The organism is Brenneria sp. L4-2C (genome assembly GCF_040240335.1).
Lineage (GTDB): Bacteria > Pseudomonadota > Gammaproteobacteria > Enterobacterales > Enterobacteriaceae > Brenneria.
Map to the genome: position 1 here is coordinate 747,957 of NZ_JBEIAC010000001.1, position 88,307 is coordinate 836,263.

At 51.0% G+C, this 88,307-nt stretch carries 88 protein-coding genes and 1 pseudogene (1 of these 89 only partly in view); 38 read left to right on the forward strand and 51 right to left on the reverse strand.

What is annotated here, in order from left to right:
• Together fruK and fruB are read right to left on the reverse strand one after the other, a co-directional pair.
• Positions 1-927: the 5' portion of a 1-phosphofructokinase gene (gene fruK / locus ABRZ26_RS03485; RefSeq protein ID WP_319602829.1), read on the reverse strand. It extends 12 nt beyond the left edge of the window; 927 of the gene's 939 nt are visible here — the first part of the coding sequence; the start codon lies at positions 925-927; its stop codon lies beyond the left edge, outside the window.
• Positions 924-2,057, reverse strand: a complete 1,134-nt coding sequence (gene fruB / locus ABRZ26_RS03490; RefSeq protein WP_319602830.1) for a fused PTS fructose transporter subunit IIA/HPr protein — start codon at positions 2,055-2,057, stop codon at positions 924-926. Before fruB ends, fruK begins: the two co-directional genes overlap by 4 nt.
• A 337-nt stretch (positions 2,058-2,394) precedes the next feature.
• Here fruB and ABRZ26_RS03495 point away from each other — a divergent pair, with 337 nt between their 5' ends.
• Positions 2,395-3,573, forward strand: coding sequence for a sugar efflux transporter (locus ABRZ26_RS03495; protein ID WP_319602831.1), 1,179 nt, complete (start codon positions 2,395-2,397; stop codon positions 3,571-3,573).
• Here ABRZ26_RS03495 and ABRZ26_RS03500 read toward each other — a convergent pair.
• Positions 3,560-3,841 (reverse strand): YkgJ family cysteine cluster protein, encoded by a 282-nt coding sequence (locus tag ABRZ26_RS03500; protein ID WP_319602952.1) that lies wholly within the window; start codon positions 3,839-3,841, stop codon positions 3,560-3,562. The two genes, ABRZ26_RS03495 and ABRZ26_RS03500, sit on opposite strands and share 14 nt — an antisense overlap.
• A 204-nt stretch (positions 3,842-4,045) precedes the next feature.
• On the opposite strand from ABRZ26_RS03500, the gene yeiP reads away from it, so the two are divergent.
• Positions 4,046-4,618 carry an elongation factor P-like protein YeiP gene (gene yeiP / locus ABRZ26_RS03505; RefSeq protein WP_249246346.1) on the forward strand — a complete coding sequence of 191 codons (573 nt, stop codon included), beginning with the start codon at positions 4,046-4,048 and terminating at the stop codon, positions 4,616-4,618.
• Positions 4,619-4,686: 68 nt separating this feature from the next.
• Here yeiP and ABRZ26_RS03510 read toward each other — a convergent pair whose 3' ends face one another.
• Positions 4,687-5,010, reverse strand: a complete 324-nt coding sequence (locus tag ABRZ26_RS03510) for a YmdA family protein (RefSeq protein ID WP_319602832.1) — start codon at positions 5,008-5,010, stop codon at positions 4,687-4,689.
• 150 nt (positions 5,011-5,160) lie between these two features.
• On the opposite strand from ABRZ26_RS03510, the gene ABRZ26_RS03515 reads away from it, so the two are divergent.
• The 7 genes from ABRZ26_RS03515 (at position 5,161) to yejF (ending at position 13,883) form a co-directional block, all read left to right on the forward strand.
• On the forward strand, positions 5,161-6,147 hold the full coding sequence (locus ABRZ26_RS03515) for a CobW family GTP-binding protein (protein ID WP_319602953.1): 987 nt from the start codon (positions 5,161-5,163) through the stop codon (positions 6,145-6,147).
• 42 nt (positions 6,148-6,189) lie between these two features.
• Entirely contained in the window at positions 6,190-6,906 is a 717-nt protein-coding gene (locus ABRZ26_RS03520; protein WP_319602833.1) for a phosphatase PAP2 family protein, read from the forward strand.
• A 431-nt stretch (positions 6,907-7,337) separates the two neighbouring features.
• The gene (mepS, locus tag ABRZ26_RS03525) at positions 7,338-7,922 is read left to right on the forward strand and encodes a bifunctional murein DD-endopeptidase/murein LD-carboxypeptidase (RefSeq protein WP_319602834.1); all 585 of its coding nucleotides are present in this window, start codon (positions 7,338-7,340) and stop codon (positions 7,920-7,922) included.
• A gap of 424 nt (positions 7,923-8,346) precedes the next feature.
• Entirely contained in the window at positions 8,347-10,155 is a 1,809-nt protein-coding gene (locus ABRZ26_RS03530; protein WP_319602835.1) for an extracellular solute-binding protein, read from the forward strand.
• A 14-nt stretch (positions 10,156-10,169) separates the two neighbouring features.
• A complete protein-coding gene (locus ABRZ26_RS03535) occupies positions 10,170-11,267 on the forward strand; it encodes a microcin C ABC transporter permease YejB (RefSeq protein WP_319602836.1) in 1,098 nt (365 codons plus the stop codon).
• On the forward strand, positions 11,264-12,289 hold the full coding sequence (locus ABRZ26_RS03540) for an ABC transporter permease (RefSeq protein WP_319602837.1): 1,026 nt from the start codon (positions 11,264-11,266) through the stop codon (positions 12,287-12,289). The genes ABRZ26_RS03535 and ABRZ26_RS03540 overlap by 4 nt, the downstream gene beginning before the upstream one ends.
• Before the next feature lies 1 nt (position 12,290).
• Positions 12,291-13,883, forward strand: a complete 1,593-nt coding sequence (yejF, locus tag ABRZ26_RS03545; protein WP_319602838.1) for a microcin C ABC transporter ATP-binding protein YejF — start codon at positions 12,291-12,293, stop codon at positions 13,881-13,883.
• Between the two features lie 109 nt (positions 13,884-13,992).
• Here the strand turns inward: yejF and ABRZ26_RS03550 are convergent, their stop codons facing one another.
• The 3 genes from ABRZ26_RS03550 to rsuA form a co-directional block, all read right to left on the reverse strand.
• Positions 13,993-14,337, reverse strand: coding sequence for a YejG family protein (locus ABRZ26_RS03550; RefSeq protein ID WP_319602839.1), 345 nt, complete (start codon positions 14,335-14,337; stop codon positions 13,993-13,995).
• A gap of 516 nt (positions 14,338-14,853) precedes the next feature.
• Positions 14,854-16,044, reverse strand: a complete 1,191-nt coding sequence (locus ABRZ26_RS03555; RefSeq protein WP_319602840.1) for a Bcr/CflA family multidrug efflux MFS transporter — start codon at positions 16,042-16,044, stop codon at positions 14,854-14,856.
• 15 nt (positions 16,045-16,059) lie between these two features.
• On the reverse strand, positions 16,060-16,758 hold the full coding sequence (rsuA, locus tag ABRZ26_RS03560) for a 16S rRNA pseudouridine(516) synthase RsuA (protein ID WP_319602841.1): 699 nt from the start codon (positions 16,756-16,758) through the stop codon (positions 16,060-16,062).
• 335 nt (positions 16,759-17,093) lie between these two features.
• Here rsuA and ABRZ26_RS03565 point away from each other — a divergent pair, with 335 nt between their 5' ends.
• The 3 genes from ABRZ26_RS03565 to rplY all read left to right on the forward strand — a co-directional run bounded on the left by ABRZ26_RS03565 (position 17,094) and on the right by rplY (position 19,519).
• Positions 17,094-17,333, forward strand: a complete 240-nt coding sequence (locus ABRZ26_RS03565; RefSeq protein WP_319602842.1) for a YecH family metal-binding protein — start codon at positions 17,094-17,096, stop codon at positions 17,331-17,333.
• Between the two features lie 4 nt (positions 17,334-17,337).
• Positions 17,338-19,098 carry a DNA repair helicase RadD gene (gene radD / locus ABRZ26_RS03570; protein WP_319602843.1) on the forward strand — a complete coding sequence of 587 codons (1,761 nt, stop codon included), beginning with the start codon at positions 17,338-17,340 and terminating at the stop codon, positions 19,096-19,098.
• A 136-nt stretch (positions 19,099-19,234) separates the two neighbouring features.
• A complete protein-coding gene (gene rplY, locus ABRZ26_RS03575) occupies positions 19,235-19,519 on the forward strand; it encodes a 50S ribosomal protein L25 (RefSeq protein WP_319602844.1) in 285 nt (94 codons plus the stop codon).
• A gap of 69 nt (positions 19,520-19,588) precedes the next feature.
• On the opposite strand, the gene phoH is transcribed toward rplY, so the two are convergent.
• The 12 genes from phoH to ABRZ26_RS03635 all read right to left on the reverse strand — a co-directional run bounded on the left by phoH (position 19,589) and on the right by ABRZ26_RS03635 (position 30,894).
• Positions 19,589-20,377, reverse strand: a complete 789-nt coding sequence (phoH, locus tag ABRZ26_RS03580; protein WP_319602845.1) for a phosphate starvation-inducible protein PhoH — start codon at positions 20,375-20,377, stop codon at positions 19,589-19,591.
• Between the two features lie 622 nt (positions 20,378-20,999).
• A complete protein-coding gene (gene fliZ / locus ABRZ26_RS03585) occupies positions 21,000-21,512 on the reverse strand; it encodes a flagella biosynthesis regulatory protein FliZ (protein WP_319602846.1) in 513 nt (170 codons plus the stop codon).
• 52 nt (positions 21,513-21,564) lie between these two features.
• Entirely contained in the window at positions 21,565-22,287 is a 723-nt protein-coding gene (locus tag ABRZ26_RS03590; RefSeq protein ID WP_319602847.1) for an RNA polymerase sigma factor FliA, read from the reverse strand.
• A 241-nt stretch (positions 22,288-22,528) separates the two neighbouring features.
• Positions 22,529-24,226 carry a thiamine pyrophosphate-binding protein gene (locus ABRZ26_RS03595; RefSeq protein ID WP_319602848.1) on the reverse strand — a complete coding sequence of 566 codons (1,698 nt, stop codon included), beginning with the start codon at positions 24,224-24,226 and terminating at the stop codon, positions 22,529-22,531.
• A gap of 270 nt (positions 24,227-24,496) precedes the next feature.
• The gene (locus ABRZ26_RS03600) at positions 24,497-25,444 is read right to left on the reverse strand and encodes an Rpn family recombination-promoting nuclease/putative transposase (RefSeq protein ID WP_319602849.1); all 948 of its coding nucleotides are present in this window, start codon (positions 25,442-25,444) and stop codon (positions 24,497-24,499) included.
• Between the two features lie 149 nt (positions 25,445-25,593).
• The gene (locus tag ABRZ26_RS03605; RefSeq protein ID WP_319602850.1) at positions 25,594-25,905 is read right to left on the reverse strand and encodes a CcdB family protein; all 312 of its coding nucleotides are present in this window, start codon (positions 25,903-25,905) and stop codon (positions 25,594-25,596) included.
• Positions 25,905-26,147, reverse strand: coding sequence for a type II toxin-antitoxin system CcdA family antitoxin (locus ABRZ26_RS03610; protein WP_319602851.1), 243 nt, complete (start codon positions 26,145-26,147; stop codon positions 25,905-25,907). Before ABRZ26_RS03610 ends, ABRZ26_RS03605 begins: the two co-directional genes overlap by 1 nt.
• Positions 26,148-26,387: 240 nt before the next feature.
• Entirely contained in the window at positions 26,388-27,290 is a 903-nt protein-coding gene (locus ABRZ26_RS03615) for an Rpn family recombination-promoting nuclease/putative transposase (RefSeq protein WP_319602852.1), read from the reverse strand.
• Positions 27,291-27,389: 99 nt separating this feature from the next.
• A complete protein-coding gene (locus ABRZ26_RS03620; RefSeq protein ID WP_319602853.1) occupies positions 27,390-28,316 on the reverse strand; it encodes an Rpn family recombination-promoting nuclease/putative transposase in 927 nt (308 codons plus the stop codon).
• A gap of 137 nt (positions 28,317-28,453) precedes the next feature.
• Positions 28,454-28,765 carry a hypothetical protein gene (locus ABRZ26_RS03625; protein WP_319602854.1) on the reverse strand — a complete coding sequence of 104 codons (312 nt, stop codon included), beginning with the start codon at positions 28,763-28,765 and terminating at the stop codon, positions 28,454-28,456.
• 98 nt (positions 28,766-28,863) lie between these two features.
• Complete coding sequence (locus tag ABRZ26_RS03630) at positions 28,864-29,343, reverse strand: GIY-YIG nuclease family protein (RefSeq protein ID WP_319602855.1); 480 nt, start codon at positions 29,341-29,343, stop codon at positions 28,864-28,866.
• A 96-nt stretch (positions 29,344-29,439) separates the two neighbouring features.
• Positions 29,440-30,894 carry a flagellin N-terminal helical domain-containing protein gene (locus tag ABRZ26_RS03635; protein ID WP_319602856.1) on the reverse strand — a complete coding sequence of 485 codons (1,455 nt, stop codon included), beginning with the start codon at positions 30,892-30,894 and terminating at the stop codon, positions 29,440-29,442.
• A 277-nt stretch (positions 30,895-31,171) separates the two neighbouring features.
• Between ABRZ26_RS03635 and ABRZ26_RS03640 the strand changes: the two genes are divergently transcribed.
• Complete coding sequence (locus ABRZ26_RS03640) at positions 31,172-32,269, forward strand: tetratricopeptide repeat-containing glycosyltransferase family 2 protein (protein WP_319602857.1); 1,098 nt, start codon at positions 31,172-31,174, stop codon at positions 32,267-32,269.
• A gap of 124 nt (positions 32,270-32,393) precedes the next feature.
• Here the strand turns inward: ABRZ26_RS03640 and ABRZ26_RS03645 are convergent, their stop codons facing one another.
• From ABRZ26_RS03645 to ABRZ26_RS03655, 3 genes are all read right to left on the reverse strand, one after another.
• Positions 32,394-33,869: a class I SAM-dependent methyltransferase gene (locus tag ABRZ26_RS03645; RefSeq protein WP_319602858.1), complete on the reverse strand. Its 1,476-nt coding sequence runs from the start codon at positions 33,867-33,869 to the stop codon at positions 32,394-32,396.
• A 169-nt stretch (positions 33,870-34,038) separates the two neighbouring features.
• Entirely contained in the window at positions 34,039-37,680 is a 3,642-nt protein-coding gene (locus tag ABRZ26_RS03650; RefSeq protein WP_319602859.1) for a glycosyltransferase, read from the reverse strand.
• A gap of 213 nt (positions 37,681-37,893) precedes the next feature.
• Positions 37,894-38,742, reverse strand: coding sequence for a flagellin domain-containing protein (locus ABRZ26_RS03655; RefSeq protein ID WP_319602860.1), 849 nt, complete (start codon positions 38,740-38,742; stop codon positions 37,894-37,896).
• Between the two features lie 270 nt (positions 38,743-39,012).
• Between ABRZ26_RS03655 and fliD the strand changes: the two genes are divergently transcribed.
• From fliD to fliT, 3 genes are read left to right on the forward strand one after another with little or no spacing between them, the layout of a single operon-like run.
• The gene (gene fliD, locus ABRZ26_RS03660; RefSeq protein ID WP_319602861.1) at positions 39,013-40,413 is read left to right on the forward strand and encodes a flagellar filament capping protein FliD; all 1,401 of its coding nucleotides are present in this window, start codon (positions 39,013-39,015) and stop codon (positions 40,411-40,413) included.
• Between the two features lie 16 nt (positions 40,414-40,429).
• A complete protein-coding gene (fliS, locus tag ABRZ26_RS03665) occupies positions 40,430-40,840 on the forward strand; it encodes a flagellar export chaperone FliS (RefSeq protein ID WP_319602862.1) in 411 nt (136 codons plus the stop codon).
• A 1-nt stretch (position 40,841) separates the two neighbouring features.
• Positions 40,842-41,216: a flagella biosynthesis regulatory protein FliT gene (gene fliT, locus ABRZ26_RS03670; RefSeq protein WP_319602863.1), complete on the forward strand. Its 375-nt coding sequence runs from the start codon at positions 40,842-40,844 to the stop codon at positions 41,214-41,216.
• A 230-nt stretch (positions 41,217-41,446) separates the two neighbouring features.
• Here fliT and fliE read toward each other — a convergent pair whose 3' ends face one another.
• Positions 41,447-41,761: a flagellar hook-basal body complex protein FliE gene (fliE, locus tag ABRZ26_RS03675; RefSeq protein ID WP_319602864.1), complete on the reverse strand. Its 315-nt coding sequence runs from the start codon at positions 41,759-41,761 to the stop codon at positions 41,447-41,449.
• 335 nt (positions 41,762-42,096) lie between these two features.
• Between fliE and fliF the strand changes: the two genes are divergently transcribed.
• From fliF to fliR, 13 genes are all read left to right on the forward strand, one after another.
• A complete protein-coding gene (fliF, locus tag ABRZ26_RS03680; protein WP_319602865.1) occupies positions 42,097-43,812 on the forward strand; it encodes a flagellar basal-body MS-ring/collar protein FliF in 1,716 nt (571 codons plus the stop codon).
• Positions 43,809-44,801, forward strand: a complete 993-nt coding sequence (fliG, locus tag ABRZ26_RS03685; RefSeq protein ID WP_319602866.1) for a flagellar motor switch protein FliG — start codon at positions 43,809-43,811, stop codon at positions 44,799-44,801. The genes fliF and fliG overlap by 4 nt, the downstream gene beginning before the upstream one ends.
• Positions 44,794-45,492, forward strand: a complete 699-nt coding sequence (gene fliH, locus ABRZ26_RS03690; protein ID WP_319602867.1) for a flagellar assembly protein FliH — start codon at positions 44,794-44,796, stop codon at positions 45,490-45,492. Before fliG ends, fliH begins: the two co-directional genes overlap by 8 nt.
• The gene (gene fliI, locus ABRZ26_RS03695; protein ID WP_319602954.1) at positions 45,492-46,874 is read left to right on the forward strand and encodes a flagellar protein export ATPase FliI; all 1,383 of its coding nucleotides are present in this window, start codon (positions 45,492-45,494) and stop codon (positions 46,872-46,874) included. The genes fliH and fliI overlap by 1 nt, the downstream gene beginning before the upstream one ends.
• Entirely contained in the window at positions 46,871-47,317 is a 447-nt protein-coding gene (gene fliJ / locus ABRZ26_RS03700) for a flagellar export protein FliJ (RefSeq protein ID WP_319602868.1), read from the forward strand. The genes fliI and fliJ overlap by 4 nt, the downstream gene beginning before the upstream one ends.
• Positions 47,314-48,591: a flagellar hook-length control protein FliK gene (locus tag ABRZ26_RS03705; protein ID WP_319602869.1), complete on the forward strand. Its 1,278-nt coding sequence runs from the start codon at positions 47,314-47,316 to the stop codon at positions 48,589-48,591. Before fliJ ends, ABRZ26_RS03705 begins: the two co-directional genes overlap by 4 nt.
• 151 nt (positions 48,592-48,742) lie before the next feature.
• The gene (gene fliL / locus ABRZ26_RS03710) at positions 48,743-49,222 is read left to right on the forward strand and encodes a flagellar basal body-associated protein FliL (protein ID WP_319602870.1); all 480 of its coding nucleotides are present in this window, start codon (positions 48,743-48,745) and stop codon (positions 49,220-49,222) included.
• A 5-nt stretch (positions 49,223-49,227) separates the two neighbouring features.
• Complete coding sequence (gene fliM / locus ABRZ26_RS03715) at positions 49,228-50,244, forward strand: flagellar motor switch protein FliM (RefSeq protein WP_319602871.1); 1,017 nt, start codon at positions 49,228-49,230, stop codon at positions 50,242-50,244.
• A complete protein-coding gene (gene fliN, locus ABRZ26_RS03720) occupies positions 50,237-50,650 on the forward strand; it encodes a flagellar motor switch protein FliN (protein ID WP_319602872.1) in 414 nt (137 codons plus the stop codon). The genes fliM and fliN overlap by 8 nt, the downstream gene beginning before the upstream one ends.
• Positions 50,650-51,078 carry a flagellar biosynthetic protein FliO gene (gene fliO, locus ABRZ26_RS03725; RefSeq protein ID WP_319602873.1) on the forward strand — a complete coding sequence of 143 codons (429 nt, stop codon included), beginning with the start codon at positions 50,650-50,652 and terminating at the stop codon, positions 51,076-51,078. The genes fliN and fliO overlap by 1 nt, the downstream gene beginning before the upstream one ends.
• Positions 51,075-51,851: a flagellar type III secretion system pore protein FliP gene (gene fliP, locus ABRZ26_RS03730; protein WP_319602874.1), complete on the forward strand. Its 777-nt coding sequence runs from the start codon at positions 51,075-51,077 to the stop codon at positions 51,849-51,851. Before fliO ends, fliP begins: the two co-directional genes overlap by 4 nt.
• 64 nt (positions 51,852-51,915) lie before the next feature.
• A complete protein-coding gene (gene fliQ, locus ABRZ26_RS03735) occupies positions 51,916-52,185 on the forward strand; it encodes a flagellar biosynthesis protein FliQ (RefSeq protein WP_319602875.1) in 270 nt (89 codons plus the stop codon).
• Between the two features lie 2 nt (positions 52,186-52,187).
• Positions 52,188-52,973 carry a flagellar biosynthetic protein FliR gene (gene fliR / locus ABRZ26_RS03740; RefSeq protein WP_319602876.1) on the forward strand — a complete coding sequence of 262 codons (786 nt, stop codon included), beginning with the start codon at positions 52,188-52,190 and terminating at the stop codon, positions 52,971-52,973.
• A gap of 214 nt (positions 52,974-53,187) precedes the next feature.
• On the opposite strand, the gene flgL is transcribed toward fliR, so the two are convergent.
• The 11 genes from flgL to flgB form a co-directional block, all read right to left on the reverse strand.
• Entirely contained in the window at positions 53,188-54,144 is a 957-nt protein-coding gene (flgL, locus tag ABRZ26_RS03745) for a flagellar hook-associated protein FlgL (RefSeq protein ID WP_319602877.1), read from the reverse strand.
• A 29-nt stretch (positions 54,145-54,173) separates the two neighbouring features.
• Positions 54,174-55,868, reverse strand: a complete 1,695-nt coding sequence (flgK, locus tag ABRZ26_RS03750; RefSeq protein WP_319602878.1) for a flagellar hook-associated protein FlgK — start codon at positions 55,866-55,868, stop codon at positions 54,174-54,176.
• 134 nt (positions 55,869-56,002) lie between these two features.
• Entirely contained in the window at positions 56,003-56,953 is a 951-nt protein-coding gene (flgJ, locus tag ABRZ26_RS03755; RefSeq protein WP_319602879.1) for a flagellar assembly peptidoglycan hydrolase FlgJ, read from the reverse strand.
• The gene (locus ABRZ26_RS03760; protein WP_319602880.1) at positions 56,953-58,062 is read right to left on the reverse strand and encodes a flagellar basal body P-ring protein FlgI; all 1,110 of its coding nucleotides are present in this window, start codon (positions 58,060-58,062) and stop codon (positions 56,953-56,955) included. Before ABRZ26_RS03760 ends, flgJ begins: the two co-directional genes overlap by 1 nt.
• A gap of 19 nt (positions 58,063-58,081) precedes the next feature.
• Positions 58,082-58,798 (reverse strand): flagellar basal body L-ring protein FlgH, encoded by a 717-nt coding sequence (gene flgH / locus ABRZ26_RS03765; RefSeq protein ID WP_319602955.1) that lies wholly within the window; start codon positions 58,796-58,798, stop codon positions 58,082-58,084.
• Positions 58,799-58,923: 125 nt separating this feature from the next.
• On the reverse strand, positions 58,924-59,706 hold the full coding sequence (gene flgG, locus ABRZ26_RS03770) for a flagellar basal-body rod protein FlgG (protein WP_319602881.1): 783 nt from the start codon (positions 59,704-59,706) through the stop codon (positions 58,924-58,926).
• 27 nt (positions 59,707-59,733) lie between these two features.
• Positions 59,734-60,489: a flagellar basal body rod protein FlgF gene (locus ABRZ26_RS03775; RefSeq protein WP_319602882.1), complete on the reverse strand. Its 756-nt coding sequence runs from the start codon at positions 60,487-60,489 to the stop codon at positions 59,734-59,736.
• A 21-nt stretch (positions 60,490-60,510) separates the two neighbouring features.
• On the reverse strand, positions 60,511-61,704 hold the full coding sequence (flgE, locus tag ABRZ26_RS03780; RefSeq protein WP_319602883.1) for a flagellar hook protein FlgE: 1,194 nt from the start codon (positions 61,702-61,704) through the stop codon (positions 60,511-60,513).
• A 79-nt stretch (positions 61,705-61,783) separates the two neighbouring features.
• Positions 61,784-62,455 carry a flagellar hook assembly protein FlgD gene (gene flgD / locus ABRZ26_RS03785; RefSeq protein WP_319602884.1) on the reverse strand — a complete coding sequence of 224 codons (672 nt, stop codon included), beginning with the start codon at positions 62,453-62,455 and terminating at the stop codon, positions 61,784-61,786.
• A 14-nt stretch (positions 62,456-62,469) separates the two neighbouring features.
• The gene (gene flgC, locus ABRZ26_RS03790) at positions 62,470-62,874 is read right to left on the reverse strand and encodes a flagellar basal body rod protein FlgC (RefSeq protein ID WP_095834298.1); all 405 of its coding nucleotides are present in this window, start codon (positions 62,872-62,874) and stop codon (positions 62,470-62,472) included.
• 27 nt (positions 62,875-62,901) lie between these two features.
• Positions 62,902-63,318 carry a flagellar basal body rod protein FlgB gene (gene flgB / locus ABRZ26_RS03795; RefSeq protein WP_319602885.1) on the reverse strand — a complete coding sequence of 139 codons (417 nt, stop codon included), beginning with the start codon at positions 63,316-63,318 and terminating at the stop codon, positions 62,902-62,904.
• A gap of 159 nt (positions 63,319-63,477) precedes the next feature.
• Between flgB and flgA the strand changes: the two genes are divergently transcribed.
• From flgA to ABRZ26_RS03810, 3 genes are all read left to right on the forward strand, one after another.
• Positions 63,478-64,149, forward strand: coding sequence for a flagellar basal body P-ring formation chaperone FlgA (flgA, locus tag ABRZ26_RS03800; protein WP_319602886.1), 672 nt, complete (start codon positions 63,478-63,480; stop codon positions 64,147-64,149).
• Positions 64,150-64,294: 145 nt separating this feature from the next.
• Entirely contained in the window at positions 64,295-64,591 is a 297-nt protein-coding gene (gene flgM / locus ABRZ26_RS03805) for a flagellar biosynthesis anti-sigma factor FlgM (protein WP_319602887.1), read from the forward strand.
• Positions 64,592-64,596: 5 nt separating this feature from the next.
• A complete protein-coding gene (locus ABRZ26_RS03810; RefSeq protein ID WP_319602888.1) occupies positions 64,597-65,034 on the forward strand; it encodes a flagella synthesis protein FlgN in 438 nt (145 codons plus the stop codon).
• Between the two features lie 45 nt (positions 65,035-65,079).
• On the opposite strand, the gene ABRZ26_RS03815 is transcribed toward ABRZ26_RS03810, so the two are convergent.
• From ABRZ26_RS03815 to dsrB, 15 genes are all read right to left on the reverse strand, one after another.
• Positions 65,080-65,496, reverse strand: coding sequence for a flagellar protein FlhE (locus ABRZ26_RS03815; RefSeq protein ID WP_319602889.1), 417 nt, complete (start codon positions 65,494-65,496; stop codon positions 65,080-65,082).
• Entirely contained in the window at positions 65,493-67,574 is a 2,082-nt protein-coding gene (gene flhA / locus ABRZ26_RS03820) for a flagellar biosynthesis protein FlhA (protein ID WP_319602890.1), read from the reverse strand. The genes ABRZ26_RS03815 and flhA overlap by 4 nt, the downstream gene beginning before the upstream one ends.
• Positions 67,567-68,718 carry a flagellar biosynthesis protein FlhB gene (flhB, locus tag ABRZ26_RS03825; protein WP_319602891.1) on the reverse strand — a complete coding sequence of 384 codons (1,152 nt, stop codon included), beginning with the start codon at positions 68,716-68,718 and terminating at the stop codon, positions 67,567-67,569. The genes flhA and flhB overlap by 8 nt, the downstream gene beginning before the upstream one ends.
• A gap of 260 nt (positions 68,719-68,978) precedes the next feature.
• Positions 68,979-69,626: a protein phosphatase CheZ gene (gene cheZ / locus ABRZ26_RS03830; RefSeq protein WP_319602892.1), complete on the reverse strand. Its 648-nt coding sequence runs from the start codon at positions 69,624-69,626 to the stop codon at positions 68,979-68,981.
• Positions 69,627-69,635: 9 nt separating this feature from the next.
• Positions 69,636-70,025, reverse strand: a complete 390-nt coding sequence (gene cheY / locus ABRZ26_RS03835; protein WP_319602893.1) for a chemotaxis response regulator CheY — start codon at positions 70,023-70,025, stop codon at positions 69,636-69,638.
• 38 nt (positions 70,026-70,063) lie between these two features.
• Positions 70,064-71,116, reverse strand: a complete 1,053-nt coding sequence (locus ABRZ26_RS03840; protein ID WP_319602894.1) for a protein-glutamate methylesterase/protein-glutamine glutaminase — start codon at positions 71,114-71,116, stop codon at positions 70,064-70,066.
• Positions 71,116-71,991 (reverse strand): protein-glutamate O-methyltransferase CheR, encoded by an 876-nt coding sequence (cheR, locus tag ABRZ26_RS03845; protein ID WP_319602895.1) that lies wholly within the window; start codon positions 71,989-71,991, stop codon positions 71,116-71,118. Before cheR ends, ABRZ26_RS03840 begins: the two co-directional genes overlap by 1 nt.
• Positions 71,992-72,336: 345 nt before the next feature.
• Positions 72,337-74,028: a methyl-accepting chemotaxis protein gene (locus ABRZ26_RS03850; protein ID WP_319602896.1), complete on the reverse strand. Its 1,692-nt coding sequence runs from the start codon at positions 74,026-74,028 to the stop codon at positions 72,337-72,339.
• A gap of 137 nt (positions 74,029-74,165) precedes the next feature.
• Entirely contained in the window at positions 74,166-74,663 is a 498-nt protein-coding gene (gene cheW / locus ABRZ26_RS03855; protein WP_319602897.1) for a chemotaxis protein CheW, read from the reverse strand.
• Positions 74,664-74,696: 33 nt separating this feature from the next.
• The gene (gene cheA / locus ABRZ26_RS03860; RefSeq protein WP_319602956.1) at positions 74,697-76,694 is read right to left on the reverse strand and encodes a chemotaxis protein CheA; all 1,998 of its coding nucleotides are present in this window, start codon (positions 76,692-76,694) and stop codon (positions 74,697-74,699) included.
• A gap of 37 nt (positions 76,695-76,731) precedes the next feature.
• A complete protein-coding gene (gene motB / locus ABRZ26_RS03865; RefSeq protein ID WP_319602898.1) occupies positions 76,732-77,781 on the reverse strand; it encodes a flagellar motor protein MotB in 1,050 nt (349 codons plus the stop codon).
• A complete protein-coding gene (gene motA, locus ABRZ26_RS03870; RefSeq protein ID WP_319602899.1) occupies positions 77,778-78,668 on the reverse strand; it encodes a flagellar motor stator protein MotA in 891 nt (296 codons plus the stop codon). The genes motB and motA overlap by 4 nt, the downstream gene beginning before the upstream one ends.
• Positions 78,669-78,799: 131 nt before the next feature.
• Positions 78,800-79,378, reverse strand: a complete 579-nt coding sequence (gene flhC / locus ABRZ26_RS03875) for a flagellar transcriptional regulator FlhC (RefSeq protein WP_319602900.1) — start codon at positions 79,376-79,378, stop codon at positions 78,800-78,802.
• Positions 79,378-79,731: a flagellar transcriptional regulator FlhD gene (flhD, locus tag ABRZ26_RS03880; RefSeq protein ID WP_319602901.1), complete on the reverse strand. Its 354-nt coding sequence runs from the start codon at positions 79,729-79,731 to the stop codon at positions 79,378-79,380. Before flhD ends, flhC begins: the two co-directional genes overlap by 1 nt.
• Positions 79,732-81,319: 1,588 nt before the next feature.
• Positions 81,320-81,520 (reverse strand): protein DsrB, encoded by a 201-nt coding sequence (gene dsrB / locus ABRZ26_RS03885; protein WP_319602902.1) that lies wholly within the window; start codon positions 81,518-81,520, stop codon positions 81,320-81,322.
• Between the two features lie 210 nt (positions 81,521-81,730).
• Here dsrB and ABRZ26_RS03890 point away from each other — a divergent pair, with 210 nt between their 5' ends.
• From ABRZ26_RS03890 to ABRZ26_RS03905, 4 genes are all read left to right on the forward strand, one after another.
• Positions 81,731-83,131 carry a diguanylate cyclase gene (locus tag ABRZ26_RS03890; protein WP_319602903.1) on the forward strand — a complete coding sequence of 467 codons (1,401 nt, stop codon included), beginning with the start codon at positions 81,731-81,733 and terminating at the stop codon, positions 83,129-83,131.
• Positions 83,132-83,465: 334 nt separating this feature from the next.
• Positions 83,466-85,136, forward strand: a complete 1,671-nt coding sequence (locus ABRZ26_RS03895; protein ID WP_319602904.1) for a methyl-accepting chemotaxis protein — start codon at positions 83,466-83,468, stop codon at positions 85,134-85,136.
• 187 nt (positions 85,137-85,323) lie between these two features.
• The gene (locus ABRZ26_RS03900) at positions 85,324-85,542 is read left to right on the forward strand and encodes a KTSC domain-containing protein (RefSeq protein WP_319602905.1); all 219 of its coding nucleotides are present in this window, start codon (positions 85,324-85,326) and stop codon (positions 85,540-85,542) included.
• A 197-nt stretch (positions 85,543-85,739) separates the two neighbouring features.
• On the forward strand, positions 85,740-86,771 hold the full coding sequence (locus ABRZ26_RS03905) for a S66 family peptidase (RefSeq protein ID WP_319602906.1): 1,032 nt from the start codon (positions 85,740-85,742) through the stop codon (positions 86,769-86,771).
• Positions 86,772-86,952: 181 nt separating this feature from the next.
• On the opposite strand, the gene ABRZ26_RS03910 is transcribed toward ABRZ26_RS03905, so the two are convergent.
• Both ABRZ26_RS03910 and ABRZ26_RS03915 read right to left on the reverse strand, forming a co-directional pair.
• Positions 86,953-87,150 (reverse strand): antitoxin VbhA family protein, encoded by a 198-nt coding sequence (locus ABRZ26_RS03910; RefSeq protein ID WP_319602907.1) that lies wholly within the window; start codon positions 87,148-87,150, stop codon positions 86,953-86,955.
• Positions 87,151-87,355: 205 nt separating this feature from the next.
• A complete protein-coding gene (locus ABRZ26_RS03915; RefSeq protein ID WP_319602957.1) occupies positions 87,356-87,601 on the reverse strand; it encodes a hypothetical protein in 246 nt (81 codons plus the stop codon).
• Positions 87,602-87,711: 110 nt separating this feature from the next.
• On the opposite strand from ABRZ26_RS03915, the pseudogene ABRZ26_RS03920 reads away from it, so the two are divergent.
• Together ABRZ26_RS03920 and ABRZ26_RS03925 are read left to right on the forward strand one after the other, a co-directional pair.
• A pseudogene (locus ABRZ26_RS03920) lies at positions 87,712-87,851 on the forward strand (integrase); the annotation flags it as partial.
• Positions 87,852-88,102: 251 nt separating this feature from the next.
• Positions 88,103-88,307: transposase (locus tag ABRZ26_RS03925; protein WP_319602908.1), on the forward strand; the 205-nt coding region annotated here is incomplete at its 3' end.

The window sequence follows — 88,307 nt, forward strand, 5'->3', positions numbered from 1 at the left end:
TTTCAGATCGACGCGCGCCATCATTGCAGCCAACTGAGGCCGGTCGGTAATACCAACATTACTTTGGCTCACGGCAAGTGCGGCAACCGCCGTCGCCAGACGCAAAGTATGTTCACTGGACTCACGCATTAATAAGCCATAAATCAGCCCCCCGACCATGGAGTCGCCGGCGCCCACCGTACTGACTACTTCACATGCAGGCGGTTTTGCCAGCCATGCGCCCGATGCGTTGACCCACAGCGCGCCTTCGGCGCCCAGCGAGATCACCACATGAGCGATCCCTTGCTCGCGCAGCGCGTGCGCGGCATCGACCACATCATCCAGCGTAGGTAATTTACGTCCCGCCCAGATTTCCAATTCGCGGCGGTTCGGTTTCACCAGCCAGGGAGAGGCTTTCAACCCCGCCACCAGCGCATCGCGACTGCTGTCAAAAATAATGCACGGACAATGACTGCGTAAGCGGGACATCCAGTCGGTGAAGGCATCCGGATCAACGCCGGCAGGCAAACTCCCGCTGACGGCGACCATATCGAACTGCCCGAGCCAACTCAGGGAGTCATTAACAAAGCGCTGCCAGTCTTGCGACGTGACTTCAAAGCCCGAAAAGTTGAGATCGGTAACGTCTCCGTCTTTTTCCGTCAGTTTGACATTGATACGCGTACGTCCCGGTACAACCTGAAAACGGTTTGCAATGCCCAGTTCACTGAACAACTGCTGGAAACCATCCTGATTGTCTTTTCCCAGGAACCCACCCACCGTGACATCAATCCCGAGGTCTTTCAGTACCTTGGCAACGTTAATGCCTTTGCCTGCGGCATGCAGACCCGCTGTCTGAACCAGGTTGACTTCGCCCTTTTCAACTTCTGGGCAATAGCCGACCAGATCATAAGCCGGATTCAGGGTAATGGTGGCGACTCGCCTGCTCATGCTGCCCCCTCGCCTAAGCCAGAATTAATTGCTTCACCGATAGCGGCCAGCGCCTGTTCGGCATCGTCGCCGCTCGCCGTAAAGCGTAGTTTGTGACCTTTCTTCACGCCCAATGCGATAACTTTCATCAGGCTGCGTCCGTTCACCGGTTTGCCCGTGCCGTTAAGATTCGCGACGGTGATATCGCTGCTGAACTGCTTAATGACATTAACCAGCGTCGTCCCCGGACGCGCGTGCAGACCATGCTCGTTACGCACGGTAAATTCCGCCGTCTGCACGCCGCTCTCTTCCGGCACGTCGCTGGTCAGCAAGGCCAGCAAGGTAGCGGCATCGGCTTTCAGCAAGCGTTCAGCTTTCTGTTCGGCCAGCAGTTTCGTCAGATAATCGATCGGCGCGTAGGCCTGATCGTCCGTCGCAGCGACCGTCACGAGCAACGCGACGGATTCGCCATCCGCCTCGAAAGGCGCAGCGGGACGAGCGACGGCCGCGGCGCTGCCGAGGTTGCCTTCAGCGCTGTCGCTGAACCAGACGCCCTGCCCCAGATTCAGCGGCTTATTGCTCACGACATGGCTGACGAAGCTGGCGTCCGCGGCGCCGATCTGTTGCAGGCGACCGGCATTCAGCGCTTGTAGCGTCAACAGATTGTCTGTCGCCACATCAAGCGAAATCAGCGAGGTATCAAAACGAAACTCCGGCATTTGCTGCTCGCCCATCAGCAGACTGCGCAGCTCTTCCACCGAGGTGGTGCTCGCCAGACGGGCCGCGACGCGATCGTCGCTCAGCACATGCGTCAACTGGCGCAGCAGCGCCAGATGCTCATCCGAGCGCGCCGCGATGCCTAATACCACATAGGCCGTTTGATCGTCGCCCCAGGCGATGCCCTGCGGAAATTGAAATACCTGAACGCCCGTTTTCAATACCAGATCGCGGGTATCCGTGGTGCCGTGAGGGATGGCGATGCCATTGCCCAAATAAGTGGATGTTTGCGTCTCGCGCTTCAACATACCGTCAACGTATGCCGCGCTGACGCACCCGGCCTGAGTCAGAGCTGAAGCAACAAGCTGTATAGCTTCCTGCTTACTGCCGGCGACCGCGCCTAAATGAATATCTTGTTGTGACAACTGGAACATGGCTCTCCTCGCTTGCTGAAAGTTGAATCGTTTCAGCTTTTATGAGAAAAAATGTGTCTATTGAGAAAAGCGTTTCAAAAAAAGTATCGCTGAAACGTTTCAATGAGTCTGTTTCCATTACGTCATTTATGCAAGCATTCCGCATCATTGTCGTAACGAATTTATGACGTCACGCACATTTTAGTCGCCACGCGACGCCCTGGTAAGATAAAAAATCGCCTTTAGCTGAAGCGCTGCTGAAGAAAAATATCAAAACAGCTTTTCTGTTTTTTTATAAACCGGCGTAGTATGACGCGTCCACTTCACTTTTTGTCTGCTTTTTAAGCGCTATCACCCTATGCACACATCCGTCAGCTCCGCCCGACGTCAGCCCGATCTGACCTCGCCGGCGTTCTTGGTTATCGCTTTTCTGACCGGGATTGCCGGCGCATTGCAACTCCCGACGCTCAGTCTCTTTCTTTCGAATGAAGTTCAGGTGCGGCCGTTTCTGGTTGGCATGTTTTATACCGGCAGCGCGGTCATCGGCATTATCGTCAGCCAGATATTGGCGGCGCGCTCAGACCGGCAAGGCGACCGCAAGACGCTGATTTTTCAGTGCTGTTTACTTGGTGCGCTGGCCTGCGTCTTATTCGCCTGGAATCGCAACTACTTTATTCTGCTGTTTGTCGGCGTGCTGCTCAGCAGTTTTGGCTCGACGGCGAATCCCCAGCTATTCGCGCTGGCGCGGGAACATGCCGATCGCACCGGCCGCGAAGCCGCGATGTTCAGTTCCGTATTACGCGCCCAGATTTCGCTTTCCTGGGTGATCGGCCCCCCGATCGCCTTTGCTCTGGCGCTGGGATTCGGCTTCACCACGATGTATCTGACGGCAGGCGTGGTATTTGTGCTCTGCGGGATACTGGTCAGGATTTTTCTTCCGTCCATGCCGAAACAGGCGATCAAAACCGCCGCCACGCTGGAGTCTCCGCGCAACAACCGACGGGATACGCTGCTGTTGTTCACCGCCTGTACGTTGATGTGGGCGTGCAACGGCATTTACATCATCAACATGCCGCTCTATTTGGTTCGCGAGCTTAATCTGCCGGAAAAACTGGCGGGGATCATGATGGGTACCGCCGCCGGGTTGGAAATCCCGGCCATGCTGATCGCGGGTTATGTCGCCAAACGTTTTGGCAAACGCTTTCTGATGCGACTGGCCATCGCCTCCGGCTTGCTGTTTTATGTCGGATTATTGTTTCTCGACAGCGAAATCGCCCTGCTGACGATGCAACTGCTGAACGCGATTTTTATCGGCATTCTCGCCGGGATCGGCATGCTGTATTTTCAGGATCTCATGCCCGGTCAGGCAGGGGCGGCAACCACGCTTTTCACCAATACCAGCCGCGTGGGCTGGATTATTTCCGGTTCGCTGGCGGGTATCGTCGCGGAAATCTGGAATTATCACGCCGTCTTCTTTATCGCATTGATGATGATCGCCGGTTCCGGATACTGCATGTGGCGAATTAAAGACGCGTAGCGCGGCGATCATTATCAGGCGCCGTATCGGCCTCCAGTTTGACCAGGTAAACAAGCGCCTCGTCACGATGGCTAAAGCACATATCCGCCCGCGCCTGAAGCCCTGAACAAACCGCCGGTCTGAGCGGCGAACCGAATATTCCGCAACGCATGTGCGCATCCAGATGAATACATGGCGTATTGGCCGGTTTGCCATTCGGCATGCCCGGCAGCGGGGTCGAGATTGATGGGGCGATGCAGCATGCGCCGCAACCGGAACGACAGTCCATCAGCAGGCTCTCCGGCGGGCTGGCAAGAAAGAAAAGATCGTCCGTCACCATAACAGCGATTAAGACGCACGCCAACGTTTGTTCATGTTATCGACAATTAATGCTGACAACGATACGCGCCGCATGAAATCCTGCTTGCCTGAATCCGGCGGCGCGAGTAACGTGTCGCCACAAAAATCTCACTCCTCATAACAGGTAATTTTTATGGCAAGAGCGAACGAAATTAAACGCGGTATGGCCGTTAACTATAATGGCAAATTGCTGCTGGTGAAGGACATCGATATCCAGAGTCCCAGCGCCCGCGGCGCCAGCACGCTGTATAAAATGCGTTTTTCCGACGTGCGCACCGGATTAAAGGTTGAAGAACGCTTTAAAGGCGATGATATTCTCGACACCATCTCCTTGACGCGCCGGACGGTTACCTTCTCTTATATTGACGGCGACGAGTATGTCTTTATGGATGATGAAGATTACACGCCATACAACTTCAAAAAAGATCAGATCGAAGAAGAACTGCTGTTCATTCCCGAAGGCGGCATGCCGGGTATTCAGGTACTGAGCTGGGATGGCGAAATCATTGCGCTTGAACTGCCGCAAACGGTGGATATGGAAATCGTCGACACGGCGCCCGGCATCAAAGGCGCATCGGCCAGCGCCCGCAACAAACCGGCGACGATGGCCACCGGTCTGACTATCCAGGTGCCGGAATATCTGAGCGCCGGTGAAAAAATCCGCATTCATATTCCAGAACGTCGCTATATGGGACGAGCTGAATAATCGCTAAATATGCGTTACAAGCCAGGGCGCGACCTCGCGTCGTGGCTTGTAAACATGTCGGCACTTCATTACAGATAAGTAATCGTCAGCACGCTCTGCGTCCGCTCAGGATTAATCCATTGCAGTCGCGCATTATCAATAAACTCAGGTAACCCCTTGCTGAACGCTTTCGCAGAGCGCGCGTTGTATTGATAAGAAGCCTGCTTGCCGCCATGGTGGCAAGACAGGCCGACAGCCGCCTGTTTAGTGCTGACGACGCAAGGTCCTTCAACGATTGCGCCGGTAAATCGGATAATCCCCCCGGCAGCGCCGGTTGATGCCGATGTCGCCCCAGCCGCCAGCGAACACAGCGTCAGTCCGCTGAATAGTGCCCATTGCTTTAATCTACGCATAAACCGCTCCGTTTTTTCTGGATACGATCCGGGTATCGGCAAAAGGTAGGCTGAACATTAATTAATTCAATATTATTTCTGATGTAACATAAGCAAGATCGGCGCCTGCCCACACTGGTTTTCTAACTATGTTTCGATTAGGAGTTTATGTTGCTCACCAAAATCAATCTCATCACCGGATTTCTTGGCAGCGGGAAAACCACCACCATCCGTCACCTTCTTGCTCAGAAACCCGAAGATGAAGTCTGGGCCGTCTTGGTTAACGAGTTTGGTGAAATCGGCATTGACGGCGCACTGCTGGCGGACAGCGGCGCCGTATTGAAAGAGATCCCCGGCGGCTGTATGTGCTGCGTGAACGGTTTACCCATGCAGGTAGGCCTGAATATGTTATTGCAGCAAAAAAAACCGCACCGCCTGTTGATCGAACCTACCGGTTTGGGCCATCCGAAGCAGATCCTCGCACTGCTGACGGGCGAAAGTTACCGACCGTGGCTGACGTTGCAGGCGACATTATGTCTGCTGGATGCGCGTCAACTCAGCGAATCACGCTATACCGAAAATGAAAATTTCCGCGACCAGTTGGCCGCCGCCGATATCATCGTCGCCAACAAGCAGGATACCTACCTTGAGGCGGATCGCGACATGTTGCAGAAGTGGCGACAGGACAATAACGATACGCGTCAGGTAGTGATGGTCAGCCAGGGACAAATCGATCGGCAGCTACTGGATCAACCTCGCCGTAATCTACGCGAACTGCCCGACGGCGCTCATCACCATCAGCATAACGCATCGCAAGGTCTGGCTGCGCTGCGGCTACCGGGCAATGAACCCTGGCGTCGATCATTAAACCAGGGCCAGGGCTATCACGCCTGCGGCTGGATTTTCAACGCGGAAACCATCTTTGATACCGCGGCGCTGCTGGACTGGGTTCGCCTGTCGCCGGTCAGCCGGGTCAAAGGCGTTATGCGCATTAAAGAAGGCACGCTGATCGTCAACCGCCAGGGGGCCGATCTGCGTATCGAAACGAAAGCCGTCGCGCCGATCGATAGCCGTATTGAACTCATCAACGACGCCCCTGCGGAGTGGAATAAACTACAGTCGGTGTTGTTAAAGGCCCGTTTAACCAATATAGGATAGAATAGTCGTTTGGTTTAATTGTTATATTGAGTGATTTGTTTCATGTCTTGGCGCAACGCTTTATCTATTTTGCTGCTCAACATAGTAGGCATCGGACTTTTTTTATCCTGGTATTTACCGCCGGATCACGGCTTTTGGTTTAGTTTAGATCGTCATATTTTCTTCTATTTTAATCATCAGCTAACCCAAAGCACGCTGTTCCTGAAACTGGTGGCGATCGCCAACCTGCGGGCATTTGATGCCTGTGCGCTGATTGTGATGGGATTGTTGTATCTGTCATTTTATCTGAAGGCGGCGCCTCCCGAACGTCGGCGTTTACTGATTATCGGCATCGTTATGCTGATCAGCGCCCTGGTCTTAAATCAACTGGGACATTTATTGCCGGTTCGGCATACCAGCCCCACCCTCTATTTTCATGATATTTACCGGGTGAGCGACTTGACCGATATTCCGGCGAAAGATGCCTCCAAAGACAGCTTCCCGGGCGATCACGGGATGATGCTGATGGTGTTCGCCGCATTTATGTTGCGCTATTTTAGCCGTACCGCATTCGCCATTGCCGTGGCTATCGTGATTATTTTTTCACTGCCGCGCGTGATGATCGGCGCTCACTGGTTTACTGATATTGCAGTAGGTTCGCTTTCCGTCGTTTTGGTGGGATTGAGCTGGTGGCTGCTGACGCCGGCCAGCGATACATTAATCAATCTGTTGCATCGTTATTTACCCGGCCGTTTTTCCCCGCGGAAAAAAACGTCGTAATCTTATCCAACTTGCGGATCTTTTTGCCGGCCGCTTAAGCGGTCGGCGTCGCCCGCTAATTTTTCCCTTATTATCTAAAACCCCGTCATGGCACTGCCGACATCACGCCTTTTTCCGACACATTTTTTAAAGGAAAAAGCCCTCCGCTTAAGATTTTTTACATCGCCGCTTTTTTGCTAATCACATCATTAAATCTTATAAATAAAATAGTTAAAACCGCTCGCAATCTGCCGATCAATACGGTAGTCTCGGTAAAGTTTGCTTTTTGCCTCTCTTTAAGCTAGCGGCATAAGGAAAATAATGTGCATTCCAACACACTTTCTTTGTTCAGTGTTTGGCGAAGCGCAAGCCCTGTTTTAGTCTGAATCTCGTTTTCGTTTGGCATTGATAACGGTATTTATCGTTAAGGACATCAAGGAAGCATAACACTAATGGTCAAATCTCAACCGATTCTGAGATATATCTGGCGGGCGTTGCCTGCTTTTGCGATAGCGATGACGCTTACCGCATGTAGTAACAACAGTGTATCTAACAACCAAAACCCACAAACTGAGATGCATGCAGTTAATGATAAAGACGGCCTTTTACTGCAAGCCTCTCAGGATGAATTTGAAGCATTGGTTCGTAACGTGGATATCAAATCCAAATTACTTAACCAATATGCCAGTTGGAAAGGCGTACGTTACCGCTTAGGCGGCGACAGCAAAGGCGGCATTGATTGCTCCGCATTTGTTCGACGCACTTTCCGTGAACAGTTTGGTATGGATTTGCCCCGTTCAACCTCCGAACAGCAAGCAATCGGTCAGAAGGTGCAACCCGCCAAGCTGAGTCCCGGCGATCTGGTGTTGTTCCGCGCCGGTTCAACCGGTCGCCACGTCGGCATCTATGTCGGCAATGGACAGTTTGTTCATGCCTCCACCAGCAGCGGCGTCATGATTTCCAACCTGGATGACAGCTATTGGAAAAAACGCTACCGGGAAGCCCGTCGCGTGCTGAGTAAAGGAACCAACAGCTAACCGATTTTCATCCCTGATGTATCCCGATGCCAAACGAGACAGCAAACGCCGCTTAGCAATAAGCGGCGTTTTTTTATTCGTCCCATCCCTGGGACTCACCCTGCGGGCCGTCGCCAGCGACGTTGAAAAACGCTCCCGGCGTTTTTTTATTCGCCCCATCCCTGGGGATCTCCCTGAGGGCCGTCGCCAGCGACGTTTTTTAATTAAAATTTCCCAAACAATTTCTTACAGAGGTTGCAACTTGCAAGGCAGTGATTATGGTAGGTTTATTGCTGCCATTCATGGTAAAAAGGGAAAATCGCGTTTACGGGAGGTAATGTCTGTTATTTCAACAACTTTATGTCGCCCAAACCGCTCTGGAAAACCATGCCTGCATGCAGGTATCCGATAAATCCTTGTTGGTCCGCAGGAGATTACCGTCAAGATGTTGAAAAGCGTCGTTACCGCCGTATTACTTTGCGCCCTGCCTCTGGGGCTGCATGCCGAAACGATCGAACACAGCACGTCTTTCGCTATTTTAGGAGAACCTAAATACGGCGCGGACTTTCGCCATTTTGACTATGTCAATCCCGATGCGCCGAAAGGCGGCAGCATCACGCTCAGCGCGCTCGGCACCTTTGACAACTTTAACCGTTACGCTCTACGCGGCGTAGCAGCGGCCCGCACCGAGCGGCTCTATGACGCCCTGTTCGTCAGCTCCGACGATGAGCCCGGCAGCTATTATCCGTTAGTCGCCCAATCCACCCGCCATGACGCTGATTTTCACTGGATAGAAGTCGATCTCAACCCCAGCGCACGCTTTCATGACGGTACGCCGATTACCGCGGCCGACGTTGCGTTCACCTACAATATGTTTATGACGCAGGGCGTCCCCCAGTTTCGCATTTACTTTAAAGGGGTGACGGCCAAAGCCGTCGCGCCGCTGACGGTGCGTTTTGATTTTCCCGTCCCCGATAAAAACCGCATGTTCAGCCTGCTTTCGCTGCCGATTATGCCGGAGAAATTCTGGAAAAATCATAAGCTAAACGAACCATTGCCCTACCCGCCGCCGGCCAGCGGCCCTTACCGTATTACCGCCTACCGCACCGGGCAATATGTTACCTACTCGCGCGTGCAGGATTACTGGGGCGCCGACCTGCCGGTAAATAAAGGCCAGTACAACTTCGATAAGATCCGCTACGACTACTATCTGGATGACAGCGTCGCGCTGGAGGCCTTTAAAGCCGGCGCCTTCGATCTGCGTAGCGAAGGCTCGCCAAAACATTGGGCGACGCAATATCACGGCGGCAACTTCAACCGGGGCTACATCATCAAGCAGGATCAGGAGAATCAGTCCGCACAGGACACGCGGTGGCTGGCGTTCAATATCCAGCGCCCGATTTTCAGCGATCGCCGGGTTCGCCAGGCGCTGACGCTGGCGTTTGATTTTAACTGGATGAACAAAGCGCTGTATTACAATGCTTACCAACGCCCCGACAGCTATTTCCAAAATACCGTCTATGCCGCAAAAGGCGAACCGAGCGCGGATGAACTTGTCTGGCTGACGCCGTTGAAAGAGAAAGTGCCGCCGGAGGTGTTCGGCCCGCGCTATCAGCCGCCGTCATCCGACGGCAGCGGCTACGACCGGGAAAACTGGCTCAAGGCGTTGGCGCTGCTCAATGAAGCCGGCTGGGAACTGAAAGATCGGCAGTTAATCAACCGCCGCACGGGAAAACCGTTTACCTTTGAACTGTTGCTACAGAGTGCGGGAAATTCCCAGTATGTGCTGCCTTTCCAGCAAAATCTGAAAAAGCTGGGCATCACCATGACGGTGCGCAATATCGACAGCGCCCAGTTTAACAGCCGCCTGCGCAAACGCGATTTCGATATGATCCCCACGCTGTATAGCGCCTACATTTACCCCAACACCAATTTGCAAACGGAATGGCATTCACATTATATCGACTCCTCCTACAATACCTCCGGCGTGCAGGATGCGGCGATCGATACCCTGGTTGAGCAAATCGTCGCCCATCAGGGACAGGCCGGCCCTTTGCTGTCGTTAGGACGGGCGCTGGACCGCGTACTGACCTGGAATCAGTTTATGATCCCGATGTGGTATTCCAATCATGACCGTTTCGCCTACTGGAACAAGTTCGCCATGCCGGCGGTGCGTCCGGCCTATTCACTGGGTTTCGACGGCTGGTGGTACGATGTTAAACAGGCCGCCACGCTGCCGGCAGAGCGACGTTAAGTTAAGGAGTCAACGTGGGAACTTACCTGTTACGCCGCCTTTTATTGGTGATCCCGACACTGTGGGCGATTATCACCATTAACTTCTTTATCGTGCAAATCGCCCCCGGCGGGCCGGTCGATCAGGCGATCGCCAATATCGAAATGGGACACGGCGGCGGCTATACCGCCAGCGGCGGTCTCGATGCGGGCATGGCCCGTTCCGGCAGCGCAGGCGCGCCCAATATCGAGAACACCTATCGCGGCGCCCGCGGGTTGGACCCTGAGGTGATTGAGGAGATCACCAAACGCTACGGTTTTGATAAACCCATCCACGAACGCTATTTCAAACTGCTGTGGGACTATGCGCGTTTCGACTTCGGAGATAGCCTGTTCCGGGGCTCTTCCGTCATACAGTTGGTCAAGGAAAGTATGCCGGTTTCCATCTCGCTGGGATTATGGAGCACGCTGATTATCTATCTGGTTTCCATCCCGCTGGGGATCAAAAAAGCGGTTAAAAACGGCACCGCCTTTGATACCTGGAGCAGTACGCTGATTATCATCGGCTACGCCATTCCCGCCTTTCTGTTCGCCATTTTGCTTATTGTGGTGTTTGCCGGCGGCAGTTATCTGGACTGGTTCCCGCTGCGCGGGTTGGTATCCAGCAATTTTGATACCTTGCCCTGGTACCAAAAAATCACCGATTATCTGTGGCACATCGCCTTGCCGGTGTTCGCTACGGTGATTGGCGGTTTCGCCACCTTGACCATGCTGACGAAAAACTCGTTTATGGATGAAATCCGCAAGCAGTATGTGGTGACGGCCCGCGCCAAGGGGCTGGATGAAAAAAGCATTCTCTACCGTCATGTGTTTCGCAACGCCATGCTATTGGTGATTGCCGGCTTCCCCGCCACCTTTATCAGCATGTTTTTTACCGGTTCGCTATTGATCGAAGTGATGTTTTCGCTGAACGGTTTGGGGCTTCTGGGCTATGACGCCACATTGCAACGCGACTATCCGGTGATGTTCGGCACGCTGTATATTTTTACGCTGATCGGTCTGTTGCTGAATATCATCAGCGATATGACCTATACGCTGGTTGACCCGCGTATTGATTTCGAGGGACGCCAATGAGCCGATTAAGCCCGATTAATCAGGCGCGCTGGGCGCGCTTTAAAAGCAACCGCCGCGGCTACTGGTCGCTGTGGATTTTCCTGGCGCTATTTGTCGTCACGCTCTTTTCCGAACTGATTGCGAATGATAAACCGCTGTTGGTGAAATATGACGACCGCTTCTACACGCCGTTCATCGTCGACTACAGCGAGCAGACATTCGGCGGTCAATTCGACACCTCCGCCGATTTTCGCGATCCCTACATCGCCCAGCGCATCGACAGCCACGGCTGGGCCTTATGGCCGATGATTCGCTATAGCTATGACAGCATAAATTACGCAACCACCGTCTCTTTCCCCTCGCCGCCGTCATGGCAAAACCTGCTGGGAACCGACAGCCAGGGGAAAGACGTCGTGGCCCAGGTCATGTACGGATTCCGCATATCCATGCTGTTCGGCCTGGCGCTGACGATAATTTCCAGCCTGATCGGCATTACCGTCGGCGCCACGCAGGGCTATTACGGCGGCCGGCTGGATCTATGGGGCCAACGCTTTATTGAGGTCTGGTCCGGGATGCCGACCCTGTTTCTGATTATTCTGCTTTCCAGCGTGATCCAGCCCGATTTCTGGTGGCTGCTGGGCATTACGGTGCTATTCGGCTGGATGAGTCTGGTAGGGGTGGTGCGGGCCGAATTTCTACGCACCCGCAATTTTGACTATATCCGCGCGGCGCAGGCGATGGGCGTCAGCGATCGGGCGATTATGTACCGCTGCATGCTGCCCAATGCGATGGTCGCCACCCTGACCTACCTGCCGTTTATTCTCTGCGGATCCATCACCACGCTGACTTCGCTGGACTTCCTGGGATTTGGTTTACCCATGGGGTCGCCCTCGTTAGGAACGTTACTGCTGGAAGGGAAAAATAACCTCCAGGCTCCCTGGTTGGGCATTACCGTATTTATGGTGCTCTCTATTGTGCTGTCTTTACTTATTTTTATCGGCGAAGCGGTGCGCGACGCCTTTGACCCCAGCAAGGCGCATTAATATGACAACTTCACCATTACTACAAATTGAAAACCTCAGCATCGCCTTTCGCAGCGGAGAGAGCGAACAGCGGGTCGTCGACCAAATCTCGCTTGCCGTTAATGCGGGCGAAACGCTGGCGCTGGTGGGGGAATCGGGATCGGGAAAAAGCGTGACCGCCCTCTCCATCCTGCGCTTGTTGCCGTCGCCCCCCGTTGTCTATCCACAGGGCGATATCCTGTTTGCCGGTCAATCGCTGCTGCATGCGGATGAAAAAACGCTGCGTCAGATCCGCGGCGATCGCATCGCGATGATTTTTCAGGAACCGATGGTGTCGCTCAATCCGTTGCAAAGCATCGAAAAACAGCTGATTGAAGTGCTGGCGCTGCACCGCGGCATGCATAATGACGTCGCCCGCAGCGAGGTTGTCGCCTGTCTGGATCGCGTGGGCATTCGGCAGGCAAAAAGCCGGTTGAAGGATTTCCCCCACCAGCTTTCCGGCGGAGAGCGCCAGCGGGTAATGATTGCCATGGCGCTGCTGACGCAACCCGACCTGCTGATCGCCGATGAACCCACCACCGCGCTGGATGTTACCGTACAGGCGCAAATACTGACGTTGTTGGATGAACTGAAACAGGAATTAGGCATGAGCCTGCTGTTCATCACGCACAACCTGAATATTGTGCGCCGGCTGGCGGATAACGTTGCCGTCATGAAGTCCGGCCAACGCGTGGAATACAACACCTGCGCCCAATTATTCCACGCGCCGCAGCATCCTTATACGCGTCAGTTGCTGGATGCCGAACCTGCCGGCGAGCCGATACCGCTCACCAGCGATATCCAGCCCCTTTTGCGCGTTGAACAATTACAGATCGCCTTCCCGGTCAAACGCGGGTTGCTGCAACGCGCGGTCGATGAAAAAAAGGTGGTTAAAAACATCAGCTTTAGCCTGCGTCGCGGTGAAAGTCTGGGTTTAGTCGGCGAGTCGGGTTCTGGGAAAAGCACAACCGGCCTGGCGCTGTTGCGGTTACTGCGTTCACGCGGAGAAATCTGGTTCGATAATCAACCCTTGCATGAATTTACCCGCAAGCAGATGTTGCCCTTCCGCCGCCGGATCCAGGTGGTGTTCCAGGATCCCAACTCGTCGTTGAATCCACGACTGAATGCCGAGCAGATTATCGCCGAAGGGCTGACCGTACATCAGAAATTGACGCCTCAGGCGCGGGAGCAACGCGTGATTGAAGCGATGCAGGAAGTGGGATTGGATCCGGCCACTCGCCATCGTTATCCGTCCGAATTCTCAGGCGGACAACGCCAGCGTATTGCGATTGCCCGGGCGCTGATTCTGCAACCCGAACTGCTTATCCTCGATGAGCCGACATCGTCATTGGACAGAACGGTGCAGGCGCAGATCCTGGCATTGTTGAAATCGCTGCAACAAAAGCACCAACTGGCTTACTTGTTTATCAGTCACGATCTCCAGGTGGTGCGGGCGTTATGCCATCAGGTGATTGTATTAAGACAGGGCGAAGTGGTGGAGCAAGGGGATTGTCAGACCGTGTTTACGCATCCATCGCAGGCGTATACGCAAGAACTGTTGCAGTTATCACATTGAAAATAAAACAAAATTCATCAAAATCTTAACAGTTGACCGTTGCCGGTTTGCTCAATGATTCGGCGACATGCATAGGAAAGCGCGGCAACGTCGGCATCGGCGTTGCTGCTTAAAACGGATATTGTGCGGAAACCGGCTCGGCAATCGCTACGCCGATATTCTTTAAACGGCACATGGCGGTGCTTTCATCATTACGGTGTAGAAACAAGCAAGGTTCGCCTTCCCACTCCAAAACAGAACTCTCGACCTGAATCTCATTCAAAGATTGGTTCAATTGGCGCATGACCTGCCATGCATCATCACCGTCATGGCTCAATAATTTCAAACCAATCAGATTATTGTCCTCATCCCTGCCACTCAGCGGAATGGGCTCAACGTTTATACCTGCAAACCCCGATAACCAGCGGTAACTTTGCGGCAAACGATGCACTACCGAAAGTTGGAAACTATTCACTACTGTTTTCCTTCAGGTTAATCCTTACTGTGAATTCACAAAAAAATAACATTTATCATAGTAGCCCCAACGCCCGCGCTTTTACCACTTTTCTAGCGAAAAAAAGCCATACGGTGACTCATCGCTATCTGCCGTGATAAATCCCCGTCTCCTGAATTCTGCCGGCGCGTTGGCCGATCAAATTCGTTCCTGAAGAATCAGACGCCTTGCCGCACCACGATAACGGTGGGTATATAAGAACAATTAATGTCGGGACTGTTATAAATTACTATTCTTTATCAGGCTATATGTAACTCTTTTCATGTAATATCTCAACTCATTTCTCTCCTTTTATTCACTTTTGTTTTATATATTTTACATGAATAGAACAAATATGCGCATCAACCATCGCGCTCAGTGAGCCCGGCGGCGGAGTGGCGAGATGTCTGGTTATTTCGATGCCGCCGCCGGCTTTCACTGGCGAAGCAGCGTTACGGAAATATTGCTTTCACATGAGGAAACCCGCCGTCGCGGATATCAGGCTTTACCCGGTCGGCTGGCGTACAGGTATGCCAGAAGCGCGCCCATTGAACATACCGCCATGGAAATGGCCATCGGCCAGGCGCTGGTAAACGCCATCATCGATAGAATACTCCCGGTTATCGCGCCAAAACCGAAACGCAGCGTCCCCGCCAACGACGATGCGGTCCCCGCCATATGAGGGAACTCATCCAGAATCACCGCCATCGCATTGGATCCCACCATGGCCGTACAACCGACAAAGATGGCGACGCCAAGCACCAACGCGGGAAAACCCAGATCAAATGCGCACACCAGCAGCAGAAATATTCCCATCGAAAACTGGATCGTCAACCCGATGCGAAACAGAATGACCGCCCCCAGACGCCGGACATTTCGGCTGTTGAATAACGTCATCAGAACCAGGAAAACAATGTTCAGGGCAAAGTAATAACCAAAATTCTGCGGGGAAACGCCGTGCAGATTGATATAGACAAACGGCCCGGCGCTGAGGAAAGAAAACATGCCGCAGAAAGAGAGTCCCCCGGCCACCATGTAGCTAAAAACCCGCTTGTGGCGAAAAAGACTGACAAAATTACCGACCGTCGTTCGCAGATGGAACTTTTGTCGCCTTGCCGGCGGCAGCGTTTCCTGGATAAAGAAGAAGACCAGCGCCGTCGCCAATAAGGCGGCGCCCGACATTGCCCAGAAAATCGCATGCCAGCTAAACCACACCAACAGCGCGCCGCCTAAAATCGGCGCGACCAGCGGCGCCACGGTCATCACCAGTATGACAAACGACATCATGCGGGAAAAATCATCTTTCGTGAACATATCACGCATCAAGGCGTTGATCACCACGGCCGCCGCAGCCGCCGCCATACCGTGCAGAAAGCGCATATAAATCAGTTGATCGATACTCTGCGCCAATGCACAGGCCGCGCCCGCAATCGCGAAAATCAGCGTCCCGCCCAGAATGACCGGTTTACGCCCCAGGCTGTCGGCCATCGGCCCATAGAACATCTGACCAAGAGAAAAGCCCAATACATACGCACTGAGCGTCATCTGGACACGGCCGGCCTCAACGCCGAATTCCGTCGCAATGGTCGGCAACGCCGGCAAATACATATCAATCGCCAGCGGCATGAGCATCGAGATCAGGCCGAGGATAAAAATCAACCCGATATAGGAAGGCTGGTTCTGTTGCACAGAGGAGGCTCCTGGTTACCGCCCGATACTCGCGACTTCCTGACTGCTTAGCGCCCGATATTCACCCGGCGCTAACTCGCTGTCCAGACAAATGGCGCCGATACGCTCACGATGTAACTGCACGACCCGGTTACCGACCGCAGCAAACATCCTTTTCACCTGATGATAGCGCCCTTCGCTGATAGTCAGACGCACCTGATATTCCGTTATTTTCTCCAGCGTCGCCGGTTTGGTTAAATGCTTCTCGCCATGCAGCTGCACGCCGGCGGCAAACTGCCCGGCGGTATCGTCGCTTAAAGGCTGCTCCAACGTCACCAGATACGTCTTCTCGCAGTGATGTTTAGGGGAGGTAATGCGATGCGACCACTGGCCGTCGTCAGTCAACAGCACCAGCCCCGTGGTATCAATATCCAGCCGCCCCGCCGCATGCAGCTTATGCGCGACCGGCACATCCATAAAATACAGGATGGTCGGATGATCGGGATCTTCCGTCGAACACACATAACCCTGCGGTTTATTCAGCATAAAATAACGCGGCCCATTCTGCTGCGCTAACGGGTTGCCATCAAACGCCACCTGATGCTCGGGCAACAGTTTAAAAGAACCGCTTTTTACCACCTCGCCGTCAACGGTCACCCGTTGCGCGCGCAACTCATGAATCACCAGCGAACGGCTGATTGCCAACTGCTGAGATAAAAATTTGTCCAATCGCATTAAAGACCAACTGCCTTTTTAAACCATGAAGCCGACTCACGCAGGACCAGGCGCCAACGCGTCAAGACTCATGAAGATGAAGAAGAGCAGCGTGAACCGCTGCCAGAGCAGCCCAGTATACCGGGGCTTTAGTCGACATCCTAGAATTCACGAATTTTTGTCGTTCCGCAGGCTTTCGCCAGCCACACTGCGGGCGAAAGCCTGCGGAACGACGGGGAAGATCGGCTCGTGACGAATGTTGCAACAGTAATTGCGAATATGGCGCCGGCGTTACTCGCGTTGGCGATTATCACGGGGCATAATAGACGGCGATGATTTCTTTTGAGGGTTAAGGCATGTCTTCTATCCACGGTCATGAAGTCTTGCAGATGATGATCGACTCCGGCGAGTCTTTTACCACTGAACAATTGATTGCCGCTATTGAAAAACGTTTCGGCAGCGCGGCGCGTTTCCATACCTGTTCGGCCACCGACATGACAGCGGCGGCGCTGGTTCAGTTTCTGGCCGATCGCGGCAAATTTATTCCGTCCGAGGCCGGTTTCACCACCAGCGCCAGTAAAATCTGTCAGCACTGAGTCAATGCCCTTTACCTTACGGCCTTACCAACGTGAGGCGGTATCCGCCACGCTCGACTATTTTCGACGCCATGCCCAGCCGGCCGTCATTGTCTTACCGACGGGCGCCGGGAAAAGTTTGGTTATTGCCGAACTAGCCAAACTCGCCCGCGGTCGCGTGCTGGTATTGGCGCATGTCAAAGAGCTGGTGGCGCAAAATCACGCCAAATACTGCGCCTGGGGGCTGGATGCGGACATCTTTGCCGCTGGACTACAGCAACGGAAAAGTCAGGGGAAAGTGGTATTTGGCAGCGTACAGTCCGTCGCGCGCAATCTTGATCGGTTCGAACAATCCTTTTCCTTGCTGATCATCGATGAATGCCATCGCATCAGCGACGACGACGACAGCCAATATCAGCAAATCATCCAGCACTTGCGGCAAACCAATCCTCAACTGCGGTTGTTGGGTCTGACCGCCACCCCTTACCGTCTGGGAAAAGGCTGGATTTATCAATATCACTATCACGGTATGATGCGCGGTGATGAGAACAGCCTGTTTCGCGACTGTATCTATGAACTGCCGCTGCGCTACATGATCAAGCATGGATTTCTGGTGCCGCCAGAACGGCTGGATATGCCGATCGTCAAATATGACTTCAGCAAGCTGGCGGCCAGAAGCAACGGCTTGTTCAGCGAGTCGGAGCTGAATCATGAGTTAAAACATCAGCAGCGGATTACGCCGCACATCGTTAGCCAGATAGTCGACTACGCTCAGACGCGCCGCGGGGTGATGATCTTCGCCGCCACGGTTGAACATGCCCGTGAAATTCATCAGTTGCTGCCTGAAGGCCAGGCGGCGCTGGTCAGTGCCGATACCCCTTCGGCGGAGCGTGACGCGCTGATCGAGGCTTTTAAACAGCAAAAGTTGCATTACCTGGTTAACGTTGCGGTACTGACGACCGGATTTGATGCCCCGCACGTTGACCTGATCGCCATCTTGCGCCCGACGGAATCCGTCAGCCTGTATCAACAAATCGTCGGCCGCGGTTTACGTTTGTTTCCGGGCAAAACATCGTGTTTGATTCTGGATTACGCCGGAAACCCCCACGATCTCTATACGCCCGAGGTCGGCCACAGCAAGCCCCATCGCGACAGCCAGCCGGTGCAGATTTTTTGCCCGCAATGCGGTTTCGCCAATCTGTTTTGGGGGAAAACCACGGAGGACGGCAGCGTGATCGAGCATTACGGCCGACGCTGTCAGGGGTGGGAAACGTTGGACGACGGCCAGCGCCGGCAATGCGACTTTCGCTTTCGTTTCAAAACCTGCCCTCACTGCGGCGCGGAGAACGACATTGCCGCCCGTCGTTGTCACCAGTGTGAAAACGTGCTGGTCGATCCCGATGACATGCTGAAAGCGGCGTTGAAGCTGAAAGACGCGCTGGTGCTGCGCTGTAGCGGCATGAGTCTGACCTCAGGCGGGGATGCCAAAGGAGAATGGCTCAATATCACCTATTATGATGAAGATGGCGCGGACGTCAGCGAACGCTTTCGCCTGCATACGCCCGCACAGCGCCATGTGTTTCAGTTGAACTTCTTGCGTATCCACCAGCGGGCGCCGGGCGTTCCCTTCAACTGGCGACAGGCCGCGGATATTCTGGCCCAGCAACAGCTGCTGCGCGCGCCCGATTTTGTCGTCGCCCGGCGTCAGGGGAAATTCTGGCAGATACGGGAAAAAATATTCGATTATCAGGGCCGCTTTCGCCGGGCGAACGAGCTGCGGGGTTAAGTAATTCGCGGTTTTATTTGCCCGCAGAGCCATATTCCGCTAGAATTCAGCCCGCTTTTGTACCGCAAAAGCTGAATAACCCAACTTGCTGCTGGGTCGCCTGTAGCAGGATTACTTATCTTAAGTAGAGTAAAAAATGATTACTATCAAAGCAGAAGCACGTAAAGATCAGGGTAAGGGTGCGAGCCGCCGCCTGCGTCGCGCTGGTAAATTCCCAGCCATCGTTTATGGTGGAGCGGAAGCGCCGGTTGCTATCGAACTGGATCACGACAGCGTTAAAAACCAGGAACTGAAAGAAGGTTTCTACGGTGAAGTTGTGATTCTGTCTGTCGATGGAAAAGAAACCAAAGTCAAGGTTCAGGCTGTACAGCGTCACCCGTTCAAGCCGAAACTGACTCATATTGACTTCGTTCGCGCTTAATCCCGCGTTGGAGTTAATCCGGGACGCCGGAAAGAAAAACGCCGCTTATGCGGCGTTTTTTGTTAAATATCAGCCATACGCATTAAGCGTGCGCTGACACAATTCCGAACGTACGCAGTCTTGTTTACCGAAAGATACGACGCCGATCATATCATCCTCCGTAAAACGCTCCAGCGCGTCACGCAATCCGGATTTAACCCCTGAAGGCAGATCGCACTGGGTGACATCGCCATTCACGATTACCGTCACATTTTCCCCCAGACGGGTAAGAAACATCTTCATCTGGTTAACCGTTACGTTCTGAGCTTCATCCAGAATCACGACCGCATTTTCAAACGTCCGACCGCGCATATAAGCAAACGGCGCGATTTCCACTTTGGCGATTTCCGGTCGTAAACAATACTGCATGAACGATGCGCCTAATCGCCGTAGCAGCACGTCATACACCGGGCGGAAATAAGGCGCAAACTTCTCGGCGATATCTCCGGGTAAAAAGCCTAAATCTTCATCGGCCTGTAATACCGGCCTGGTCACGATAATACGATCAACCTCTTTATGAATAAGCGCTTCCGCCGCTTTGGCCGCACTCAGAAACGTTTTGCCGCACCCTGCTTCGCCGGTGGCAAAGATTAACTGTTTATTCTCTATTGCAGACAAGTAATGCTCCTGGGCGGTGGTTCTGGCTTCAATAACGGAGGTATCGCGGTTTTCCCGCGCCATCCCTATCGATTCAATCCCACCCATTTGAACCAGAGAAGTGACCGATTCTTCCTCACGCTGACGATGACTGCGCGACTCGCGCCGAATAACGCGTTTCGCTTCACGACGTGCTTTGATCACTGCTTTTTGTCTTCCCATAGTGGCACCTTACAGTTTGTTTCACTTACCGCACTGCCTGGCAGCGCGTGACGTTTCACTCACAAACGAGGTTGGCTTCCTTATTAAGCCGATGACGAACAGAATAGATAACGTACAGGCCGGCTTCATATAAAAACCGGTTGGCGGAATAATGGACGGGGCGTAAACAGACCGGACGGACAAGAAGAGAAAATGAGGTTAACGATGAATGACACAGTGTAGAAAATGGGCGGCGAGGACATCCCTCGCTTCGGCGAGTCAGCAAACCAGCATTTCGCTTTTGACTATTTAGTCCCAAACAGGACACTACCATCCGCGTTCCTCACTGTGACAACAACTATTCCAATGAATAATGATTGACCGTATTAAGAACCACTGTTAATCATCTGACTAAAAATTAGTGCCGAATGATTTCAGTAGTATGACAGTGCAATACTTTGCGCCCACTTTGCAAGTTTTTTTTACACTGCCATAACATTTACATATGGCTGAAATGCGTTTATTTCGCGAAGTTGATACGACAGCGGTATTATACCGCTCCCCCGGCGCGACCGACGGAGAAAGCCCCGCCGTTCGGCCATTAGCAGGAAAATCAAGGAGATGACCACCATTAAATGGCTGATTATCGATAATATTTATGCCAATCCAGATACTGGCCATATTTGCGCAGCGCGCTTCTATAGGTATCGGATTCTATATCGGGCAGATAATCATAAATATGCTGCTGTATGTTATCGCTGACAAAATCTTCCTTTGGATAATTTTTCGCCGCCAGCAATTCATCCAGCCGACGCAAGCGAATGACATACTCACGCATCGTACTATGCCTGACTTCCGTCTGATCGATCAGATATTGAGTAAAGGCTTTAATATCAAAATAGATCGTATGCGTATTGCATATTATTTCGCTACAGAAACGGCACAGCGGAATCAGATCCTGTTGCAGACGCTGCCATGTTTCGTCATCAATCAGGCTATCGATAAAACTCATCGATTTTTTATTAACCAACTGATGGCGATATGCCAGCGACACGCGATCCAGTTCTCTATTACAGTGAGAACAATGGGTTTGCTTATGTTTGAAATCTTTCAGATAACGACTGAGGCGTTGTTTCTTCCGAGTTGATTGAAGCATGAATCCATTCCATGACAATATACTGAGATAACATTATTCCCACGCGGTTAAATTAAACATCATTCATTAATTTGACGCGCAGACGCTTTATCGCCTGGCTATGCAACTGACTGACCCGTGACTCCCCTACTTCCAGAACCGCGCCGATCTCTTTTAAATTCAGCTCTTCCTGATAGTAAAGCGTTAACACCAGCTTCTCGCGCTCAGGCAGGTTTTCTATCGCCTCCATCACCCGATGGCGTAAATTACCCTCCATCAGTTGATGCAAGGGATTGGCGTCTTCACTGCCTTCCAACAACGCTTCCGCGCTATCGCCATGTTCTTCACGCCATTCATCGTAAGAAAAAAGCTGGCTATTATTGGTATCCAGCAATATCTGACGATATTCTTCCAGCGTAATATTCAGGAATTGCGCAACCTCCGGCTCTGTTGGAGCACGGCCAAGCTGCTGTTCAGCCTGTTGCATCGCTTGTGCCACTTCCCGCGCATTACGCCGCACGCTGCGTGGGGCCCAATCGCGGCTGCGTAACTCATCCAGCATCGCGCCCCGAATACGTTGCACGGCATAGGTGGTAAACGCCGTACCTTGCAGCGAATCATAACGTTCGACGGCGCTAAGCAAGCCGATACCACCGGCCTGCAACAGATCGTCGAGTTCGACGCTCGCGGGGAGACGAACCTGTAGCCGTAAAGCTTCATGGCGGACTAAAGGGACATAGCGCTTCCACAACGCGCTTTTATCCATTGTGCCTTCGGCGGTATACAGATCGCTCACAGTGACAAATACCTACGATAATTATGTTATCGACACTATTATGCTTTTGATGAGGGTAGCCAATTGCCTGAATAGGGATGTAAAAGAGGGGTTATTTAAGATACGAGAAACATATCGGATGGTGAAAGGCGGCGTATATCGTCCGCCCTGTTTATTGATGCGATGGCGCGGCTTCCCTGTGGTGAAGATACGACGCCCACGAACGGAGTCGTTCCTCATCCACAAGCGAGGCGAATTTCAGTCACTCCTCTGCGAGCACGATTTCGATCAGATTTGCCCGACCGGAATGAATGCCCGCCTCCACCGCCGGCGCGATATCGCCGGCGCGGGTGATGCGTCTGGCGTTTACGCCCATCGAACGGGCCAGCGCCTGATAATCAATCTCGGGATTGACTAAATCCATGGCGATAAACTTCTCGGTTTGAGCCGCCAGGTAATGCTGCTGGCCGCGCATGAAATTTTTCAGCACATTATATTGCCGGTTATTCATGACGATAAAGGTGACGGGAAGGTTCTCATGCGCCGCCGTCCACAGCGACTGAGGCGAATAAAGCGCGGCGCCGTCTCCCACCAGCGAAACGACCGGCGTACGTCCCAGGCCAAGAGAACAGCCGACCGCCGCCGGCATGCCCCAGCCCAGCGCCCCGCCTCTTAAAAAGGAATATTGCTCATACGAAGGACTGTGCAAAAACTGACGCACCGCGGAAGACGTGACGATCGCTTCATCGACAATGGCCACATCGTGTCCGATAACCCGCATCACTTCTCGGGCCGCCACCAGCGGTGAAATAATCCCCGCCGTAAAATCATTTTCGGCCTGCGCGCATAGCGTATTTCTGTTCGTCTCGCGTTGTCTTCGCAATGCGTCGCTGTTGGCGTCTCTGTTCGCGCGGGTCGGCTGCGTGCATTCGGCCAAGATCGGCAACAATGCCTCAAGCGAGGCGCGCAAATGACCAACCAACGAAAGGCGCGTGGGATAAGTTCTGCCGAGATCGCCCACGTCGGACGACAACTGATAAACCGCACAGTTGTCCGGCACGGCGGATGACGAGGTGTACAGAATGGAAATCAGCGATTTGCCGCCCAGCGCGAAAATCGCATCATAGTTACTGAGCACGTCCGCAATCGCCGCGGCCTGAGTGGGCATATTTCCCGCCCACAGCGGATGCGACGTCGGAAACGGAATCCGCGACGGCCAGGAAGAACCGTACACCGGCGCGCCCAGCATCTCGGCCAACTCGACGGCCTGCGGCGCCGCCTGACTGCTGTACAGCTCATCGCCGGCGATAATCGCCAACCGTCCGGGCGGAATATGCGCCAGTTCCTTAGCCAACGGCTCCAGCGATGAGGCCACGCTATGCGTATCAATCACCGAGCGCGACAGCAACGGCGTATCGCTCATCTCCTCCATAACGTTCATCGGCAGCGACAGCATTACCGGCCCCGGCGGCGGCGCCACCACGTCGTGAAACGCGCGTCGCAATAAGACCGGCAACTGCGCGGGATGCGATACTTCCTGCGCCCACTTGACCGCTGGCTGAGCCAACTGCACCAGATCGCCGAACAATAACGGATCGGTAATGGCGTGGCGCAGATCCTGCTGACCGGCCGTCACGACCAGCGGCGTATGGGAAATCTTGGCGTTGAGCAAATTACCCATGCCGTGTCCCAGACCGCCGGCCGTATGCAAATTCAGAAAGCCGGGCTTACGGGCCGCCTGCGCATAACCGTCCGCCATGGCGACCGCGCTTGCCTCCTGCAACGCCAGGATATAGCTGATATCGGGTTTGCCTACCAGCGCATCCATCAGCGGCAGCTCAGTCGTACCCGGATTACCAAAAATATATTCGACCCCTTCGCTGGCCAGTATCTCGAGCAGAATTTCCGCGCCTTTGCGCGCCGGTACCTTATCTATGGATGTGAAAGCACTATCAGTCATAACATACCTCATTCCGTTAAGTGATTATTAGTTAAAAAATCAAACAGCTACGGATTATGGATGACATGATAACGCCGCAGGCGAACAGAGTTCACTCGCTTATTTTGAATTATTGGGAATGAGGGTTTGAGGAATATCTCCCCGGCGATTTAAAGATCGCATCGTGCGATGGTATGGCAACGCGTCCCTGTGGTGGTTGCCGACTACCGTGACGGCTCGGCAATCTGAAGGCAGCGGTATGGTAGAAGTGTGGAGGCGCTTTGCAGAAAATTATTCGTCGGCGACTGACATCGCCGTCTGCATATCGTCATCGGACAGATCGGTCATTTGCTGCACCTGCTGCGGCGGCATACCGTTTTTCAGCATCTGGCGGGCGATGCGTAATGCGCTGGCTCTCATGCCTTGCTCCAGGCCTTGCTCCAGACCTTCAGCCAGCCACTTTTCCTTTCCCTGCTGAAGCCCTTTCTCAAAACCTTCACGTTTCAGTTGGTTCGCGATGGTTTCCATATTTTCCTCCCGTGCGCCGGTTAAAGGTTCGGTTACCCCATCAATAAAGGCCCGATAATCGGATGTCCGCCCCATATGGGCAATATAAAACATCAACGCCCGCTGCTGCGTCAAGGGCAGTGTCCACATTTCCATCAACATGCCGATATCCCGCGCCAGCTCCAGCATATCCCGCGTGCGAATATGTTTCAGCACCAGTTCCAGCAAGGCGGCCCGACGATGGGTTTTAATTTCCTCATCCGGGGTGACCGTCAAGTCCAGCAACGGGAACGCCGTGGTGTAGATCTGCCGCGCCAGCACCTGATCGGTAAAGCCATCCAGCCAGTTCAGGCTATACGGATACGGGCGGCGATCGCCGTGATAAAACAGCAGCGGCACGACCAGCGGCAGGGTTTTATGCCCTTGCGACAGATGCTGCTGCATCGCCGCCAAACTGTAGCGCAGCAATCGAAACGCCATCAAGCGATCCGGCGAACTCTGGTGCTCGATCACGCAATAAATGTAACCTCGACCTGCCGACGTTCGGCAAGAATAAAGCATATCCGACACCCGCGAGCGCAACTCTTCATCCACAAACGAGGCCGACTCCCGTTGCAGCGTCGTGAAGTCACAATGTTGCCGGATTTCCGGCGGCAGATGGATAGAAAGGAAATCGCGCGCGATTTCGGTATCGCTGAGAAACTGTTTAAAGATCGCATCGTGCGATGGCATGGCGCCGCGTCCCTGTGGTGATGGTTGCCGATTAGCTTAGCGGGTTATCTTTTACAGGGAAGCGGTAGGATATGAAGTGTGGAAGCGCTGCGCAGAAAATGATTCTGCCGGGTTGTTCTACACGGCATCATTGATGCTTGCCAGCAATCTTAGATCCCCGTAATCAGTAAATCCAAGGCACTGATAATTTCATTTCTAATCGACACGGCATTGGCAACAGGAGTCTGTTTGAAATCCTTGTCTAATACGCTGGTCATCAGATCAGTGACTACCACATACGGTTTCCCCTGTAGAGTAATCACAGGATGTAATCCTCTGATCGGCGATATGTTTTTAATATCCGTCATGGGAATGACCACACGACTGGTCAATGCATTGAAAAGATCATTTTGTATGTCAATATAGTAAGGATAAAAGTCCTTACCCTTGCCGTGATTACGGTAAACATCAAACTGTGCCATCAAAGCACTCCGTGACCGTCAGAAAATAACCCGGCCGCTTCTACAAACGCATTATGAGACTCAAAAGCCTCTTTATTTTCAGCAATAAATTTTTGGCGACGATGCTGACGCAATCTTTCTTTGAGCGATTCCTCAAGCAAAGAGGAAAGATTGATACCACAGGCTTTGGCTTCAGACAGAAGCGCTGCATTCACGGTAACATTTGCTCTCTTTTTAGCCGTTGAACTATTGATACCACTCATACACACTCCCAATACGTATCATCAATGCGATCGTTTATGACACAGTCAATGCGTCTTTTCAAGGGATCAGGTGAAGAGTTCAGGCAAACAGACAGGTTCTCTTGTGGAGAAATCTAACACAACAAATGGATTGATTGTATAGCGCCGCATCTCTGTAGCGGTTGCTTAACCGCTACCTTAGCGGATCGGTAATATCAGGAAAGCGGTACGGTAAAAAGCATGGCGGCGCTGCGCAGAAAATTATTCGTCGGCGATTGACATCACCGTCTGCATATCGTCATCGGACAAATCGGTCATTTGCTGCACCTGCTGTGGCGGCATACCGTTTTTCAGCATCTGGCGGGCGATGTGTAATGCGCTGGCTTTCATGCCTTGCTCCAGACCTTCAGCCAGCCACTTTTCCTTTCCCTGCTGCATCAGTTCCTGCGCGATGGTTGCCATTTGCTCCCCTCCCGAATACGTTTTCAGCGTTGCAATAAATGACGGTACATCAGATGTCCGCCCCATATGAGCAATATAAAACATCAACGCCCGCTGCTGCGTCAAGGGCAGTGTCCACATTTCCATCAACATACCGATATCCCGCGCCAGCTCCAGCATATCCCGCGTGCGAATATGTTTCAGCACCAGTTCCAGCAAGGCTGCCCGACGATGGGTTTTAATTTCCTCATCCGGGGTGACCGTCAAGTCCAGCAACGGGAATGCCGTGGTGTAAATCTGCCGCGCCAGCACCGGATCGGTAAAACCATCCAGCCAGTTCAGGCTATACGGATACGGGCGGCGATCGCCGTGATAGAACAGCAGCGGCACGACCAGCGGCAAGGTTTTATGCCCTTGCGACAGATGCTGCTGCATCGCCGACAGACAGTAACGCAGAAGCCGGAACGCCATCACGCGGTCCGGCGAACTCTGGTGTTCGATCACGCAATAAATGTAACCACGACCTGCCGAAGTTCGGCACGAATAAAGCATATCCGACACCCGCGAGCGCAACTCTTCATCCACAAACGAGGCCGACTCCCGTTGCAGCGTAGCGAAATCACAGTGTTGTCGGATTTCCGGCGGCAGATGGATAGAAAGGAAATCGCGCGCGATTTCGGTATCGCTGAGAAACTGCTTAAAGATCGCATCGTGCGATGGCATGGCGCCGCATCCCTGTGGTGGTGATTGCCGATCACTTTAGCGGTTCGGCAAGTTCAGGAAAGCGGTAAAGTAAAAAGTGTGGAGGCGCTTTGCAGAAAATTATTCGTCGGTGACTAACATCACCGCCTGCATATCGTCATCGGACAGATCGGTCATTTGCTGCACCTGCTGCGGCGGCATACCGTTTTTCAGCATCTGACGGGCGATGCGTAATGCGCTGGCTCTCATGCCTTGCTCCACCCCCTGCTCTATGCCTTGCTCCAAACCTTCAGCCAGCCACTTTTCCTTTCCCTGCTGCATCAGTTCCTGCGCGATGGTTGCCATCTGCTCCCCTCCTGGATACGTTTTCAGCGTTGCAATAAATGACGGCACATCAGATGTCCGCCCCATATGGGCAATATAAAACATCAACGCCCGCTGCTGCGTCAAGGGCAGTGTCCACATTTCCATCAACATACCGATATCCCGCGCCAGCTCCAGCATATCCCGCGTGCGAATATGTTTCAGCACCAGTTCCAGCAAGGCTGCCCGACGATGGGTTTTAATTTCCTCATCCGGGGTGACCGTCAGATCCAGCAATGGGAATGCCGTGGTGTAAATCTGCCGCGCCAGCACCTGATCGGTAAAACCATCCAGCCAGTTCAGGCTATACGGATACGGGCGGCGATCGCCGTGATAGAACAACAGCGGCACGACCAGCGGCAGGGTTTTATGCCCTTGCGACAGATGCTGCTGCATCGCCGACAGACAGTAACGCAGAAGCCGGAACGCCATCAAGCGATCCGGCGAACTCTGGTGTTCGATCACGCAATAAATGTAACCTCGACCTGCCGAAGTACGGCAAGAATAAAGCATATCCGACACCCGCGAGCGCAACTCTTCATCCACAAACGAGGCCGATTCCCGTTGCAGCGTCGTGAAGTCACAATGTTGTCGGATTTCCGGCGGCAGATGGATAGAAAGAAAATCTCGCGCGATTTCAGTATCGCTGAGAAACTGCTTAAAGATCGCATCGTGCGATGACATGGCGCCGCGTCCCTGTGGTGGTGATTGCCGATTACTTTAGCGGTTCGGCAAGTTCAGGGAAGCGGTAGGATATGAAGTGTGGAGGCGCTTCGCAGAAATACAAGAAATAGCTCTTGTTTATCTATTTTATCGTGTATTCATAAATTATGGTTATCTACCTCAAGCAATAAATCCCATAAAGAAGCGCGGGTATTACCGCCATCGATTATAAGCGGATTTTTAGAGCTTAATTCCCGGATGCCTAACTCATCAGCATGACGCTTCAGGTATTTACCAAACTGTGCATTCCATGAAATTCCAGCAGGAACCCCTTTGTTCCGATGAACACCGCCCATATAACTATCAATTATATCAGTAGTATAGACGTCAATTTTTTCATTACGCACTTTAGTGCGTAATTGATCTAATGTATCTTCCAGCCTATTTCTGTCAATTTTTAGATCAGCCATTCTCAATCCCCATATTCGTTTTGAGCTCTCTTCTTGTCACTAGATTCAGTTAGTATCACAAACTCTGTACTTAAAATTCATACGCCAAGTACACAATTTTATTTAACCAGGTATATATTCCTATCAACTTTTCCCGGTTTGTAGTTACCAGAATTAACAATCACATTGATATAGTAGGTAGTTTTTCGCTTATTGAAAATATCGTCCTGCAAATCCAATGCCATAGAAATAAATTTTGATTCAACTTCGTCAAGGTACTTTTCTTTATTTGCATTACCATTCATCTCTATGGTTGCATATCGCAGAATTTTTTTACCTCTTTTGCTATTTTGGATATGCTCTACTAACTCTCTGGCATTAAGCTGCTGCATAATACGGCGGCGCAATTGGCTCGCTTTCCCTACATAAAGGATCTCTTGTGAGTCACCATATTCCCTTAAAAAAAGATAGATACCAGCATCATCAACAATATCTTTTACTTCAGGATGGTGTTTATCGTATTCAATATCTCCAACATCAATCGGCTTATGCCAATGGAGAGTGATAGTCGGACCATATATTTCTTTTGCTTCAGCCATAGAACAGTTCCTTTTTAAAAATTACTACCATCGAACGAATACATCACTTCTTTATTTAAGCTGACATATGTACTATCGACCTAAAAGGAAAAATCTTTACCGCTGCAACAACGTCAGCACCGTTTCCGGCACCTGATTTGCCTGCGTCAACACGGAAGAAGACGCCTGTTGCAATATTTGCTGTTTCGCCATGGCGGAAACTTCCTGCGCATAATCCGCATCCAGGATACGCGAGCGTGCGGCGGAAGTGGCTAATGATGTCTGCGCCAGATTTGATCGGATCGATTCAAAACGGTTCACCTGGCCGCCATACTCACTGCGATAGCCGTTTATTTTTTCCAATGCCTGATCAAAAGAAGCCAAGGCTTTACGCGCCTCCTCAATCGGATCCAAACCAACATCTTTCAGCCCCAGAGACTCGCTATCCGACGGCGTCGGGTTGATAGTCACCGCTTGTACTTCTTCGCCATAATCGGCGCCGACCACAATATCCGTCGGCGTACTGACCGGTGGCAACGGCGGCGGCGGTAGTTGTGTTGGATTAGGCAAATCATCCCAGGTTGCGACGCCGGTAAATGCGCCCTGCCCTATTACCATAATGATTAAATCTTCCGTCGTTTCATCGATATGGATACGCTCTTGCCGCTCTGCCCCATTGCTGCCATTGTTAAATCCACCGCTGGCGACATCCTCATAGCGATCGCCGTCTCCGCTATAGGTCATGGTCATGCCGTTATAGACCGTTGTCGCCCCGCCATTTAAATTAAAACCGGCCCCCCCTTCCAGCAATCCAGTAGCCGAATACGCCGCCGTAGGCAAAAAACCATTATCTTCAGTCAAGACTAGCGCATCCGCTAATGCCGAATCTGTTATCCCGTTTTGGCGCCAGACAATATCTGCGTCCGTACCTTCCAGCGGCGTCCCGACCAAATGACTACCATCGCGACTAAAGATCTGGATATCATCATCCGCACCCAGTGAGTCGATGGTAATAGTTAAATTTTTAGCGCCAGAAGGAATATAGGCTAGAGAAACGATACCGGAAGAAAATGTGCGGCTGGAGCCGCTAACCGGAAATTTTTCCGCCAGCGGCGGCGTATTTCCAAGATTAACGGGCTGCTCACGCTGACTGGAAGGCGCCAAAGGGTACTTGCCAAATGCCTCGGTAGAGTAGGCAATACGATCGATTTCATCACGCAGTTGCCTATATTCAGCGTTTAAACTGGCACGATCGGCATCCGACAGAGTACCGTTCGCCGCCTGTACCGCCAATTCCCTTGACCGCTGCACCAGATTGTTGATTTCATCCAACCCGCCTTCCGCCGTCTCCATCAGGCCGATACCATCATTTATCCCACGAGCGATAACATCATTAGCGTTCAGGTTAGCGCTCATACGATTGGCTATCGCCTGCCCCGCGGCATCATCCTTGGCGCTATTAATGCGCATACCGGATGACAAGCGTTCAATAGCTTGGCTCAATGATGACAACGAGCGATTTTTTTGGTTCTGAGCAATTAAAGAGAGAGGATTAGTATTAATAGAGGCCATAATGTACCTGCTTATATTATGCTGCCAGCGATGCCCGTAAGCCCCGACAACACCTGCATAATCTTCATATGAAATGTGAATAAAAAAGCACTACAAGTAAGACCGAAGATTGTAGGCAATTCAGATTACAAAATATTTCAACTTATGAATAGTACTATTCTCAGGATTTACGATATGATAAATCAATTGAGCACCGGAGCAATTAGCTCGCTAATAGTAAACAATGTTCTCAGGCTGGTTCTTCAGCGAAATTTTTATTTTATGGGTATCGTCTGATATGCAAAATCTTCAAAATCCCGCCAACGATAACGACCCCATTATGATATCGGTCTGTATGATTGTTAAAGATGAGGCTCAGCACCTGGAGAATTCACTCCGCGCCCTTGCTCAATATTTTGATGACATTGTCGTTGTTGATACGGGTTCGACTGATAGGTCAAAGCAAATCGCGGGCCGTTTCACCAATAAAATTTATGATTTTCCATGGATATCCGATTTCTCCGCAGCCAGAAATTACTCCTTGCAATTTGCAAAATATGATTGGGTGCTGGTTGTGGATGCTGATGAAGAGCTCGATAAGATTGATATTGCTCTGCTTTTAGAACAAATTAGCAGCTATTCAACCAACGTAGGTACGGTAGAGATCATCAGTATCACTAACGATGAAAGTGCGAGTGAAAAAGATTTCATCAAAGAACGTGTCAGTCGCCTTTTTGATAAATCCCACTATGAATTCTTTGGCATTATTCACGAACAGATATGCAAAAAAACAACCGACGAAATACCCGATGGGCGTTTTGACGCACCACTCTCATTCATACATAGCGGTTACACAAAAGATATAATAGAGAGTAAAGATAAGATTAATCGAAACATTGTATTACTTCAACGAGCTATAGATAAATCAAAAGATGACCCTTACCTCCATTATCAGCTAGGAAAAAGTTATTATTTAGGAAAAAATTATGCATTGGCAGAAAAAAGCTTTGAAGCATCTCTTCATTTACAGAAAGAGCGCTATCATGACTATAATGAAGTGCTAATAGAGTGTTATGGTTATTGTCTGATTAACACAGCACAATATAAAAAAGCGTTAGATATTTTAAAGTATGAAGACTATTGCCCCTCTACTGATTTCATGTTCTTAAAGGCATTAATACTGATGAATAATGCGGACTTCCAGAGCGCAATAGACACATTTCAATTATGTACAAGAATGGAAGCTGGTCGTAAAAAAGGAGTTAATACGTATAAGGCCAATTATAATATTGCAGTAATATTAGAGTGTTTTGGCATGATGCCTCAAGCACTCGAATATTATCAAAAATGCGGAGATTATAAACTTGCGCTTGAGGGGATAAATCGTGTTCGATAGTATTCCACAACTATCAGTGACAATAGAATTTTAAGTATCTTAGCGAAAATAAAAACTCAGATTTAAGTTGACAGTTACCAATGCAAGAATTAATAACTGTCATATTTAGTTTAAATTAATATATTTAGTATACGAAAGAGTCGCCAATCCCACCCATATTAGCCTGCATAGCTCTTGCTACACATTTCTCATGAAATGTTGAGGGTGCTTTCTCCAATAAGACCCGCATAAATGCTGCATTACTTTCCTGACACTCTGATAAATTAATATCTAAGAAACAAGATTCTTTCATTATGAATTTATATTCAAACCAACCTAAATACCAAAACCACTCTGTATAATATACCCATGAGTTAGCATTCATTGCTCTTACGTGGGTTGGGTCCTGCCATGCCGTAACAGACTTCTCATAAGGTACTTCGATAAAAAATCGGCCGCCAACTTTTAGAAGGTCAAGACAATTACTCATCATTCTAACAAGATTGGGCACATGCTCTAGGACATTATTTGCATAGATGAAATCATATGATTCTTGTTTTATTGTCACATCACCTAAAAAAGGGGATTTTAGTTTTACAGGCCAAGAATGCTCACTACTCAGGTCTAAGATAATATCTGGCAACGCTTCTTCAGATATATCTATATTAATCCATCCAGCCCTATAATCCTTCCCTGAACCTATATGTATTTTATTTATTTCCTCAGAAAAGTTACTTGGCTTTTTTTGACTAATCAAATCATCGGAAATTTTTATAATTTCCTTATAGTAATCAGATGGATCTTTCAATTTAAAGCAATCAAGCTTCGCATAACTTTCCGAATAAAACTCTTTGCTTTTTATTTTACTCTTAAAGAAGTCAACCAATTCATTTTCTTTGATGAAAAAGACACTATCATTATAATTCGGTGGAATAACTTCATTATCATCAAGCAAGGAAACAAACGGGGTACCAATAGACAAAGAATTGAATGCTCTGACCTCTTCAAAAATGGCTGAATCATAATAGTGACAATTAAATACGCATTTTGAATTTTGTATAAAGTAATCTCTTTCAGGACCATATAGTGGACTACTAAAAAAGCTTACACTAACACCATTAGATTCAATTAGTTCTAATACCCGCTTTCTTTTTTCATTCATTGATCCAATAAATAAAACATCAATCTCTCTTTTCTCAATAGGAATAAATTCCTTCCTTAAATATGGAGCATAGCCTAAAGGAGCATAGATCACATCATTAACATTACCACTATATTCTCTTATATTAACCTTACTGTAATCTATAAACTGAACATTTTTTTGTAATTCTTTATATTCATCGTCGATATGACATCCGCCTTTAGCTAACTGCTCAAGGTTTACAAATAAGCAGCAATAATTCTCCCAGCCGGTGGGAACCATATCATTTGCACCAAAAATGATATTTACTGCATCATATTTTAGCCTATTTTTAGTGAGGGTAACTATCTTTCCTAAACTTTCAAACTGATATTTATAAAATAAGGCAACATCTAAAAATGCTAAAAAATGAGGATTAGCCACACTAGAACTACTCATTTTTTGCATCAATACTATATTGATTGCTGTATTTTCACTCATGATTTACACACCTCATTTTAGATTAGTTACACCACTATATTTTATAAAAAACAAAATTTAATATTGTAATCATATACACCCATGAATTTTCTATTCTTATTCCTTGCCTACCGTAAAATAGTCACAACGAATAGCATCCATGGTAGGTATCACGGATATAATAAAATTTTTATCGTGGTAGCCATGCATACAACCAATCATCTAACCCGCTTTCTTCTAACATCCAATGTGTTAAAACAGCCTCACGCAACTCATCGCCTAACCTTGCTGCCTCATCCATATCTGCCAAATGAGAACGAATAGCTTCCATCCAGTCTATAAAACGATTATTGACGAGCGTAACAGGCAAATCACACCGATAGGGCTCTATATCCGTACAAATAACGGGGACACCGCATGCACCCAATTCCAATAATCGTAGGTTACTCTTACACGCATTGAACTGGTTATACTCTAACGGAACCAATGCCAAATCCAGATTTAAGCTCGCTATTTTTTGTGGATAAAATTCGATTGGCACACCAGCATGAAATTCACATGCTACACCTTCAGGCTTCATTCCCATAAAGACCCATTCAACTTCATTTTCCAGTGCTTTTATCACTGGTCGCAAAATATCTAAATCACCGGAATGACTACTTCCCCCAGCCCAACCAATGCGTATTTTCTTTCCAACCCGACGTTGGCTATGGAGATTCCTCCACCAAAAAGGATCCAGTCGATTCTGCGCAATACGAATATCTTGATGAAACTTAGAGAGTTCTTCAGCCAACGGGGCTGTTGATACTACGATCCAGTCTGCCACTTCTATACAACGACGTAATCCGCCAATAACAGACTGAGAAAAATCCTTTCTATGTATTGATTTTAAAGGAACGTTAGGCAAGTAGTCGTCATACTCGAGCACAATTTGCGATTGTGAATATTTCTGGTATTTCTTTATATACTCAGAAATACTTTTAGACGCAGCTCTCTGTACAACTGTGACATCAGGTTCGATACGTTTTAAATCCAGTACCCCCGATAAGGGTGAAATCAGTCCACCTTCAATATGAAACTCACGCTCTAACGCTTTGAATGGATGAATGACTCGATAATGCCCGCATCCAAACAAGTCAGCATGCATCCCCAGAATCACCGGCAATGGACGCCCAGGCAATGGCAACTGACAACGAGCCATCTCGGGTACCAACGCAAATCCTGGTGCATATTTACTATAGGCCGGATGGTAGCAAGGATCATCTGTCAGTTGGGGAAGCCATTGCTGGTAGAGCGCATCGATATCCGATTCTTGAGGCAACGGCGGCAGTTCAAATTTTTGTAATAAACGAGATGCTCCGCCCAGATGCACAACTCTCGCTTCCGCCGCCCAGACCACCAAATATCCATTCTGCCGCGCTTTGATACCGAGATCCACATCGCCGAAATACAAGGGGAAATGTTCCGCGTCATACCCGCCCAATTCATTAAAAACATCCCGGCGCATCATCATGCAAGCGGCGCTTACCGCACTGACGTTATGCGTTGTCTGTAAACGGTTCATATAGCCAGACGCTGAGGCAGCCGCTCCCTGAAATACGATACCCGCATAATCATTTAAACCTAGCGCAATGCCGCCGTGTTGGATCCGGCCGTCGCTAAACTCCAGTCTTGCACCGACAATACCGACTTCAGGTCGAAGAGCATGCTGTAACATGGTGTTCAACCACTGGCCGTCAACAATCTCGGTATCGTTATTAAGAAACAGCAAAACCTCTCCACTAGCCTGTTCCGCTGCATAGTTATTGATCGCTGAAAAATTGAAGGAATGAGGCCACTGCAATACCCGGACATTGGGGAGCGCCATGGCGGCCAAATGCGATAAGTACTGACAAGCATCTGGCTCAGAGGAATGGTTATCCACGATCAGCAATTCATACCGCGTATAGCGGGTTTTCTCCATCAATGTTTCAATACACCGGCTAAGCAGCGGCAAATTATCTCGAGTAGGAATAATGATCGACACCAAAGGATGAACATCGTGCTGATAATTCACGTTGAAGCCCCCTTGTTTCGGTCCTTCCACGACCGTCGCAGGAACATGACAACGCTGCAAATGGCGCTGCACAAGCATTGGATAACCACGCGACACCGCTTCGCTGCCTACCCACTCAAAGAATGCCTGCTCAGTATATACCACCACTTCCGGTATATGCCCGACAGCTTCCGGTCCTTCTTGTTCTATCAATTGATAGACGACATCCAGCAAACCCAACTGTTGATATTCAGTGCATACATCGCCTAATTGGCGTAAACGTTGAACATCCAGCGCCAAGTTTCGACCGATATAAGGGTAGCTACGCAACATATCGATGTTGCATTTAGGTTTCAGAATCGGGTTTTGCGCTTTGCCGTCAATCAGTACCGTTTCGTCGAAATAAAAGGCGCTCGCTGTGGGAAATCGCAAACGGTACTCAGCTAACAACAATAGCATATGCGGCAACAGGCGATCTCCAGCTGCCAGTACCAGCAAAAAGGAGGCCGAAGACAATGTTATCAGTTGATTTAACATTTCCATCGCTCCCGCCTGGTCAGACATCCAGACAATGCCATCTTCTTCCATCGTCGCTACCGGATGACGTGTGATGACATAGACCTCCTGCGGCCCATATAACTGTTCTTGTACACTGCAAAGCGAGGCGGCAATACCATGTTCATTCGCTGAAGAATCACTATCATCCATCACTACTACAGCGACATTTCCAAGTTCAGGGGTATTATGAATATATGCCTGCAACATTGCGCTGCGCGCAGGCGTTATCTGGCGTTCACTCAGCCATTTATCCACCGAATAACCTGGCTTGACCTTGTCACGCAACGTCAGGTTATGTAGTTCTAAATGTTGTAACTCCTGCTCGGTTATCGTTATACATTTTTTAGGGGGCAGCGAAGATAATAACAACGCCAGGCAGGAAGAGAGCCGCCAGTGGGACTCATAAAAACTCAGGCGTTGCGCCACATAGTTTGCCGCCTGAGAGTATCCTTTAACTAACTCATCTGCCAGTTCAAACGATGTAAGAGTTTTATTTCTGACACTTTCACTACGAAAGACATTATTCTCTAACCTCTCCGAGCAAACATACCCCAGAAATTGGCGATCATCCTGATACAGGTAAACCGGCACCCCTGCACAAAGGGCATATTGGGCCATTCGCCCTGTGGCCACCACCGCATCATAATGTTGAAAAATATTCGGTTGCCGTATTACCTGCTCATTGTTCACTTGATCGCACTGCACCCCGACATCCGCCAACACATCCGGCAAAGCTTCCAGAACAGGGGTCAACTCATTAGTGACAACCAGCACCTTTCTTAGCCTATCCAATGAAGGCGTAGAGGCAATGCGAAATTGGTTGTCCGGCACTGGTGAAGGAAATACAGTACCAAGAACAGGAAGGATACCATTGTCATGCAAAAAATCGGGGAGTCGCTTGATGGTTACTAATGCATAATCGGCCAGACGGTTTTCCAGGTGAACATCAGCCGACATTTCTTCATTACTTTGCAATGACAGATGATTCACGATGAAATTTGCGTGTATCCCACCATTCAGTAGCCGTTTCAGAACGCTAGCGTTTGCAGAGGTATATTGCAGCCATAGCAAATCATAATCGACAGAAAAGTCATATGTATCATCATCGGTAATGAATAACGGCCGATCGGCATAACGCCTTTCCACTTCTGATCTAGCTTCATCACTATATCGGTGGCAGTAGACGTCAACCTGCCAGTTCTGTTCAATAAATGCACCGATCAAATCCAGCGTTGCCAACTCTGCATCCTGAAAATCGACAAACTGAAGGGTACTGATGAAAACGCGAGGCATAAGCGAAATACTCTGTCGGGGATAAAATCTAGATTTGATCATTGTAATAAAAGAGGAGAAAAATTAACCCACCGATAAATCGTGTAATTACCCTCTTTATTACATCATAAAAAAACCCGGCACATGGCCGGGTTAGACAAAAAAGTCTGTTGCTCTTGATTATTGCAGCAAAGACAGAACGGTCTGCGGAACCTGGTTGGCCTGAGATAGTACAGACGTACCTGCCTGTTGCAGGATCTGTGCTCGACTCATATTTGACACTTCCGTCGCGTAATCCGCATCTTCGATACGGCTGCGAGCAGAAGACAGGTTATTCACCGTGTTATTCAGGTTAGTGATGGTAGATTCAAAACGGTTTTGAATCGCACCCAGGTTACTACGTGCGGTATCAACAGATGCCAGCGCGTCATCAACAGCAGAAATCAGCGCCTGAGCACCAGAAGCAGTAGCAACACCACTAATGTTACCGGCAACACCACTCATAGTCGAGCTACCAGAAGCTGCATTAATCAATGAACCACTAGTGATGGTAATTGATTCGGTAGCACCACTGTTGGCGCCGACCTGAATCTGGATGCCGCCGCTGGCGGTACCATCTAGCAGAGAAGTACCGTTAAATTTGGAAGAGGTGGCAACACGATCAATCTCCGCCAAACGAGCGTTCATTTCCGTTTCGATTGATGCACGGTCAGTTGAGGTGTTAGTATCACTCGCCGCCTGCACCGCCAGTTCACGAATACGTTGCAGGTTGTTGTTGATTTCGCTCAGGCTGCCTTCCGCAGTCTGGGCAAGAGAAATACCGTCGTTGGCGTTACGAGCCGCCTGAGTCAAACCTTTAACCTGAGCGGTCATACGGTTGGCAATCGCCTGACCGGCGGCATCGTCTTTGGCGCTGTTGATACGCAGGCCGGAAGACAGACGCTCAATAGCGGTACCCAGAGAAGACTGAGATTTGTTCAGGTTGTTCTGGGTAACCAGAGACATGGTATTAGTATTAATTACTGCCATAATCATGATTCCTTAATCAATTGTAGGTTTCGGGTTAGACCCACGGGTTTTATCACCGTCCTAAGCTGTATCGGCGCAGGCAAAAGAACCTTTAATTTTTTTCATCACCTTTTTTATCTCTACTTATCTTCGACTTTCCGTTACCTTAGATGCCAATCCGTTTCTTACTATTACCTACCCTGCGCGCTCTTTTTCTTTTACTAAACTTCCTTCATTATCTGCCGATATTATTTTCATGCGTTTTTCTGTGAACCGAATTAAGGACTCATCATGGCAAGTATTACTTCTTTAGGCGTTGGTTCCGGTATGGATTTAAGCGGTCTGTTAACCCAGTTGGAAACAGCGGAAAAAGCCAGGCTGACGCCGATAACGACCCAGCAAAGCAGCTACAACGCGAAATTATCCGCCTTCAGCACGGTAAAAAGCGCGCTGGATAAACTGGATACCGCCACCAAGGCGCTGGCGAAGTCGGACACCGTTCTAAGTAATGCCGGTTCCATTGACGCCATCAGCACCACGTCGGTGAAAAGCACCAATAAAGCCTTCACCGCGACGACAGATGGTAAGGCAGTCGCGGGAAGCTATAGCGTCAGCGTTAGCCAGCTAGCCCAGGCGCACTCGGTGATTTCATCCGTCTCTACCAGCGCCACGACTGCATTAAGCAGCAGTGACGCCACGCTGAAGATCGCCCAGGCGAATGGGGAAAGTATTGATGTGCAAATTACCGGCGGTGAAACCTCGCTGACCGATGTGCGTGATGCTATTAATAAGGCCGATGGCGGCGTAAGCGCCAGTATCGTTAAGGCCAATGACAACAGCTACTATTTAATGCTGACGTCGAAAGATACCGGCACCGAGGGGCAAATCACAGTCACCGACGACAGCGGCGTACTGGGTACCATTGAGCAAAAAGTGGCGGCGCAGAATGCGCTTATCTCGGTGAACGGCATTGAGATCGAACGCCAGAGCAACACCATTGACGATGCGCTGGAAGGCGTAACTTTGTCGCTGCAAAGCACTACGGCTACGGATACGCCCGAAACGCTGGAAATCGCCCAGGATACCAGCGGTATGAAAGACGCGATAAAAGCCTGGGTAGATGCCTATAACGCCGTACTGGATACCATCGCCACCCAAACCCAGTATACGGCCGTTGATGCCGGTGAAGACCAGAGCAGCAGCAACGGCGCCCTGCTGGGCGACAGTACCGTTCGTAGTATTCAGAGCCAGTTAAAAAAACAGCTCACCAACCTGCAAAGCGACAGCGGTGATATTCGTATTCTGGCCGATCTGGGCATTACCCAGAACTACAAGACCGGCAAGCTCGAAGTCAACGATACCGAATTGGAAAAAGCCCTGAAAGAAGAGCCTGCCAATGTGAAGGCGTTTTTTGCCGGCGACGGTAAAGATACCGGTTTTTCCACCCAGATGCGCAGCTATCTGACGACCGTGCTGGACAGCACCGACGGCGTGATCAAAGCCACAGAGGATGGTATTAACAGCACATTGAAAAAACTGGAAAAACAATATACTCAGGTTAACGATAGTATTACTGCCACCATCGCCCGCTATCAAACGCAGTTTACCCAGTTGGACTTGCTTGTTTCTCAATTGGATAGCACGGCAAGCTACCTTACTTCGCAGTTCACTGCGATTAGCAACAGTAAGTAGGTAACGAGGTAACATAATGTATACAAGAAATGCCAGTCAGGCCTACGCCAAAGTGGGCCTTGAAAGCGCGGTGATGAGCGCCAGTCCGCATCAGTTGATCGTGTTGTTGTTTGACGGCGCGAAAAGCGCGATGGTCAGAGCGCGTATCCTGATGCAACAGGGTGATATTGCCGGTAAAGGCATGGCGCTGTCTAAAGCCATTAATATCATTACCAATGGCCTGAAAGTAGGTCTGGATATGGAACAAGGCGGCGAACTGGCAAAAAACCTGGCCGACCTGTATGACTATATGACGCGGCGTCTGTTACAGGCTAATTTGAATAATGACCAACAGGCGATCGTGGAAGTGGAGTCATTACTCGACAATATAGCCGACGCCTGGCGGCAAATTAGCCCTCATTATCAACCCGAGCAGGAAGCTGGTTAATATGGATAACCTTCAGCTTCTCAGAAACTATCAGCAACTTCTGACGCTCAGTGAGGCCATCCTCGGTTTGGCGAGAAGCGGACAATGGGATGCCCTGGTTGAGCAAGAGATTGTTTATATCCAGTCGGTGGAAAAGCTGAGCAAAACGCCAATCCCGGCTAATCTTGATGGTGTAATGCAATTACATTTTCGTCAGGTTTTGCAGCAAATTCTGGATAATGAAGCACAAACAAAGCTGCTGCTGCAAAAACGAATGGATGAATTAAGTTCGCTGATGGGGCAATCATTGAGACAAAAAACGCTCAATAGCAAATACAGCGGACTCGCCGGACATCAGGTACTGCCCGGCGAGCTATTATCCGATGAACCGAAATAGTAAAACTGAATCCCGCCTCTGAAACCAGCAAACGGATAAGCTGGTTTTTCAGCGTAACATGAAAATACCGCGAAACCTGCCGTTGATTAAACGACGGGATACCACTGGCAACGGATTAGGAAGCCACTGGCCTGACCGAAGAAGAGCTGGAAAACATCCGCCACTGAGCGACCTGTAATGAACTCGACAACAGGATAATGGCTTAACTTATAAATAAATTGATTATTATCCTACACGCTCATATTCATCACTTCCTGGTATGCCGAAACCAGTTTATTGCGCACCTGAATGCCCATCTGCATGGATATTGAGGATTTTTGCAGATCGACCATCACGTCATTCAGCGCCACGCCGGGCTTGCCCAGGGTAAAAGCCTGCGCCTGCGCACGGGACTGCTGCTGCACTTCGCTGATTTTATCGATTGCCGACCTGAGCTCGGTGGCGAAACCGGGTTCTACCGCAGGTCGGGAAACCGACGTGTTTGCAGCCTGCAAAGCGTTAACCTGCAATTGCTGTAATACCCCTTCGATACCTTGAACGGACATATCCCCTCGCTAATTATAAAGTACGTTATTTTCATTGCCGCAAACGGCGATAGTTGAATGAAGTGAAGCGGTTACCGGCGATATTACGTCGTGAAATCAGCGGATCTTTGCTATCGCTACTTTAGGTCAAACACCCTATCACATCCTTTTTGTACTAAATCGCCCAATTAGCGTGAAAAAGAGGGGCTTATCGACCCATCGATTTTTCTTTTACGGAAAATAATGACATGCCTGCAAATGTAGGTGACTTGTTTTATTGATTGGCATTCAGGGAGTTCTGTTTTGTTACGTAACAACGTTAAGTATACCGTTCAACAACCAAGCAGAGATCGGGTATGAGCGCCTCGATAACCGGCACAGCTACCGGTAAAAGCGGCTTTGGCGAAATACTCAACCGCTTACGCGCCAATCCGAAGGTTCCTCTATTGATTGCAGCGGCGGCAGCTATCGCTATTGTCGTCGCGCTGGCCTTATGGGCCAAAGGGCCCGACTATCGGGTGCTGTATAGTAATGTCAATGACCGTGATGGCGGCGCTATCGTCAGCGAATTGACAAAACTTAATATTCCTTATCGCTTTGCCGATGGCGGCGGCGCGATAATGATCCCGGCCGAAAATGTTCATGAAACACGTTTGCGCCTGGCGCAACTGGGCTTGCCTAAGGGCGGCGCCGTCGGGTTTGAACTGCTCGATCAGGAAAAATTCGGCATCAGCCAATTCAGCGAGCAGATCAATTATCAACGCGCGTTGGAAGGCGAGCTTGCCAGAACCATTGAAACGCTGGGGCCGGTGCAAAACGCGCGCGTACATTTGGCTATTCCCAAGCCCTCGCTCTTTGTTCGCGAGCAGAAATCCCCGTCATCCGCGGTAACCTTGACACTGCAACCAGGCCGGGCCCTGGATGAAGGACAAATTAATTCCATCGTCTATATGGTTTCCAGCAGCGTTGCAGGATTGCCCCCGGACAACGTTACCGTCGTTGACCAGACAGGGCGTCTGCTCACCCAGGCCGGCGGCAGCGGCCGCGACCTGAACGCGGCGCAGCTCAAATACAGCAACGAAGTCGAAGCCATGTATCAGCGTCGCATAGAGGCCATCATCGCGCCTATCGTCGGCATGGGCAACGTGCATGCGCAGGTGACCGCGCAAATCGACTTTGCCGCCCGCGAACAGACCGATGAGCAGTATCAGCCCAATAAGTCGCCCGATAAGGCCGCGATTCGCTCGCAGCAAACCAGCCAAAGCGAACAAAGAGGCGGCCCAAACGTCGGCGGCGTGCCTGGCGCGTTGTCTAATCAACCGGCTCCCGCGCCTACCGCGCCCATCCAGACGCAACCGAATAATAACGCCAACGCCAATAATCAGGCCGGACAGCAAAATAATAATGCAGCGGGCGCTCAGGCCAATACCAGCGCCAATACCGCTATGCAGACGTCCAACATCCGTAACGATGCCACGACAAACTACGAAGTCGATAAAACCATTCTGCATACCAAGCACAGCAGCGGCGGCGTAAAACGGTTATCCGCGGCAATCATCGTTAACTATTTACCTCCCGGCGAAGATGGTAAACCGGTCGCGCTGACTGAAGATCAAATCAAGCAGATTGAAAGCGTTGCCCGTGAAGCGATGGGGTTCTCGGCTGAACGCGGCGACTCCTTGAACGTGGTTAATACGCCGTTTATGGATTCAGCGGAAGGCACCGGCGAACTCCCCTTCTGGCAACAACAGGCGTTTTTCGATCTGCTGATCGAGGCGGGTCGCTGGTTGCTGGTACTGATTGTCGCCTGGATATTATGGCGCAAACTGGTTCGCCCGCAGTTGCAGAAGAAAGCTCAGCAACAAGAAGCGGCCGAGACGGCGGCAGCCATGGCTAAAGGCGGAGATGACGATGTCGTCGTCAACCTGAGCAGTTCAGAAGCAGAACAGCAGAGAAAATCGCAACAACGTATCAGCGCGGAGCTGCAAAGCCAGCGCATACGTGAACTGGCAGAGAACGATCCGCGCGTCGTCGCGTTGGTCATTCGTGAATGGATGAGTAGTGAACTATGAGCCTGACAGGAACAGAGAAAAGCGCCATCTTATTGATGACCATCGGTGAAGACCGAGCCGCGGAGGTATTTACCCACCTTTCGACCAGAGAGGTGCAGCACCTCAGCGCGGCGATGGCGAATGTTCGTCAGGTTTCACAACAGCAGTTAATGGAAGTACTGAAAGAGTTTGAAGCGAATTCGGAACAATTCGCGGCGCTGAGCATCAACGCGAGCGACTATCTGCGCTCGGTCCTGGTCAAAGCGCTGGGAGAAGAGCGCGCGTCAAGCCTGCTGGAAGATATCCTGGAAAGCCGCGAAACCACGACCGGTATGGAAACGCTCAATTTCATGGAGCCGCAATCCGCCGCCGATTTGATTCGCGACGAGCATCCGCAGATTATCGCCACCATATTGGTGCATCTGAAACGTGCGCAGGCGGCCGATATCCTTGCGCTATTTGACGAGCGTCTGCGTAATGACGTCATGTTGCGTATCGCCACCTTTGGCGGCATACAGCCGGCGGCATTGGCCGAACTGACCGATGTACTGAACGGCCTGCTGGACGGCCAGAATCTCAAACGCAGCAAGATGGGCGGGGTGCGTACCGCAGCCGAGATTATCAACCTGATGAAAGCACAGCAGGAAGAAGCGGTTATCGATGCGGTGCGGGAATTCGACGGCGAACTGGCGCAGAAAATCATCGACGAAATGTTCCTGTTCGAGAATTTGGTGGATGTGGACGACCGCAGCATTCAGCGTTTGTTGCAGGAAGTCGAATCCGAATCCCTGTTGCTGGCATTGAAAGGCGCCGACGAACCTTTACGCGAGAAGTTCCTGCGCAATATGTCCCAGCGCGCGGCGGAAATCCTGCGCGACGACCTGGCCACCCGTGGCCCTGTGCGCATGTCGCAGGTGGAAAACGAACAGAAAGCCATTCTGCTTATTGTTCGTCGTCTGGCGGACAGCGGGGAAATGATCATTGGCGGCGGCGAGGATGCTTATGTCTAATGCCTCTATCAATCTCGACTGGCAACCCTGGCAGTTGAATGATTTGTCCGAGCCCAACAAACCGGCTGTCAAAGAACCGGAGATCATTGAGCCGGAAGTCGTGACCGACGTGAGTCCATTGGCAGACGATGAACTGATTTCGCTGCGTCAGCAGGCGATGCAACAAGGCCGCGAAGAAGGATTTACCCAAGGCCGCCAGCAGGGTTATGACGCTGGTTATCAGGAAGGTTTAAACGCCGGTCGGCAGCAAGGGTTGCTGGATGCTTCTCAGCAGCAGCAGCCAATGGTTGAACAGATGCAGCAGATGGTTACCGAATTCCAGCAGACGCTGGATGCGCTGGACAGCGTCATCCCTGCCCGACTGATGCAACTGGCTTTAACCGCGGCCAAACAAATTCTGGGGCAGCCGCCGGTCTGTGACGGCACCGCGCTGCTCAGCCAAATCCAACAGTTGATCCAACAGGAACCGATGTTTTCCGGTAAGCCGCAATTGCGTGTGCATCCTGCGGATCTTGAGCGAGTCGAACAGACATTGGGGCCGACGCTCAGTCTGCACGGCTGGAAACTGTTAGCGGATAATCAACTGCATCCCGGCGGCTGTAAAGTCAGCGCCGAGGAAGGCGATCTGGATGCCAGCCTGGCTACCCGCTGGCATGAACTCTGCCGCCTGGCGGCGCCGGGAGAACTATGATGACCTCGCGCCTCGGGCGTTGGCTCGACGCTCTGGATTCATTTGAGAATCGGATTGGCGGCACGCCATCCACACGTCGCTACGGCCGTCTGACCCGGGCTACGGGGTTGGTTTTGGAAGCGACCGGCTTGCATATGCCGCTGGGCGCGACCTGCCTTATCGAACGTAAAAACGGCAGTCAGGTAGACGAAGTGGAAAGCGAAGTCGTTGGCTTTAATGGACAACGGCTTTTCCTGATGCCTTTGGAAGAGGTCGAAGGCATCACCCCCGGCGCCCGCGTTTATGCCCGCGTTGATTTAGATAACAGTTCGCAGGGCAAACAACTTCCGCTGGGGCCGGAGCTATTGGGTCGCGTATTGGACGGCAGCGCCAAACCATTGGACGGATTGCCGTCGCCGGATACCGGCTATCGCGCGCCGTTAATTACCGCGCCGTTCAACCCGTTGCAAAGAACGCCGATTGAACACGTGCTGGATGTGGGCGTCCGTGCCATTAATGCCCTGCTGACCGTGGGGCGCGGTCAACGTATGGGGCTATTCGCCGGCTCCGGCGTTGGTAAAAGCGTATTATTAGGCATGATGGCGCGCTATACCCAGGCGGACGTCATTGTCGTCGGTCTGATCGGCGAGCGTGGTCGTGAAGTCAAAGACTTCATTGAAAATATTCTGGGCGCCGAAGGGCGCGCCAGATCCGTCGTTATTGCCGCCCCCGCCGACGTGTCGCCGCTGTTGAGGATGCAGGGCGCCGCGTATGCGACGCGCATTGCGGAAGATTTTCGCGACCGGGGTCAACATGTTTTGTTAATCATGGATTCACTGACGCGCTATGCCATGGCTCAGCGTGAAATCGCACTGGCGATTGGCGAACCGCCGGCCACCAAAGGCTATCCGCCCTCCGTCTTCGCCAAATTACCGGCGCTGGTGGAGCGCGCCGGCAACGGCATTCACGGCGGCGGTTCTATCACGGCTTTCTATACCGTATTAACCGAAGGGGACGACCAGCAGGATCCCATCGCGGATTCCGCGCGTGCCATTCTTGACGGACATATCGTTCTGTCGCGTCAGTTGGCGGAGTCCGGTCACTATCCGGCGATTGATATAGAAGCCTCAATCAGCCGCGCCATGACTGCATTGATTGATGAAAATCACTACGCTGAAGTCCGCCAGTTTAAACAACTGCTATCCAGCTACCAGCGCAACCGCGATTTGGTCAGCGTCGGCGCTTATGCCGCCGGCAGCGATCCATTGCTTGATAAAGCCATTCGCCTGTACCCGCAGATGGAAGCCTTTTTACAGCAGGGTATGTTCGAGCGCAGCGGCTATGACGAGGCTTGTCAGGCGCTGAATACTATTTTCCCTCGTAACAATCAGGAGAGCAGATGAAAAACACGTCTCCTTTAATTACGCTGCGTGATTTGGCGCAGAAAGAGGTCGAGAAAGCCGTCGGTCAATTAGGTCAGGTGCGCCAGGCGCATCAGCAGGCTGAACAGCAGTTGAATATGCTATTGAACTATCAGGATGATTATCGCCAAAAATTAAACACCACCATGTCCGGCGGAATGGCGAACAATAGCTGGCAGAATTATCAGCAATTTATTCAGACACTGGATAAAGCGATTGAACAGCATCGGCAACAGCTTTTACAGTGGACATCGCGTTTGGATCTGGCAATGAAGGCATGGCGGGAAAAACAGCAACGGTTAAACGCGTTTGAAACATTACAGGATCGCGAAGCAACCAGGCAAGTCGCCAGAGAAAACCGTATAGAACAAAAACAGATGGACGAGTTCGCCCAACGGGCCTCACAGAGGAAAACAGAGCTATGAAGCTGTCCGCATTACCCATAACGACAAGCGCCGGCGATACCGGTAGTTCTACCGCATCTTCCCTGTTGACGCAGGGCGAGTTACCCAAAGATTTTATCGCGCTGCTGGGCAAACAGTTGTCTCTGTCTTCAGACCCGTCAGTCAACAAATCGCTTACAGCGATGGATGATAAAGAAGCGCTGCTCAACGCGCTTGGAAAAGACGCCGTCGCTGATTTGAATAGTGATGATTTAAATGCCCTGTTGGCCTCATTCGGCTCGTTAACCGGCTCAGTGGCGCCAGCGGACATTGAACCTACCGACGCAACGGTCAAAGCGGATAAGACCGCGCTATCGGATGAAAAAGATAGCGATAGCGACAATCAAGCGGTGGTTATGCAGGCATTACTTGCCATGTTGCCGCCGGGAATCACAGCGCCCGCGAACGGCGCTGATGATGCGCAAAATGTCGCCCCTGCCCTTTCCGGCTTGATCACCGGGAAAAAACAGGACGCTCCCCTTTTGTCTGATGCTCGCACGACAGCAGATGATGCCGGGGATGAGAATTCGTCATCGACGCGCATCGGCATTGCAGGCATCACATTAAAAGACGCCGATGCGACGTTAACATCGAGCGATTCGCTCAAACGCTCGGCGGCGGTCGATCAAGCTGATGATTCAGCCAAATTCGCCACCACATCGCCGTTGATTGCCAGCGATCGCAATAGTCAGGATTCTCCGCTGATTTCCGGTAGTCAGAGCGCGCCGACGCCGCATATATCGCTGACGCCGCCTGCTCAATCAACGCTTGCCGGCAGTGCTGCGACGCCGTCGCATCAATTAGCAACGCCGTTTGGCTCGCCTCAGTGGCAGGACGCGCTGAGTCAGCAGGTGGTGATGTTCAGCCGCAATGGACAGCAGAATGCCGAGCTACGCCTGAATCCGCAGGAGTTGGGGCCGCTGCATATCAGTTTGAAAATTGACGATAATCAAGCGCAAATTCACCTGGCATCCGCAAATAGCCAGGTGCGCTCGGCACTGGAAGCCGCGCTGCCCCACCTGCGTAACGCGATGGCGGAAAGCGGCATTAATCTGGGACAAAGCAGCGTGGGCAGCGACGCCTCCAGTTGGCAAGCGCAGCAACAAACGGCAAATAACAGCGGCGAAGGGAATAACGGCTCTTCTTATCAGCAGCAATTTGGCGATTCATCGGGAAATATCGCTAAACCATTAGAGGTTCCAGCGCATTTGCAATCAATGGCGTCTTCAGCAAATGGCGTTGATATTTTTGCCTGATAACGGGGTAAAGAAATAAGTTAACACGTTTTTTCTTGTCTATTCGCCGTATTGATCGTGTGAATAGACGAGATAATCATTAACATGATGTATTTATTATTGGTTTGCATCAGTAATAAATATCAATAAGTAACAGGAACTCTCTTTGGCTATGTCTGATATACAAGTCCGGCCGGGACGAAAAAGCTCTTTCTGGTTAATACTACTGATTATCGTTGCTCTTGTAGCCACCGGGGCTGCGGGTGTTGGCTGGTGGCTATTGCATCAGAAAAACGCCGCGAACGCTGAACAGGAGGCGCCACCGCCGCCCGAACCCGTGTTCATGCCCCTGGACACGTTCACTGTTAATTTAGTCAATGCGGATAACGATCCCGATCGCGTGTTATACGTTGGCTTTACCTTGCGTTTGCCGGATGAGGCGACCCGCACTCGGTTCAATAATTATCTGCCCGAGGTCCGCAGTCGTTTGCTGCTGCTTCTGTCCCGTCAGAATGCGACTGAGCTTGCAAACGAACAGGGTAAACAGAAATTAATAGAAAATATCAAACAAGTGTTAAGCCCGCCATTGATCCCCGGTCAACCGAATCAGGTGGTTACTGATGTCCTGTTCACTGCCTTTATACTGCGATAATCATTATGGGCGATAGCATTCTTTCTCAAGCAGAAATAGACGCGCTATTAAATGGCGACAGCGGCGATAGCGCCGCTGATGCCAACGCGTCGACTAAATCTTCAGATGGGGACGTGAGACCTTACGATCCCAATACGCAGCGTCGAGTCATCCGTGAACGTTTACATGCGCTGGAAATTATTAATGAACGTTTCGGCCGTCAGTTCCGGATGGGCTTGTTTAACCTCCTGCGCCGTAGTCCCGACATCACGGTAGGCCCCATTAAAATTCAGCCTTATCACGATTTTGCGAGAAATCTTCCCGTACCGACCAATCTCAATCTGGTGCATCTGAAGCCATTGCGCGGCACGGCGCTGTTTGTTTTTTCCCCCAGTCTGGTCTTTATCGCTGTGGATAACCTGTTCGGCGGCGACGGCAGATTCCCGACAAAAGTGGAAGGTCGGGAGTTCACTCACACGGAACAGCGCGTCGTCAAACGTATGCTGCGTCTGGCTCTTGAGGCCTACAGCGACGCCTGGAATGCCATCTACAAGCTGGAAGTAGAGTACGTTCGTTCGGAAATGCAGGTTAAATTCACCAACATAACGACCTCGCCTAACGACATAGTGGTCACAACGCCGTTCCATGTCGAGATCGGCTCGCTGACCGGCGAATTTAATATCTGCATTCCCTTCTCCATGATTGAACCGTTGCGTGAGTTACTGGCCAACCCGCCGCTGGAAAATTCGCGTCTGGAAGACCAGAGCTGGCGGGAAACATTAGCTAAACAGGTACAGCATTCCGAACTCGAACTGGTGGCGAATTTTGTCGATATCCCTTTGCGCTTATCCAAAGTTTTGCAACTGAAACCAGGCGATGTTTTACCTATCGATAAGCCAGAACGCCTGATCGCCCATGTCGACGGCGTACCGGTTCTGACTAGCCAGTACGGCACGCTCAACGGGCAGTATGCCTTACGTGTTGAACACTTGATTAACCCAATTTTGAATTCTCTGGATAATGAGGAACAGCCCAATGAGTGACACCAAGAAACCGTCCGACGACAAGGAATCAGTGGACGATCTGTGGGCTGATGCATTCAACGAGCAACAGACTGCGGAAAAAAGCGCTGCGACGACGGAAGGCGTATTTAAGACATTGGAAGGTCAGGAGTCCATCGGCTCGTTGCAGGATATCGATTTGATCCTGGATATCCCGGTAAAACTGACTGTCGAACTGGGTCGCACCAAAATGACCATCAAAGAGCTGCTGAGATTATCTCAAGGTTCTGTCGTCGCGCTCGACGGACTGGCGGGCGAACCATTGGATATTCTCATTAATGGTTATCTGATCGCGCAGGGCGAGGTGGTGGTGGTCGCCGATAAGTACGGCGTACGTATTACGGACATCATCACGCCGTCCGAACGTATGCGCCGTCTGAGTCGCTGATGACCACGCTCCAGACGCCGTCCACCCAGAGCGCGACCACAGGTCAGCCATCTACGCTGGCGGCCGAGCCGCCGCTCACCGGCAGCATGCTGTTGACTCAGGTCGGCAGCGTCCTGGGCGGAATATTGCTACTTATTTTGTTTATTGCCTGGCTGGTGCGCAAACTCGGCTTTGCCCCGCAGGCAAAACAGAATAAGTTGTTGAAAGTGGTCTCCAGTTGTCCGGTCGGGCAGCGTGAGCGCGTGGTTATTGTGGAAGTTGACGACACCTGGCTGGTGCTGGGCGTTACCGCGCAACAGGTTACGCCGCTGCATACCTTGCCGGCGCAACCGATTGATAACGGCAGTACGTCGTCCGGCGTCATTAAGCCGCTTGATTTTCAGCAATTATTCAAAAAAGTTCTCAAACGTCCGGAAAAATCGGCATGACCGTGTTATCTCGTCAATCGTTCAGCCCCGTGTTGTACCGTTCTCTGCGCTATGTATTAACCGCCGGATTACTGTTTTTGACGCCTTCGGTGTGGGCGCAGCTACCCGGGATCGTCACCCAACCGCTGGCGAACGGCGGACAGAGCTGGACGCTGCCGGTACAGACGCTGGTTTTTTTAACCTCGCTGACCTTTATTCCCGCCGCGTTGTTGATGATGACCAGTTTCACCCGCATCATCATTGTCCTCAGTCTGTTGCGTAACGCCCTTGGCACTCCCACGGCGCCGCCTAACCAGGTGCTGCTGGGATTAACGCTGTTCCTGACGTTCTTCGTAATGTCGCCGGTATTGAACCGCGTCTATGAAGAAGCCTATGTTCCATTCAGTCAGGATCAAATCAGTATGGAACTGGCCATTGAGCGCGGAGCGGAACCATTGCGGGAATTTATGCTGCGCCAAACGCGGGAATCCGATCTGGCGTTGTTCACCCGACTCGCGGAAATCCCGCAGATACAGGGGCCGGAAGCAGTGCCGATGCGCGTCTTATTGCCGGCGTTTGTCACCAGCGAGTTGAAAACGGCTTTCCAGATTGGCTTTACCGTCTTTATTCCGTTTTTGATCATCGACCTGGTAGTTGCCAGCGTTCTGATGGCGCTGGGGATGATGATGGTGCCGCCAGCCACCATATCGCTTCCCTTCAAACTGATGCTGTTTGTGTTGGTAGACGGCTGGCAATTACTGCTCGGCTCGCTCGCTCAAAGTTTTTACAGTTAGCGGTGTTGACTACCGGAAATAGACATATCCGCATATTGCATTCGCTTGACAGAGGAACGCTAAAATGACGCCAGAATCAGTAATGGCGCTTGGCTATGAAGCCATGAAAATTGCACTGGCGCTGGCGGCGCCTCCGCTGTTATCCGCGCTGCTCAGCGGCTTGATTATCAGTTTGTTGCAGGCGGCGACGCAGGTAAACGAAATGACGCTGTCGTTTATCCCTAAAATCCTGACGGTATTCTTTACGCTGGTTATTGCCGGCCCCTGGATGTTAAATCTTATGCTGGACTATATGCGTACCCTGTTCGGCCAGCTTCCCTACATCATCGGTTAAACATGCTGACGTTTAATAGTTGGGACATGCTTAACTGGGTCAGTCAGTTTTTCTGGCCTTTTGTCAGGATCCTGGCGCTTATCAGCACCGCTCCGGTATTCAATGAACGATCGATCAGCAATCGGGTAAAAATCGGATTGGCGCTGTTTATTACCCTGCTTGTAGCGCCCTATTTGCCGTTGAATGACACGCCTATCTTCTCAGTGATTGGTATATGGGTATTGATTCAACAGATTTTAATCGGTATCGCATTAGGACTCTCCATGCAGTTGGCGTTCGCCGCGGTCCGCCATGCGGGAGAACTGATCGGGCTGCAAATGGGGTTGGCGTTCGCCACTTTTTTTGACCCGACAGGCGGTCCGAATATGCAAGTATTGGCCCGCTTTCTTAACATCCTGGCGATTTTACTTTTCCTCACCTTTGACGGACACCTCTGGCTGATTTCACTGCTGGCCGATAGCTTTTATACCTTACCGATAAGCGCCACGCCGTTAAACAGCCATGCTTTTCTGGCCATTGCCCGTGCCGGCGGATTGATTTTCATCAATGGATTGATGCTGGCATTGCCGATCGTAACCCTGCTGCTGACCATCAACCTTTCGTTGGGACTCCTCAATCGCGTTGCCCCCCAGCTCTCCATTTTCGTTGTCGGCTTCCCCGTCACGTTAACGGTGGGCATCATGACGCTCGGTCTGTTGATTCCGTTGCTCGCCCCATTCACGGAACGTTTATTCAGCGAAGTTTTCGATTTATTGGCCGACGTTCTCACCCAGTTATCCACCTCCTGAGCATCGCTTTTTACCTGCCGATAGCCCCGCCACCTCGATTTTGACGATTAGCTAACGGTATTTTTGCCGGGTGCGGCGGTGACGTTAAATCGGGGGAGAGGATTCAAACGGATAGAATAAAAAAACGGCATGTCATCTTCATCAAGGTGACATGCCCAAAAAATACGCCCGGTTTAAGCGTATTCAAATCCGTTGCGCCCGGATGATGCGGACGCTATTTATTTAACTGAAACAAAGACATGGTTTGCATATTATTAAACACCTGGTAAGACGCATTCAACGAGGCTTGCTGCATCGTATAAGTTGAAATAGCATCATACCAATCCGTATCTTGCAGCTGAGACAGCGCGGTCTTATTGGCCAGCGTCCGGTCGCTGCCGATAGAATCCAGGTTATCCAGCTCATTAAGCTGAACGCCAAGTTCGGCACGCACGGAGGAAACATTGTTTAATGCGTTGGTTAAACCACGGCCGGCTGTGTCCATTGCCGCTGTAACCGCGGCTTTGGTGGCGTCATCGGCGCCGTCAAGCGGGGTTTCAAGGGCGCCGATCGCCAGATCCAGCGTCGCGAACAGGTCGGATTGCACGCTGCCGTCAGGCTCTTTTTGCGCATCACCCGTTACGCCGTTAAACACCGCCGATCCGATATGACCGATGGTCATTAAGCGCGCGGCATCAACCTGTTGCTCAATAGCCTGGTATCCGCCGACATAGTCCACACTGCTCGTCCCCTGTACATACGGCGCGCTTTCGGTTTCATAACCGGCAAAAATATAATTGCCGTTGCCGTCGGTGCTGTTGGCCATATTCAGCAGTTGCGCTTTGATGCCGCGCAACTCCGTCGCCAGCGACTGACGATCATCATCGCTTTTCACCCCGCCGCCGCTGATAACCTGAGTGCTTGCCGCGATAACGGAGTCCGCAACTTTTGTCAGCACTGACTCTTCCAAAGACATACTCTGCCTGGCGAATGTGCGCGCCAGCGTATACTGACTGTTTTCCGACTCGGCCTGACCGAGCATTACCACCTGGGCGGCGGCGATGGGATCATCCGATGGATTAACAACGCGTTTTCCCGTAGAAAGCTGCTCACCGCTTTTCTGCCAGACAGACTGACCGTTCAATATGCCTTGCATATTCTGCTGATATATCATGCTGGTGCTTAAGCGCATGGTATCAATTCCTCTTTCTAAGCAGTGGGTTAACTACGAATCGATAACAAAGCATCAAAAATGGTTGATGCGGTTTGGATAACGGCGGCATTTGCCTGGTAATACTGTTGATAACGCATCAACTCGCCATATTCCTCATCCAGATTCACCCCGGACACTGATTGCTGCTCGGCAGTAAGCTGGGTCACGACGCCGGATTGCGACGTATTATTGATTTTCAGGGTGCTCGTCTGGTTGCCGACATCAGCAATCAGGCTGGCATAAGCGCTGGTCAGGGTGGATTTACCCTCAATGACTTTTTCGCTCTGTAACGCCAATAACGCCTTGGCGTTCGTATTGTCGCTGGCGCCGCCAAATACCGGGTCTCCGTTGCTATCCAGCACCTGATTGCCGTCTTCATCCAGCTTGACGGAAGCCGCGGCGATTTTACTGGAATCCGTGATGGCGACGCTCATATTGGTGATAACGTTGGCCAGCGGTTTCAGCGTAAAGCTATCGTTGGCGGAAGGTGTACCTGAAATCGTCACCTTCAATCCATCAAAATTCAGGCTGGAATCAGAGGTGTCGACGGCGGCGGTGAAGGTGGCATTATCAGAGATGCGGGTAACCTGCCAGTCGGCGCCGTCGTATTTGATCGTATAATCCGAGGCTTTGACTTCATTTGTCGCCGTATAGCCGGCGCTCAGTTCCGCACTCCCTGTATTTGCCGAGTTTTTCAGCACCGAGGCGCCGCCAAACGAGAAAAAGTCCTCACCGACCTCGCCATTCAGGTCGTATCCGGCCTTATGCTGGGTATTAAACGCATCGGCAAAGGCCAAAGCCATCTGGCCCAGTTGGTTGCCGACGTTATCTAACGTCTCGGAACGGAAGGAAAGCAAGCCACTGAGGGAGCCGCCTGTGATTGCGCTTTCTCTGACTTCGCTGACACCGGCAATCTTGTCGTTATAACCAACCGTAATACGAGCAGGATCGCTGCTGGAACTGACCGCGACCAGCTCATTGTTACGTGTTCCCTGCACCAGATTGAGGCCGTTTTTGAGCGTAACGTTATAAACGCTGCCATCCTGAACGGCGACATCGACACCCACCAGTTTATTCAGCTCATTGACCAATTGATCGCGCTGATCGAGCAGATCATTCGGCGCCTGGCCCTGATTCGCTCCCGTCAGGCGGGTAATCTGGTTATTCAACTCGGCAATCTGACTGGCGTAGGTGTTGATCTGTCCGACCGTACTCTGAATTTGCGTATTCAGCCCCTCGGCGGTGTCCTTCAGATATTTATCGGTCACCTTGAACTGATTGACCAATCCCTCTGCCTTGCCCAGCACAGTCTGACGGGTCGATGAGTCGCCCGCATTACTGGTCAGGCTCTGCAAATTGGTAAAAAAAGCCTGCAACGTTGTCGAAAGGCTGGTGGTGCTATCCGCCAGTAAGTTATCAATCTTGGAGATTTGTTCGTAATAGCTGTTTATTGAACTGCTTTTCGTTTGCGCAGAACGTAATTGCGTCGAAATGAAATCATTATATTCGCGGTTAATGCCGACCACATTCACGCCGGTGCCAATATAACCGGCTGAGGTGCTGGTGCTTACCGCCTGTGACAGCAGCACATTCTGTCGGCTGTATCCTGTCACGGCCTGATTACTGATGTTATTACTCACCGTGCTCAGCGCCGCCTGAGCGCCTTTTAAGCCACTCATCGCGGTATTAATCAAATTGGACATGTGGAAGTTCCTTGTACACAAGGCGTTGACGAAATGCCGTGCGCTTATTAAATAAATGTGCCGCGAATGGCTATGCCACACTCGCTTTGCCTGAATAAGTTATCGACCGGAAACGGCAAAACTTAAAAGAAAAATCAAAACAGTTGGCTTAAATCATGGGTATAGGCTTTGACCGCTTTTTCACCCGCGCTTTTCATCTGCTGAATCATGCCGACCAGCTTTTTAGCGTATTGCGGATCGGTGGCATAACCGGCATTCTGCAAGGCGTGAGCGGCCTGCTCGGCGCTGCCGGCATTCGCCACATTGGCATAACGGGGATTTTGCGTCAGCAGTTTCACATAATCAGCGATAGCCTCCGTATAGGAGTCGTAAACCCGGAAACTGGCCTTGACCTTTTTCGCCACCCCTTGTTCATATTCCGTCGTGGTTATCTCCGTCACCGGGCCATCCCAACGGCTGCCCGCCTTGATGCCGAACAGGTTATGACTCGGGCGCCCGTCTTCGGTGGGAATTTCACGCTGTCCCCAGCCTGATTCCAGCGCCGCCTGGGCAATAATCAAGTGATGGGGAATGCCGCTTTGCTGACTGGCCATTTGCGCCGGGATCGACAGGCGGGAAACGAAGTTATCGCTGGACAGCGGCAGAGCGGAGCCTTCCGCAGGCAGTCTGGGCATGGCGCGACGTACAATTTGCTCGACCGCCGCCGCCGGCATGTTTTGCACCGCGACGCGGTCAAATGTTAATGGCGCGGACGCTTTGGGCTCGGTCGGCGCGGTTCGCCCGCCGGACAGTTGCCGAACCATCACATCGGCCAGTCCCAACCCTTTTCCTGCGACCTGTTGACCGATTTGCTGATCGTACATGGATGTAAAAAGACGCGTCTGCTCGCTGCTGAAGAGCCCGTCCTGCGGCAACGCGGCGCGCATACTCTTCATCATCATCTGGACAAAAACGCCTTCCATTTGTTGAGCCACCGCCCGGATCCCTTCCTGACTCTGAGGATTACCGGCCACCTGCCTTTTGAGCGCATTCAGCGACTGAGCGTCATAAGCGGCGCTGCTCTGCATTTGCACATCGTTGCTCATCAGATAATTTCCAACTTGGCGCGCAGACAACCCGCGCTTTGCATTGCCTGTAAGATGGACATCAGTTCCATTGGCGTCGCGCCTAACGAGTTCAACGTACGCACCACATTATTCAAATTGGCGCTAGCGTTAACGCGCTGCAACGCGCCGCCGCTCTGCTGGACGGCGATTTCAGTTTGTGGCGTAACCACCGTCTGCCCGCCGGCGAATGGCGTATCGGGCTGATTGACATTCGCCTGCTGGTTGATCGTCACCGATAGATTGCCCTGAGCAACGGCGCAGCTATCCAGTACGACGTCGCGGTTCATCACCACCGAGCCGGTACGGGAATTAATAATTACCTTGGCGTCCTGTACGCCCATATTGATTTCGATATTTTGAACATCCGCCAGGAAACGCACCTGCGAACTATTGCCATGTGGAACCATGACCTGGACGGTACGTGAATCCAACGGCGTCGCGCTGCCGCTAAGACCAGAACGATTGATGGCGTCGCTGATGCGTTGCGCCATGGTAAAATCATCTTCGTTCAGTTGCAGCATGATAGTATTCGTCGAGCCGAACGTGTTCGGTAATTCACGCTCAATAATCGCGCCGTTGCTGATGCGACCGCCGGCAAGCTGGTTAACCTGAACGCTGCTGCCGCCGGCGGCGGCGCCTGCGCCGCCGACCAGTACGTTGCCTTGCGCTAATGCATAAACCTGGTTATCAACGCCCTTTAATGGCGTCATCAACAATGTACCGCCACGCAGACTTTTGGCGTTCCCCATTGAGGAGACCACGACGTCAATGTTTTGCCCGGCGCGGGCAAACGGCGGCAACTTTGCCGTAACCATTACCGCTGCGACATTCTTAAGCTGCATATTGGTTCCGGTCGGGACGGTAATTCCCAACTGGGAAAGCATGTTATTCAGGCTCTGAGTCGTAAAGGGGGTCTGCATGGTTTGGTCACCCGACCCATCAAGCCCTACCACTAATCCGTAACCAATCAGTGCGTTATCACGCACCCCCTGGACACTCACCAGATCGCGAATCCGCTCTGCCGAAACGGGCATACTGGTCAGCGCCAGCAGGGCAAACAGAACGGTGAAAAATGAAGTAATCCGCATCAGGCGCCTCTTTATTAACTTAGAACGGAGAAACATTAAGGAAGAACCGCTGCAACCAGCCCATGTTTTGCGCTTCGTTGATATAACCGTTGCCCACATATTCTATACGCGCGTCGGCAACCTGCGTTGATGGCACAGAGTTAGTGCCGCTAATGGTTCTGGGATTCACCACGCCGGAAAAACGGATAAATTCAGTTCCCTGATTGATCGCAATCTGTTTTTCACCCACCACATTCAGGTTGCCGTTCGGTAAAACCTGATTAACGGTAACGGTTATCGTACCGCTGAATGTGTTGTTGGCATTCGCCCCGCCCTGACCGCTAAACTCATTGGTTCCCGATGCATCCAGCGTCGCCCGGTTATTGCCGAACAGGCCTTCCAGATAACGCGGCGTGGTGCCGAGGCCAAAAGTGGATGACCCATCACGGCTTGCGTTGGCCGACGAACTCTTGCTGGCACTCACGTTTTCCTGCAACACGATGGTCAGGGTATCTCCCACATTACGCGGCCGGCGATCTTCAAACATCGGCTGATAGCCATAGTTCATCGGCTGAGTCGTCTGAAAAATAGATCCGTTAGACGCAGTCATCACCAGCGAAGTCGGTTGAGCCGTTGTCGGACCAGTCACCACTTTATCGTGTGGAATATAGGCGCAGCCGTTGAGTGTCAACATCATGAACAAGACCAACGGACGAGGTCGGCGGAATTGTTGGATAGCAACCGACTTTGCATTCATCATCACTACGGATATCGCCTTAAAGTAAAAATATTTCAAGATATTCATAGGGTAACAGCGACACTGAACGCTCTCGCCGGATATTCTGAACGCGCCATGCCGTTACCCTTTTTTACCATGACTTATTACAGCTGGGTCAGCTTCTGCAACATTTGGTCAGAAGATGAAATCGCCTTACTGTTAATCTCATAAGCACGTTGGGTCTGAATCATGGAAACCAGCTCTTCGGCCACGTTGACGTTCGAGGTTTCGACATACTTCTGACGCAATAAACCGGCGCCGTTGAGACCCGGATTACTTTCATTCGGCGCGCCGGAGCTCTCGGTTTCCAGATACAAATTCTCACCCATGCTTTCCAGCCCGCTATCATTGATAAAGGTCGTCAGCGTTAATTGACCCACCTGCGTCGCGGCGGTCTGGCCCTGCTGGGTGACGCTGACAATACCGTCGCGGCCAATCGTCATTTCGATGGCGTTGGCGGGAATGGTGATCGCCGGTTGCACTTGAAAACCGCTGGAGGTCACCAACTGCCCGTTGCCGTCGAGTTGGAAAGAGCCGTCGCGGGTATAGGCGGTGGTGCCATCCGGCAACTGCACCTGGAAAAAACCCTGCCCGCTAATCGCCACATCCTTGGAGTTTCCCGTTTCCGAGAACGTCCCCTGAGTATGTATACGTTCGGTCGATACCGGACGAACGCCAGTGCCTAACTGCAAGCCAGAAGGCAGCATTGTCTGCTCGGATGACTGCGCGCCCGGCTGGCGAACAGTTTGATACAGCAAATCTTCAAACACCGCACGCTGACGCTTAAAACCGTTGGTGCTGACGTTTGCCAGGTTATTGGAAATAACATCCATATTGGTTTGCTGGGCGTTCAGACCGGTTTTCGCAATCCACAAAGAACGGATCATCTAGTCACTCCTGTGCGCGCTTGGCGCTTAACTCATTGCTAATATCTGATTAGCGCGTTGGGCATTATCATCGACGCTGCTGATCACTTTCATCTGCATTTCGAAGCGGCGGGCGTTGGCGATCATATCCACCATGGTATCAACCGGGTTGACGTTACTGCCTTCCAATACGCCGGGCATCACTTGCATGGTCGGATCGTTAGGCAGCACGTTGCCGCGTTGTTGTTGCGCCTCTGGCGTAAGACGGAACAGGCCATCATCAGAGCGCGTCACTTCCTGCCCTGTCGCCTGTACCAGTTTCAAACGCCCGAGCTGAGCGATGGTGTTTGGCGGATCGCCCGCGTTCAATGCGGAGATGGTTCCGTCTGACGCAATCGTGATCTGAGCCTGAGGAGGAACTTCAATCGGTCCGCCGTCACCTTGCACCAAATGCCCCTGGACCATCAACTGACCGTCGGCATTGATCTCGATATTACCGTTACGGGTATAGGCTTCATTGCCGTCCGCCGCCTGAACGGCCAGCCAACCGTCTTTCGCAAGGGCGACATCCATCGCCCGACCGGTATAGTCCATTACCCCTTGCGTCATATCCGCGCCGGGCGTCGAGGCGACAACCAGCGTGCGGGTGGGTAAAGACAACCCATTTACCGGCACTGCGCGCAGCGCCGAAAGTTGAGCGCGAAAACCCGGCGTCGACGCATTGGCCAGATTGTGAGCGGTAACCGCCTGCTGTTCCAGCGTCTGACTGGCCGCGCCCATCGCCGTGTAAATAGCGTGATCCATGCAATATCTCCGTTAAAACAATTAACGCAGGCTGATCAGCGTTTGCAGAATGGCATCCTGCGTTTTGATGGTCTGCGAATTGGCCTGATAGTTGCGCTGAGCCACAATCATATTAACCAGCTCTTGACTCATATCGACGTTGGAGCTTTCCGTCGCCTGACCGATCAGCTTACCCAGGTTGCCGGTGCCGGCCAGGTTAACCACCGCCTGCCCGGAGTTATCGGTCGCCGACCAGACGTTATCGCCCTCGGGAGATAACCCCTCAGGGTTGGAGAAGTTGGCTAATACAATCTGCCCCAGAACCTGTTGTTTCTCGTTGGAATAAGTACCGACGACGGTGCCGTCGTCATTAATGCTGTAGCCGGTCAGTTCACCGGGCGCATAACCGTTCTGGGTCGGCGCTTTGGTGTTGCTATCGCTGTTTTGCTGCATGCTGCCGGCGAAGTTCAGCGTAAACGTACTTGCCGCCGAACCGTTCAGCGAATTCATGGCCAGCGTAAACGGCCCCGGCGTCGTCACCGCGCCGTTGCTGGAGAACTCAAGATCGAGTTTCTGGTAATCAGAGGTGCTGTCGCTGGTATCTTTTGCGTACGCGCTCCACTGATTGTCGCCCGTTTTGACGAAATAGAGTGCGAACTCATGGGCGTTACCCAGGCTGTCGTAGGTGGTGATCGCACCTTTATAGTTGGAGGTGTCAGCCGCGTTGGCTTCATCCCAGGTCTTGACCGCATCGGAAGAGTTCAGGTTGGCGATAATGGAAGCCACGGTGGTCGCCTGAGCGGCCATGGCATCTTCCGGAATAGTCAGCCCGACGGGATCGGCCCCCTGCTGAATGGTCGGCGGCGTACCCGTCGCCGGATAGCCGGTCAACTGCATGCCCTGCATATTGACGATATTACGGGCGCTATCCAGCGTGAACTGACCGTTACGGCTGTAATAAACAGAACCGTTGGTATCCTGGACGCGGAAAAAACCGCTGCCGCTGATGGCGATATCCAGCGCGCGCGAACTGCTGGTGACCGTACCGTTGCTGAAATCCTGCATCACGGCGGCGACCTGGGTCCCCATCCCGACTTTAGAGCCGGCGAACATATCGGCAAAAGATACCGTACCGGTCTTGAATCCTACCGTTGCCGAGTTGGCGATGTTGTTGCCGATGACATCCAGGTTATTGGATGCGGCGTTTAATCCGCTGACCGCCTGTGAAAAACCCATGTTACTCTCTCCAGATAAATTGATTACACCGTATTCCAGTCATACCGTCGCGCTGGAATACTATGGCGTTCGATGACTGTTACAGGATCTGCCGGACATCTTCCAGCGAGGCTTTACCGCGCAGGCCGAGATCCAGCAATGCGCCGGAATCGCTGTTGGTCACGCTGTTGACCAGCGCATAATTCAGCGGTTGCACCACCTGCTGAGCGCCGTTGGCGCTGGCGGCGATAGACACGGTGTAGGCGCCATCCGGCGCGACTGTGCCGTCCGAGGTCTTGCCGTCCCAGTTAAAAGAGTGGACGCCGGCGGACAACGCGCCCAGATCCAGAGTCTGTACCACTTTGCCGGTGCTATCGGTAATCGTTGCCGTAACCGTGTCCGACGCTTGCTCCAGTTCCAGTCCGAACGGCGTAGTCGTCTCACTCCCGACCAACACCTCGCTTCCGGGCACCATCACGCCATGGCCAATCAGGGTCGTTGCCTGCAACGACTGATTGTTATTGATCTGACCGGAGATAGACCCCAGCGTCGTATTCAGTTTTTCAATACCGCTTACGGTATTAATCTGCGCCAACTGACTGACCAACTGGTCGTTATCCATCGGGTTGGTGGGATCCTGATTCTGCAACTGAGCAACCAGCAGCGTCAGAAACTGATTTTGCAGATCGACACTGCTAGTGCCGTTTGTCGTCGTTGTCGAACTGGCCGCTGTTTGCGTTGCCGAGCTCGTATCGTTAACGGTAATTGACATGCCATTCCCCCGGTTTATTGTCCAATCGTCAGCGTTTTCAACATCATCGTTTTCGTGGTGTTCAATACTTCTACGTTTGCCTGATAACTGCGTGATGCTGAAATGGTGTTAACCATTTCCGACACCGGATCGACATTCGGCATACGCACATATCCCTGAGCATCCGCTAAAGGATTGCCTGGTTCATAGACCAAACGAGCGGGCGACGGATCATCAACAACGCCGGAGACACGCACGCCGCCGGTGGACTGCCCCGGCGCCGCATTCACCTCAAACACCACCTGTTTGGCGCGATAAGGTTCTCCATCCGGGCCGGTAACGCTGTCGGCATTCGCCAGGTTGCTGGCGCTCACGTTCATACGCTGCGATTGCGCAGCAAGCGCGGAACCAGAAATCTCGAATATATTCAATAACGACATAAAACCTTGCCTTTTATCACGTTACTATCATGAGCCAGACTGTAGAACCGACATCATGCCTTTGATTTGACCGCTCAGAACCGTCAGACTGGATTGATATTTCAGGCTGTTATCGGCAAAATTGGTGCGCTCGCGATCCATGTCCACGGTGTTGCCGTCCAATGCCGGCTGGTCGGGAACGCGGTATAACAGATCAAGCTCCGGCGGCTGGAAATTCTGTGCGGGAATATGCCGTACAGAGGTGGTTTTTAAAGCAATACCTGTACCTTCCGCACGGCCCTGTTCCATAACCTTATTGAGCTGACTGGCGAAATCGATATCCCTTGCCTGGTAGCCAGGGGTGTCCGCATTGGCTATATTTGCGGCCAGAATTTCCTGCCGCTGGGCACGCAAGTTCAACGCTTCCTGTTGAAACTGCAACGAGGCGCTTAATTTATCGAGCATGCTCCCTCCGCAAGTTAGAATTTAGAGCGGATAGGATAATTCTCATTATGGCAATGCCATCGAATGAATAGACATAAAATGCGGCGCTATTTATTGCCTTAACCTCAGGCGGAAGCCATTACACTGGCGCACGGATATACCGTTATCTGGAGATCGCATATGAAAAGACAAAGTAACCTCATATGGCTACTGATCTGCTTGTCAGTATCGCCGTTCGGTCACGCTGCCCCGTCCGATCTTGCGACACAGATAAATGAATTTTTTTCCGCGCGTTATAAAGCAAGCCCCAATACGACGGTTAAGGTCGTGGTTAAATCGCCGCAATCACAGTGGCCGCAGTGCGAAAGGCCGCAAATATCCTTACCGACAAGTACGCGGACCTGGGGTAATATCAGCGTTTCGGTTCGTTGCGGTCAGCAGCGCAAATTCATCCAGACCGAGGTTCAGGTAACCGGACACTATGTGGTGAGTAGCCGTATCGTCAATCGCGGAGCAAAACTGGAAAACCGTGATTTACGCCTGACCAAAGGCCGCCTTGACCAGTTGCCGCCGCGCGCCATACATACGCTGAGCGAGGCGGAAGGCGCGATTACCCTGCGCGATCTGACGCCGGGACAACCAATAACCGCCTCAATGCTGCGCAGAGCATGGATAATAAAGGCAGGACAAAACGTGCAGGTTTTTGCGCAGGGAGAAGGCTTTACCATCAACAGCGAGGGTAAGGCGATGAATAACGCGGCGGTGGGTCAGTCGGTCAGAGTCAGAACCGCATCAGGTCAGGTCATAAGCGGCGTCGCCGGCGAGGATGGGATTATTCTTATTCCACAGTAATTTATTAAAGGTTTTTTGCCATTTGCCGATGATATTCACAAGATGGTTGTCGGCCTTATTTTTCCCAACTGAACCGTAGCCTAGAGCTACATGTATCAGATTGATAATTAACTTATTTTATCCTCATCTCAGAGGGATTGATTTTATGAGTATTGATCGTACCCAGCCGCTGAAGCCCGTCAGTCAGGTCCAGCAGCGCGAACCGGGCGAGGTATCCAAGCCCAAACGTAAACAGACCGAGGCGCAGACTGAAATCAGCGCCACGCAGGTAAAACTCAGCGATGCACAGGCTAAGTTGATGCAGCCTGGCGCCAGCGATATTGATCTGAATCGGGTCGAAACGTTGAAACAAGCTATTCGTGATGGTTCGCTGAAAATCGATGTCGAAAAAATCGCTGACGCGTTAATCAAAGATACTCAGGACTTCTTAGCAAGTAATTAATCACGATGGAAAAACTACAAACGATACTGGATAAGTTGTTGCATAATCTGAATGACCTACAGCAGGTTATGTCGGATGAGCAAGCACAGCTTTGTGCCGGCCACATCAATAGCAGCGCGCTTCAGCAAGTGACCGAGAAAAAAAGTTCGCTGTTGGCAACAATGCAATATCTGGAGACATGCCGTCATGAAGAAGAATCATTGAAAAAACTTCAGGCGCCTTATGACGATATGGAAGCATTGGCAGAGCGCTGGCAACAGATACAGCAGCTAACGAAAAGTCTGCGAAACAAAAATCAACATAATGGCATGCTGCTCAATCAGCATATTTCCCACACTGATAAAGCGCTCGAAATACTCAAGCCGCGTCACGGACAGTCGCTATATGGACCGGACGGTCAAGCAAAAGGCGCCAATTATTCCGGCCGTAAAATCAGCATCTGAATGTCTCTTGCCGTATAGAGACATTCACTTCTCCGATAGCCGTTATCACTTATAGTTAACCGCCAGGCTGATGCTGTTTACGTTAAACGCCCGGTGAAGCCTTCCGCCGCCCTCAATGTAGTATATAAAGCGAAATTCACTATTAGCGGGTTCCCCGCTCAAGCCCCGCGTCTGCCCGCTTGCGCCATCCAACTTCACACACCGCCGCAGCGTGCAAAGCCGGACAATCAACCCGACAGGTTCAGGAGACAAAGACTCATAACGCCAGTAGATCAGGGTAACGCGCTTATCGACGCCAACCGCCATATTAGGGCTAGGTAAAAAAGCGGGAGAAGAGGCGGTGACGCCGCGATGCTCCAGCACGACCCCTCTTTTACTGGCATTCCAGGCGCCCGGCGTAGCAAAAACCGCGGCAGGAACAACGAAAAAGAGTGCGGCGACGGCTATCCGGGCAAATCTCATTGCGCCTCTCCGATAATCGAAGTCATGCGGATCTGCCGCTGGTCACTGATTTCCAGATTAGAAAGCACCGCCATATTCGGCAAACTGCGATGCAGAAAACGAGCCAGCAATCCGCGCAATGCGTGATTGACCAATAACACAGGCGGCGCGCCCAACATTTCCTGCCGCTGCAACGCCTGTTTCGCCTGTGCCAACAACCTGTCGGCCAGACCCGGCTCAAGTCCCCCGCCGCCTTGTAACGCCTGAAGCAGCAAACGTTCCAATGAGCCGTCCAAGCCAATGACCTGAAGCTCGCCATCGCCCGGGAACCACTGCTGGGTTATGGCGCGCCCCAGCGCGACTCGAACAACGGTGGTTAACTCGTATGGATCGGGCTGCACCGGCGCATGTTCGGCCAGGGTTTCCATAATGGTTCGCATATCACGAATCGAAACGTTTTCGCTCAGTAGATTCTGTAAAACCTTATGCAAGGTCGTTAACGTCACGACGCCCGGAATAAAGTCTTCCGCCAGTTTCGGCATTTCCTGCGCGACGCGATCCATCAACTGCTGCGCTTCTTGCCGTCCAAACAGTTCGCTGGCATGCATGCTAATTAAATGATTAAGATGCGTAGCAACGACCGTACTGGCTTCGACTACCGTGTATCCCTGCGTTTGCGCCTGCTCTTTTATTCCGCTTTCTATCCATACGGCGGGCAGTCCGAATGCGGGATCTTTGGTTACCTCGCCAGGGAGATCGCCTACCGCATTACCGGGATTAATCGCCATCCAGCGGCCCGGATAGGCCTCGCCGTGACCGACCTCAACCCCTTTCATCAAAATACGATAGCTTGCCGGCTGAAGTTCCAGATTGTCACGAATATGCACAACCGGCGGCAGATAGCCCATTTCCTGCGCGAATTTCTTTCTGATACTGCGGATTCTGCCGAGCAACTCGCCATCCTGCTGAAAATCCACCATAGGAATCAGTCGATACCCCACTTCCATGCCTAGCGGGTCTTCCAGTTGAACATCCGCCCAACTGGCCTCAACCACCTTATGCTTTTCCATGGCTGAAGGTTCGGGGGTCACTGCCGGCATTTTCTGTTGATCGCCGCGCATCCACCAGGCCAGTCCCAGCAGCGTCGCCGTGAATAGCAGAAACACGAAATTAGGCATACCTGGCACCAGGCCTATCAATCCCAGTACGGCCGCGCTTAATACCATCACCCGAGGATTGTTGAACAACTGGGTAACCATCTGCTGGCCGACATCCTGATCGGTGCTGACGCGCGTCACAATTACCCCTGCGGCGGTCGAAATAACCAACGCCGGAATTTGAGCCACCAAGCCATCGCCGATGGTCAGTAGCGTATAACTTTCAGCAGCCTGACCTACCGGCATATTATGCTGAATAACGCCGACCAATAATCCGCCGATAATATTGATCACCATAATCATCAGGCCGGCAATGGCATCGCCGCGCACAAACTTACTCGCACCGTCCATCGAACCATAAAAGTCGGCTTCCTGCGTTACTTCAGAACGCCGCTTTTTAGCTTCCTCCTCACCAATCAAGCCGGCGTTGAGATCGGCATCAATGGCCATCTGTTTGCCTGGCATCCCATCCAGTACAAAGCGCGCGCCCACCTCGGCGATACGTCCGGCGCCTTTGGTTATCACCATAAAGTTAATCAGCACCAGGATGATGAAAACCACGATACCGATGGCGAAATTACCGCCTACCAGAAAATGGCCGAACGCTTCAACGACTCGTCCCGCCGCCGCGGTTCCGGTATGGCCTTCCAGCAGGATGATACGTGTCGACGCCACGTTAAGGGATAACCGCAGCAGCGTTGAGAACAACAAGATGGTGGGAAAAGCGGCAAACTCCAGCGTACGCTGGGTAAACATGGCGACCAGCAGCACCATGATGGAAAGCGCGATGTTAAAAGTAAATAACAGATCCAGGACAAACGGCGGCAGCGGCAGCACCATCATGGACAAAATCAGCAGGATCAGAACCGGCCCGGCTAATATTTGCCACTGTGTGCTTTTAAAATTACTCGGTAAACGTAATATAGAGGCCAAATTAGCCATCAGCAGTATTCTCTTTAGCAAAATCCAGTGCATCCGGCACCGGTAGGTGTTTAGGTTTTCTCGGGATTAATCCACCTTCGCGCTTCCAGCGTTTCAATTGGTAAACCCAAGCCAAAACCTCTGCAACAGCAGCATATAACGCAGCCGGAATATGGTGTCCGACTTCGGAATGACGATACAACGCGCGAGCCAGCGGCGGCGCTTCCAGCATCGGTATCCGATGCTCTGCGCCCAGTTCGCGAATGCGCGCGGCGATTTCGCCCGCCCCTTTCGCCAACACTTTGGGCGCATTCATTTTTTTCTCATTATATTGCAATGCGACGGCGTAATGGGTCGGGTTAGTGACGATGACATCGGCTTTAGGTACATCCGCCATCATTCTGCGCTGCGCCATGGCCCGTTGCTGTTGACGAATGCGACCTTTGACATGCGGGTCGCCTTCGCTTTCCTTATGTTCGTCACGGATCTCCTGCTTGGTCATGCGCAATTTTTTGATATGGCTCCAGATTTGCCAGAACACATCAAATGCCACCATTGGCACAAGACTCATGATGACAAGAAAGCCGCAAATTGCCGCCAGATCTAATGCATCCCCCAGCGCAGCCATCGGCGGCTCTGATATCAAATGCAGCATCTTTGGCCAGTTATGCAATAAAAACCATGTCGTTACTATCCCCACCATCAGTGATTTCAATATCGCTTTGAACAGTTCAGCTAATGACTGAGACGAAAATAACCGTTTTAAACCAGATAACGGATTTAGCTTTTTTAAATCAAATTTGATTGATTTAGCGCTGAACAATACCCCGCCCAATAGCATCGGCGCGGATAAAGCGACCAACACCGCCCCCAACATAATGGGGATCAGCGCCATCGCCCCCAGCTTGAGTAATACGCCGATATGGCGCAGCATCTGGGTCTCATCGCCGATGGTTTCGTAATTAAAAGACAGTCCCTGGCTAACCATTAAGGCCAACTTGCGCGACATCGATTCCCCGCCCATCCATAATATGGCCAACCCCGCCATCATCATCAGAATAGAGCTCAGTTCCCGGGATCGGGGGATCTGCCCCTCTTCGCGAGCCTTCTCCTCTTTATGGGGAGTGGGGGATTCTGTTTTTTCCAGATCGCTATCTTCAGCCAATGCCGCTTCCTGTTATGACTACTTAGGAGAGGATTTTGCTGCTTAGCATGACAAATATGAAAAAACTTTATGGCTGGAACAACGGGGAAAACCTATGTTTCTTTGCTGGATAGTCGCCGCAGGCGCGCAAGAGAAACAGGGTTCGGCTGAGTGCGGCCCGATAAAGCGACCATAGGCATAGCCGGAAATGACAGGGAGTGAATCTCGTACCAACGTGTACGCGGTATCGCCGCCGCACACGCCGGTTTTGTTCGACAAAACTAGAACCCCAAACTGTCCAACAGGTCGTCAACCTGATCCTGGCTGGAAACAACCCCCGCCGCGCTTTTATCCACCTGGGGACCATTTAACAAACCATCATTGGCGCGTTTCGGCTCCGCCGATTTTTCAGGTATATTTTCCAACAGCACCATCAGCAGCTGTTTCTCTATTTCCTGAATAACAGCCATCATGCGTTTGATAACCTGACCGGTCAGATCCTGGAAATCCTGCGCCATCATGATTTCCAGCAGTTGCGCATTGGTGAATGAAGTATGTTCCGGCACCTCTTCCAGGTATTTGCGGGTGTCGGTCACCAGTTCGCGCGCGTCAGCCAGCTCAATGGGATTTTCAAACCACTCATCCCAGCGCGACTTCAGGGATTTGGCTTCGGCCTCTAGCTGGTTCTGACGCGGTTGCGCGGCTTCGACGCTGCTCAACGCCCGTTCCGCCGCCTGAGCCGTCATTTGGACGACGTAATCAAGGCGATCGCGCGCATCCGGAATCGCTTCCGCCGCTTCGGCTATCGCGTTGTCCAGACCCAGTTCCCGCAGACTGTCGCGCAGCATACGGGTCAATTGGCCGATACGGGAAATAATCTCGGTAGCGGAGGCAGTATCGTTTACGGGCGGCATTGGATGTGGCTTCATAAGATCCCCTTACATACCCAGTTTTTCAAATATCTTACCCAGCTTCTCTTCCAGGGTAGCCGCAGTAAATGGTTTAACGACATAACCGCTGGCACCCGCCTGTGCGGCGGCGATAATGTTTTCTTTCTTCGCTTCCGCCGTGACCATCAGCACCGGAAGTTTTGAAAGCGCCGCGTCGGCGCGAATGGTTTGCAGCAACTCCAAACCATCCATATTGGGCATATTCCAGTCGGAAATAACGAAATCGAAAGCACCGGCGCGCAATTTGTTCAGTGCATCGGCACCATCTTCCGCCTCTTCCACATTATTAAAGCCCAGCTCCTTTAGTAGGTTGCGAACAATTCGGCGCATTGTCGAAAAATCATCCACTACTAAAAACCTGAGTTCTTTATCGGCCATACCTACTCCTAAAATATTTATTGCTCACCGGGAGCTGCTTATATACGTAATGCCTGTCCGGCAGAGATTTGAGCCAACATCCGCTGGCTAACCTGGTGCAAATCCACCACTTCGTCGACGCCCCCCATAGCGATAGCTTCACGCGGCATACCGAATACCACGCAACTTGCTTCGTTTTGTGCCAGGGTGTAGGCACCGGCCTGATGAAGTTCCAACAAACCGGCAGCTCCGTCGTTTCCCATTCCCGTAAGGATGACCCCTACGGCATTTCGCCCGGCATACTGCGCAACCGAACGAAACAATACATCAACCGATGGACGGTGACGGTTAACCGGCGGGCCGTCATTTAAGCGCACCTGGTAATTAGCGCCGCTGCGCGCCAGTTCAAGATGCCGCGCTCCCGGCGCAATATAGGCATGACCGGGCAAAACGCGCTCGCCATCCTCGGCTTCCTTTACGGTGATCTGACATAATTTATTCAGCCGTTCGGCGAAAGATTTGGTAAATCCGGGCGGCATATGCTGGGTAATCAGCAACGCCGGGCTGGTCGGCGGCAAAGGCTGCAATACGTGACGTATCGCCTCGGTTCCCCCGGTCGATGCCCCTATCGCAATGAGCTTTTCACTACTGAGCAATGGCGTATGTTGAATAATCGCCATCGGCTCATTGGACTGTCTGCGCTGCGGCAGGCGCGCCTTGGCGGCCATGCGAATTTTTTCAGCGATCAATTCGCTGTATGCCAGCATGCCTTCGCGAATGCCCAACTGCGGTTTGGTGACAAAATCGATCGCCCCCAATTCCAGGGCGCGTAAGGTGATTTCAGATCCTTTACCGGTCAGAGACGACACCATCACCACCGGCATCGGACGCAAACGCATTAACTTTTCGAGAAAATCCAATCCGTCCATACGCGGCATTTCGACATCCAGCGTTAATACCTGCGGATTAAATTTTTTAATCAGGTCGCGGGCGACCAGCGGATCGGGCGCCGTCGCGACCACCTCCATATCGGGGTGGCTGTTAATGATTTCGGTCATGATCTGGCGCATAAGGGCAGAGTCATCAACGCATAATACTTTAATTTTATTCATTATCTTTCCTTAGCCAGTCCATAGACAGTCTGCCCGCGCAAATAGAACTCTCGACTAATCTGGCTGAAATTCTCTGAATGACCGGCAAATAGCAATCCGCCTGGCTTAAGTAACGGGACAAAGCGACGCAAAATACGTTCCTGCGTTTCTTTATCAAAATAAATCATTATGTTACGGCAAAAAATAGCATCAAACGGCGCAGGAACCGGCCACTCCGGCGCCAACAAATTCAGTTGCTGAAAATGCACCATCGACGCCAGTTCCGGCCGCACCCGCACCAATCCGCTGTGTGGGCCGGTCCCCCGCAAAAAGAAACGCTGTAGTTGCTGCGGAGAAAGCGAACGCAGTTCTTCCTGCCGGTAGATACCGGCCGAGGCTTTTTCCAATACCTGCGTGTCGATATCGCTGGCGACGACCTGACAACTGCTGTTGGCACGATGACCAAATACTTCGGCCAGCGTCATCGCCAGAGAATAGGGTTCCTCCCCCGTCGACGCCGCGGTACTCCAGATGCTGTAGCCATTGGGCCGCTGACGGGCATGTTCGGCCAATATCGGGAAATGATGCGCTTCACGGAAAAATGCCGTCAGGTTGGTCGTTAGCGCATTAATGAATGCCTGCCATTCAGCGCTGTTGGGATCGGATTCCAACAATGCCAGGTACTGACCGAAATCATTGATCCCAAGCAAACGCAAACGCCTCACCAAACGGTTGTAAACCATTTCTCTTTTGTGGTCGGCCAACACGATACCGGCACGCTGATAAATTAACTGGCTGATGCGGCGGAAATGGACGTCCGACAACGGCAACCGGTCTACCATCTGCGTCAAGATAGATGCAGGCTCCGGGCGATTTGGCGATGGTATACTCTTCATGTTAGACCGCCCGAATATCTATGTTTGCTATGGTCTTTTCCAATCTGAACTTCCCTTACAGCTGTAGCAGGTTTGTCTTTGTTATCATTTATCAGATAGTCATCTTGTGGCGAGACAAGATCAAAACTGACTCTGTATGGTCAGTAACGCGACCCGCTCCGCGAGCGAACGCGATACTTGTTCTACTAACGCTGTATTGTGGCGCTACCCATCTCAGTAACAGCCTGCACGATTTACTCGATTGCCCATGAACGCGCGCCCTGAAGCGCCGGCCGACAAACTCGCCATGCGACTGACGCGCATATCGGCAGGCATTCTCGCCTTATCCCGTGGCGACGCTCTTTATCAGAACGTTTCCCAATTCTCCGCCGACGGACTTCCTTTCGACTTTTTATCCGTATTCCCGGCGACCGCCAACAAAGCCGGTTTCTGCCGGCTTTCCGCCTGTGCGGTTGGGGAAACATTGCCACCGGTATCGGTATCGGCAATACGAAATGCCGCGACAGCCTCATTAAGCAGCTTCACCTGCTCTTCCAGCGCCACGGCGGCGGAAGCGGACTCTTCGACTAACGACGCATTTTGCTGCGTCACGCTGTCCATCTCGGTGATCGCCTGGCTGACCTGATCGATACCTTTACTTTGCTCATCGGAAGCGGAGGCAATCTCACCCATGATGTCCGTTACGCGGGTTACCGCGCTGACGATTTCCTCCATCGTTTCACCCGCGCTTTCAACCAGCACAGATCCTTCATCGACACGATTTACAGAATCTTCAATCAAACCTTTAATTTCTTTTGCCGCCTGGGCGCTGCGCTGCGCCAGATTACGCACTTCACCGGCCACCACCGCAAAACCGCGCCCCTGCTCCCCGGCCCGCGCCGCTTCAACGGCCGCGTTCAATGCCAGAATGTTGGTCTGGAAAGCAATGCCGTCGATCACGCTGGTGATATCGGCAATTTTTTGCGAGCTGCCGGCAATGTTGTGCATCGTTTTGACCACGTTATCGACGACCTTGCCGCCCCGCTGCGCGGTTTCCGACGCGCTTAACGCCAATTGGCTGGCCTGACGGGCATTCTCGGCGTTCTGTTTCACGGTGGAAGTCAGTTGCTCCATACTGGCCGCCGTTTCCTCCAGAGAGGCTGCCTGCTGCTCGGTGCGCGAGGAAAGATTGTGATTGCCCGCGCTGATTTCGCCGGCGCCGCTATAAATGGCATCCGCGCCCTGACGCACCGCGCCTACCGTGGTAATAAACTCGCTTTGCATATTCCGGATACTGTCCGCCAATATCCCCATTTCATTTTTGCTGTGAAAATCGATCGCCTTCGTCAGATCGCCCCGGGCCAGATGGCGGATATGCTCGACAAGGGTATGGAGCGGCCGGGTGATTAATTTTTGAACGCCGAACCAGGCAATCAGCACCAGGGCGAGAACCAAAATAACGATGGCGCCTAATACCCAAAGCGCAGAATCATAAGCCGAGTCGTTTTCAGCGATCCCCGACTGATGCAACCTCTCACTATCCGCCTGATAGGCGTAATAGGCCTTTTCAAAGTTATCCTGAAATCCCTGGGTGGGCTGTTCGACGAATTTTGCGAACTCATCGTTGGCCAGAAACTGGACCAGTTCAGACAGAGCCTGATGCAGCGCCGCATAGTTCTCTTTCACCGCGCGGGCGACCGCCGGATCCTGTTGCTCGACCAGCGCCGTTTTTTCATAGTTGCTAAAATGCGCACCGGCCGAGTCCAACTGCGTTTTGGCCAGGGCGAGCAGTTCATCAAACGCGGCGCCCACGCCTTGCCCTTCCTTATCCAGGGCAACGCGAATGCCCGCCCGGTTTAATGTATTTCGCGTTTGTAGCAAGTATGACCACGCGGCATCTAAGTCTGCTTTCTTCTGATTGATAACCTGCGTTGAACTGAAAATATCTTTATCATTTTTTAGCGAGCCAAAAAACAAACCAGCCGAAACCAGCTGAAGCGCGCCAAATAACACCAATATCAGGATCAAACTTGTAACAACTTTCATGCGATTGAACATATTCATTTCCCTTGAGTAGATCACCTGTCGCTAGTATCGGCATGACGACGAAAATCTTTATGATTTTTCGAATGGCGGGAGAAATACGAAGGGAAAAGCGCGGGGCCGGCAGATGGCCCCGCGGATCAACAATGCACTCAGATTTTCGTCACGCTGTCGACCAGCGCCATTTCTTCACTGCTGAGCAGTTTTTCTATATCGACCAGGATCAGCATTCTTTCGCCCAATGAACCTAATCCCGTCAGGTACTCGGTTGACAGCGTGACGGCAAATTCCGGCGCAGGGCGAATCTGATCGGCGGTTAAAGAAAGCACATCGGATACGCCATCGACAACGATGCCGACCACGCGCTGCCCGAGATTCAAAACGATAACCACGGTGTTGTCGTCGTAATCCACTTCCTGCTGGGCAAATTTAATACGCAAATCGACAATCGGAACAATCACGCCACGCAGATTGGTCACGCCTTTAATAAAGGCGGGCGTATTGGCGATGCGGGTTACCTGATCATAACCGCGGATTTCCTGTACCTTTAAGATATCAACGCCGTACTCTTCGTCACCCAGAGTAAAAATCAGGAATTCCTGTCCCACCGTTTCACCCGCTAATTTCGTGACGTTTGCAAGTCCAGTCATGTTTTCCACCTTTCATCAACCTTCTATTTATTGTTAAGCAGCGGTTTCAACCACGCGTTTTTCACGATTAAGCGCCTGTAACGCCGAAACATCCACAATCAGCGCGACACTGCCGTCACCCAAAATAGTCGCGGCGGAAACGCCCGGCACCTTGCGATAATTACTTTCCAGGTTCTTGACGACAACCTGATGCTGGCCGATTAACTGATCCACCAACAGCGCATAACGACGCCCTGCGCTTTGCAATATCACCACAATGCCCTGGGTCGGATCGGTTTTCGCGCCATCCACATCAAAGATATGGAACAGCTCAACCAGCGGCAAGTACTCGCCGCGCACTTGCAACACGCGTTCTCCGCCGGCCAGCGGGTATAAGTCCTCGGCCTGCGGCTGTAGCGATTCCATCACCGCGTTAAGCGGCAGGATAAAGACATCGTTATTAACCTTCACCGACATGCCGTCGAGGATCGCCAGGGTTAACGGCAACAAAATGCGGATCGTGGTGCCTTTCCCCGCCTGGAAATGGATTTCGACATGGCCGCCCATTTCCTGAATGTTACGTTTCACCACATCCATGCCAACGCCCCGCCCGGAAACGTCGGTCACTTTCTCCGCGGTAGAGAAGCCGGGGGCGAAGATCAACATGCCGACTTCCTCATCGGACATGCTGTCGCTGACCGCCAGTCCTTGCGAAAGCGCTTTCGCCAAAATCTTTTCACGGTTAAGACCGGCGCCGTCATCGACGACTTCAATGCAGATATTGCCGCCCTGATGTTCGGCGGACAGCGTCAGATTGCCGACTTCCGATTTACCCGCCGCGATGCGTTTCTCCGGTGATTCGATACCGTGATCAAGACTGTTGCGCACCAGATGGGTAAGCGGGTCAATAATTCGTTCAATCAGGCTCTTATCCAACTCGGTAGAGCTGCCGAGCAATGTCAGTTCCACCTGTTTGTCTAGCTTGGCCGCCAAATCGCGAACCAGACGCGGGAAGCGACTGAACACGTACTCCATCGGCATCATACGGATGGACATCACCGACTCTTGCAAATCACGGGCATTACGCTCCAATTGCCCCATGCTATTGAGCAAGTCGCCATGTGCGACGGGGTCAAGTTCGCTGGAACGCTGGGCCAGCATGGACTGGGTAATGACCAATTCGCCGACCAGGTTTATCAACTGATCAACCTTCTCCACCGCTACGCGAATACTGGTGTCGCCGGTTTTGTGTTTCGCGGCGCTGGGGACGTGCTGCGGCTTGGCGGCGGCGGCGGGAGCCGGTGCTGCTGGTGCCGCTGGCGCTTCTACAGCTGGTTTCGCTTCGTCTTGCGCTGGCGCGGTTTCCTGTTGACCGGCCGTGGCCGTCACCGCGTGAAAGTGGATTTGCTCAGGCTCCAGCACGAAACACAAAACCGCGCTGATATCATCTTCACTGTCCGATGTCGCCAACGTGACTTCCAGGCTGTTATCCGTCTGGTGCGGATCCTTCACGGTACCCAGGTTGCCGAGTTCTTCCAGCATTTGCGGAATTTCCTGCGGCTTAAGACCAGTCAGGGAAATTCGCATCTCGCCCTGCCCGACTGACGCAGGCGCGGCTGGATTATTCTCAGCGGCCGGCGCGGTCGGCGTCTGCGGCGCGGCGCTTTCCGCCTGAGACTCTAATGCCAGTTGGCGCAGAGCCTGACAGATATACTCAAAGCTCTCGGCATTGGGCTCCTGCGCGGTTTTATAGGCGTCCAACTGTTCCTGCATAATGTCTTTAGTTTCCAAAAACAGGTTGATAATGTCGGTGCTAAGACGCATTTCACCGCGTCTGGCACCATCGAGTAGGTTTTCTAAAAGATGCGTGGTTTCCTGTAAAACGGTAAAGCCGAATGTCCCGGCGCCCCCCTTTATCGAGTGAGCCGCCCGAAAAATGGCATTCATTTGTTCCGTATCAGGATCTTGCGGATCGAGCAACAGCAGATGCTGTTCCATATCCGCCAGTAATTCATCGGCTTCATCAAAAAATGTTTGATAGAAAGCGCTCATGTCCATGCTCACGTGGTCACCTCTTGTGAATCGCGGCTTATTGAGAAGGCGTCGCCTGACTGTCTGGCGCAGCAGGCAACTCAGTAGTCGGCTGTTGACGCTCTGGAGCAGGAACTCCATTTACGGGTTGTGGTGAAATTTCATCCCTTTTATCCACATCACTATTATTGTCGGCAGATGAAGCGGTAGGTTTAGGATTTTCCAGCCCCATATTGCGTAAATCTTCCGGCGATCCCAAATCTTTCGTCGCTTGTTCGGCATTCTCATGCTCGATATTTCTCTGCGCCTCTCTGGTCAGCACTAACAGACTGATACGGCGATTTATCTCATCCGTGCTGGTAGCGGCCTGCTTCAGGCTCATGGTTGACGCCATGCCGACCACCCGCAGAACTTTCCCCTCGGACAACCCGCCGATGATCAACTCCCGGCGTGACGCATTGGCGCGATCGGCGGACAATTCCCAGTTGCTGTAGCCGCGCTCGCCCATAGCGTAGGGAACGTCATCGGTATGCCCGGAAATACTCAGTTTGTTGGGAATATCATTCAAAATGGGGGCAATGGCGCGCAAAATATCCCGCATATAAGGCTCGACCTGCGAGCTGCCTGTTTTGAACATCGGGCGGTTTTGGCTATCAATAATCTGGATACGCAGCCCTTCATCCACCATTTCAATCAGCAAATGGGGACGCAAGGCCCGCAAGCGCGGATCGGATTCAATAAGCTGATCCAACCGCTCGCGCAGACGATTCAGCCTGATTTCATCCAACCGACGTTCCGGCGAGTCTATTTTTATATTTTTTTTCACTTCGCCCTGCTGCTGGGTCGGATCATCCCCGCCGCCGGGAATGGGACTTTCGCTTTCGCTGGCCTTGGTGCCGCCGGTCAAGGCTATTTTTAATGGCGTGCGAAAGTATTCCGCGATCTGCGCAAGCTGCATCGGCGTGGAAATCGCAATCAACCACATCACCAAAAACAGCGCCATCATGGCCGTCATAAAATCGGCATAGGCGATTTTCCAGGAGCCGCCGTGATGGCCGGCATGACCGGATTTACGCTTTTTGCGAATAATGGGGTGTTGGTGTTTCATGCGTCACTTTCCGACGTTTTCTGCTGAGCCGGCGCTTTCACGCGGCGGATGTGCTCTTCCAGTTCGGTGAACGAAGGACGCTCCGTCGAATAGAGGGTTTTGCGGCCAAATTCGACGGCGATCTGCGGCGCATAGCCATTCAGGCTGGAAAGCAGCGTCACCTTGATGCACTGCAATATTTTGATCTTCTCGGCATTTTTCTGCCGTAACAGCGCGGCAAGTGGAGAAACGAAGCCGTAGGCCAGCAGGATCCCCAGGAAGGTCCCAACCATCGCATGCGCGATCATCATCCCCAGTTCCGCCGCCGGGCGGTCAACATAGGCCAGAGAATGCACCACTCCCATTACCGCCGCCACGATACCAAACGCGGGCAAGCCGTCCCCCATCATGGTCAGGCTGGTTGCCGGCACTTCGCTTTCGTGTTCGACGGTCTCGATTTCCTCATCCATCAGCGTTTCAATTTCAAACGCGTTCATGTTGCCGCTCACCATCAGACGGAGATAGTCGGTGATGAATTCGATAAGGTTGCTATCAGACAAAATGTTGGGATAGCTGGAGAAGATTTCGCTCTCATTGGGGTTATCGATGTCAAACTCCAGCGAAAGCATGCCCTGTTGACGCGACTTGGCCATCAGTCGAAAAAGAACCGCCATCAAATCCATATACAACCCTTTGTTGTATTTAGATTTTTTCATTAAAAGCGGTAACGCGCGCAACGTGGCTTTTATCGCTTTACCATTGTTACCAACGATAAAGGCGCCAACGGCGGCCCCACCGATGATCAATAGTTCAGAAGGTTGATAAAGCGCGCCCAGGGCCCCACCGACCATGAGATAACCGCCAAGTACCGACCCCATAATTACGATATAACCCAATATAACCAGCACAAGAGATCCTTATAAACAAAAGGTGGGCTGGAGAGAGATAAAACGCAGCGCGACGGCAGGAATTACTTGAGAAGATATCTATCACTGCCCTCAATAACAAACAGTGATAGATTCACAAATCGCTACCAGGCTCAGACTGCGTGTTTTACCTGTTCATCCAGCAGTTGAGGTATAATATCGGCAAGGTTTTGTGAAAGTTTACGTCTTTTTACCGCTCTGGAAGGGGGTTGGCACAGGCTACAGGCAAAACTGTTTTTGGGTTGATGCGCGTGAGTGATAAACATACCGTTACAGCAGCTGCACGCAGAGAGTTGCAACATACCGCTGTCGACAAAACGCACTAACGTCCATGCGCGGGTTAACGCCAGCAATGGCGTATCATTTTGCGGCGGACATTGCTCCAGATAGAGACGATAGGCGCGAATTACCGCCTCGACGCCGCAGCACTGACCGCTTTTTAACAAAAAACTATAGGCGTTGTAGAACATCGATGAGTGAATATTCTGTTCCCAGGTCATAAACCAATCCGTTGAAAAAGGCAGCATGCCTTTCGGCGGCGGATTTCCCCTAAGTTCTTTGTATAACTTGATTAAGCGGCCGCGGCTTAACTGTGTTTCACTTTCCAACATCTGCAAACGAGCACCCAGAGAAATGAGCTCCATTGCTAACTGGATATCTTTCGCTTCCTGAACAATACTTTTTTCCGCCATTACAATGCCCTTTTCTTAGGCAGATTTTCTTCTTTCGAAGTCAACTGTTGTAATAAATGGCTCGACAGCAGAATCCCCGTATGTATCTGTTGCAGATCGTCCACACGCGATTCCTGAGTCAAGAGTTTGATGGTATTGTGATCATTAAAACGGAAATGACATATCAGTTGATTGGTTTCAGCTAATTTAACCATTTGCGGCAAAGTGAGATTCATCAGCATATCGGCCATCTCTTCATCAATGCCTAAACGAAACATAGCCGAAGCCTTTTCGTCGTTAATTAAACGCTGTGCCAGTAACAAATAAGACAGATTAATGTCGTAAATGTGTTTGAGTAATTCAGAGGTACCCATAATTCCCATCCCAACAGGCTACGTTTAACACATAAGTTAGGTGATAGAGCATATCGCCCAGTTCAAAAATCACTCTCCATGGATGGCATAAAAGCACCAGCCAAATGCTGGTTATCTCTTCTTATATTTATTTAGACCGTATGCACATCTGTCAACTTTATCCATTATGCGTCGACTCCATTCGCCATCTTGTACATTAAAATCGTTCAAGCTTACATCTGCAAAGCCACAGCATAGGATTAATCCTAAATCAATGCAACTGTACCGCCTAATCCTTAGCACATACAACGCGGCCGACGAGTGATTTTGATGATTATGTGATACAGATCACAAAATTGGAAGCGCCGTGAACAACTTTTCCGCCGACAGTCGTTTTTTATCCTGCATTTTTAATACAGCAAAACGCCATTAAATGTTACAAATCGGTATAACCGATGATCAAAAAACGCTCGCATATTTGTATTTGACTGATAAATAAGCAGAAATATCAAACAAAAAAGTTAAGAATATTTTATATTAATATGAATAATTACATTATTTACATAAAACTAACGCCAACCCACAGCCGGTGTTAGCACCAGTCATTTAATTGTCAGTAAATGTAAATTTCTGCCAATTATCGCCTTCCGCGAGCCGACCTCCGCCAGGCGAATTGATAAGGTAAGATGCATTATCGAAAGTGGCTCGGCAAGTTTCGCATGATGGCGCAATCTCGCGGATAAATTAATAAAAAAGCGCTAAATAACGCTAATTAACCTTTATAAATCATCCTCACTCAACATTGTTAACTTTTGGAATAAAACTGTTGCAACAAAAATAACGTCATTTAATAAATTCCTATAACGATAATGCTTTTCCATACACACCATAAATAATAGGGAAACCCTTTATTTTAAAACATCATGCCGACAGATGATATCAATGGATTCATTACCCATAGGCTGCAAGACATCTGTCGGGTAAATTACCGATAAATCAAATCATCATCCTGATGCAGGAATACCCGATGATTGAATTCAGAAAAACGATGAATAACATCGCATCGTCAGCATATCCGGCCGCGCCTATCCGGCATTGAGTAATAACACTCTATCTTTCCATTTTATCATCAAATAGTTATCCGCCTTTTGCGATTCATAACCCGCGACGCCCTCCCTGGTTAAAGGGATAGGCGGCATAACGGAGAACGCAAGAAGCCAGGGTTCAGATTTACTGCAATGCGGCGATGATATTCAGATGGAATATTTAGAAAAACTGAAGCGGCGCCGACAGTTAAATACACAATCTCAGCACGAACCGCAGCCGTAGGATAAATATAATTACATGTTCTGGCTATGAGCGAATGGAGATAAAAGCGGCAATATATGAACGGTAAGGCAAACCTGGTATGCCAAGTCATTTATCGTTCGTTTCTTTATTTGTCATTATTCTGGGCGGCTTTGCGCGGTTGTCAGCAAATGACGCGGTTATCACGATCCGTAGCGGTAATTAACCCGTCGGGTCGAGCAGCGAAAACGGCAGCGTCGGCTAACCCGGCGTCCTCCTCGCAGCCGGTATTGACCGTTAGTCGGACAATACCGGCCGTAAATTACTCGCCTGACGGATACTTAAGCTCGACAAACGTCCCGTCTTTGCTTTCAACTTCATTGAAAAACCACACGCCGTCGGGATAATCTTCCAGTGAGACCAGGTACATGGTCCCTTCCTGAAACGTTTCAACAGCCAGAATAACGCCTTCCCTGCGCGCTCTTCCGTCGGTCTTGACCGTAACTACATCATTAACTTTCATAGCTCTTTCTCAAAATACCCAGTGGAAAAGACATTTTCCCCATCGATGAAAACCCGACGATAAAGAAAATGATATACCGTTGCTTTAATTACCACCCCTCATGCTTTTGCAGAAATACCTCTTCATAAGCCAACCACTCAGGCTAAACTAATCAGCTTCATCTGGTACACTCCTCCTAGCCGTAGAAGAGGTTGAAAGTTGGACGAACTATTGAATTCTAATCGACAAATAGCAAATGAAGAAACAGACGATAATCACGTCACCCTAGCCGAATGGAAAAAACTGATATCGATAACCTCGCCAGATGCATTTAATCTGTTGCATACCCTAGCCAGGGAAAAGTCCTCCACGCTGGCGGGTGAGTTTTACTCGCATATGCTAAAGGATCCGGAAGCGGCGCTTTTTCTCTCAAGTCAGCAGGTTCATAGCCGGCTTTTCTCCTCAATGCAGCAATGGATCGCAGTGATTTTGTCCAACACAGGCGAAAATTTGGATGAATTGATCGCCTACCAGAAAAAAATCGGCCTGATTCATGCCCGCATCGGTATTCCGATTGAATTGGTCGGGCGCGGCGCCCGGCGCTTAAAATGGAAACTCTATGAATATGTTTCACAGATGGCGAGCGACAAATCCATCTGTTTCGAAACGCTGCGCTTTGCATCCATATCCATAGATATCGCAACGGAGATAATGAGCGCCACCTATTCGCATTCACACGCCAGCGCGGCAAAAAGCGAAGAATCATACCGCCTGTTATCACTTCTGAATAACGCCGATATAGAACGGGAGCGTCAAAACGCGGCGCTGTTAAACTGGGAGAACACATTTATTTTTAATATCGCCACCGGCGCGCCGCTGATAACCGTTCAATCCTTGACGGATTCAGATTTCGGCTTATGGTTTTACCACAAAGGGAAGCCTTACTTCGGCAATACGCCGGATGCGCAGGCGATCAGCGATATGATAAACGCCGTTGATGAAGATATCGGACATTTTAATAACAATATTCCTCTGACGCAGGATGCCTACGCGCCATTACTTAAGTCGGTGAGAAACAGGATCCATAAAATCCGCGTTTTTATCGGATCTTTATTTGATGAAGTACAAAAGTTGGAAAGCGGCAAGGATACATTAACGCTATTACTGAATCGCCGTTTTCTGCCGACCATCTTGCGGCATGAAACCTCGTTGGCCATGCGTAAAAGCGCCCCTCTCACTATCGCGATGATCGACATTGACCATTTTAAAGCCATTAACGATACCTACGGTCATACGGTCGGCGATACGGTGTTGAAGAAAACGGCGGAACTTTTTTATGAAAACACCAGAAGCAGTGATTACATATTTCGCTATGGTGGAGAAGAGTTTATGTTCGTCCTCATTGAAACGTCGAAAGATGCGGCCTATACCTTTATCGAGCGGCTTAGAGAAAAAATTCAAAACCACAAAATCCGATTGCAAAACAATGAGGTAGTCACGATAACCATTAGTGCGGGCATTGCGGAGTACAACGGGCATCCTGATTATGAATATTTGATAAATGCGGCCGATGTCGCGCTTTATCAGGCAAAAGCCAATGGCAGGAACCGCATAGCGCTCTCACAGGAGTAATCATTCATCTTCCTGTTCTCCCCTATCGATAATTATCCCCCGGCGATACCCTGATTTAGCGACGGATTAGACCATTCGTTGCTTCCCCGGTATCGCTGTCTCGGCTGTCATTCTCATCGGTAACAAAAATTAACATTAATCAGAATAAATAATTGTAAATGCTGATGGAATTAGCCATTTACCTGCCGATAACAAAAACGCAAGAGATATACCGCCATGGACAATTGATCAGCCTGCTGGGTTACAGACAGGCTGACCCCCGAAGGGACACGCGAATAGCGATCCTGTCTTCATTAGGATTATCGTTTTATCATTTACCACCAGGATTTAAACTATGCACTTGATACGCGACATCAAAATCAGAACCATGATGATTCTGATCCTTATACTCTTTTCTCTACTTTGGGGGGGAGTTTCAGCGTTTGCATTGTATTCACTGAGTCAGTTAACGTCTGAACTGAAATTAACCAACGTGCAGCAAAATAACGGCGATATCATTAATGGCGCTAACGGGCAGTATTACCGTATTATCAGCGCGCTTGAGCGAGCCGTACGCGCAAAACAGAACAACAATGCGGCTGAAGCGGATACGGAACTTCAATTAGTGAGCAGTGAGTTAGAACAAATCAGGAACGGTCTGAATGAGTTCAAAACGACCGATCATGCCAATATCGCTCCCGCCACCATTGACGATATATATAACAGCTCATATCAATTATACAGCAACGGCGTACTGCCGCTTTATGAAGCCGTCAAAGCCGACCGTATTGACGACTTCGTGAGTTATGCCACCCAGACCTATCGTCCTCTGCGCCAAAATTTCACCAACGCGATTGATAAATACAACGTCGTTATCGATGGCTTGAAAAGCGATGCGCAACACCGGATTGATGCCTGGGTTAGCTGGTGCCAGAAGATCCTGATTGTCGCGCTGGTTATTGGTCTGGCTATCGTACTGCTCACCGATCGCTATCTGGCCATTTTCGTGGTCAAACCGCTTGAAATAATTAAACAACATCTCCAGGTTCTTTCGGTTGGTCATTTACATACCCATATTATTGATATGGGCAACAACTGTGTCGGACGGTTGATTCCTTTTCTCCAGCAAATGCAGAACAACTGGGTGACGACGGTATCGGATATCCGCGACAGCGCAGGCGCCATCTATCGTGGTTCAGGTGAAATCGCCTCCGGCAACACGGACTTATCTTCCCGTACGGAAGAACAGGCATCGGCATTGGAACAGACCGCGGCCAGCATGGAGCAACTCAGCGCCGTCGTTAAACAGAATGCGGATAACGCCAGTCAGGCCAGCGTTTTGGCGCAGAATGCGTCGAAACTGGCGAACAATGGCGGAGATATTGTCAATGATGTCATCAAGACAATGGGACAAATCACCAACAGCTCGCAGAAAATCGCCGATATCATCAATGTTATCAATAGCATTGCTTTTCAAACCAACATTCTCGCGCTGAACGCGGCCGTCGAGGCGGCGCGCGCCGGAGAACAGGGGCGCGGATTTGCCGTGGTTGCCAGTGAAGTTCGTAGTCTGGCTCAGCGTAGTGCGCAGGCAGCAAAAGAGATTGAAGGGCTAATCGATGAATCGGTTAATAACGTCAAAACCGGTTCTGACCAGGTAACGCTTGCCGGCGACGCCATGGAAAACATTGTGAAAGCCGTAACCAACGTCACCGATATCATGGGTGAAATCGCATCCGCGTCGAATGAACAGAGCAAAGGGATCAGTCAGGTTGGTCAGGCCGTTGTCGAAATGGATAGCGTTACTCAGCAAAACGCCGCGCTGGTTGAAGAATCGACCGCCGCATCCGCGTCTCTTGAAGAGCAGGCGCGCCGTTTGACTGAAATCGTCTCTATTTTCAAACTTTCCGACTCGGTAGAAAAACCGGGAGGGAAAAAAACCATAAAGCCAATGCCGACGCTGACCTCAACCTCAACCGCGTCCAAAAAAACCAGTACCGATAACACCAATTGGGAAACCTTTTAACCGACACGCATGCGGGCGATATCGCCCGCATATCGCTCGCCAACGCATTGGAATTTCCCTTATTCAAATCGATAGCAAAACGAAACTCTGATGGTTATTCAACAAATAAGCCTGATCATTGACAACACGACGCGCTTAAAATCCTTTATAGTTTCACCTAACGTTCCATACAAAGGAGGGACAGTCATTGCAGCGGCAATTGGTGTCATCATCAAGGATTCGTTCGATTGGATACGATCCGGAAAAACGCATTCTTGAAATAGAATTTATTAATAAAGATATTTATCAGTACATTGGTGTTCCTGTTCGTACCCATGGGAAATTTATTTCTGCCGCGGTTGTCTCTAAAGGCCGCTTTTTTGATGGGGTGATAAAAGATAAATTCTTGTGCCGGAAAATAAAATAATCATAAAAATTAACCGGATACAAGAACCTGTCACTTGTTATCGCAAGTGACGCCCCTCCCCTGCATAGTATGTTTCATTCTCTGACAGGCGGTGATTGATCGAATCGCGCCAGTTAGACGGTATGCCTCGCAATTGATATATTCTGCTTCTTATTTAATCCCGTTGGTCTCTTCAGTAGAGAAAACAAGGAGCTAAGATGTTGGGATCAAGCGCTCGGCGATTAGCCAATCGATTAAAAATCGGCGATACGATCGGTTTCTTTTCCTCATCCTCACCGGCCACGGTGGAAGCCCCCATCCGCTTTAATCGGGGAAGACGCTATCTGCAAGCAAAAGGCTTTAGGCTTAAAGCCGGTAGCTTGACTGGAAAGTCCGACTATTATCGTTCCGGTTCAATAGCAGAGCGTGCCGATGAGTTCAATGCGCTGCTTCGCGATCCACAGGTTCGTTGCGTGATGTCTACCATTGGCGGCAGTAATAGTAACTCTCTGCTGCCGTTTTTGGATTACGATGCGCTGATCGCCGATCCCAAAATCATCATCGGGTATTCAGATACCACCGCGCTGCTGGCCGGTATCTATGCTAAAACAGGTTTGATAACCTTTTATGGCCCGGCATTGGTGGCTTCTTTCGGCGAATTTCCTCCGCTTGTTGATTTAACTTATCAATCGTTTTTTGACCTATTGATACGCCCCTGGAGCGGCAACTATCGCTATACCTTGCCAAAAAGCTGGACTGACGAGTGCCTGAACTGGAATGATAAGCAACCTGTACGCGCCAAAAAACTCTATGATAATAACTGCCGCTTTATCGGTTCAGGACAGGTTGAAGGTCGCGTTATCGGCGGGAATCTCAATACCTTGTCGGGAATTTGGGGAAGTGAATGGATGCCTGAGATCCGTCGCGGCGACATCCTCTTTATCGAAGACAGTATGAAGAATATCGCCACCGTTGAACGTTCATTTTCCATGCTTAAGCTAAATGGTGTTTTCGCTAAGGTCAGCGCGATCATATTAGGTAAACACGAGCTTTTTAATCATGCCGGCAGCGGGCGCCAACCCTATGATGTTTTACGCGAAGTGCTGGGCGATCAATCCATGCCGATTATTGATGGATTCGACTGTTGCCATACGCATCCTATGTTGACATTGCCGCTTGGCGCGACCCTGAACATCGATTTTGACCAGCAACGCGTTTCCATCATTAGCCGATTTTTATCTGATGCATAAGCAGAATATGCAGAAGTAGAGGCAGAGTAAAAGACTTGCGGGAATCATATAGGAATGAAGACCATGTCTTGCAACATCTTGTATGTAGCATCGAAAGATGACTACGACCCCATCTGTTCCTGATATTGACTGATTAGACGATAAAAGGGTTTACCAGATTTATACGGACCTTTTTTGTCATTCATGCTTGATATTGTTTAGCACGGCGGGAATGGTACTCAAAAACTTCTGCTTTGCCCTGCTCGTAGGATATTTCACCGGAAATAATACGCTTTTTAATATCTTCATACAGAGGAGTACCGTTTGGGTTCATGCCTTCAAGTTCCAGACTCGCCTCTGCTTTTTGAAATCCTCTTATCCTGATTGCACTGTTTGACATGAGCCCTTCCGTTTAAAATTTTTTAGCTATGTATTGTAGTATGTTAGCCGCTAAAATCATGCAAAACTGTAAAGATTGCTTATCCCCTTCTAATGAGCAATATCATCAGGAATAACAACCGCCATCTTTCCCATGATATGACGTTTAACTAAGGTTGATTTACCGGCCCCGTTGGGGGCAGCAATAACCCACAGCTGGGGACGCATCAGGCTTTAACCTCAACTACTTTTTCAGTGCCGGTCATAAAGCTAACCAGTTCCTTACGTCCATCTGGATACTCCTTGATAACGCATCCTTCTGGCGTATTTCGTTCGGCGTAATAAATTGCGACGCCACTACGGAGATTGGCGCGGGACTCTTCACCGTCATCATATTCCAGTTGTCGATCAAAAATGGTAAAGAACCTTGCTTCCTCAGATGGCGTCATTTCGGCCAGATGTGATAAATCCATACTCATGATTATACCCCTGTAATCTATCGCTCAAAAACTAATAACCAACGTTAGTATACCATCGTGAATGAGTTATTCGGTAATCCCCCCATTTTTAACGGAGGTCATAGAAAGGGGTTTCTGATTTAGAAGGGACCTGGCAGAGAAGCAGGCTATTTCAGGACATATGACAATCAGACAAACCGTCAGATATGACCGTAAAATAGCGATCGTACCGGTTGTCGGCGGGCAGAATAAAAAGTCAAAATAAATACATATCTAACATCGAGGTGAAAATCATATTAGGAAAGGGATTTTCAGGAACAAAAAAACCGCTTATTAAGCGGCTATCAATTTTGATTAACTTCTTGTTTTAATTTGATTTTAATCGATGGTGCCGGGGTGGGACTTGAACCCACACGGCGCGTACGCCGAGGGGTTTTGAAAACTTGTAAAGGTGTAGGCTGTGTCCCTTAATCATCTGAGCTATAGTAACTACTTATTTCCACAACACTTTAAGATATGGCCCGATACGATCTTCCCGATGAAGCATGGAGCATCATCCAGCCCTTACTGCCTGCTGAACCTACATCCCCACGAGCCGGACGCCCATGGGCTGAGCATCGTAAAGTCATCAACGGTATGTTCTGGGTGTTGTGTTCTGGTGCGCCATGGCGCGATTTACCTGAGCGATATGGCTCCTGGAAAACGGTTTATAATCGCTTTA

Bases quoted from the DNA above. Each gene is read 5' to 3' on its own strand.
- fruB (WP_319602830.1), bottom strand. From the start codon at position 2,057: ATGTTCCAGTTGTCACAACAAGATATTCATTTAGGCGCGGTCGCCGGC.
- ABRZ26_RS03495 (WP_319602831.1), top strand. From the start codon at position 2,395: ATGCACACATCCGTCAGCTCCGCCCGACGTCAGCCCGATCTGACCTCG.
- ABRZ26_RS03500 (WP_319602952.1), bottom strand. From the start codon at position 3,841: ATGGACTGTCGTTCCGGTTGCGGCGCATGCTGCATCGCCCCATCAATC.
- yeiP (WP_249246346.1), top strand. From the start codon at position 4,046: ATGGCAAGAGCGAACGAAATTAAACGCGGTATGGCCGTTAACTATAAT.
- ABRZ26_RS03510 (WP_319602832.1), bottom strand. From the start codon at position 5,010: ATGCGTAGATTAAAGCAATGGGCACTATTCAGCGGACTGACGCTGTGT.
- ABRZ26_RS03520 (WP_319602833.1), top strand. From the start codon at position 6,190: ATGTCTTGGCGCAACGCTTTATCTATTTTGCTGCTCAACATAGTAGGC.
- mepS (WP_319602834.1), top strand. From the start codon at position 7,338: ATGGTCAAATCTCAACCGATTCTGAGATATATCTGGCGGGCGTTGCCT.
- ABRZ26_RS03530 (WP_319602835.1), top strand. From the start codon at position 8,347: ATGTTGAAAAGCGTCGTTACCGCCGTATTACTTTGCGCCCTGCCTCTG.
- ABRZ26_RS03540 (WP_319602837.1), top strand. From the start codon at position 11,264: ATGAGCCGATTAAGCCCGATTAATCAGGCGCGCTGGGCGCGCTTTAAA.
- yejF (WP_319602838.1), top strand. From the start codon at position 12,291: ATGACAACTTCACCATTACTACAAATTGAAAACCTCAGCATCGCCTTT.
- rsuA (WP_319602841.1), bottom strand. From the start codon at position 16,758: ATGCGATTGGACAAATTTTTATCTCAGCAGTTGGCAATCAGCCGTTCG.
- ABRZ26_RS03565 (WP_319602842.1), top strand. From the start codon at position 17,094: ATGTCTTCTATCCACGGTCATGAAGTCTTGCAGATGATGATCGACTCC.
- radD (WP_319602843.1), top strand. From the start codon at position 17,338: ATGCCCTTTACCTTACGGCCTTACCAACGTGAGGCGGTATCCGCCACG.
- rplY (WP_319602844.1), top strand. From the start codon at position 19,235: ATGATTACTATCAAAGCAGAAGCACGTAAAGATCAGGGTAAGGGTGCG.
- phoH (WP_319602845.1), bottom strand. From the start codon at position 20,377: ATGGGAAGACAAAAAGCAGTGATCAAAGCACGTCGTGAAGCGAAACGC.
- fliZ (WP_319602846.1), bottom strand. From the start codon at position 21,512: ATGCTTCAATCAACTCGGAAGAAACAACGCCTCAGTCGTTATCTGAAA.
- ABRZ26_RS03595 (WP_319602848.1), bottom strand. From the start codon at position 24,226: ATGACTGATAGTGCTTTCACATCCATAGATAAGGTACCGGCGCGCAAA.
- ABRZ26_RS03600 (WP_319602849.1), bottom strand. From the start codon at position 25,444: ATGCCATCGCACGATGCGATCTTTAAACAGTTTCTCAGCGATACCGAA.
- ABRZ26_RS03605 (WP_319602850.1), bottom strand. From the start codon at position 25,905: ATGGCACAGTTTGATGTTTACCGTAATCACGGCAAGGGTAAGGACTTT.
- ABRZ26_RS03610 (WP_319602851.1), bottom strand. From the start codon at position 26,147: ATGAGTGGTATCAATAGTTCAACGGCTAAAAAGAGAGCAAATGTTACC.
- ABRZ26_RS03615 (WP_319602852.1), bottom strand. From the start codon at position 27,290: ATGCCATCGCACGATGCGATCTTTAAGCAGTTTCTCAGCGATACCGAA.
- ABRZ26_RS03620 (WP_319602853.1), bottom strand. From the start codon at position 28,316: ATGTCATCGCACGATGCGATCTTTAAGCAGTTTCTCAGCGATACTGAA.
- ABRZ26_RS03625 (WP_319602854.1), bottom strand. From the start codon at position 28,765: ATGGCTGATCTAAAAATTGACAGAAATAGGCTGGAAGATACATTAGAT.
- ABRZ26_RS03630 (WP_319602855.1), bottom strand. From the start codon at position 29,343: ATGGCTGAAGCAAAAGAAATATATGGTCCGACTATCACTCTCCATTGG.
- ABRZ26_RS03635 (WP_319602856.1), bottom strand. From the start codon at position 30,894: ATGGCCTCTATTAATACTAATCCTCTCTCTTTAATTGCTCAGAACCAA.
- ABRZ26_RS03640 (WP_319602857.1), top strand. From the start codon at position 31,172: ATGCAAAATCTTCAAAATCCCGCCAACGATAACGACCCCATTATGATA.
- ABRZ26_RS03645 (WP_319602858.1), bottom strand. From the start codon at position 33,869: ATGAGTGAAAATACAGCAATCAATATAGTATTGATGCAAAAAATGAGT.
- ABRZ26_RS03655 (WP_319602860.1), bottom strand. From the start codon at position 38,742: ATGGCAGTAATTAATACTAATACCATGTCTCTGGTTACCCAGAACAAC.
- fliD (WP_319602861.1), top strand. From the start codon at position 39,013: ATGGCAAGTATTACTTCTTTAGGCGTTGGTTCCGGTATGGATTTAAGC.
- fliS (WP_319602862.1), top strand. From the start codon at position 40,430: ATGTATACAAGAAATGCCAGTCAGGCCTACGCCAAAGTGGGCCTTGAA.
- fliT (WP_319602863.1), top strand. From the start codon at position 40,842: ATGGATAACCTTCAGCTTCTCAGAAACTATCAGCAACTTCTGACGCTC.
- fliE (WP_319602864.1), bottom strand. From the start codon at position 41,761: ATGTCCGTTCAAGGTATCGAAGGGGTATTACAGCAATTGCAGGTTAAC.
- fliF (WP_319602865.1), top strand. From the start codon at position 42,097: ATGAGCGCCTCGATAACCGGCACAGCTACCGGTAAAAGCGGCTTTGGC.
- fliG (WP_319602866.1), top strand. From the start codon at position 43,809: ATGAGCCTGACAGGAACAGAGAAAAGCGCCATCTTATTGATGACCATC.
- fliH (WP_319602867.1), top strand. From the start codon at position 44,794: ATGTCTAATGCCTCTATCAATCTCGACTGGCAACCCTGGCAGTTGAAT.
- fliI (WP_319602954.1), top strand. From the start codon at position 45,492: ATGACCTCGCGCCTCGGGCGTTGGCTCGACGCTCTGGATTCATTTGAG.
- fliJ (WP_319602868.1), top strand. From the start codon at position 46,871: ATGAAAAACACGTCTCCTTTAATTACGCTGCGTGATTTGGCGCAGAAA.
- ABRZ26_RS03705 (WP_319602869.1), top strand. From the start codon at position 47,314: ATGAAGCTGTCCGCATTACCCATAACGACAAGCGCCGGCGATACCGGT.
- fliL (WP_319602870.1), top strand. From the start codon at position 48,743: ATGTCTGATATACAAGTCCGGCCGGGACGAAAAAGCTCTTTCTGGTTA.
- fliM (WP_319602871.1), top strand. From the start codon at position 49,228: ATGGGCGATAGCATTCTTTCTCAAGCAGAAATAGACGCGCTATTAAAT.
- fliN (WP_319602872.1), top strand. From the start codon at position 50,237: ATGAGTGACACCAAGAAACCGTCCGACGACAAGGAATCAGTGGACGAT.
- fliO (WP_319602873.1), top strand. From the start codon at position 50,650: ATGACCACGCTCCAGACGCCGTCCACCCAGAGCGCGACCACAGGTCAG.
- fliP (WP_319602874.1), top strand. From the start codon at position 51,075: ATGACCGTGTTATCTCGTCAATCGTTCAGCCCCGTGTTGTACCGTTCT.
- fliQ (WP_319602875.1), top strand. From the start codon at position 51,916: ATGACGCCAGAATCAGTAATGGCGCTTGGCTATGAAGCCATGAAAATT.
- fliR (WP_319602876.1), top strand. From the start codon at position 52,188: ATGCTGACGTTTAATAGTTGGGACATGCTTAACTGGGTCAGTCAGTTT.
- flgL (WP_319602877.1), bottom strand. From the start codon at position 54,144: ATGCGCTTAAGCACCAGCATGATATATCAGCAGAATATGCAAGGCATA.
- flgK (WP_319602878.1), bottom strand. From the start codon at position 55,868: ATGTCCAATTTGATTAATACCGCGATGAGTGGCTTAAAAGGCGCTCAG.
- flgJ (WP_319602879.1), bottom strand. From the start codon at position 56,953: ATGAGCAACGATGTGCAAATGCAGAGCAGCGCCGCTTATGACGCTCAG.
- ABRZ26_RS03760 (WP_319602880.1), bottom strand. From the start codon at position 58,062: ATGCGGATTACTTCATTTTTCACCGTTCTGTTTGCCCTGCTGGCGCTG.
- flgH (WP_319602955.1), bottom strand. From the start codon at position 58,798: ATGAATGCAAAGTCGGTTGCTATCCAACAATTCCGCCGACCTCGTCCG.
- flgG (WP_319602881.1), bottom strand. From the start codon at position 59,706: ATGATCCGTTCTTTGTGGATTGCGAAAACCGGTCTGAACGCCCAGCAA.
- ABRZ26_RS03775 (WP_319602882.1), bottom strand. From the start codon at position 60,489: ATGGATCACGCTATTTACACGGCGATGGGCGCGGCCAGTCAGACGCTG.
- flgE (WP_319602883.1), bottom strand. From the start codon at position 61,704: ATGGGTTTTTCACAGGCGGTCAGCGGATTAAACGCCGCATCCAATAAC.
- flgD (WP_319602884.1), bottom strand. From the start codon at position 62,455: ATGTCAATTACCGTTAACGATACGAGCTCGGCAACGCAAACAGCGGCC.
- flgC (WP_095834298.1), bottom strand. From the start codon at position 62,874: ATGTCGTTATTGAATATATTCGAGATTTCTGGTTCCGCGCTTGCTGCG.
- flgB (WP_319602885.1), bottom strand. From the start codon at position 63,318: ATGCTCGATAAATTAAGCGCCTCGTTGCAGTTTCAACAGGAAGCGTTG.
- flgA (WP_319602886.1), top strand. From the start codon at position 63,478: ATGAAAAGACAAAGTAACCTCATATGGCTACTGATCTGCTTGTCAGTA.
- flgM (WP_319602887.1), top strand. From the start codon at position 64,295: ATGAGTATTGATCGTACCCAGCCGCTGAAGCCCGTCAGTCAGGTCCAG.
- ABRZ26_RS03810 (WP_319602888.1), top strand. From the start codon at position 64,597: ATGGAAAAACTACAAACGATACTGGATAAGTTGTTGCATAATCTGAAT.
- ABRZ26_RS03815 (WP_319602889.1), bottom strand. From the start codon at position 65,496: ATGAGATTTGCCCGGATAGCCGTCGCCGCACTCTTTTTCGTTGTTCCT.
- flhA (WP_319602890.1), bottom strand. From the start codon at position 67,574: ATGGCTAATTTGGCCTCTATATTACGTTTACCGAGTAATTTTAAAAGC.
- cheZ (WP_319602892.1), bottom strand. From the start codon at position 69,626: ATGAAGCCACATCCAATGCCGCCCGTAAACGATACTGCCTCCGCTACC.
- cheY (WP_319602893.1), bottom strand. From the start codon at position 70,025: ATGGCCGATAAAGAACTCAGGTTTTTAGTAGTGGATGATTTTTCGACA.
- ABRZ26_RS03840 (WP_319602894.1), bottom strand. From the start codon at position 71,116: ATGAATAAAATTAAAGTATTATGCGTTGATGACTCTGCCCTTATGCGC.
- cheR (WP_319602895.1), bottom strand. From the start codon at position 71,991: ATGAAGAGTATACCATCGCCAAATCGCCCGGAGCCTGCATCTATCTTG.
- ABRZ26_RS03850 (WP_319602896.1), bottom strand. From the start codon at position 74,028: ATGTTCAATCGCATGAAAGTTGTTACAAGTTTGATCCTGATATTGGTG.
- cheW (WP_319602897.1), bottom strand. From the start codon at position 74,663: ATGACTGGACTTGCAAACGTCACGAAATTAGCGGGTGAAACGGTGGGA.
- cheA (WP_319602956.1), bottom strand. From the start codon at position 76,694: ATGAGCGCTTTCTATCAAACATTTTTTGATGAAGCCGATGAATTACTG.
- motB (WP_319602898.1), bottom strand. From the start codon at position 77,781: ATGAAACACCAACACCCCATTATTCGCAAAAAGCGTAAATCCGGTCAT.
- flhC (WP_319602900.1), bottom strand. From the start codon at position 79,378: ATGGCGGAAAAAAGTATTGTTCAGGAAGCGAAAGATATCCAGTTAGCA.
- flhD (WP_319602901.1), bottom strand. From the start codon at position 79,731: ATGGGTACCTCTGAATTACTCAAACACATTTACGACATTAATCTGTCT.
- dsrB (WP_319602902.1), bottom strand. From the start codon at position 81,520: ATGAAAGTTAATGATGTAGTTACGGTCAAGACCGACGGAAGAGCGCGC.
- ABRZ26_RS03895 (WP_319602904.1), top strand. From the start codon at position 83,466: ATGCACTTGATACGCGACATCAAAATCAGAACCATGATGATTCTGATC.
- ABRZ26_RS03905 (WP_319602906.1), top strand. From the start codon at position 85,740: ATGTTGGGATCAAGCGCTCGGCGATTAGCCAATCGATTAAAAATCGGC.
- ABRZ26_RS03910 (WP_319602907.1), bottom strand. From the start codon at position 87,150: ATGTCAAACAGTGCAATCAGGATAAGAGGATTTCAAAAAGCAGAGGCG.
- ABRZ26_RS03915 (WP_319602957.1), bottom strand. From the start codon at position 87,601: ATGGATTTATCACATCTGGCCGAAATGACGCCATCTGAGGAAGCAAGG.